General features: G+C 72.2%; 106 protein-coding genes, 1 tRNA gene, 6 pseudogenes and 1 riboswitch. Of the genes and pseudogenes, 57 read left to right on the forward strand and 56 right to left on the reverse strand.

Annotated features, from left to right (window positions below):
* The 8 genes and pseudogenes from ABZU91_RS24275 to ABZU91_RS24310 all read left to right on the forward strand — a co-directional run.
* A pseudogene (locus ABZU91_RS24275) lies at window positions 1–166 on the forward strand (4Fe-4S ferredoxin); the annotation flags it as partial.
* Window positions 163–1335, forward strand: coding sequence for an NrfD/PsrC family molybdoenzyme membrane anchor subunit (gene nrfD / locus ABZU91_RS24280; RefSeq protein WP_355244627.1), 1173 nt, complete (start codon window positions 163–165; stop codon window positions 1333–1335). The pseudogene ABZU91_RS24275 and the gene nrfD, both read left to right, overlap by 4 nt.
* A gap of 34 nt (window positions 1336–1369) precedes the next feature.
* A tRNA-Sec gene (locus ABZU91_RS24285) sits at window positions 1370–1462 on the forward strand.
* 23 nt (window positions 1463–1485) lie between these two features.
* Window positions 1486–2790: an L-seryl-tRNA(Sec) selenium transferase gene (gene selA / locus ABZU91_RS24290; protein WP_355244630.1), complete on the forward strand. Its 1305-nt coding sequence runs from the start codon at window positions 1486–1488 to the stop codon at window positions 2788–2790.
* A 1-nt stretch (window position 2791) separates the two neighbouring features.
* The gene (gene selB, locus ABZU91_RS24295) at window positions 2792–4546 is read left to right on the forward strand and encodes a selenocysteine-specific translation elongation factor (RefSeq protein ID WP_355244633.1); all 1755 of its coding nucleotides are present in this window, start codon (window positions 2792–2794) and stop codon (window positions 4544–4546) included.
* 495 nt (window positions 4547–5041) lie between these two features.
* Complete coding sequence (locus ABZU91_RS24300; RefSeq protein ID WP_145781709.1) at window positions 5042–5239, forward strand: hypothetical protein; 198 nt, start codon at window positions 5042–5044, stop codon at window positions 5237–5239.
* Window positions 5240–5316: 77 nt separating this feature from the next.
* A complete protein-coding gene (locus ABZU91_RS24305; RefSeq protein WP_355244636.1) occupies window positions 5317–6594 on the forward strand; it encodes a hemolysin family protein in 1278 nt (425 codons plus the stop codon).
* 73 nt (window positions 6595–6667) lie between these two features.
* Window positions 6668–6853 (forward strand): hypothetical protein, encoded by a 186-nt coding sequence (locus tag ABZU91_RS24310; protein ID WP_355244916.1) that lies wholly within the window; start codon window positions 6668–6670, stop codon window positions 6851–6853.
* Between the two features lie 6 nt (window positions 6854–6859).
* On the opposite strand, the gene ABZU91_RS24315 is transcribed toward ABZU91_RS24310, so the two are convergent.
* Entirely contained in the window at window positions 6860–7510 is a 651-nt protein-coding gene (locus ABZU91_RS24315; protein WP_355244639.1) for a hypothetical protein, read from the reverse strand.
* Window positions 7511–7645: 135 nt separating this feature from the next.
* Between ABZU91_RS24315 and ABZU91_RS24320 the strand changes: the two genes are divergently transcribed.
* Window positions 7646–7852 (forward strand): hypothetical protein, encoded by a 207-nt coding sequence (locus tag ABZU91_RS24320; protein ID WP_355244642.1) that lies wholly within the window; start codon window positions 7646–7648, stop codon window positions 7850–7852.
* 9 nt (window positions 7853–7861) lie between these two features.
* Here the strand turns inward: ABZU91_RS24320 and ABZU91_RS24325 are convergent, their stop codons facing one another.
* The 3 genes and pseudogenes from ABZU91_RS24325 to ABZU91_RS24335 form a co-directional block, all read right to left on the reverse strand.
* On the reverse strand, window positions 7862–8323 hold the full coding sequence (locus ABZU91_RS24325) for a hypothetical protein (protein ID WP_355244645.1): 462 nt from the start codon (window positions 8321–8323) through the stop codon (window positions 7862–7864).
* Window positions 8320–8532: a phosphatidylethanolamine-binding protein gene (locus ABZU91_RS24330; protein ID WP_088948250.1), complete on the reverse strand. Its 213-nt coding sequence runs from the start codon at window positions 8530–8532 to the stop codon at window positions 8320–8322. Before ABZU91_RS24330 ends, ABZU91_RS24325 begins: the two co-directional genes overlap by 4 nt.
* Before the next feature lie 182 nt (window positions 8533–8714).
* Window positions 8715–8873: pseudogene (locus ABZU91_RS24335) on the reverse strand (universal stress protein); the annotation flags it as partial.
* A gap of 255 nt (window positions 8874–9128) precedes the next feature.
* Between ABZU91_RS24335 and ABZU91_RS24340 the strand changes: the two are divergent.
* The 14 genes from ABZU91_RS24340 (at window position 9129) to ABZU91_RS24405 (ending at window position 20062) form a co-directional block, all read left to right on the forward strand.
* The gene (locus ABZU91_RS24340) at window positions 9129–10307 is read left to right on the forward strand and encodes a PP2C family protein-serine/threonine phosphatase (protein WP_355244648.1); all 1179 of its coding nucleotides are present in this window, start codon (window positions 9129–9131) and stop codon (window positions 10305–10307) included.
* Between the two features lie 56 nt (window positions 10308–10363).
* Window positions 10364–10831, forward strand: coding sequence for a MarR family transcriptional regulator (locus ABZU91_RS24345; protein ID WP_355244892.1), 468 nt, complete (start codon window positions 10364–10366; stop codon window positions 10829–10831).
* Window positions 10832–11110: 279 nt separating this feature from the next.
* Complete coding sequence (locus tag ABZU91_RS24350; protein WP_355244651.1) at window positions 11111–11743, forward strand: CDP-alcohol phosphatidyltransferase family protein; 633 nt, start codon at window positions 11111–11113, stop codon at window positions 11741–11743.
* Entirely contained in the window at window positions 11740–12675 is a 936-nt protein-coding gene (locus ABZU91_RS24355) for a DUF881 domain-containing protein (RefSeq protein ID WP_355244654.1), read from the forward strand. Before ABZU91_RS24350 ends, ABZU91_RS24355 begins: the two co-directional genes overlap by 4 nt.
* Window positions 12672–13004: a small basic family protein gene (locus tag ABZU91_RS24360; RefSeq protein WP_007460356.1), complete on the forward strand. Its 333-nt coding sequence runs from the start codon at window positions 12672–12674 to the stop codon at window positions 13002–13004. Before ABZU91_RS24355 ends, ABZU91_RS24360 begins: the two co-directional genes overlap by 4 nt.
* Window positions 13005–13015: 11 nt before the next feature.
* On the forward strand, window positions 13016–14020 hold the full coding sequence (locus ABZU91_RS24365; protein ID WP_355244658.1) for a DUF881 domain-containing protein: 1005 nt from the start codon (window positions 13016–13018) through the stop codon (window positions 14018–14020).
* An 83-nt stretch (window positions 14021–14103) separates the two neighbouring features.
* The gene (gene gcvH / locus ABZU91_RS24370; RefSeq protein ID WP_355244661.1) at window positions 14104–14484 is read left to right on the forward strand and encodes a glycine cleavage system protein GcvH; all 381 of its coding nucleotides are present in this window, start codon (window positions 14104–14106) and stop codon (window positions 14482–14484) included.
* Between the two features lie 217 nt (window positions 14485–14701).
* Window positions 14702–15154: an FHA domain-containing protein gene (locus tag ABZU91_RS24375; protein WP_007071101.1), complete on the forward strand. Its 453-nt coding sequence runs from the start codon at window positions 14702–14704 to the stop codon at window positions 15152–15154.
* A 50-nt stretch (window positions 15155–15204) separates the two neighbouring features.
* On the forward strand, window positions 15205–15906 hold the full coding sequence (locus ABZU91_RS24380; protein WP_355244895.1) for a MerR family transcriptional regulator: 702 nt from the start codon (window positions 15205–15207) through the stop codon (window positions 15904–15906).
* 183 nt (window positions 15907–16089) lie between these two features.
* A complete protein-coding gene (locus ABZU91_RS24385) occupies window positions 16090–16554 on the forward strand; it encodes a bifunctional nuclease family protein (RefSeq protein WP_355244665.1) in 465 nt (154 codons plus the stop codon).
* 190 nt (window positions 16555–16744) lie between these two features.
* The gene (locus ABZU91_RS24390; protein ID WP_355244668.1) at window positions 16745–17326 is read left to right on the forward strand and encodes a MerR family transcriptional regulator; all 582 of its coding nucleotides are present in this window, start codon (window positions 16745–16747) and stop codon (window positions 17324–17326) included.
* Window positions 17327–17690: 364 nt separating this feature from the next.
* A complete protein-coding gene (locus ABZU91_RS24395) occupies window positions 17691–18089 on the forward strand; it encodes a group 1 truncated hemoglobin (RefSeq protein WP_355244671.1) in 399 nt (132 codons plus the stop codon).
* A gap of 2 nt (window positions 18090–18091) precedes the next feature.
* Entirely contained in the window at window positions 18092–19258 is a 1167-nt protein-coding gene (locus tag ABZU91_RS24400; RefSeq protein ID WP_355244674.1) for a globin domain-containing protein, read from the forward strand.
* A 108-nt stretch (window positions 19259–19366) separates the two neighbouring features.
* Complete coding sequence (locus ABZU91_RS24405; RefSeq protein WP_355244677.1) at window positions 19367–20062, forward strand: cell division protein DivIVA; 696 nt, start codon at window positions 19367–19369, stop codon at window positions 20060–20062.
* Window positions 20063–20114: 52 nt separating this feature from the next.
* Here the strand turns inward: ABZU91_RS24405 and ABZU91_RS24410 are convergent, their stop codons facing one another.
* The 3 genes from ABZU91_RS24410 to ABZU91_RS24420 all read right to left on the reverse strand — a co-directional run bounded on the left by ABZU91_RS24410 (window position 20115) and on the right by ABZU91_RS24420 (window position 22036).
* The gene (locus tag ABZU91_RS24410) at window positions 20115–20771 is read right to left on the reverse strand and encodes an NAD(P)H-binding protein (RefSeq protein ID WP_355244680.1); all 657 of its coding nucleotides are present in this window, start codon (window positions 20769–20771) and stop codon (window positions 20115–20117) included.
* An 81-nt stretch (window positions 20772–20852) separates the two neighbouring features.
* Window positions 20853–21548: a hypothetical protein gene (locus ABZU91_RS24415; protein ID WP_355244683.1), complete on the reverse strand. Its 696-nt coding sequence runs from the start codon at window positions 21546–21548 to the stop codon at window positions 20853–20855.
* Window positions 21545–22036, reverse strand: a complete 492-nt coding sequence (locus ABZU91_RS24420; protein WP_355244686.1) for a SigE family RNA polymerase sigma factor — start codon at window positions 22034–22036, stop codon at window positions 21545–21547. The genes ABZU91_RS24415 and ABZU91_RS24420 overlap by 4 nt, the downstream gene beginning before the upstream one ends.
* 135 nt (window positions 22037–22171) lie before the next feature.
* Here ABZU91_RS24420 and ABZU91_RS24425 point away from each other — a divergent pair, with 135 nt between their 5' ends.
* Together ABZU91_RS24425 and gcvP are read left to right on the forward strand one after the other, a co-directional pair.
* Window positions 22172–23017 (forward strand): NAD-dependent protein deacetylase, encoded by an 846-nt coding sequence (locus ABZU91_RS24425; RefSeq protein WP_355244689.1) that lies wholly within the window; start codon window positions 22172–22174, stop codon window positions 23015–23017.
* 64 nt (window positions 23018–23081) lie between these two features.
* A riboswitch (glycine riboswitch) is annotated at window positions 23082–23177 on the forward strand.
* Between the two features lie 73 nt (window positions 23178–23250).
* Window positions 23251–26073 (forward strand): aminomethyl-transferring glycine dehydrogenase, encoded by a 2823-nt coding sequence (gene gcvP / locus ABZU91_RS24430; RefSeq protein ID WP_355244691.1) that lies wholly within the window; start codon window positions 23251–23253, stop codon window positions 26071–26073.
* Between the two features lie 101 nt (window positions 26074–26174).
* Here gcvP and ABZU91_RS24435 read toward each other — a convergent pair whose 3' ends face one another.
* Window positions 26175–26375 (reverse strand): DUF5999 family protein, encoded by a 201-nt coding sequence (locus tag ABZU91_RS24435; protein ID WP_234586185.1) that lies wholly within the window; start codon window positions 26373–26375, stop codon window positions 26175–26177.
* A gap of 96 nt (window positions 26376–26471) precedes the next feature.
* Between ABZU91_RS24435 and ABZU91_RS24440 the strand changes: the two genes are divergently transcribed.
* Both ABZU91_RS24440 and def read left to right on the forward strand, forming a co-directional pair.
* A complete protein-coding gene (locus tag ABZU91_RS24440; RefSeq protein ID WP_355244898.1) occupies window positions 26472–27686 on the forward strand; it encodes a chorismate-binding protein in 1215 nt (404 codons plus the stop codon).
* 31 nt (window positions 27687–27717) lie between these two features.
* Window positions 27718–28227: a peptide deformylase gene (gene def / locus ABZU91_RS24445; RefSeq protein WP_355244694.1), complete on the forward strand. Its 510-nt coding sequence runs from the start codon at window positions 27718–27720 to the stop codon at window positions 28225–28227.
* An 11-nt stretch (window positions 28228–28238) separates the two neighbouring features.
* Here the strand turns inward: def and ABZU91_RS24450 are convergent, their stop codons facing one another.
* Window positions 28239–28997 carry a TSUP family transporter gene (locus ABZU91_RS24450; protein WP_355244697.1) on the reverse strand — a complete coding sequence of 253 codons (759 nt, stop codon included), beginning with the start codon at window positions 28995–28997 and terminating at the stop codon, window positions 28239–28241.
* 198 nt (window positions 28998–29195) lie between these two features.
* On the opposite strand from ABZU91_RS24450, the gene ABZU91_RS24455 reads away from it, so the two are divergent.
* Complete coding sequence (locus tag ABZU91_RS24455) at window positions 29196–29975, forward strand: endonuclease/exonuclease/phosphatase family protein (protein ID WP_355244700.1); 780 nt, start codon at window positions 29196–29198, stop codon at window positions 29973–29975.
* An 8-nt stretch (window positions 29976–29983) separates the two neighbouring features.
* Here ABZU91_RS24455 and ABZU91_RS24460 read toward each other — a convergent pair whose 3' ends face one another.
* A complete protein-coding gene (locus ABZU91_RS24460; RefSeq protein WP_355244703.1) occupies window positions 29984–30994 on the reverse strand; it encodes a tyrosine-type recombinase/integrase in 1011 nt (336 codons plus the stop codon).
* A 478-nt stretch (window positions 30995–31472) separates the two neighbouring features.
* Here ABZU91_RS24460 and ABZU91_RS24465 point away from each other — a divergent pair, with 478 nt between their 5' ends.
* The gene (locus ABZU91_RS24465; protein WP_355244706.1) at window positions 31473–32309 is read left to right on the forward strand and encodes a hypothetical protein; all 837 of its coding nucleotides are present in this window, start codon (window positions 31473–31475) and stop codon (window positions 32307–32309) included.
* An 82-nt stretch (window positions 32310–32391) separates the two neighbouring features.
* On the opposite strand, the gene ABZU91_RS24470 is transcribed toward ABZU91_RS24465, so the two are convergent.
* Together ABZU91_RS24470 and ABZU91_RS24475 are read right to left on the reverse strand one after the other, a co-directional pair.
* Window positions 32392–32982, reverse strand: a complete 591-nt coding sequence (locus ABZU91_RS24470) for a DinB family protein (RefSeq protein WP_355244708.1) — start codon at window positions 32980–32982, stop codon at window positions 32392–32394.
* A 5-nt stretch (window positions 32983–32987) separates the two neighbouring features.
* Window positions 32988–33791, reverse strand: coding sequence for an alpha/beta hydrolase (locus tag ABZU91_RS24475; protein WP_355244711.1), 804 nt, complete (start codon window positions 33789–33791; stop codon window positions 32988–32990).
* A gap of 155 nt (window positions 33792–33946) precedes the next feature.
* Here ABZU91_RS24475 and zwf point away from each other — a divergent pair, with 155 nt between their 5' ends.
* The 3 genes from zwf (at window position 33947) to ABZU91_RS24490 (ending at window position 36992) form a co-directional block, all read left to right on the forward strand.
* Window positions 33947–35326 (forward strand): glucose-6-phosphate dehydrogenase, encoded by a 1380-nt coding sequence (gene zwf, locus ABZU91_RS24480; protein WP_355244714.1) that lies wholly within the window; start codon window positions 33947–33949, stop codon window positions 35324–35326.
* Between the two features lie 128 nt (window positions 35327–35454).
* Window positions 35455–36870 (forward strand): OFA family MFS transporter, encoded by a 1416-nt coding sequence (locus ABZU91_RS24485; RefSeq protein WP_355244717.1) that lies wholly within the window; start codon window positions 35455–35457, stop codon window positions 36868–36870.
* A complete protein-coding gene (locus tag ABZU91_RS24490; RefSeq protein WP_355244720.1) occupies window positions 36867–36992 on the forward strand; it encodes a hypothetical protein in 126 nt (41 codons plus the stop codon). The genes ABZU91_RS24485 and ABZU91_RS24490 overlap by 4 nt, the downstream gene beginning before the upstream one ends.
* A gap of 36 nt (window positions 36993–37028) precedes the next feature.
* Here ABZU91_RS24490 and ABZU91_RS24495 read toward each other — a convergent pair whose 3' ends face one another.
* Window positions 37029–37757: an SDR family oxidoreductase gene (locus tag ABZU91_RS24495; RefSeq protein WP_355244722.1), complete on the reverse strand. Its 729-nt coding sequence runs from the start codon at window positions 37755–37757 to the stop codon at window positions 37029–37031.
* A gap of 166 nt (window positions 37758–37923) precedes the next feature.
* Here ABZU91_RS24495 and ABZU91_RS24500 point away from each other — a divergent pair, with 166 nt between their 5' ends.
* Both ABZU91_RS24500 and ABZU91_RS24505 read left to right on the forward strand, forming a co-directional pair.
* The gene (locus ABZU91_RS24500; RefSeq protein WP_355244725.1) at window positions 37924–38385 is read left to right on the forward strand and encodes a peroxiredoxin; all 462 of its coding nucleotides are present in this window, start codon (window positions 37924–37926) and stop codon (window positions 38383–38385) included.
* A gap of 73 nt (window positions 38386–38458) precedes the next feature.
* Window positions 38459–39145 carry a hypothetical protein gene (locus ABZU91_RS24505; RefSeq protein ID WP_355244728.1) on the forward strand — a complete coding sequence of 229 codons (687 nt, stop codon included), beginning with the start codon at window positions 38459–38461 and terminating at the stop codon, window positions 39143–39145.
* A gap of 6 nt (window positions 39146–39151) precedes the next feature.
* Here ABZU91_RS24505 and ABZU91_RS24510 read toward each other — a convergent pair whose 3' ends face one another.
* Window positions 39152–39604, reverse strand: a complete 453-nt coding sequence (locus ABZU91_RS24510; RefSeq protein ID WP_355244731.1) for a MarR family winged helix-turn-helix transcriptional regulator — start codon at window positions 39602–39604, stop codon at window positions 39152–39154.
* 96 nt (window positions 39605–39700) lie between these two features.
* On the opposite strand from ABZU91_RS24510, the gene ABZU91_RS24515 reads away from it, so the two are divergent.
* Complete coding sequence (locus tag ABZU91_RS24515; RefSeq protein WP_355244734.1) at window positions 39701–40135, forward strand: hypothetical protein; 435 nt, start codon at window positions 39701–39703, stop codon at window positions 40133–40135.
* A gap of 57 nt (window positions 40136–40192) precedes the next feature.
* Here the strand turns inward: ABZU91_RS24515 and ABZU91_RS24520 are convergent, their stop codons facing one another.
* The 6 genes and pseudogenes from ABZU91_RS24520 to ABZU91_RS24545 all read right to left on the reverse strand — a co-directional run bounded on the left by ABZU91_RS24520 (window position 40193) and on the right by ABZU91_RS24545 (window position 45481).
* Window positions 40193–41110: a CU044_5270 family protein gene (locus ABZU91_RS24520; protein WP_355244737.1), complete on the reverse strand. Its 918-nt coding sequence runs from the start codon at window positions 41108–41110 to the stop codon at window positions 40193–40195.
* Entirely contained in the window at window positions 41107–41325 is a 219-nt protein-coding gene (locus ABZU91_RS24525) for a sigma factor-like helix-turn-helix DNA-binding protein (RefSeq protein WP_355244740.1), read from the reverse strand. Before ABZU91_RS24525 ends, ABZU91_RS24520 begins: the two co-directional genes overlap by 4 nt.
* Window positions 41326–41486: 161 nt before the next feature.
* Window positions 41487–41678, reverse strand: a pseudogene (locus tag ABZU91_RS24530) (sigma factor); the annotation flags it as partial.
* Window positions 41679–41766: 88 nt separating this feature from the next.
* Window positions 41767–42948 carry a GNAT family N-acetyltransferase gene (locus ABZU91_RS24535; RefSeq protein ID WP_355244743.1) on the reverse strand — a complete coding sequence of 394 codons (1182 nt, stop codon included), beginning with the start codon at window positions 42946–42948 and terminating at the stop codon, window positions 41767–41769.
* 106 nt (window positions 42949–43054) lie between these two features.
* Window positions 43055–44053, reverse strand: coding sequence for a cytochrome d ubiquinol oxidase subunit II (gene cydB / locus ABZU91_RS24540; RefSeq protein ID WP_355244746.1), 999 nt, complete (start codon window positions 44051–44053; stop codon window positions 43055–43057).
* A 15-nt stretch (window positions 44054–44068) separates the two neighbouring features.
* On the reverse strand, window positions 44069–45481 hold the full coding sequence (locus ABZU91_RS24545; protein WP_355244749.1) for a cytochrome ubiquinol oxidase subunit I: 1413 nt from the start codon (window positions 45479–45481) through the stop codon (window positions 44069–44071).
* A 175-nt stretch (window positions 45482–45656) separates the two neighbouring features.
* On the opposite strand from ABZU91_RS24545, the gene ABZU91_RS24550 reads away from it, so the two are divergent.
* The 5 genes from ABZU91_RS24550 (at window position 45657) to ABZU91_RS24570 (ending at window position 50434) form a co-directional block, all read left to right on the forward strand.
* Window positions 45657–46427: a lysophospholipid acyltransferase family protein gene (locus ABZU91_RS24550; protein ID WP_355244752.1), complete on the forward strand. Its 771-nt coding sequence runs from the start codon at window positions 45657–45659 to the stop codon at window positions 46425–46427.
* A gap of 369 nt (window positions 46428–46796) precedes the next feature.
* The gene (locus tag ABZU91_RS24555; protein ID WP_355244755.1) at window positions 46797–47366 is read left to right on the forward strand and encodes a hypothetical protein; all 570 of its coding nucleotides are present in this window, start codon (window positions 46797–46799) and stop codon (window positions 47364–47366) included.
* A 111-nt stretch (window positions 47367–47477) separates the two neighbouring features.
* Window positions 47478–48245, forward strand: a complete 768-nt coding sequence (locus tag ABZU91_RS24560; protein ID WP_355244757.1) for a glycerophosphodiester phosphodiesterase — start codon at window positions 47478–47480, stop codon at window positions 48243–48245.
* A gap of 21 nt (window positions 48246–48266) precedes the next feature.
* The gene (locus ABZU91_RS24565; RefSeq protein WP_355244759.1) at window positions 48267–49661 is read left to right on the forward strand and encodes an MFS transporter; all 1395 of its coding nucleotides are present in this window, start codon (window positions 48267–48269) and stop codon (window positions 49659–49661) included.
* A gap of 164 nt (window positions 49662–49825) precedes the next feature.
* Entirely contained in the window at window positions 49826–50434 is a 609-nt protein-coding gene (locus tag ABZU91_RS24570; RefSeq protein WP_355244901.1) for a thymidine kinase, read from the forward strand.
* Here ABZU91_RS24570 and ABZU91_RS24575 read toward each other — a convergent pair.
* Together ABZU91_RS24575 and ABZU91_RS24580 are read right to left on the reverse strand one after the other, a co-directional pair.
* The gene (locus ABZU91_RS24575) at window positions 50401–51555 is read right to left on the reverse strand and encodes a low temperature requirement protein A (protein ID WP_355244761.1); all 1155 of its coding nucleotides are present in this window, start codon (window positions 51553–51555) and stop codon (window positions 50401–50403) included. The two genes, ABZU91_RS24570 and ABZU91_RS24575, sit on opposite strands and share 34 nt — an antisense overlap.
* Before the next feature lie 49 nt (window positions 51556–51604).
* A complete protein-coding gene (locus ABZU91_RS24580; protein WP_355244904.1) occupies window positions 51605–52015 on the reverse strand; it encodes a hypothetical protein in 411 nt (136 codons plus the stop codon).
* Between the two features lie 173 nt (window positions 52016–52188).
* Here ABZU91_RS24580 and ABZU91_RS24585 point away from each other — a divergent pair, with 173 nt between their 5' ends.
* Complete coding sequence (locus ABZU91_RS24585) at window positions 52189–53892, forward strand: acyl-CoA dehydrogenase family protein (RefSeq protein ID WP_355244763.1); 1704 nt, start codon at window positions 52189–52191, stop codon at window positions 53890–53892.
* Window positions 53893–53936: 44 nt separating this feature from the next.
* Window positions 53937–54305: a VOC family protein gene (locus ABZU91_RS24590; protein WP_355244766.1), complete on the forward strand. Its 369-nt coding sequence runs from the start codon at window positions 53937–53939 to the stop codon at window positions 54303–54305.
* 44 nt (window positions 54306–54349) lie between these two features.
* On the opposite strand, the gene ABZU91_RS24595 is transcribed toward ABZU91_RS24590, so the two are convergent.
* The 6 genes and pseudogenes from ABZU91_RS24595 to ABZU91_RS24620 all read right to left on the reverse strand — a co-directional run bounded on the left by ABZU91_RS24595 (window position 54350) and on the right by ABZU91_RS24620 (window position 58668).
* Entirely contained in the window at window positions 54350–55195 is an 846-nt protein-coding gene (locus ABZU91_RS24595; protein ID WP_355244769.1) for an LLM class flavin-dependent oxidoreductase, read from the reverse strand.
* Window positions 55196–55224: 29 nt separating this feature from the next.
* Window positions 55225–56223 carry a tyrosine-type recombinase/integrase gene (locus ABZU91_RS24600; RefSeq protein ID WP_355244772.1) on the reverse strand — a complete coding sequence of 333 codons (999 nt, stop codon included), beginning with the start codon at window positions 56221–56223 and terminating at the stop codon, window positions 55225–55227.
* Window positions 56224–56524: 301 nt separating this feature from the next.
* Window positions 56525–56950 (reverse strand): Hsp20/alpha crystallin family protein, encoded by a 426-nt coding sequence (locus ABZU91_RS24605; RefSeq protein ID WP_355244774.1) that lies wholly within the window; start codon window positions 56948–56950, stop codon window positions 56525–56527.
* Between the two features lie 205 nt (window positions 56951–57155).
* Window positions 57156–57449: pseudogene (locus tag ABZU91_RS24610) on the reverse strand (GNAT family N-acetyltransferase); the annotation flags it as partial.
* A gap of 77 nt (window positions 57450–57526) precedes the next feature.
* Window positions 57527–58063, reverse strand: coding sequence for a DUF2087 domain-containing protein (locus ABZU91_RS24615; protein ID WP_355244777.1), 537 nt, complete (start codon window positions 58061–58063; stop codon window positions 57527–57529).
* Between the two features lie 83 nt (window positions 58064–58146).
* Window positions 58147–58668, reverse strand: a complete 522-nt coding sequence (locus tag ABZU91_RS24620; RefSeq protein WP_355244780.1) for a MarR family transcriptional regulator — start codon at window positions 58666–58668, stop codon at window positions 58147–58149.
* A 69-nt stretch (window positions 58669–58737) separates the two neighbouring features.
* Here ABZU91_RS24620 and ABZU91_RS24625 point away from each other — a divergent pair, with 69 nt between their 5' ends.
* Window positions 58738–59970 (forward strand): MFS transporter, encoded by a 1233-nt coding sequence (locus ABZU91_RS24625; RefSeq protein WP_355244783.1) that lies wholly within the window; start codon window positions 58738–58740, stop codon window positions 59968–59970.
* Window positions 59971–59992: 22 nt separating this feature from the next.
* On the opposite strand, the gene ABZU91_RS24630 is transcribed toward ABZU91_RS24625, so the two are convergent.
* Window positions 59993–60184, reverse strand: coding sequence for a DUF397 domain-containing protein (locus ABZU91_RS24630; RefSeq protein WP_355244786.1), 192 nt, complete (start codon window positions 60182–60184; stop codon window positions 59993–59995).
* The gene (locus tag ABZU91_RS24635) at window positions 60175–60945 is read right to left on the reverse strand and encodes a DUF5753 domain-containing protein (protein ID WP_355244789.1); all 771 of its coding nucleotides are present in this window, start codon (window positions 60943–60945) and stop codon (window positions 60175–60177) included. The genes ABZU91_RS24630 and ABZU91_RS24635 overlap by 10 nt, the downstream gene beginning before the upstream one ends.
* Window positions 60946–61143: 198 nt before the next feature.
* Here ABZU91_RS24635 and ABZU91_RS24640 point away from each other — a divergent pair, with 198 nt between their 5' ends.
* Entirely contained in the window at window positions 61144–61407 is a 264-nt protein-coding gene (locus ABZU91_RS24640) for a flavin reductase (protein ID WP_355244792.1), read from the forward strand.
* A gap of 9 nt (window positions 61408–61416) precedes the next feature.
* Here ABZU91_RS24640 and ABZU91_RS24645 read toward each other — a convergent pair whose 3' ends face one another.
* From ABZU91_RS24645 to ABZU91_RS24665, 5 genes and pseudogenes are all read right to left on the reverse strand, one after another.
* Window positions 61417–62037 (reverse strand): hypothetical protein, encoded by a 621-nt coding sequence (locus ABZU91_RS24645; protein WP_355244795.1) that lies wholly within the window; start codon window positions 62035–62037, stop codon window positions 61417–61419.
* A 60-nt stretch (window positions 62038–62097) separates the two neighbouring features.
* Window positions 62098–62697 carry a GNAT family N-acetyltransferase gene (locus tag ABZU91_RS24650; RefSeq protein WP_355244798.1) on the reverse strand — a complete coding sequence of 200 codons (600 nt, stop codon included), beginning with the start codon at window positions 62695–62697 and terminating at the stop codon, window positions 62098–62100.
* A gap of 24 nt (window positions 62698–62721) precedes the next feature.
* Entirely contained in the window at window positions 62722–63024 is a 303-nt protein-coding gene (locus tag ABZU91_RS24655; RefSeq protein WP_355244907.1) for a DUF664 domain-containing protein, read from the reverse strand.
* Window positions 63025–63080: 56 nt separating this feature from the next.
* Window positions 63081–63227: pseudogene (locus ABZU91_RS24660) on the reverse strand (Mini-circle protein); the annotation flags it as partial.
* Window positions 63224–64255: an aldo/keto reductase gene (locus tag ABZU91_RS24665; RefSeq protein WP_355244801.1), complete on the reverse strand. Its 1032-nt coding sequence runs from the start codon at window positions 64253–64255 to the stop codon at window positions 63224–63226. The gene ABZU91_RS24665 and the pseudogene ABZU91_RS24660, both read right to left, overlap by 4 nt.
* 110 nt (window positions 64256–64365) lie before the next feature.
* Here ABZU91_RS24665 and ABZU91_RS24670 point away from each other — a divergent pair, with 110 nt between their 5' ends.
* Complete coding sequence (locus ABZU91_RS24670; RefSeq protein ID WP_355244804.1) at window positions 64366–65919, forward strand: glycosyltransferase family 39 protein; 1554 nt, start codon at window positions 64366–64368, stop codon at window positions 65917–65919.
* Between the two features lie 6 nt (window positions 65920–65925).
* On the opposite strand, the gene ABZU91_RS24675 is transcribed toward ABZU91_RS24670, so the two are convergent.
* Window positions 65926–66411 (reverse strand): Rrf2 family transcriptional regulator, encoded by a 486-nt coding sequence (locus ABZU91_RS24675; RefSeq protein ID WP_355244807.1) that lies wholly within the window; start codon window positions 66409–66411, stop codon window positions 65926–65928.
* Window positions 66412–66540: 129 nt separating this feature from the next.
* On the opposite strand from ABZU91_RS24675, the gene ABZU91_RS24680 reads away from it, so the two are divergent.
* The 3 genes from ABZU91_RS24680 to ABZU91_RS24690 all read left to right on the forward strand — a co-directional run bounded on the left by ABZU91_RS24680 (window position 66541) and on the right by ABZU91_RS24690 (window position 68413).
* On the forward strand, window positions 66541–67275 hold the full coding sequence (locus tag ABZU91_RS24680) for an NAD(P)H-binding protein (RefSeq protein WP_355244810.1): 735 nt from the start codon (window positions 66541–66543) through the stop codon (window positions 67273–67275).
* Window positions 67276–67337: 62 nt separating this feature from the next.
* Window positions 67338–67919: an NTP transferase domain-containing protein gene (locus ABZU91_RS24685; RefSeq protein WP_355244813.1), complete on the forward strand. Its 582-nt coding sequence runs from the start codon at window positions 67338–67340 to the stop codon at window positions 67917–67919.
* Window positions 67920–67951: 32 nt separating this feature from the next.
* Window positions 67952–68413 carry an HNH endonuclease gene (locus ABZU91_RS24690; protein WP_355244816.1) on the forward strand — a complete coding sequence of 154 codons (462 nt, stop codon included), beginning with the start codon at window positions 67952–67954 and terminating at the stop codon, window positions 68411–68413.
* Between the two features lie 32 nt (window positions 68414–68445).
* On the opposite strand, the gene ABZU91_RS24695 is transcribed toward ABZU91_RS24690, so the two are convergent.
* The gene (locus tag ABZU91_RS24695; protein ID WP_355244819.1) at window positions 68446–68862 is read right to left on the reverse strand and encodes a cupin domain-containing protein; all 417 of its coding nucleotides are present in this window, start codon (window positions 68860–68862) and stop codon (window positions 68446–68448) included.
* Between the two features lie 51 nt (window positions 68863–68913).
* Here ABZU91_RS24695 and ABZU91_RS24700 point away from each other — a divergent pair, with 51 nt between their 5' ends.
* The 4 genes from ABZU91_RS24700 (at window position 68914) to ABZU91_RS24715 (ending at window position 72037) form a co-directional block, all read left to right on the forward strand.
* Window positions 68914–69906: a helix-turn-helix domain-containing protein gene (locus tag ABZU91_RS24700; protein WP_355244822.1), complete on the forward strand. Its 993-nt coding sequence runs from the start codon at window positions 68914–68916 to the stop codon at window positions 69904–69906.
* A gap of 296 nt (window positions 69907–70202) precedes the next feature.
* Window positions 70203–70577 (forward strand): phosphotransferase, encoded by a 375-nt coding sequence (locus tag ABZU91_RS24705; protein WP_355244825.1) that lies wholly within the window; start codon window positions 70203–70205, stop codon window positions 70575–70577.
* Between the two features lie 28 nt (window positions 70578–70605).
* Window positions 70606–71319 (forward strand): AraC family transcriptional regulator, encoded by a 714-nt coding sequence (locus ABZU91_RS24710; RefSeq protein WP_355244828.1) that lies wholly within the window; start codon window positions 70606–70608, stop codon window positions 71317–71319.
* Window positions 71320–71377: 58 nt separating this feature from the next.
* Entirely contained in the window at window positions 71378–72037 is a 660-nt protein-coding gene (locus tag ABZU91_RS24715) for a dihydrofolate reductase family protein (protein WP_355244831.1), read from the forward strand.
* A gap of 59 nt (window positions 72038–72096) precedes the next feature.
* On the opposite strand, the gene ABZU91_RS24720 is transcribed toward ABZU91_RS24715, so the two are convergent.
* The 9 genes from ABZU91_RS24720 to ABZU91_RS24760 form a co-directional block, all read right to left on the reverse strand.
* Window positions 72097–75012: a tetratricopeptide repeat protein gene (locus ABZU91_RS24720; RefSeq protein ID WP_355244834.1), complete on the reverse strand. Its 2916-nt coding sequence runs from the start codon at window positions 75010–75012 to the stop codon at window positions 72097–72099.
* A 10-nt stretch (window positions 75013–75022) separates the two neighbouring features.
* Window positions 75023–75460, reverse strand: a complete 438-nt coding sequence (locus tag ABZU91_RS24725; RefSeq protein ID WP_355244837.1) for a hypothetical protein — start codon at window positions 75458–75460, stop codon at window positions 75023–75025.
* Window positions 75461–75665: 205 nt separating this feature from the next.
* Window positions 75666–76262, reverse strand: coding sequence for a maleylpyruvate isomerase family mycothiol-dependent enzyme (locus tag ABZU91_RS24730; RefSeq protein ID WP_355244840.1), 597 nt, complete (start codon window positions 76260–76262; stop codon window positions 75666–75668).
* Window positions 76259–76699, reverse strand: a complete 441-nt coding sequence (locus tag ABZU91_RS24735) for an SRPBCC domain-containing protein (RefSeq protein WP_355244843.1) — start codon at window positions 76697–76699, stop codon at window positions 76259–76261. The genes ABZU91_RS24730 and ABZU91_RS24735 overlap by 4 nt, the downstream gene beginning before the upstream one ends.
* 5 nt (window positions 76700–76704) lie before the next feature.
* Window positions 76705–77043, reverse strand: a complete 339-nt coding sequence (locus tag ABZU91_RS24740; RefSeq protein ID WP_355244846.1) for a metalloregulator ArsR/SmtB family transcription factor — start codon at window positions 77041–77043, stop codon at window positions 76705–76707.
* Between the two features lie 67 nt (window positions 77044–77110).
* The gene (locus ABZU91_RS24745) at window positions 77111–78568 is read right to left on the reverse strand and encodes an FAD-dependent monooxygenase (protein ID WP_355244849.1); all 1458 of its coding nucleotides are present in this window, start codon (window positions 78566–78568) and stop codon (window positions 77111–77113) included.
* 188 nt (window positions 78569–78756) lie between these two features.
* Window positions 78757–79539, reverse strand: a complete 783-nt coding sequence (locus ABZU91_RS24750; RefSeq protein WP_355244852.1) for an ABC transporter permease — start codon at window positions 79537–79539, stop codon at window positions 78757–78759.
* A gap of 31 nt (window positions 79540–79570) precedes the next feature.
* Complete coding sequence (locus ABZU91_RS24755; RefSeq protein ID WP_355244855.1) at window positions 79571–80329, reverse strand: ABC transporter permease; 759 nt, start codon at window positions 80327–80329, stop codon at window positions 79571–79573.
* A 15-nt stretch (window positions 80330–80344) separates the two neighbouring features.
* On the reverse strand, window positions 80345–81286 hold the full coding sequence (locus tag ABZU91_RS24760; protein ID WP_355244910.1) for an ABC transporter ATP-binding protein: 942 nt from the start codon (window positions 81284–81286) through the stop codon (window positions 80345–80347).
* Window positions 81287–81448: 162 nt separating this feature from the next.
* On the opposite strand from ABZU91_RS24760, the gene ABZU91_RS24765 reads away from it, so the two are divergent.
* A complete protein-coding gene (locus ABZU91_RS24765; RefSeq protein ID WP_355244858.1) occupies window positions 81449–81928 on the forward strand; it encodes a hypothetical protein in 480 nt (159 codons plus the stop codon).
* A gap of 30 nt (window positions 81929–81958) precedes the next feature.
* On the opposite strand, the gene ABZU91_RS24770 is transcribed toward ABZU91_RS24765, so the two are convergent.
* Window positions 81959–82384, reverse strand: a complete 426-nt coding sequence (locus ABZU91_RS24770; RefSeq protein WP_355244861.1) for a helix-turn-helix domain-containing protein — start codon at window positions 82382–82384, stop codon at window positions 81959–81961.
* A 14-nt stretch (window positions 82385–82398) separates the two neighbouring features.
* A pseudogene (locus tag ABZU91_RS24775) lies at window positions 82399–82941 on the reverse strand (AraC family transcriptional regulator); the annotation flags it as partial.
* Window positions 82942–83026: 85 nt separating this feature from the next.
* On the opposite strand from ABZU91_RS24775, the gene ABZU91_RS24780 reads away from it, so the two are divergent.
* On the forward strand, window positions 83027–83593 hold the full coding sequence (locus ABZU91_RS24780) for a maleylpyruvate isomerase N-terminal domain-containing protein (RefSeq protein ID WP_355244863.1): 567 nt from the start codon (window positions 83027–83029) through the stop codon (window positions 83591–83593).
* Window positions 83594–83803: 210 nt separating this feature from the next.
* On the opposite strand, the gene ABZU91_RS24785 is transcribed toward ABZU91_RS24780, so the two are convergent.
* From ABZU91_RS24785 to ABZU91_RS24805, 5 genes are all read right to left on the reverse strand, one after another.
* Entirely contained in the window at window positions 83804–85087 is a 1284-nt protein-coding gene (locus ABZU91_RS24785) for an MFS transporter (protein WP_355244866.1), read from the reverse strand.
* Window positions 85088–85207: 120 nt separating this feature from the next.
* Window positions 85208–85690, reverse strand: coding sequence for a DUF1992 domain-containing protein (locus ABZU91_RS24790; protein ID WP_355244869.1), 483 nt, complete (start codon window positions 85688–85690; stop codon window positions 85208–85210).
* A 94-nt stretch (window positions 85691–85784) separates the two neighbouring features.
* Window positions 85785–86606 (reverse strand): SDR family oxidoreductase, encoded by an 822-nt coding sequence (locus tag ABZU91_RS24795; protein WP_355244872.1) that lies wholly within the window; start codon window positions 86604–86606, stop codon window positions 85785–85787.
* Complete coding sequence (locus ABZU91_RS24800; protein WP_355244875.1) at window positions 86603–87904, reverse strand: NAD(P)-binding domain-containing protein; 1302 nt, start codon at window positions 87902–87904, stop codon at window positions 86603–86605. The genes ABZU91_RS24795 and ABZU91_RS24800 overlap by 4 nt, the downstream gene beginning before the upstream one ends.
* A 56-nt stretch (window positions 87905–87960) precedes the next feature.
* Complete coding sequence (locus ABZU91_RS24805; RefSeq protein ID WP_355244878.1) at window positions 87961–88608, reverse strand: TetR/AcrR family transcriptional regulator; 648 nt, start codon at window positions 88606–88608, stop codon at window positions 87961–87963.
* 57 nt (window positions 88609–88665) lie between these two features.
* On the opposite strand from ABZU91_RS24805, the gene ABZU91_RS24810 reads away from it, so the two are divergent.
* The 3 genes from ABZU91_RS24810 (at window position 88666) to ABZU91_RS24820 (ending at window position 91790) form a co-directional block, all read left to right on the forward strand.
* Window positions 88666–90018, forward strand: coding sequence for an MFS transporter (locus ABZU91_RS24810; protein ID WP_355244881.1), 1353 nt, complete (start codon window positions 88666–88668; stop codon window positions 90016–90018).
* 26 nt (window positions 90019–90044) lie between these two features.
* Entirely contained in the window at window positions 90045–91262 is a 1218-nt protein-coding gene (locus ABZU91_RS24815; RefSeq protein WP_355244884.1) for a hypothetical protein, read from the forward strand.
* A 186-nt stretch (window positions 91263–91448) separates the two neighbouring features.
* A complete protein-coding gene (locus ABZU91_RS24820) occupies window positions 91449–91790 on the forward strand; it encodes an RNA polymerase-binding protein RbpA (protein ID WP_007460094.1) in 342 nt (113 codons plus the stop codon).
* A 60-nt stretch (window positions 91791–91850) separates the two neighbouring features.
* On the opposite strand, the gene ABZU91_RS24825 is transcribed toward ABZU91_RS24820, so the two are convergent.
* From ABZU91_RS24825 to lnt, 3 genes are all read right to left on the reverse strand, one after another.
* Entirely contained in the window at window positions 91851–92375 is a 525-nt protein-coding gene (locus tag ABZU91_RS24825; RefSeq protein WP_355244887.1) for an FxsA family protein, read from the reverse strand.
* A 62-nt stretch (window positions 92376–92437) separates the two neighbouring features.
* The gene (locus ABZU91_RS24830) at window positions 92438–93247 is read right to left on the reverse strand and encodes a polyprenol monophosphomannose synthase (RefSeq protein ID WP_355244890.1); all 810 of its coding nucleotides are present in this window, start codon (window positions 93245–93247) and stop codon (window positions 92438–92440) included.
* A 34-nt stretch (window positions 93248–93281) separates the two neighbouring features.
* Window positions 93282–94862, reverse strand: a complete 1581-nt coding sequence (gene lnt, locus ABZU91_RS24835) for an apolipoprotein N-acyltransferase (RefSeq protein ID WP_355244913.1) — start codon at window positions 94860–94862, stop codon at window positions 93282–93284.
* Window positions 94863–95149: the final 287 nt, after the last annotated feature.

Consider the following 95149-nt stretch of genomic DNA (forward strand, 5'->3'; position numbering starts at 1 on the left):
TGACGGGGCGTTCTTCCTGCTGCTGGACGAACCCGAGGTGTACGGGTTGCCACCGGACCCGGTGGTGACCACCCGCGACCTGCCGAAGATGTGGAAACGCGCCGGCATCGCCGCGCTCGCCATGGCGGCGGCCACCGTCGCCGCCTTCGTCGGGAGATCCTCGTGAGTCCGGAGCGCCCTGTGGTGGGGGACCGCTTCCGTCGGTTCCGCGAGCGCCTCGCCACCCCACGGCCGGACCTGCCGGCCCAGCGGCAGGCGGACGAGCGCGCCGACGTGGACGTGCCACCGAGCCGCCGCACCCACGGGGACCGGACGTCGCAGCCCCCGGAGAACGCCGCTCGCCGCACCCGACGCGGCCGTCGCGGTGGCGGCGAGGAGTTGCGGGTCCCCGAGGCCGAGTTCACCTCGTACTACGGCCGGCCCATCCTCAAGGCACCCGTGTGGAAGTGGGACATCGCCGCGTACCTGTTCACCGGTGGGCTGGCCGCCGGCTCGTCGTTGCTGGCCGCGGGAGGCCAGCTCACCCGTCGGCCGGTGCTGCGCCGCGCCGGCCGGGTCACCGCGTTGGGCGCCGTCAGCGCCAGCGCGGTCTTCCTGATCAGGGACCTGGGCCGGCCGGAGCGGTTCCACCACATGCTCCGGGTCGCCAAACTGACCTCACCGATGTCGGTGGGCACCTGGATCCTCACCGCGTTCGGACCGGCCGCCGGCCTGGCGGCGATCGCCGAGACCGCCGGCTGGCTGCCCCGGCGCGGGCTGCTCGGGGTGGTCGGCCGGGCACTGCCGCCGGCCGGGCACGCCGCCGGGCTGGTCGCCGCCGCCACCGCGCCGGCCCTGGCGACGTACACCGGGGTCCTGCTCGCCGACACGGCGGTGCCGTCGTGGCACGAGGCGTACCCCGAGCTGCCGGTCATCTTCGCGGGCAGTGCGCTGGCCAGCGGCGCCGGCGTGGGTCTGCTCGCCGCGCCGCCGGCGCAGGCCGGTCCGGCCCGTCGGATGGCGGTGGCCGGCGCGGCCCTGGAGTTGTACGGCGCGCACCGGGTGGAGACCCGCCTCGGGTTGCTCAGCGAGCCCTACCGGTCGGGTCGGCCGGGTCGGCTGCTGCGTGTCGGCCGGCTGCTGACCGTCGCCGGAGTGGCCGGTGCGCTGCTCGGCCGGCGCAGTCGCGCGGTCGGGGCGGTGTCCGGGGCTGCGCTGCTGGGCGCGTCGGTCGCCACGCGGTTCGGCATCTTCTACGGGGGCGTCGCATCGGCGCGCGATCCCCGCTACACGGTCGTGCCACAGCGCGAGCGGGTGAACGGCCGGCGGAGCGTGGTGGATCCGGCCACTGACTGAGCGGTCGCACCGGCGTTGTGATCGAATGTGCGACGGAGGCGTTCAGGCGGCTGGTGCCCCTCCCGGTCTTCAAAACCGGTGTGGTCCGGGACCCGGGCCAGGCGGGTTCGATTCCCGTCCGTCTCCGTCAACGGCGGCAGGAGTGACGTGATGCGTGACGGCGGCGAGGACCCGAGGCGTCGGGTGCCCCGCACCGACACGCTGCTGGCCGATCCGCGGCTGGCGGCGGCCGTCGCCACCCTCGGCCGGGACCGGGTCAAGGCCGCCGTGGCGCGGGCGCAGGAGCGGACCCGCCGCGGTGAGATCGCGCCCCACGAGGTCCTCGACGCCGCCGTCGCCGGGCTGCCCGCGTCAGGTCCCCGGACGGTGCTCAACGCCACCGGCGTCGTGCTGCACACCAATCTGGGTCGGGCGGCGCTGTCACCCGCCGCCGTGGACGCGGTCGTCGCCGCCGCCGGGCACACCGACGTCGAGCTGGATCTGAACACGGGGCGACGCGCGCGCCGGGGCCGGGACGCGCTCGACGCGCTCGCCGCCGCCGTGCCGGACGCCGCCGCCGTGCACGTGGTCAACAACGGTGCCGCCGCGCTGGTGCTCGCGGCCACGGCGCTGGCCGCCGGCCGGGAGATCGTGGTCAGCCGGGGCGAACTGGTCGAGATCGGCGACGGGTTCCGCCTGCCCGATCTGTTGGAGAGCACCGGCGCACGCCTGCGCGAGGTCGGCACCACCAACCGCACCACACTCGACGACTACGCCGCGGCCGTCGGCCCGCAGACCGGCTTCGTGCTGAAGGTGCACCCGTCGAACTTCCAGATCACCGGCTTCACCTCGGCCACACCGGTGCGTCACCTGGCCACGCTCGACGTCCCGGTGGTCGCCGACATCGGCTCCGGGCTGCTCGCGCCGGAGCCGTTGCTGCCCGACGAGCCGGACGCCGCCAGCACCCTGCGCGCCGGCGCGGCCCTGGTCACCGGGAGCGGCGACAAGCTGCTCGGCGGCCCCCAGGCCGGGTTGCTGCTCGGCGACGCCGCGCTCGTCGAACGGCTGCGCCGCCACCCGCTGGCCCGGGCGCTGCGCGTGGACAAGCTCACCCTGGCCGCGCTGGCCGCCACCCTGCACCGCCCGGACACACCGACGCGGGCCGCGCTGCACGCCGACCCGGCCGTCCTGCGCCGTCGGGTGGAGCTGCTGCGTGACCGGCTCGGCGCGGACGGACGCAAGGCGGACGTCGTCCCGGCGGTCGCCGTGGTCGGCGGCGGCGGCGCCCCCGGCGTCGAGCTGGACTCGTGGGCGCTGAGCCTGCCCGAGCGGTACGCCGAGCCACTGCGCACGGGCGAGCAGCCGGTGCTCGGCCGGGTCGTGCGGGGGCGGCTGCTGCTCGACCTGCGCTGCGTGCCCGTCGACGCCGACGACGCGGTCCTGGCGGCCGTGCTGCGCGTACCCGGGGACGACTGAGGTGTTCGTCGTCGCCACCGCCGGGCACGTCGACCACGGCAAGTCGACGCTGGTCCGGGCGTTGACCGGGATGGAACCCGACCGGTGGGCCGAGGAACGCCGCCGGGGAATGACCATCGACCTCGGGTTCGCCTGGACGACGCTGCCGTCCGGGGCGACGATCGCGTTCGTCGACGTGCCCGGGCACGAGAAGTTCGTTCCGAACATGCTCGCGGGGGTCGGCCCGGTGCCGGCCGCGCTGATGGTGGTCGCCGCCGACGAGGGGTGGATGCCGCAGTCCGCCGAGCACCTGGCCGCGCTCGACGCGCTCGGCGTCGGGTACGGCCTGCTGGTGGTGACCCGCGCGGACCTGGCCGACCCGACGCCCGCGGCGGAGCGTGCCCGGGCCGAGATCGCGGCGAGCAGCCTCGGCGCGGTGGAGACCGTGGCGGTCAGCGGGTTGACCGGCGCCGGGCTGCCCCAGTTGCGGGCCGCGCTGGACCGGCTCGTCGCGCGGCTGCCCGACCCGGTCGTGGACGCCCCGGTGCGCCTCTGGGTGGACCGCAGCTTCACCGTGCGCGGCAGCGGCACCGTCGTGACCGGAACCCTGGGCGCCGGCCGGTTGCGTGTCGGCGACGTCCTGGAGCTGGCCGGGGCCGACGAGCCGGTCCGGGTCCGCGGCCTGCACTGTCTGGGCGAGGCCCGACCGGAGGCGTCGGCCGTGGCCCGGGTGGCGGTCAACCTCCGGGGTACGCCCCGGGACCGGCTCGGCCGTGGTGACGCGCTGCTCACGCCGGGGCGGTTCCACCGCACCGACCTGGTCGACGTACGGCTCGCCGGTGACCCCGCGGCGGACCTGCCGGCCACCCTCACCCTGCACGTCGGATCGGCGGCCGTGCCGGTGCGGGTCCGGCCGCTCGGCGTGGACACCGTCCGTCTCCGACTGGCCCGCCCGCTGCCGTTGCTGGTCGGCGACCGGGCGCTGCTGCGCGATCCCGGCCGTCACCACGTTGCCGGCGGCGTACGGGTCCTCGACGTCGCGCCGCCGCCGTTGTCCCGTCGGGGCGCGGCGGCCGCCCGCGCGGCGGTTCTCGCCGAGTTGGACGGTCGTCCCGACCTGGCCGGTGAGCTGCGCCGCCGTCGGCTGGTCCGGGTCGGCGCGCTGCGGCGCATGGGCGTGCCGGTGCAGGCCACTCCGGTGGCCGGTGACTGGCTGGCCGACCCGGGGCACTGGCGGCGGCTCGGCGACCAGGTGACCGAGGAGGTCACCCGCTACGCGCGGGAGCACCCGTTGGAGCCGGGCATGCCGGTGGACGCGCTGCGCCAACGTCTCGCCCTGCCCGACCGGGCGCTGGTCGAGGCGCTGGTACGTCCGCCGCTGCGGGTGCACGCCGGCCGGATCGGCACGGCCGCCGTCGACACCCTGCCGGAGCCGGTGGCGCACGCCGTGCAGCGGGTCCGCGCCGAGTACGGCGACCGCCCGTTTCGGGCCCCGGAGGCGCACCACCTCGTCGATCTGGGCCTGGGCCCCCGGGAGATCGGGGCGGCGGTGCGCGCCGGCGCTCTGCTGCGGTTGGCCGACAGCGTGGTGCTGCTGCCCGACGCGCTCGACGCGGCGGTCACCGTGCTGGCCGGGCTTCCCCAGCCGTTCACCCTGTCGGCGGCCCGGCAGGCGCTGGACACGACCCGTCGGGTGGCGGTGCCGCTGCTGGAGCTGCTCGACCGGCGCGGCGTCACCCGCCGGCTGCCCGACGACGCCCGAGTCGTCGTCACCTGAGCCGGGCCGGACGCGTGCGTGCCCCGGGTCCGGCCCTGGTCGCCGCGCTCATCGCGGTCCCGAACGGGCTTTGGGCTTACCTGCGCCGGCACTGTTCGTGACGCCGCAAGGCCTGAGCCGCCGTTACCCTGCGTGCTGGCGGTGGGTCCCAACCCGTCGACCTGCGCCTCCTTTGCTCTGCTTCAACGTAGGCAACAGTTACGTAGGGTCATACCGACCGGTCCTGTGTGAGATGCGCTGCGCCAAAATTTCCCAGCTCAAGGTCGGTGTTGCGCCCGCTGAAGCAGAGCAAAGGGGCGTGCAGGGTGTTGCCGGCCGGGCCGGAGCCAGACGCTGCGTAGCCGAGCGACGGTCGACGTGGCAGACGACAATGGGTGAGGTTGAAGATGCGCTTCCCGTGTGGAGCAGCCGCGGTACGGCCAGCAGGGCGCAACGGTTGCCTGGAGTGGGGCGGTCTCGGCCCCCGGACCGGTCCCGGTCACCTACGGTGACGCCATGGACCCTTCGGCGGTCTGGCGGGACCGGCAGCACCAGTGGCGGATCGAGGCGTACCGCGCCCCGGACCTGCGGTTCGCCATCTACGCGACGAACGGGCCCACCGAGTCGGTGCCGCTGTGGCTGTTCGGCATGACGGCGTTGGCCCGGTGGTTGATGACGCACTCCATCTCGCTGGACGACCTGGAGGTCGACTGAACGCAGGTCGACCAAACGCACGCGGGAGCGGGGCGCGCTGCGGTTGAGTGACCTGAGGTGGTCGACGGGGGTGTGGGGTGGGCGGTCAGCTGGGGCAGTTGGCGCTGGTGGCCGTCCTGGTGCTGGTCAACGCCGCGCTCTCGGGCAGCGAGATGGCGCTGGTGACACTGCGCGAGGGGCAGTTGCGGCGGTTGGGTCGGCGGAGCCGGGCCGGCGAGCGGCTGGTCCGGCTCTCCCGGGACCCGAACCGCTATCTGGGCACCATCCAGCTCGGCATCACCCTGGCCGGGTTCCTCGCCTCGGCGGCGGCGGCCGTGTCGCTCGCCCAGCCGCTGGTCGGTCCGCTGGGTTTCCTCGGCGGGGCGGCCCGCCCGGCCTCGGTGCTGCTGGTGACGGTGGCACTGACCTTCGTCACGCTGGTGATCGGCGAGTTGGCGCCGAAGCGGCTGGCCATGCAGCGGGCCGAGCGGTGGGCGCTGTTGAGCGCCGGGCCGCTGGACCTGCTCGCCCGGGTGTCCCGCCCGGCGGTGTGGCTGCTCAGCTGGGCAACCGACGTGGTGGTCCGCCTGGCCGGCGGGAACCCACGGGCCAGCCGTGAGGAGACGACGGAGGAGGAACTGCGGGAGATGCTGGCCAGTCAGCGGGGTCTGTCGACGCAGCAGCGGGAGATCCTGACCGGTGCGTTCGACATCGCCGGTCGGACGTTGCGGGAGATCCTGGTGGCCCGCCGGGAGGTGACGACGCTGCCGAGCGGTCTGCCTGCCGACCAGGGCGTACGCCTGCTCGGTGCGGCAGGCCGGTCGCGCGCGCCGGTGGTCGGCCCGGGTGGGCTGGACGAGGTGATCGGCGTGGTGCACATCCGCGACCTGGTGCGGGCCGAGGGCGGCACGGTGGGGGAGCAGGCCCGGCCACCGCTGCTGCTGCCGGTCACCCTGCCGGTCGCCGACGCGTTGCGGCAGTTGCGGCAGGAGCACCAGCAGTTGGCTCTCGTCGTCGACGAGCACGGCGGCATCGACGGCATCGTCACGTTGGAGGATCTGTTGGCCGAGGTCGTGGGGGAGTTGTACGACGAGACCGACCGTGACGTGCGTGGTGTGGTCCGGGAGCCGGACGGGTCGCTGCTGGTGCCGGGCGACTTTCCGCTGCACGACCTGCCCGATGTGGGCGTGCGGCTGAGCTTCCCCCTGTCCCGGGAGTACACGACGGTGGCCGGGCTGGTACTGGCCCGGTTGGGACACCTGCCGGGGGCGCCGGGCGAGACGGTGCGGTTGCCCGGGTTGACCATGGAGGTGGTGGAGGTCGCCGACCGCGCGGTGCGGCGTGTGCGGCTGCGCGGCTTCGTCACCGAGCGATGAGCGTATCGCCTGAACGAGGGACAGAATGCGCGAAACAGCCCCGGGCGGCTGCCGGGCACCTACCGTGCGGTACGTGAAGGACCGAGGGTTGCGTACGTTCGTCACCGTCCTCGCCGGCCTCGCGGTGATCTATTTCGGCAGCACCGGCCGCAGCCCCGAGGAGGGCCGTGGCATCTCCGGCGGGGTCATCGTCCTGGCGTTGCTCGCCGCGCTGCTGGTGTGGCACCTGACCCGACCGGGCGACAAGACCGTCAAGTGAGTGGGCTCACCCGGCGGCGACGCGGGTGACCTCACCGGCCGACTCCTCGCCGAGCGCCACCCGGACCAGCGCCGAGGCGAGCCGGCCGAAGTCCGGCTCGTCGACCAGCGAGGCCAGCCGGTCCGGTGAGCCCGGCAGACCCAGCCGCTTCGCGCCGGCAAGGGCCCGGCGGTCCGCGTACGGGCGCAGATCCGACCAGACGGTCTGTGCCTCGCGCAGGTAGATGTCCGCGCCGGTGGGCCCGATGCCGGGGAACTCGGTGAGCCGTCGGCGTAGCCCGGCCGGGTCGCCCTGGGCGTCGCGGTGCAGTCGCCGCAGGTCGCCGTGCCAGCGGTCCAGACACAGCCGGGCGCCGGTGCCGAGCATGGTGGCGGTGCGCTCGTCGTAGCGGCGGTAGTGACCACGGCCCAGCGCGTCGACGCGCTGCTGCCAGCTCGCCGCCTCCATCGCCTGCGGTGTGCGGTAGCCGGCGGTGAACAGCTCGCGCGCGGCGTCGACCGCCACGCACGCGCGGATGCGGGTGCTCAGCAGGGTGGCCAGCACCAGCAGTTGGTACAGCGGACCGGGGCGGTCGGCCAGGCTGATGCCGGCCTCCTCGGCGTACGTGTGGCCGCGCCGGTCCAGCAGGACCCGCACGACGGCTCGATCGTCACCCACATCGCAACGGGTACCCGCTCGGCGTCCGGCTAGCCCTCTCGACGCCTGCCGCGACGGAGAATGCGCTCGGGCGCGGCGGGTATGCGGCCGGTGGAGGCGGTCGATGCCGCCTGCCGTACCGGGAGGGAGACGCTCGTGGTCAACCCGCAGCAGGAGGAGTTCCGGCGTAACGCCAAGGGAGCGACCAGCCAGGACAGCAAGGGGCCCCGACCGACCGGGCACCCGCTCAACAGTGGCTCGTCGCGCGGGGACGTCGGTCGGCCGGTGCCCAAGGGGCAGGTGTCGCCGTACGGTCCGGCGGGTGAGCCGGTCGCCGAGGACGACAGCGACACCCGCGCCTGACGATCGTGCTCACGGCCGCCGCAACCTGTTCCAGGTCGCGGCGGCCGTGAGTCCGTACGCCAGGTGGGGGATGATGTCGGAGATCCAGTCCGAGCGCCGCCAGGTACGGGGATCGCTGATGCCGAGCGCCGTGATGGACCCGTCGGTCATCGCCATGACGCCGGCCCCGAGCACGCCGGTCGCCAGCGGAATCGGCTGCCGCCGCCCGTCCGCGTAGGCCGCGAACGCCATGCCGGCGGCGATGCCCAGCCCGTACCCGATCAGGGGCCCGAGCCCCGAGCGGCGGGTGGCCGCCCGGGGCCCCGACCCCAGATTCACGTGCGCGATGTGGGCCAGCCGGTCGACGGTCTCCTCCGGCGTGCTGCTCGCCGGTCGCGCCCGAAGGGCGATGTCCAGGTAGCCGACCACGTTCAGCGCGGTGCTGCCGACAGCGCCCGCGATGGCGCCGTCGGCCAGGTCGACGCTCCTCACTTCGGATCGCCCGGTTCGCGTTCGCTCTTGGGCCCGTAGGTGCGCTCACCGCGGACGACGCCCCGTTGGCCGCGATCCTCCTGGAGGATCCGGTTGGCGACCTGGTTGGCCTTGCCGTCGGGTACCCGACGTCCGGAGTCGTCGATCGCGTTGCGCAACCGCGCCCGCTGCTTGTCGTACGCGTTGCTGCCCGGCCGTGGTCCTGGCATCTGCTGCCTCCTTCGTCGCCGTTGGCGTACCGCGGCCGTCTACCCGTTGGGCGGCAGCCCAACCCCGGGGCCGTCAGCGGGGGCCGCGGACCACGGTGTGCCAGTGGGCGTGCACCGCGCGCAGCGGCACGCCGCGCGTCACCGCGGTCTCGGCCGCGAAGTCGGCGGCGAGCAGCGACGCCGTGCGGCAGCGGCCAGATGAAGCCGTGTACCACCCGCAGCGGCCGGTGCCGGCGAACCGCCCCGACGGCGGCCAAGCGCACGGCGCGCAGGGACGGCTCCGAGCCGTCCACGCCGACCACCACCGCCGCGCTGTCCGCCGCGTTGTCCGCCGCGTTCACCGCCGCACCTCCCGCCGGGCCAGTATCGCGGGCGTGGCGGCCCGGCGGAGCGATACCGACTCGCGGGCCCCGGTCGGTACGCTGGCGACGACCCGAGCGCAAGGAGCGTCGTCGATGGGCGAACCGCCCGGCGTGCCGGACGCGTTCCACGGCGCCCTGGCGACCCGGGGCGCCGACTGACCCGCGACGACAGGTTGCCCGGGCGCGTCCGTATGATGCTTGCCCTGTAGCAAGTTTTTGGAGGGACGGCCAAGCATGGTGGACGCGCCGGACGGGGTGTCGCGCGCGCTACGCGAAGCCGCGCCCGACCAGTTGGCGGAGGCGGCGGACCGGGCTATCCGGGTGGCGTTGGGCGCGTTGCGCACCGACGTGTTCGTCGCCGACTACCGGATCAGCGGGCTCTGGCCCGTGCTGGATCCGGACCTGCCGGCGGCCGGGGCCCTGGCCCGGCACACCGTGGCGCAGCGCTGCTTCTCCAGCCAGCAGCCGGTGCGCGACGGTCTCGACGGCGGGGCCTGCCGGCTCTACCTGCCCCTGACGGTGTGGGGGGAGCGCCTCGGAGTGCTGCTCATCGAGTTGCCGACCGTGCCCGGCCCGGCGGTCACCGGCCGCGCCACCGACATCGCCGGTGACCTGGCGGTGGCGATGCGCGCCGCGGACCGGGAGACCGACCGCTACCGGCGCGCCCGACGCCGCGAGCGACTCAGCATGGCCGCCGAGATGCAGTGGGACCTGCTGCCCGGGCGCAGCGTCGCGCACCGCTCCTTCAACCTGGCCGGGCAGTTGGAGCCGGCGTACACCGTCGGCGGGGACCACTTCGACTGGTCGTTGGACGGTGACCGGCTCACGCTGACGGTGCTCAACGGCGAGGGCAACGGTCTGGCCGCGTCGCTGCTGACGGCGGTCACGGTCAACGCGATGCGCAACGCACGCCGCTCGGACGGCGGGCTCACGGAGCAGGCGGAACTGGCCTCGGACACGGTCTACTACCAGCATCGCGGTCGTCGGTACGTGGCCACGCTGCTGCTGGAGCTGGACATCGCCACCGGGCGGGTGCGGGCGGTCGACGCCGGTTCGCCGCATCTGCTGCGCATGCGCGGCGCGACGGTCGAGCCGATGACGTTGGACCAGCAGTTGCCGCTGGGCATGTTCGCCGAGACCCGCTACGAGCTTCAGGAGTTCCAGCTCTCGCCGGGAGACCGGGTCTTCGTGGTCAGCGACGGGGTGTGGGCGGCCGAGCCGGCGGGGCGGGAACCGTACGGGCAGCGGATGATGGCCCGGTCCATGCGGGCCACACGGTTGCAGCCGGCGACCGAGGCGGTTGGTACGGTGATGCGCGAACTACACGCCTACCACGCGGAATCCGATTTGCGCGACGACGCCGTCGTCGTGTGCCTCGACTGGCATGGTCCGCGTGGGCGGGATGGCGGATGAGGGTCGCCGCCACCGTCCCGGGCGGGCACCAGCGCGACGACGGTAGGGGACATCGGGTGGAGCGACCGGCGGATCTCGCCGCGGCGATCAACGTGGCCGCAGAGACGCTGATCGCCGTGCTCGACTCGGCGGCGGCGCGGCACCAGGTGCCACCGACCCAGTTGCGGGTGCTGATGCTGATCAGTGGTCGGCCGGAGACCAACGTCAACGGGTTGGCGGAGTTGCTCGACGTGGTGCCCTCCTCGGCCAGCCGGCTGTGCGACCGGCTGGAGGCGACAGGTCTGTTGCGCCGGGTCGCCGATCCGCGCGACCGGCGGGAGGTGCGGCTGGTGCCCACCCCCGCGGCGCTGACCCTGCTGCGGGAGTTGGCGGAGCGGCGGCAGCGCGCGGTGCAGGCGGTGCTGGACAGGATGGCGCCGCGGGCACAGCACGAGTTGCTGGCGGCGTTGCTGGCGTTCGGGCGTGCGGCCACGCAGCCGGTGCCGGAGCAGCAGACCGACCAACCAGCGGTCCAGACGGCCTGACCGTCCACTAATATCCTAGGACGCTTTAGCGGTGGTGATCCCCACCACAGAGCGGCACGACCGCGCCGAGACCGCACGGCGACCGGGACACGAACGAGAGCCCGATATAGTGGCAGCGCACTTACCCGGCCCGCGATCTCGAAGATCGCGGGCCGTATCAGGGCAGAGGTCCCGTCCCGGGGCCGCAGGGGAGCCGGTGGTTGCCGGCCCGACAGCGCGTACGACCTCCGCCGCGCCCGATCTCGGCCAGGCGTCGGGGCGTGCCGTGGAGGAGGTTCGGTGTCGCGTCGGCCGGCTCAGGCAGAGCACCCGCGGGACATCGGTGACCAGGCGCCCGGTGACCAGGTGCTCACCCTGCCCAACCTGATCAGCTTCGGGCGGCTGCTGGGCGTACCCCTGTTCCTCTATCTGTTCCTGGTGGCCCGCGCGGACGTGGCGGCGGTGGTGGTGCTGGCCATCGGCGGCACCACCGACTGGGTCGACGGTTGGATCGCCCGCCGACTGCGTCAGGTGAGCCGCCTCGGTGAGCTGCTCGACCCCTTCGCCGACCGGCTCTACATCCTCGCCACGCTGCTCGCCTTCACCGCCCGGGAGGTCGTGCCGTGGCAGTTCACGGCGGCCCTGCTGGCCCGGGAGGCGCTGCTGCTCGGTTCGCTGGCGGTGTTGCGCCGCTTCGGGTACGGGCCGCCGCCGGTGCACTACATGGGCAAGACCGCCACGTTCCTGCTGCTCGCGGCGTTCCCGGTGCTGCTGTTGGCCACCGAGTGGAGCGCGGCGGCGACGGCGACGGCCGCGATCGGCTGGGGGCTGGCCTGGTGGGGGTTGGTGCTCTACTGGGTGGCCGGCGCGATGTACGTGGTGCAGGCGTCGCGGCTGGTGCGTGCGGCGCGCGGTCGGGGAGCGCCGGCGTGAGCACGACCCCGCCGCGGCGGCCCCGCCCGGATCGGGTGTACGCCCCGGACTTTCTCACCGAGTTGTTCCGCAACCCCCTGGACCCGGGGTACGCGGACGCGGCCGTCGCGCGCCAGCGGACGACGTCGACGGACGCGCCCCGGGGCTGGGCGGCGCGGTCCGTCGGCCTGGTCGTGGTGGTGGTGCTGGGTTTCCTGTTCGCGGTGGCGTACCGCCAGACGATGGCGGACGAGCCGGGGCGCGCTCAGGCCCGCTCGGGGTTGGTGGCGCAGATCAAGGAGCGGGAGAGCCAGACGGACCGGTTGTCGGCGCGGGCGGATCAGCTGCGCGAGGACGTCAGCCGGCAGCGGGACGCTGCGTTGAGTGGGTCGGCCGCGGCGCGCCTGCGGGACCTGGAGGCGAGCACCGGGCTGGGTCGGGTGCGGGGCGACGGTGTGGTGGTGCGCCTGGCGGACGCTCCGGGAAACGCGGACGCGGTGACCGGTGCGGGAGCGGGGCCGCCGCGGGTGCTGTACAGCGACCTGCAGGGTGTGGCGAACGCGTTGTGGAGCGCTGGCGCGGAGGCGATCGCGATCAACGGTCAGCGGTTGACGTCGACGTCGACGATCCGTTCGGCGGGCGAGGCGATCCTGGTGGATTTCCGGCCGGTGACGGGTCCGTACGAGGTGTCGGCGACGGGTCCGGGGTCGATGCGGCGCAAGTTCGAGGACAGCCGGAACGCGGCGCTGATGCGGGAGGTCGCGCAGAAGACCGGTTTGTCGTTCGGTGTGCGGGAGGCGGAGGACCTCACCCTGCCGGCCGCTCCGGAGCCGCAGCTACGCTACGCCAAGCCGTCGGTCAGCTCGAGCCCTTCGGGGGCGGTTGGCCGGTCTGGCAGTCCTGGGTCGTCGGGTTCGCCGGGGACCGCTAGTCCTTCCGGAGGTGGCGGATGATCGCGGTGCTGGCGTTGCTCGCCGGTGTGGTGCTCGGGGTGTGGCTCGATCCCACGGTGCCGGCGGCGTTGCAGCCGTACCTGCCGATCGCGGTGGTCGCCGCGTTGGACGCGGTGTTCGGTGGGGTGCGGGCGAAGTTGGACCGCATCTTCGACGACAAGCAGTTCGTGGTGTCGTTCATCTCGAACGTGCTGGTGGCCGGTCTGATCGTGTATCTGGGTGACCAGTTGGGTGTGGGTGGGCAGTTGTCCACCGGTGTGGTGGTCGTTCTGGGTGTGCGCATCTTCGGAAATGTGGCGGCGATCCGTCGGCACCTGTTCCGGGCGTAGGTTTGACAGCGATGAGCGACGAGCAGGCGGAGACGGGTACGGGTTGGCCGCAGCCGGCGACACCGGGGCGGCCTGGTGGGCCGGCGGGTGAGCCGGATCCGCGGCCGGACGCGCCCGATCCGGACGAGTTGAGTCCGTTGGCGCCGCACGGTCCGGCGCGGGAGTCGGAGCCGGAGCCCGGGAGCGCGGACCCGGACGGTGCGGAGCCGGATGTGCCGCCGGTCGATGACGGGGCGACGGTGGACCTGCGGGCGGTGTCGCGTGTGGGTGAGCCGGTGGCGCCGTCGGACGAGCCGACGGTGGTGGACGAGGCGACGGTGACGTCGCCCGCGCCGGCGGGTCGTTCGCGGTGGAGCGCGGCCGGGCTGATGATCGCGGTGTTGTTGGCGTTGCTGGGTTTCACGCTGGTCGTGCAGTTGAAGACGACGTCGACGGATCCGACGTTGGGTGCGACGCGTCAGGAGGACCTGGTGCGGATTCTGTCGGATCTGGATGCGCGCGAGAGTCGGCTTCAGCAGGACATCCGGGCGTTGGAGGACAGTCAGCGGCAGTTGGCCTCGGGTGAGCAGGGTCGGCAGGCGGCGTTGGACGAGGCGACGCGTCGGGCCGACGAGCTGGGGATTCTGGCGGGGACGTTGCCGGCGGCGGGGCCGGGGTTGACGGTGCAGTTCTCCAGTGGGGCCAAGCCGATCACGGCGAACCGGGTGTTGGACGCGGTGCAGGAGTTGCGGGGCGCGGGCGCGGAGGCGATGCAGATCTCCGGTGCGGACCGGGCGACGGTGCGGGTGATCGCGTCGACGTACTTCCTGGATGGGGAGAACGGGTCGTTGATGGTGGAGGGGCGTCGGTTGACGGGGCCCTACACGATCACGGTGATCGGTGATCCGGCGACGATGCGTACGGCGTTGAACATTCCTGGTGGGGTGGTGGCATCGGTCCGGGGTGACGGCGGTAACGTGACGTTTGGGGAGCGTGAGGTTGCCGAGGTTTCGGCACTGCACGCGCCGACCAAGTAGGAAACACGCCCGTCCGGTCTTCTGACCGGCGCGGCCGCGCCGGGCCCGGGTGGTCCGGGGCACGATGGATGAGGACGCGTCTGGTGATTCCCGAGGATCTGCGATACACCGCCGAGCATGAGTGGGTGGCGGGTGACGGCACCGGTTCGATCCGGGTCGGCATCACGCACTTCGCGCAGGACGCGTTGGGTGACATCGTGTACGTGCAGTTGCCGGAGGCGGGTGCGGTCGTGGCGGCCGGTGACTCGTTGGGTGAGATCGAGTCGACCAAGAGTGTGTCGGAGATCTACGCGCCGGTCGCGGGTACGGTGGCGGCGCGGAACGAGGCGCTGGGTGACACTCCCGAGCTGATCAACACGGATCCGTATGGTGCGGGTTGGTTGGTGGAGATCACGCCGAATGATCCGACGGCGACGGACGGGTTGCTCACGGCCGGCGCGTATCAGAAGATCACCGAAGGCTGAGTGTGCTTGATCCGGCGTGCGGGATGTCTGCGCGCGTCCGGTTGCCCTGCATTTCGGCGCTGGCTAGGCTCGCCCAGTCGACCGAGAAGAACCCATTAGTTGTGCGTTGCGGAATTGCCTTCCCGGGCACGGGGAGCCAGCCGCCGGGTGTTGGAGTGCCCGGCGGCCAGACCCGCCATTACCCGACGCCGACCGAACAGATCCGTGAGGTGGTCCCATGACGCGGCCAGACGACGAGTTCCCCCCGCTCGACGTCACTTCGACGCTCAATCTCGGTTCGCTCGACGAAGTGCTGGAGGGGCCGGACACCGATGTGGTGCCGAGCCGGATGTCCGGTTCGTTGCCGCCGGGTATGGCGCTGCTGGTGGTTCGTCGCGGTCCGAATGCGGGTGCCCGGTTCCTGTTGGACCACGATGTGACGACCAGTGGCCGGCATCCGGACAGTGACATCTTCCTTGATGACGTGACGGTGTCGCGTCGGCACGCGGAGTTCCATCGTGATGGTGGGACCTTCACGGTGCGGGATGTGGGCAGCCTGAATGGCACGTACGTGAATCGTGAGCGTGTCGAGGCGGCCACGTTGAGCAATGGTGACGAGGTTCAGATCGGTAAGTTCCGGGTGGTGTTCATCGCCGGTCCGCGCCCGGAGGAGGAGGCCGGCCGGGGGTGAACGAGCCTGCGGCCTCCATGCCACCCGGGGCGGCCCGGTCCCAGCCGCTGATGAGCATCGGTGAGGTGCTCGGTCAGTTGCGGGTGGATTTCCCGGACACGACGATTTCGAAGCTGCGGTTCCTCGAGGCCGAGGGGCTGGTTGAGCCGCAGCGGACGGCGGCGGGTTACCGGAAGTACAGCTGGGACGATGTGGCGCGGTTGCGGTTTGTGTTGACCGCGCAGCGGGACAGGTACCTGCCGTTGCGGGTGATCCGTGAGCAGTTGGCCGAGTGGGATTCGTCCGGTGAGCAGCCGGAGCGGTCGCGGCCGGCGTTGGTGGCGGTGGGGCCCGATGGTGCGGTGCCGGGTCGGGAGTTGGCGGAGCCGGCCGAGTCGTCGCAGGTGCGGCTCGGCCGGACTGAGTTGGTGGCCCGTAGTGGGATCGACGAGTCGACGCTCGTGGAGTTGGAGCGGCTCGGTGTGTTGGTGTCGGATCCGCCGGGGTGGTATGACGCGGACGCGTTGATCATCGCGTCTGCGGTGGCGGGTCTGGCGGCGTACGGGCTGGAGCCGCGGCATCTGCGGGGTTATCGGACTGCGGCCGATCGTGAGGTCGGGTTGTTCGCGCAGTTGGTGGCGCCGTTGGCGCGGCAGAGTGATCCGGCGGCGCGGGCGCGGGCGGCGGAGACGGCGCGGGAGTTGGTGGCGTTGTCGGAGCAGTTGCACGCGGCGTTGGTGCGGGTGGGGCTGCGGTCGACGTTGGGTCGGTGAGAGTGCCCGGCAGGTGGCGGCGGAGCGGAAAGATCTCTTCGGGGAAGCGTGCCGTAGGCTTGCCGGGGTAACCCCTTTCTGGCGCGGGCGTGGTGCTGTAGCGCATGGGACGGCCGTGTTGCGGTCCGTGTACCGTGCAGGGAAGGGCGCGGTGCGTAGGTTGACGACGACACGGAGGCGGCGGTGCGCGAGCTGAGCGTGGTCGGAGTTCGGGTGGAGCTGCCGAGCAACCAGCCGATCGTCCTGCTCAGGGAGGTCGAGGGCGACCGCTATCTGCCGATCTGGATCGGTGCGGTCGAGGCCACGGCCATCGCTTATGAGCAGCAGGGGGTCAAGCCGGCCCGTCCGTTGACGCATGATCTTTTGCGGGATGTGTTGGCGGCGTTGCAGGCGCCGTTGCAGGCGGTGGAGATCACCGAGCTCAAGGAGAACGTGTTCTACGCCGACTTGTTGATCGGTGACGGGGTGCGGGTGTCGGCGCGGCCGAGCGATTCGATCGCGTTGGCGTTGCGTGTTGGTGCGCCCATTCGTTGTGCGGAGCAGGTCCTCAGCGAGGCGGGGATCGTTATCCCCGACGAGCAGGAGGACGAGGTGGAGAAGTTCCGCGAGTTCCTGGATCAGGTCCGTCCGGAGGACTTCGCGGGCTGAGCCGTTCCGGTTCCCCGTTGGCGTCACGGTGGGTGACGCCAACGCGTGGTGGTGATCTTTCTCGGTGGCTGCGCGGCGTGTCGCGTCGGTTCCTCCGCGGTAACCCCTGAAGGTGGCGTTAGGGTTGCCGTGTCGAGGGGTGCGCGTCGGAGAAACGATGCGGCGCCGCACTGACGGGGAGGTTGTCCGCATGCACGAGCCGCAGGATCCCGATCCGGGTACACAGGTGAACGAGCCGGGTGTGACGCCTGAGGGTGATGGCTCGGTGGGCTACCGAGGTGTGACGGCGTGCCACGCGGTGGGCATCAGCTATCGGCAGTTGGATTACTGGGCGCGGACGACGTTGGTCGTGCCGAGCGTCCGGGACGCGTCGGGTTCGGGGACGCAGCGGTTGTACTCGTTCCGCGATCTGGTGGTGTTGAAGGTCGTGAAGCGGTTGTTGGATGCGGGGGTGTCCCTGCAGAACATCCGTAAGGCGATCGAGGCGTTGCGGTCGCGTGGTGTGGAGGATCTGGCGGGTATCACGCTGATCTCTGACGGGACGACGGTGTACGAGTGCCGGTCCCCGGAGGAGGTGGTCGACCTGTTGCAGGGTGGGCAGGGCGTGTTCGGGATCGCTATCGGTGGGGCTTTCAAGGAGATCCAGGGGTCGTTGTCGCATCTGCCGGCGGAGCCGGCGGCGAGCGTCCCGGCGGAGCCGGTGGTGGGGTCCGCGTCGGATCCGATGGGCGACGAGTTGGCGGCGCGGCGGGCGCGGCGGCGCGCGGGCTGAGTAGCGCTGCGCGTCTGTCGGTGCGCGGTCCGTTGGCGCGGGTGACTTTTTTGGACGCGGCCGTTCGGTGACTGTGGGTCAGGGTGTTTGACGTCGGGTGGCTGTTCCCCGGCTGGTGAATCCACAGTGGACACGGTGGGTGTCGTTCCGGTTGCTGTGGGTGGATCTTTCGGGTTGACGGTGATGACGGTGCGTGTCCACCAGTTGTCGGGAACCGGATAGGGGGGCCCTGACCGGAGGTCGCGGGCACGCTATGGTCCGTCACGGTCCCCGCCGTGGTGTCCGTGGCATGAGGGTGTCGCGTCGGTGGCCGTAGCCCCTGCGCGTCACCGCGCGCGACCTTTCACCCCCGGAAGGAACGACCGTGACGGTTACGGAAGAGACCGCTCCCGCCTCGCACTACGACCGCATCGGCGGTGCGAGTTCGGTGAAGGCGGCCGTCGAGCTGTTCTACGACAAGGTTCTCGTCGATCCCGAGTTGGCTGGCTATTTCGCCACTGTGGACATGCCGACCCAGCGGCGGCACCTGGCGCTGATGTTGACGGTGGTGCTGGGTGGCCCGAACGAGTACGCGGGTCGCGGATTGGCCGAGGCGCACCAGCCGCTGGGCATCCCGGCGGAGCACTACGCGATGGTGGGTGCGCACCTGGTCGCGACGCTGACCGAGCTGGGTGTGCCCGCCGACGTCCTGGACGACGTGCGGACAGTGCTGGGGCAGGTGCAGGACCAGGTGGTGTCCACCGGAGAGCGTCCGGGCGCCTGAGCGTGGACGCGGCCCGACTCAAGCAGAGTTGGTCCCTCGTCGCCGCGCACGGCGACGAGGTGCCGCTCTACTTCTATTCGACGTTGTTCCTGGGGCATCCCGAGACGCGGCAGATGTTCCCGACGAACATGGCGGGGCAGCGGGATCGTCTCGTCACCGCGTTGGGACACATCGTGTCGCATGTGGACCAGGTCGACCGGCTGGTGGGGTTCCTGCAGGACCTCGGCGCGGATCACCGTAAGTTCGCGGTGCGCGCGGAGCACTACCCGGCGGTCGGTGAGGCGCTGCTGGCGACGTTGCAGCATTTCCTGGCCGAGCAGTGGACCGACGAGCTGGCCCAGGACTGGGCGGGCGCGTACGGGTTGGTCGCGCAGGTGATGACGGAGGCCGCGCAGGCCGCCGAGGCGGTGAACCCGCCGTGGTGGGTGGCGGAAATCGTGGCCCATGAGCGGCGGGCGTTCGACGTGGCGGTGTTGACGGTGCGTCCGCAGTACCTGTTGCCGTTCACTCCGGGTCAGTCGGTGGGGGTGTCGCATCCGTCGGTGCGGTCGTGGCGGTACTACTCGCCGGCGAACGCGCCGCGCGCGGACGGCACGTTGGAGTTGCATGTGCGGGCCGCGCCGGGTGGCGCGGTGTCGTCGCGGCTGGTGTACGGCTCGGCGGTGGGTGACCGCGTGAATCTGGCCGCGCCGGTGGGGGAGCGGCTGGCGTTGTGGTCGGCGGGTTCCAGTGACCTGTTGCTGTTGACGTCGGGTACGGGCTGGGCGCCGATGAAGGCGTTGGTGGAGCAGGTCGCCGCGGAGGGTTCCCGTCGTCGGGTGGACCTGTATGTGGGTGCGCGGTCGCGCGGCGAGTTCTACGACAGCGACGCGATCGACAAGATGGCGTCGTCGTTTCCGTGGTTGACGGTGACGTACGTGGTTGGCGCGGACGTGAACCGGCCGGGTGAATTCGTGCACGCGGTGGACCGGGCGTTGGCCGATGGTGACTGGCGTTCGCGGCACGTGTACGTGTGCGGGTCGGACGAGATGGTGTCGCACGCGGCGCAGACGTTGGCGCGGGCGGGTTACCACGAGGGTCAGGTGCATCACGAGGGTCTGGGCAAGCAGTGGTACGGCCCGGCGTGGCGTACGGCTGTCCAGCAGTCGAGTGAGGGGGGTGACCGGTGAGCGCGAGGAGTGAGCTTGCGAGCCCCGCAGTCGCGAACGGAAGGTGGGAGCGGTGAGCGCGAGGAGTGAGCTTGCGAGCCCCGCAGTCGCGAACGAGAGGCGTGAGCGGTGAGCGCGACCCCGATCAGCCGGTACGACGGGATTCAGGTGTCCGGCGGTGTGCAGGTACGGATGACGTCCGACCGGGTTCGGCGGTGGGAGTTCGGCACGGCGCCGTTCACGCGGCGCGGCTACGACCACGCGGACGTGGATCGGTTCCGGGTGCAGATCGCCGACGAGTTGGATCTGTTGGCGACGCAGATCGCGCATCTGCGGGCGGAGAACGAGCGGCTGACCGACCGGGTGGAGTTGCACCGCCACGGGGTGATCCCGAGCACGGGGGCGGCGGCGAAGGTGCCGGCGGCCAAGGAGGTGAATCTGCTCTCGGCGGCGCAGCGGGAGGCCGAGCAGATCATCGCGCAGGCGCACGACTACGCGCGGCGGGTCGCGGAGTACGCCCGGGTGCAGTACGAGAGTTACATGCGGGCGGCGGCGGAGGAGGCGAAGCAGGAGGCCGAGCGGGCGGTGGCGGAGTACCGCAGTTCGGCCGGGTCGAGCTTCGACGAGACGGTGGCGACCCGGGAGGCGTTGCGGATCTTCGGCGAGATGATGGTGTCGCACATGCAGGCGGCGGCGCGGCATCTCGACGACGGCAGTGAGCAGTTGGCGCGCACCATGGACCGGATCGCGAAGGAGACGCCGGGGGCGCCTTTCGTGGGTGGTGTGGCGGGACAGTCGGCGTTGCCGCGTCACCACCAGCGGTGACCGGTCTCGGGTGCGGCCCCGCGTTCGGGTGGGGCCCCACCCGGCTGGCGGCTCAGGTGGTGTGGGCGCGGACCGCGTCGGCGATGGGTGTGGGGCCGTCGACGAGTTCCAGGGTCGCGCCGGCGGTGCGGGGTTCGTGAAGGAGCGCGGCGAGGACCAGGGCGACGTCGGCGCGGCTGATGGCGCCTCGGCCGGCGTGTCCGGTGAGGGTGACGTGTCCGGTGGGTTCGTCGTCGGTGAGGCGGCCGGGGCGTAGCACCGTCCAGGCCAGGTCGCGGGCGCGCAGGTCGTCCTCGGCGGCGCGTTTGGCGCGCAGGTACGCGGCCCACACGTCGTCGGTGCCGGCCGCGGGTGGCGCGTCCACGCCCATCGAGGAGACCAGCAGGTAGCGGTGGACACCGGCGCGGGTGGCGGCGTCGGCGAGCAGCGCGGCGGCGGCCCGGTCGACGGTGTCCTTGCGGGCGGCGCCGCTGCCGGGTCCGGCGCCGGCGGCGAAGATGACCGCGTCGGTGTCCTGCAGGTGCGCGGCGACCTCGTCGACGTCGGCGTGTTCCAGGTCGCAGACGACCGCGGTGGCGCCGACGGCGCGCAGGTCGTCGACGTGGTCGGGGTTACGGATCAGGCCGACGGCGGTGTCGCCGCGCTCGCTGAGGTGCCGCTCGAGCAGCAGGGCGATCTTGCCGTGGCCTCCGGCGATGACAACACGCATGTGGTCAACCTACCGGCGGGCCCGTCGTGGTCGCCGGCTGCTCGCCCCTGCCGAACGGGCGGCCGGCCGTCGTCGTCGCGTTCATTTCGTCGCGGTGGCCCATTCGGCCGCCGTGGAGGGGCTGTAGTACCGGGTGAAACCGCAGCCCCACGCGATCGGGTCGGCGAGCGGCGCGCCACCCCAGCGGGACGTGCCGGACACGAGCAACCGGGTGCCGATCTGATAGGCGGGCACGTGCTCGGACGTGGCATCGCCGGTTCCGGCCCCCGCGGTGGGCGGCGACATGTCCACCACGGCGGTGCCCTCGGAGCCACCCGCGAACCAGGTGTGCACCTGGAAGGTCACCGATCGCAGGTTCAGGGGCGGATGGTTGCTGCGCCCGGTTCGGGCCGGCCCGATGCCGGTCACGGTGCCGTCGAAGGCGAACGCCTGCTCGGCGAGCGTCCGCGGTGAGTACGCCTTGACGCACTGCGCCGCGCCGAAGGCGAGCGGATCACCCGGCTTGACTCCGGCCGGCAGGTCGGCCGCCGACGCCGAGGCGGCCGGTGCGACCGAGGCGGTGTCCGGCGGCTGTGCCTGCGGCGTCGCGGCGGGCCGGTGGACGCCGTACAGGCCCGCCGCGACGATCACCGCGGTCGTGGTCGCGGCCGCCGTCAGGGTCCAGCGCCTGCGGTGGACCCGGCGGACCGCCGCGGCGGCCACGGCCAGTTCGTCGGGGGCGTCGGCGGCGTCGGCGGCGAACAGGTCGCGCAGCTCACGCTCGGTCGACTGGGTCATCGGGTCTCCGTCCGTGCGTCGATGGCCGCGGGGCGCAGGCTCGCCAGGGCCCGTGAGGCGGTGGCCCGTACCGCGCTCTCGCTGACCCCCATGGCCGCGGCGATCGCCGCGTCGTCCAGGTCGGCGAAGTAGCGCAGGACGAGCACTGTGCGGGCGCGCGGGGCGAGTCTGCTCAACAGCACCCGCATCTGGTCCCGGGCGGCGACCGCGTCGGCCGGGTCGGCCACCGTGGCGCCGGTCTGCTGGCGCAGGTCGGTGGGCCGCTCCGTGGTCCAGCGGCGGCGACGCCAGCTCAGGTGCGCGTTCACCAGCATGCGGCGTACGTATGCCTCGGGGTCCGCCGCCGCGCGCACCCGCTTCCAGTGCCGGTACGCGTCGGCCAGCACGGTCTGTGCAAGATCCTCCGCCATGTGCCGGTCGCCGCTCAGGACGAACGCCAGGCGCACCAGCGACCGGCCGTACCCCGCCACGAAATCCTCGAACGACACGCCCGCTCCCGTCAGTGCTTCTCACCAGAAAGACGCATCGGCCGTCGCCCCGCGCTGCACACCCGCCCGGTCAGCTCACCGCCGGTCAGGAAACCACGGGGGGCGTCGGGGGGTGCGTTGAGGCAGCATGGAGGGGTGACGAAGAGTGTGCAGGAGCTGGCCTCGCTGGTGGCCGGCGGTCAGGTGGTGGTGCTCAGCGGGGCGGGCCTGTCCACCGAGTCGGGTATCCCGGACTATCGGGGGCCTTCCGGGGTGGCCCGTCGGCACACCCCGATGACCTTCCAGGCGTTCACCCGGGACGCGGTGGCGCGACGCCGGTACTGGGCGCGTAGCCACCTGGGGTGGCGGTTGATCGCGCGGGCGACGCCGAACGACGGGCACCGGGCGGTGGCGCGGTTGCAGGACGCCGGCCTGGTCGACGCGGTGATCACGCAGAACGTCGACGGGCTGCACGGGGCGGCGGGCAGCGACCGGGTGGTCGAGTTGCACGGGCGCCTCGACGAGGTGATCTGCCTGGACTGCGGCAACCTGACCTCCCGCGAGGAGGTGGACCGGCGGCTGCGTGAGGCCAACCCGGACTTCGTGGCCCGGGTCGCCGCCGTCAACCCGGACGGTGATGTTGATCTCCCTGACGAGCAGGTGGCGGGGTTCCGGCCGGTGGACTGCGGGATCTGCGGGACGGGGATGCTGAAACCGGACGTGGTGTTCTTCGGCGAGACGGTGCCGGCGCAACGGGTGGCGCGGTGTTTCGCGCTGGTGGAGCAGGCCCGGGCGGTCGTGGTGCTCGGGTCGTCGCTGACGGTCATGTCGGGCCGGCGGTTCGTGATCCGGGCCGCGAAGCAGGGCATTCCGGTGGCGATCGTCAACCAGGGCCCGACCCGGGGTGACGGATACGCCACGGTGCGCGTCGACGCGCCGCTGGGGCAGGTGCTGCCGGCGCTCGCCGAGCGGATCACCGGCGCGTCGGCGGTGCCGGTGTGACAGCCGCCCCCGGGGTAGGACATCTGCCGGAAACACCGGCGCTGGTAGCGTTGACCATGCCGGTAGCACCCACGTGGGAGAGACCGCCCGACAGTTCAGGCGGCGCCGAAGGGGCAAATCCTCCCCGGAACCTCTCAGGCAAAAGGACCTCGTGGGCAGGCACTGTGGAGCGCCCCTGCGGGGTGTGACAGAGGGGGAGGCCGACCCGTCGACCTCGCCCGGGAGCGCCCCTGATGTCCGTAGAGCAGTTCGCCACCCGTCACATCGGTCCCGGACCGGACGACGAGCGCCGCATGCTGGAAGTCGTCGGGCACGACTCGATCGACGAGCTGATGGACGCCGCGATCCCCGAGGTGATCCGCTGGCACGGCACCCTCGACCTGCCGGAGGCGGCCACCGAGGCCGAGGCCATCGCCGAGCTGCGTGCCCTGGCGGCCCGCAACACCGTCGCGGTGTCCATGATCGGCCTGGGCTACCACGGTACGCACACCCCGGCGGTGATCCGCCGCAACGTCCTGGAGGACCCGGCCTGGTACACGGCGTACACGCCGTACCAGCCGGAGATCAGCCAGGGCCGCCTCGAGGCGCTGCTGAACTTCCAGACGATGGTCACCGACCTGACCGGCCTGGCGACCGCGAACGCCTCGATGCTGGACGAGGGCACCGCCGCGGCGGAGGCCATGACCCTCGCGCGCCGCGCGTCCAAGACCAAGAGCGGGGTGTACGTCGTCGACGCCGACGCCCTGCCGCAGACCATCGCGGTGATCACCAGTCGGGCGGTGCCGCTCGGCATCGACGTGCGGGTCCTGGACGTCGAGCGCGACGAGTTGCCGGCGGAGTTCTTCGGTCTGCACCTGCAGTACCCGGGGGCGTCCGGCGCGGTCCGCGACCACGCCGGTCTGGTGGAGGCGGCGCACGCCGTCGGCGCCCTGGTCACCGTCGCGGCGGACCTGCTGGCGTTGACGCTGCTGCGGGCGCCGGGGGAGATCGGCGCCGACATCGCCGCCGGCACCACCCAGCGGTTCGGCGTACCCATGGGCTTCGGTGGACCGCACGCCGGCTACCTGGCGGTCCGCGCGGGCCTGGAGCGGATGCTGCCCGGGCGCCTCGTCGGGGTGTCCCGCGACGCGGACGGCAACCCGGCGTACCGGCTGGCGTTGCAGACCCGTGAGCAGCACATCCGGCGGGAGAAGGCGACCAGCAACATCTGCACCGCCCAGGTGCTCCTCGCGGTGATGGCCGGCATGTACGCCGTCTACCACGGCCCGGACGGGCTGCGGGACATCGCGACGCGTACCCATGCCATGGCGGCGCGGCTCGCGGCCGGGCTGCGCGCCGGCGGCGTGGACGTCACGGACGTCGCGTTCTTCGACACCGTCACCGCGCGCGTACCCGGCGGCGCGGCGCGGGTCGTCGCGGCGGCGGCCGAGCGTGGGGTGAACCTGCGCCTGGTCGACGCCGACCGGGTGGGGATGTCCTGCGACGAGACGACCACCGACGCGCACCTGCGCGAGGTGTGGGCGGCGTTCGGGCTGCCCACGTTCGACGGCGACGCCGACGCGGCCCTGCCGGCCGACCTGACGCGCGGCACCGACTTCCTGACCCACCCGGTGTTCCGCAGCCACCACTCCGAGACGGCGATGTTGCGCTACCTGCGGCGCCTCTCGGACTTCGACTACGCCCTGGACCGGGGCATGATCCCCCTCGGTTCCTGCACGATGAAGCTGAACGCGACCACCGAGATGGAGCCGGTCAGCTGGGCGGAGTTCGCGAACATCCACCCGTTCGCGCCGGACACGCAGACCGTCGGGTACCGGGAGCTGATCGGTCAGCTGGAGTCGTGGCTGGCCGAGGTGACCGGCTACGACGCGGTGAGCGTGCAGCCCAACGCCGGCTCCCAGGGTGAGCTGGCCGGGCTGCTGGCCATCCGCTCCTACCACGCGTCGAGGGACCAGGCGCACCGCGACGTGTGCCTGATCCCGTCGTCGGCGCACGGCACGAACGCGGCGTCGGCGGTGATGGCCGGCATGCGGGTCGTGGTGGTGGCCTGCGACGACGACGGCAACGTCGACCTCGTCGACCTCGACGCGAAGATCGAGAAGCACCGCGACGCCCTCGCCGCGATCATGGTGACGTACCCGTCGACGCACGGCGTGTACGAGACGGGCATCGCGTCGCTGTGCGCCAAGGTCCACGACGCCGGCGGCCAGGTGTACGTCGACGGGGCGAACCTCAACGCCCTGGTCGGGTTCGCCAAGCCCGGCCGGTTCGGCGCGGACGTGTCGCACCTGAACCTGCACAAGACGTTCTGCATTCCGCACGGCGGCGGCGGCCCCGGCGTCGGCCCGGTGGCGGTACGCGCGCACCTGGCCCCGTTCCTGCCCGGCGACCCGCTCGGCGCGCACGTCGACGCCACCCCGGCGATCTCGGCGGCCAAGTACGGGTCGGCGGGCATCCTGCCGATCCCGTGGGCGTACCTGCGGATGATGGGCGCCGAGGGGCTGACCCGGGCCACCGGCGTGGCCGTCCTCGCCGCGAACTACGTGGCGGCCCGGCTGCGCGGGCACTTCCCGGTCCTGTACGCCGGCAACAAGGGCCTGGTGGCGCACGAGTGCATCCTCGACCTGCGGCAGTTGACGAAGGCGACCGGCGTGAGCGTCGACGACGTCGCGAAGCGGCTCATCGACTACGGCTTCCACGCGCCGACGATGTCGTTCCCCGTCGCCGGGACGCTGATGGTCGAGCCGACCGAGAGCGAGGACCTGGCCGAACTGGACCGGTTCTGCGACGCGATGATCGCCATCCGGGCGGAGATCGAGCAGGTCGCCTCGGGGCAGTGGCCGGCGGGGGACAACCCCCTGGCGAACGCGCCGCACACCGCGGCAATGGTCAGCGGCGACGAGTGGCCGCACCCGTACCCACGGTCGGTGGGCGCGTACCCGGCCGGAGTCGACCGGGCCGGGAAGTACTGGCCGCCGGTGCGGCGTATCGACGGCGCGTACGGCGACCGGAACCTGGTCTGCTCGTGCCCGTCGCCGGAGGCGTTCGAAGACTGACGACGGGCGTGCCGGGGCGGGCGGTACGGGCCGCCCCGGCCACCGCTGCGACCTGCACTAGCCTGGTCGACGGCGGCTCAGTGGTGACGCTGGGTGGTCGTTCAGGCTACGAGGGCGTGGCGGGCGGGACCGCGGTGCGGTGCGATGCTGCTGCCGTCGGGCAACAGCTCGCCGGTGTCCTCGAAGACGATGACGCCGTTGCAGAGCAGGCTCCAGCCCTGCTCAGGGAAGCAGGCGAGGACCCGGGCGGCTTCCCGGTCGGTGGCTTCAGCTAAGGGGCAGGTCGGTTGGTGCTGGCACATCGGGTTCTCCGGACTGTGGGGGCACTGTGTCATGGTTCACATGACCAGTGACGCACAGTACCAAGCGAAGGTGTCCAGCATCGAGCAGGTGCCGGCCTGGCGTACGGGAAATCCACTGAACGGATGAGGAAGATCGGACCATACGGCGTGGAAACGCTCCCACAGGTGCTGGTCGATGTGCCCGCGGCGCCGCCCGCATGCCGCGACACCCTCGTCGAACGCACCCGCCTCCACTGGCGCCGCGCCGACGGCGGCGACCCCGCCCTCCTCGCCGAAGAGTTCCTCGCCGCCCACGGCCTGGACCTGCGCGACCTGAACCGACCCGCAGCGCACAACCCACGCGCCTGCGGCGCCGCCCTGTACCTGTCCGCCGCCGCCGGCGCGCACCTGGCCGGCGTGCCCACCACCGCACCCGAACCCGCGCCCACCCTGCCCGACCTCGCCGTCGTCATCTACGACCACGGACCCACCCGAGCACCCGCCGCCCCCCACGACGCACCCTGGTGGCTCGGCCCGTGGACCGAAAGCTGGACCCCCGACCAGCACGCCGCCGCCGTCGACGCCGTCCGCGCCGCCATCGGCCGCGGCGACATCTACCAGACCAACCTCGTCGGACACGCCACCGCCCCCTACACCGGCGACCCCCTACCCGCCCTACGCCGCCTCGGCGCCCTACCCGGCGCCCGCTACGGCGGCGTCCTCACCGGCGAGGGCTGGGCCATCGGCTGCGCCTCCCCGGAAACCCTCATCGAAGCCCACCACGGGCAACTGATCACCCGACCCATCAAGGGCACCCGCCCCGCCACCACCACCGGCCACGCCGAACTCCTCGCCAGCGCCAAGGAACGCGCCGAACACATCATGATCGTCGACCTGGAACGCAACGACCTCGCCCGCATCGCCCGCACCGGCACCGTCACCGTCGACGACCTGTTCGCCGTACGCCGCTGGTGCGACCTCTGGCAGGCCGAATCCACCATCCGCGCGCACGCCGCCGACGGCCTCGGCCTCGCCGACCTGCTCCGCGCCACCTGCCCCGGAGGCTCCGTCACCGGCGCACCGAAACTCGCCGCCCTCACCCACATCGCCGCCGCAGAACCCGTCGGCCGCGGCGCCAGCATGGGCGCCCTCGGCTGGGTCACCCCCGGCCACGTCGACCTCGGCCTCACCATCCGCACCGCCGCCGCCGACGGCGACGCCCTGCACACCTGGGCCGGCGGCGGCATCACCTGGGACAGCGACCCCACCGCCGAGGTCGCCGAAGCCGCCGCGAAGACCACCCCCGTCCGCGCCACCCTGACCGGCCGCTGACACCACCACCGGCGGCGATACGCTGACCCCCATGACCATGCGGCCCATCCGGATCATCGGCGACCCCGTCCTGCGCACCGAATGCGAGCCGGTCACCACCTTCGACGCCGAGCTCCGCGCCCTGGTCACCGACCTCATGGACACCCTGCTCGGCGAGCCCGGCCGCGCCGGCGTCGCCGCACCACAGATCGGCGTCGACGCCCAGGTCTTCGTCTACGACGCCGACGGGCACCGCGGCCACCTCATCAACCCCACCCTCGAACTGTCCGACGAACTCCAGGACGACGAAGAGGGCTGCCTGTCCATCCCCGGGCTCTACTTCCCAACCGTCCGGGCCCTGCACGCCACCGCCCACGGCGTCGACCAACACGGCGAACCGCTGACCATCACCGGCACCGGCTTCCTCGCCCGCGCCCTGCAACACGAGACCGACCACCTGCACGGCACCCTCTACGTCGACACCCTGCGCGGCGACACCCGCCGCCGAGCCCTGCGCGAGATCCGCGCCGGCCGCTTCGACTCACCCAGCCGCCGCAGCTGAACCCCGCGCCCCTACCGGGCCACCCACTGGTCGTGGCCCAGCTTCGCGACCAACGCCAGCACCACCACCAACAGCACCACCCGCACGAACCCCGACCCCCGCCGCAACGCCATCCGCGCACCCACCACCGCGCCAGCGATGTTGCACACCGCCATCGCCGCGCCCAGCAACCACCACACGTGCCCGGTCACCCCGAACACCACCAACGCGCCCAGATTCGTACCCGCGTTGACCACCTTCGCCATCGCCGACCCGTGCACGAAATCCGCACCCACCAACGTCGTGAACGCCACCACCAGGAACGTCCCCGTACCCGGACCGATCAACCCGTCGTACAGGGCGATACCCACACCGGCCACACCGATCGCCGCCGCGACCCGCACCGGCGTCCGCCGCGCCGGCACGGCCACCACCCCCAACCGCGGCCGCACCAACACGAACACCGCCACCGCCACCAGGACCACCAACACCACCGGCCGGTACGCCGACGCCGGCACCGCCCCGGCCAACGCCGCGCCCACCCCCGCGCTCACCACCGCGACACCCGCCGCCGGCCCCGCCACCCGCCAGTCCACCTTCGTGCGCCGCGCGTACGTCGCCGCCGCCGTCGCCGTACCGAAGATCGCCGCCAACTTGTTCGTCCCCAACGCGGTAGCCACCGGCAGCCCCGGAGCGGCCACCAACAACGCCGGCAGCAGCAACAACCCCCCACCACCGACCACGGCATCCACCCACCCGGCCATCGCCGCGGCGGCCAGCAAGGTACTCAACGACACAGCGTCCACGGCCGGCAATTCTCCCCACCCGAACCACCCGACCGGCTCCCCAAGTGGCACGACTCACCGATCACCGCCCCCGCGCACGCCGCAACCACACCCCCAACGCGCCAACCGCAACGAACACGAGCATCGAACACAGCAACACCTTGACCACACGGCAACCCTGCCACGGGCACGTAAGGTGCAGGAGTGCGCCTGGCCACCTTCAACCTGCTGCACGGACGATCCCTCACCGACGGCCTCGTCGACCCCGACCGAATCGCCGCCGCCGTACGCGCCCTCGACGCCGACGTCCTCGCCCTCCAAGAGGTCGACCGCGACCAGAACCGCAGCGGCAACCTCGACCTCACCGCCATCGCCGCCCACGCCCTCGACGCCCCACACCACCGCTTCGCCGCCGCCGTCGTCGGCACCCCCGGCGAACGGTTCCGCCCCCTGCGACACGACGACGACGGCCACGGCGAACCCTGCTACGGCATCGGCCTCATCAGCCGCCACCCCGTCCGCAGCTGGCACATCACCCGACTCAAACCCGCACCCGTACGCGCACCCGTCTACGTCCCCGGCCCCGGCGGCGGCCTCATCCTCCTCGACGACGAACCCCGCGTCGTCCTCGCCGCCATCCTGGACACCCCCCACGGCCCCCTCACCGTCGCCGCGACCCACCTGTCCTTCGTGCCCGGATGGAACGCCCGCCAACTCCGCCAGACCGTGCGCGCCCTCCGCGCGCTACCCGCCCCCCGCGTCCTGCTCGGCGACCTCAACCTCCCCGCCGGCCCGGCCCGCCTCGTGTCCCGCTGGCAACCCCTGGGCCGACGCCCCACCTACCCGTCCGGGCAACCCCGCGTCCAGCTCGACCACATCCTCGCCGACCGACACGACCTCGATCAGCTCCCACCCGTACGGGCCGTCACCGCGCCGGCGTCCACCATCTCCGACCACCGACCCCTGCTCGTCGACCTCGGCTGAGGCCAGCATCAGCGCCCCGCGTCACCCTCCGCCGGCACCAGAGCCGCCAACACCCGATGGGTACGACTCGCGCGGATCGCCTCACGCTGCTGCCCGGCCGTCACCTCGATGTACGTCTGCGACGACGCCAACGACGCGTGCCCCAACAACCGCATGATCTCCGCAGCCCCCGCACCGTCCTCCGCCAACCGCGTCGCGAACGTGTGCCGCAACGCGTGCAACCGCGCCCCCTTGGGCACCCGGTCACCGATGCCCGCCCGCCGGTAACACGACTCGACCAGATACTGCAGACCACCACGGCGCAGTGGCTCGCCCCGCCGGTCCACCAGCAACACCGAGTCGGGGCGTACCGACCGCGAACCGAAACGCCGCGCCCGACTGTCCAGATAGTCCATCAGCACCCGGTCCAGATCCGCCTCGATCGGCACCACCCGAGGTCGCCCACCCTTGCCGGCCACCTCCACACGCCGCTCACCCGGACGCCCACCCAGCGACCCGACCCGCAACGCGAGCAGCTCCGACAGGCGCAGCCCGGCGCACAGTGCCACCGCCAGCACCGCCACGTCCCGCTCCGGCCACGGGTCCCGCTGCCGGCCGTCGTCACGCGCCACCGACGCCAGCAGCACCTCGGGAGTGTCCGCGCCGCGCAGCGGCTTCGGCTCGGGCAGGACGGCCCGGGGCCGGTCGACCGCCGGCATCGGGTTGCCCGCCACCACTCCGTCGGTGACCAGGAACGTGAAGAAGCTGTTCCAGGTCGACCAGGCGCGGTGCACCGACGCGGGAGCCCGGGGAGCGGCGAACCGCGCGAACGCCGCCCGCAGCACACGGGGGGACAGGTCGGTGATCGTCAGCTCGTCGAGGGGGAGGGGAGTGGCGTCACCGTCGGCGACCAGGGCGGCCACGGCGTGCAGATCACGTCGGTAGGCCGCCAGGGTGTGGGGGGAGGGCTTGCGGGTGGCTCGCGCGGTCAGGAACTCCTCGATCAGCGCCTTGAGCGATTCGTCCTGTTTGTCATGCATAAGGCATATTATGCATGATTCTCGCGTTGCCCGAAAGGGAGGGGAGAGGGGAGTCGCGGGTTGCCGATCGGGGGCGTGCTGGACCGTGTGCCCCGGTCGAGTCGAGATGACGATGACGGCCCCGCCACGGACGCGATGGCTGCGCCGACGCTGATGTCCGGGATGCGCCGTCCGAGCCGTGCCGTCTGCCCGCGGCGGTGCAGCTCGATCCATGATCGTGCTCGATCCAGGATCGAGTGGTCTCGGTGCGCGGTGGAGGCCACTACTTCATGGTTCGAGCACGACCTTGACGTTGCGGGATCGGCCGCTCGCCCGGTACGCCCGGCGCGGCTGGTCGGGGGTGGGCCTCGCTCGGTTCACTTTACATAATGTGCATTATCGAATGTGGTGTGGCACCCGGAGATCGGCGCGGTGGGCTAGCGTGTCGTCGATCTACTGGGGAGATTCCCCGCAGCCTTTGCAGGAAAGAAGCAATCACGTGTCACTGTGGAAGAAGACCGCCGTCGTCGCGGTCTCGGCGCTTACGGCGCTCACCGCCTCCGCCTGCGGCGTGGCGACCGGTACGTCGGGCTCGTCCGACGCGCCGAAGCAGACCAGCGTCCTCGAACTGCTGGCCAGCGACCTCAAGGGCTCGTTGCAGAAGACGATCGACGCCACCGACAAGAGCGACTCGGTGACGCTGACGATGACGGGCACGACCGGCGGTCAGAAGATCTCCATGCAGGGCGTCCTGGACCTGGGTGACCCGGTCAAGGCCGAGATGACGATGGCGGACCCGACGGACGGCCCGACCACCGTCCGGTTGATCGGGACCGCGTTCTACGTCGAGGTGCCTGCGAAGGACCGCTCGAGCATGGGCGGTAAGCGCTGGCTGAAGATGGACATGGCCAGCGTCGGCCAGCAGGCCGGGATGGACTTCAGCAAGCAGTTCGAGGACATCGACCCGACCAAGCAGGTCAAGACCCTGCTCGCGTCCGAGGGCGTGACGGTCGTCGGTGAGGAGACGGTGAACGGGGCTCGTACGGTCCACTACACCGTCACCACTCCGGTGGCGACGCAGTTGGGTCAGGTCGACGCCAAGCTGCGGGCCGGTGTCGAGAAGCAGTTCGCCGCGGCTGGCGTCAAGGACGTCAAGGTCGACCTCTGGGTCGACGAGCAGTACCGGCCGCGTCGGGCGGCCACGGTGATGGGCGCGATGGGCGACATCGTGGTCGACTACACCGACTACGGCAAGGCGGTCACCATCGAGACCCCTCCGCCCGCGGAGACCACTGACTTCGCCGAGATGTTGAAGGGCCTGGGCGCCGAGAACTGATCCGGTGGTGTGGCTGCCCTGCCGGCGCGGAGACGCGGCGGCAGGGCAACGTCGTTTGCGCCGCCTTCTCCCCCGGGCTCGGTCAGTCGAACTGGTCGGCCAGTTTGCGAAGCTTGTCGGTGTACGCCGGCCAGTCGTACTCGTCGGGGATGCTGGTGCCGTCCTGTCGCCACCCGACGGCCCCGTCGTGCTGCTCGCGCATGATGTCCAGGTGACCGGCGTGCCGGGCGACGTCGCCGGTGACGTGCATGACGATCCGGGCCAGTGTCACGTCCCGGCGGCCGGGTTGCCACCAGGACACCTGTCCCGGCGCGTCGAGGGGTAGTTGGTCGATCGTCTCGTCCGCGAACGCGCCGACGCGGCGGTACAGGTCGATGAGGCCGTCCTTGGTCTCGTTCTCGTACGCGTACCAGTCCGCCTGTGGGTCGTCGTCGAACGCGGTGAGCGGGACCAACTCCTGCGGGGTGGGGAACTCGCGGCCGAAGGTGGGCCCGAAGTAGGCGGCCTCGACGTTGAGGCAGTGCTTGACGACGCCGAGCATGTTGTTGCCGGTGGCGGTGCGGGGCGTTCTGGCCTCGCGTTCGCTGACGCCGTCGAGTTTCCAGATGAGGTCGTCGCGGTTCCTTCGCAGGTAGTAGTGCATTGCGGCCTTGGTGTCGCCCAGGTCAGCCATGGCGGTCATTGTCGCGTACCGGCCTCGGGTTGTGGGGTTCGGCGGAGCCAGGCCTGGGTGTGGGCGCGCAGCAGGGCTGGTTGTTCGAAGGGCAGGTAGTGCCCGGCCTGGTCGAGGGTGGTGTAGGTGCCTCGGGGGTAGCGGCGCATGGCGTGGAACTGGTCGGCGAAGCCGACGATGCCGTCCTGGCGGCCGGTGAGCACGCTGACGGGCCCGTCGAAGGGGGTGTCGGCGGTCTCGTCGGGGAGCGCGTACCCGGGTGCTGTGCGCAGTTCCTGCTGGAAGGTGGGGTCGCCGGGGCCGCCCGTGTGCAGGGCGCGCAGGACGGTGGCGACGACGGTCGGGGTGCGGTGGCCCAGCGCGGTGTCGAGGTGTGCGCGCAGGCCGGTGGGGGCGTCGTCGAGCCAGCCGGTGGGTCCTGGCGGCGGGCGGTGCTCGGGCAGGGTGCGGCTGGCCGGTGCGATGGTGATGCCGGGGCAGACCAGGAGTAGGCCGCGGACGAGGTCGGGGCGTTGGCGGGCGATGCCGGCGGCGAGGTAGGCGCCGTAGGAGGCGCCGGCCAGCAAAGCCGGGGCGTCGATGTGGTGGTCGAGCCAGTCGCAGATGGTGGTCAGCACCGCCTGGGAGGTGGGCGGGCAGGTGGGTGGGGTGTCGCCGTGGCCGGGCAGGTCCAGGTATGTCTCCCGTAGGCCGGTGCCGGCGAGGGCGGGTTGGAAGGCGGCGGCGGTGGCGGCGCGGGTCATGCCGAACATCGGCAGGCACACCACGTCGGGGCCGGCTTGTGGTGAGCGGTCGGCGGCCAGGGTCATTCTGGTCCTTCCTGGGGTTCGCGGTGCGCTGTGGGGTCATCTTCCGTTGTGGCGCTGTCGCCGACCTCACGTGGGACGTCCGCTGGGAATTCCGCTGGCGGGGTGCGCCGTTGTCCGTTCGGAAGATCAGGTCGACATGATCGGATGGAAGTGTCATGCGCGTGCGCTCAGACGCGGTAGTGCTGTTCGGCGTGACAGGTGATCTCGTGTCGAAGAAGCTGTTTCCGGCGCTGTACGAGTTGACCCTTCGGGGGCGTCTCGACGTTCCGGTGATCGGGGTGGCCCGCTCCCCCTGGGATGATCAGCAGTTGGTGGCGACCGCCCGCAAGTCGGTGGCGGAGGCTTCCGACGTGGTGGACGACGAGACGTTCGACGCCTTGGCGGGCAACCTGTCGATGATGTCCGGGGACTATGCGGATCCGGTCACGTACGAGCGGCTGGCGGAGCGTCTGCGCGACGCGGAGCGGCCGATCTTCTATCTGGCGATTCCGCCGATGGTGTTCGGTTCGGTGGTGCGGGGTTTGGCGGCGGTCGGGTTGGCCGATCGTGGTCGGGTGATCGTGGAGAAGCCGTTCGGGCGTGATCTGGCGTCGTCGCAGGAGTTGGATCGGACGCTGGGGGCCGCCTTCGAGGCGAGTCGGGTGTTCCGGATCGACCACTACCTGGGCAAGGAGGCGGTGGAGGGGTTGTACGCCTTCCGGTTCGCCAACCGGCTGTTCGAGCCGTTGTGGAACCGTGAGCACGTCGACAACGTGCAGGTGACGCTCGCCGAGGGTTTCGGTACGCAGGGTCGGGCGGGTTTCTACGACACGGTGGGTGCGACGCGGGACGTGTTGCAGAACCACATCTTGCAGGTCGTGGCGTTGATCGCGATGGACGCGCCGTCGGGTGACGACGTGGACGCGTTCCGCGAGGCGGAGGCGGCGGTGCTGCGGCAGGTCGTGCCGTTGTCGCCGGAGTCCACGGTGCGGGGGCAGTACGCGGGTTACCGGGACGAGCCGGGTGTCGCGGCGGGTTCGAACACGGAGACGTTCGTGGCGACGCGGTTGACGGTGGATTCTGCCCGGTGGGCGGGTGTGCCGTTCTATCTGCGCACGGGCAAGTCGTTGCCGGGGACGGCGACGGAGGTGGTGGTCGAGTTCAAGCGGCCGCAGCGGTCGTTGATTCCTGCCGAGGGTGGGGCGGTGGCGCCGGCGAACCTGTTGCGGTTCCGGTTGGGTCGTGGTGACGGCATCACGATGTCGATCCAGGCGAAGAGCCCGGGTGCGCAGGTGGCGAGTCGTCCGGTGGACCTGTCGGTGGATTTCGGTGCGGCGTTGGGTCGTCGGCAGGAGGCGTACGAGCGGTTGTTGGACGATGCGATGGACGGTCAGCATCTGCGGTTCGCGCGTGCGGAGACGATTCGGCAGGAGTGGCGGATCGTGGAGCCGATCCTGGATCTGGCGGCGCCGGTGCGGTCGTACGACAGGGGTAGTTGGGGTCCGGCGGAGGCGGATGCGTTGGCGGGTGGCTGGCACACGCCGGACCTGAGGTAGTCGCGGCGCGGGCTGAGTGACCGCTCAGCTCACGGGAGGGACCGTCCGGCGACGGTGAGGTTTGCTCCTGGGGTGCGGGGTGGGCACGTTGTGGCCACGTTTCGTCCGCCTCGGAGAGGAAGCAGCGCATGCTTTCCGCACTCGATCGTCGGCACACCGTCGCGCCGCCCGGCTACAGCCGGTGGCTCATTCCCCCGGCGGCGTTGGCCATCCACCTCTGCATCGGCCAGGTCTACGCCACGAGCGTCTACAAGAATTCGTTGATCGCCCACTTCGACACGGGTCAGACCGCGATCGGGGTGATCTTCAGCATCGCGATCGTGATGCTGGGGTTGTCGGCCGCGGTGGCCGGGACGTGGGTGGAGGCGAACGGGCCGCGTAAGGCGATGTTCGTGTCGGCCTGCTTCTGGGCGGCGGGTTTCCTCGTGGGGTCGCTGGGCATCGCCACGAAGCAGTTGTGGCTGCTGTACGTGGGCTACGGCCTGCTGGGCGGCATCGGTCTGGGTATCGGGTACATCTCCCCCGTCTCCACGCTGATCAAGTGGTTCCCGGACCGGCCGGGTCTGGCGACGGGGTTGGCGATCATGGGGTTCGGTGGTGGGGCGATGGTGGCCTCTCCCCTGTCGCGGCAGTTGCTGTCGTTCTACGACCCGGGCTACGACCCGTCGAACGCGGGTTCGACGGCGTCGGGTAGCGCGCTGGTGTGGTTGTTCGTGACGCTGGGCCTGGGCTACTTCGTGATCATGATGTTCGGTGTGGCGAACGTGCGGGTGCCGGCCGAGGATTGGCGTCCGGCGGGCTTCGATCCGGCGTCGGTGGCGGCGAAACCGCTGGTCACCACGGCGAACGTGTCGGCGGCGAACGCGGTGAAGACCCGGTCGTTCTGGCTGTTGTGGGTGGTGCTGTTCTGCAACGTGACGGCGGGCATCGGCATCCTGGAGCAGGCCAGCCCGATGATCCAGGACTTCTTCCGGGACAACGGGACGTCGGCGGTGTCGGTGGCGGCGGCCGGTGGGTTCGTCGGTCTGCTGTCGCTGTTCAACATGGCGGGCCGGTTCGTGTGGTCGTCGACGTCGGACGTCATCGGGCGTAAGCCGATCTACCTGGTGTATCTCGGCGTGGGCATGGCGATGTACGCGCTGCTGGCCCTGTTCGGGCACACGGCGACGGCGTTGTTCGTGCTGTTCGCCTGCGTGATCCTGTCGTTCTACGGTGGCGGGTTCGCGACGGTGCCGGCGTACCTGCGGGACCTGTTCGGCACGTACCAGGTGGGTGCGATCCACGGCCGGTTGTTGACGGCCTGGTCGGCGGCGGGTGTCGCGGGGCCGCTGATCGTGAACGGGTTCCTCGACGCGCAGGGCAAGCCGGGCACGTTGACGGCGGCGGCGTACCGGCCGGCGCTGTTCACGATGGTGGGTGTCCTGGCGGTGGGCTTCGTGGCGAACCTGCTGGTGCGGCCCGTGCCACAGCGCTACCACGAGCCGGCGGAGCAGGACGCGGACGTGGACGAGAACGAGGCGACGGCGGGAAGTGGGACGCGATGAGTGACGACAGTCGTAACGGGCAGCAGGCCCGGTTGTGGATTTCCTGGCTGGTGGTGGCGGTGCTGCTCGGCTACGGGGTCGTGCAGACGGTGATCACGGCGGCGAAGCTGTTCACGCACTGAGAGCGGTGAGCCGGGGCGCGTGTCGCGCGCCTCGGCTCACAGGCCGCCGGAGACCCGCAGCACGGTGCCGGTGGCGTAGGAGGCGTCCGGGCTGAGGAGCCAGGCGATGGCGGCGGCGATCTCGTCGGGTTCGCCGGCGCGGCCCATCGGGATGCGGCCGGCGGCGCGGTCGGCGCGGTCGGGTACGCCGGAGTCGGTGTGGATGTCGGTGCGTACGAGGCCGGGGGCGACGCCGTTGACGCGGATGCCGCGCGGGGCGAGTTCCTTGGACAGGCCCACGGTGAGGGTGTCGGTGGCGGCCTTCACGGCGGCGTAGTGGACGTACTCCCCCGGGCTGCCGAGGGTCGCGGCCGCCGAGGAGACGTTGACGATGGCGCCGCCGTCGGTGAGGCGGCGGGCGGCCTGTTGGGCGCAGAGGACGTACCCGATGAGGTTGACGTCGACGACGCGGCGCAGGTCGTCGACGCGCAGGTCGGTGAACGGGCCGATGAGGCTGGTGACGCCGGCGTTGTTGACCAGGCCGGTGAGGGGGCCGAGTTGCGCGGCGGCGTCGAACAGGGCGGTGACCTGGTCGGGGTCGGTGGTGTCGGCGCGTACGGCGATGGCCTGGACGCCGGTGGCGTGCAGGTCGGCCAGGACCGCTGCGGCGGCGGTGTCGTCGCGGCGGTAGCACAGGGCGAGGTGGTGGCCGGCGGCGGCGAGACGGCGGGCGGTGGCCGCGCCGATCCCGCGGCCGCCGCCGGTGATGACGGTGACGGGTGCCACGGTGCCTCCGGTGCTGTCGGGTGGGTTGGGGCGACGCTACCGCGACCGACGCGGGTGAGTCGTCGAGAGGAGGGTCACACGCGGCGGGGGTGGTCGACGAGTGTCGGCGCTGCGGGTGTGATCGCTTACGCTCACCGCGCGTTCGATCGGACAACGGAGGTGCGCGGTGGCGGGTGTGGGTGTCGGCGATGTCGTGGACGACTTCGAGCTGCCGGATGAGACGGGCACGCCGCGGCGGCTGTCGGAGTTCCTGGCGTCGGGGCCGGTGGTGCTGTTCTTCTATCCCGGGGCGATGACCCGCGGGTGTACGGCGGAGAGCTGCCACTTCCGGGACCTGGCGGCGGAGTTCACGGCGCTGGGCGCGTCGCGGGTGGGTATCAGCCGCGACGACGTGGCCAAGCAGGCGGAGTTCTCGAAGCTGCACGGCTTCGACTATCCGCTGCTGTCGGATGTGGACGGCACTGTCGCGAAGGCGTTCGGGGTCCGGCGGCGGGTGCCCTTGGGGGCGCTGAGCACGAAGCGGATGACGTTCGTCATCGGTACCGACCGGCGGGTCATCGAGGTGATCCACAGCGAGGTCAGCATGAACGACCACGCGGATCGGGCGTTGCGGGCGCTGGGTGGCTGAGCCCCGTGCGGTGGGTGTCGCAGCGAGCTGGTATCAAGACAGCAATCAAACAGGTGTACGGAAGAGGGTTGTGATGGATGCCGGCCAGGGTTTGTCCACTGACGAGGTGCAGAGCATCCGGGAGGCGTTGGCCGCGGGCCGTAAGCCGAGGGTGGTGTTCACCGCGGCGGCGGGGCAGATCGCCGGTCAGGTCGGTCAGGTCGTCGAGTTGACCGATCCGGAGGTGTCCGACGAGTTCGTCGTGGTGCGGTTCGGCCGTGACGAGTTGCCGTTCTCCCCCGCCGATCTGGCGGTGGCGCCCAAGGGCGCCGGTCGTCGGGTGGCGGAGCCGAAACCGGAGCCGGAGCCGGAGGTGACGCCCGTGCCGGCCGCGCCGGAGTTCGTGTTGGACACGCCGCGGGTGCCCGCGCCGCGACAGGAGGAGCCGAAGGTGGAGCAGGCCGAGAAGCCGCCGGCGCGGCGGGCGGTCAAGGCCGCGAAGCCCAAGAGCCCCGCGGGCCTCACGGTGACGCTGGCGTACGCCGACGGGGAGTGGACCGTCGCCGCGCAGCAGGGCAGCAAGGCTCTGGCGAAGCCGTACGTGGTGAAGCCGGCCGAGGCGTTGAAGATGGTGGCGCTGGTGGACGTGCCCGGTGTGCAGGAGGCGGTGGAGCAGATCATGGGCGCCGAGCGGGCCGAGGCCGAGCAGCAGGCGGAGAAGCTGCGCGCGGAGCTGGCCGAGATCGAGGCCCGGTTGGCGGAGCTGCGCGAGGCGAGCTGAGGGTGCTCACCGGCCGGCGTGGTGTTCCACCAGGCGGGTGAGCAGGCGGGTCAACTGGCCGCGTTCGGCGCTCGTCAGGGGTGCGAGCAGGTCGTCCTGTACGCGGGCGACGGTGTCGGCCATCCGGTGGGCTTCGCGGGTGCCGGCGTCGGTGGGGCTGATGACGTTGCGGCGGCGATCGGCCGGGTCGGGGGCGCGTACCACGAGCCCTCGACCGGCCAGGTCGTTGATGGCGGCCACGACGTCGCTGCGGTCGATGCCGCAGCGGCGGCCCAGGTCGGCCTGGCTGGCGGGGCCGTCCTCGGTCAGTGTGGCGAGTAGCCGGAAGTGGTAGCCGCGTAGGTCGTGTGTGGCGAAGCCCGCGCTGACGAGCCGGCCGGCGTGTGCGGCGGCCTGGTTGAGCAGCCAACTCGGGGCGGTCCGCAGCCCGGCGGGTGACTGCGGGGCGGTGGCGTCCATGGCGGGAGCCTAACAGTAATCGTTGGCACGACCCACAAACCGTGTTACGTTGGCTCCACCAACGTTGGTTTGGCCAACGTTTTCGAAGGAGGCATCGTGTCCACTCTGAACGGTCAGGTCATCGGTCAGGCCCACTTCGCCACCCGGGCCCTGCTCGAACGTGCCGTCGCACCCCTGGGCGTCGACTTCGACCAGGTCCTCGCGCTCAACGCCCTCGCCGCCGGCCCCGTCGCGCGCCCGCAGCTCGTGCGACGCATCGCGACCGCCCGCAGGATCGCCGAATCGGTCGTGCACGAGGCGATCGTCGGCCTCGTCGACGCCGACCTGGCGCGGCTCGACGACAGCGCCGAGCCGCAGGTGCGGCTCACCGACGCCGGCCACGCCGCCCAGGTCCACGTCACCGAGGCCGTCGGGGGCATCACCGCCCGGCTGTACGCGGACATCCCCGCCGCGGAGTCTCGCACCGCGGCGCAGGTCCTCACCCTCGTCACCGAACGCGCGAACGCCGAACTGGCGGCGATCCCGGTCTGAGCACGACGCCGTCACCGGGCGGCCGGCTCCGCCTCTTCGGGTGCCGGCCGCCTGCCGTTACGGGCGCTGCCCGAGCTGCGCCACCACGGCCCGCTGCAGCACCGCTGTCGTGCCCAGCACCGTCCCGGCCGGCCCGTCGGCGGTGTCCGCCACGAGGTAACTGCGCTCACCCAGGTAGTCGAACGTCCGCTCATCGAAGATCCACTCGTCGCGGCGGTTCCGCTCGGTGTGCGCGACGGCTATCCCCCGCCGCCCGGCCGCGTCGGTGACCCCGTGCACCACCTCGACCCCGGGGATCTTCGCCGCGGCCCGGTAGAGCGCGGCGCTCGTGCGCGGTGACACCAACGACTCGCGCAGGATGTCGCCGATCGCGGTGAACGCCGCGCCGTCGCGGCTGTTGCCCCGGCCCCGCTGCGCCCGCTCCCGATACAGCTTCGCCAGCAGGGCGTCCGGGTCGTCGGGCAGGTCGACGAGCACCGCGTTCGGCGTCACGTCCGGGAGGGTCTCGCGTCGCGGGATCACACCGATGATCGGCGCGTCGAAGAACGGCTGCCGCAGCAGGCCGTCACCCCGCTCGTCCCGGGGGATCCAGATCTCCCGCTCGTGCACCGGTTGCAGGCGCGCCGGACCGTCACCGAACTCGGCGAAGGCGCCCTCGCTCCTGATGTAGACGTAGCCGCCCTCGCTGGGCGGCGGCAGGGGCTTGTCGGCGGCGGCCACGGCCATCCGGTTCAGCAGCAGCGTCGCCCCGGCACGTTCTCCCTGCTCGACGGGGACGACCAGTGGCGCAGCATCCGGCGCCCACGGCTGCGCGATCACCCCCGCGACGGCCAGCACACCCGCGACCGGCACGAGCACCAGCACCCGTCGGGGCCGCCGCGCCGGCCGCCGCGCCTCGGTCAGCAGATGGCGCCGCAGTACCTGTCGGCGCGCCGACGGCAGAGCCGGCACGGACGGGGCGAGGGGCTCTCTCATCGGTACTCTCCCTGCTCGACGGGGACCATCCGGGTGCCGGTCAACTCCTGCTGCGCCAGCGTCCGCAGCCGGGCCCGGGCCCGCGACAACCGGGAGCGCACGGTCCCGACGGGTACGCCCAGCGCCTCGGCCGCGGCCGCGTAGTCCAGCTGCGACCACACGCACAGCAGGAACACCTCCCGTTCCGCGCGGCGCAACGCCCGAAGGGCAGCCATGGCCGCGGCCACCTGATCGCGTCGTGCATCCGGTCGACCACCTCGTCGGCGAAGTCCGGCACGGTGTCGCGTACCGGCAGCCGCCGTAACGCCTCCCGGTGCCGGCGCGCCGCCCGGCGGCGATTGCGCAGCACATTGGTCGCGATGCCGAGCAGCCACGGGCGCAGGCTGTCGCCGGCCGGGCGCAGGGACTCGCGGACCCGCCACGCCTCGAGGAACGTCAGCGACACCACATCCTCGGCGTGCGCCGGGTCGCCTCCGCTCCAGAGCGCATGTCGATGAACCGCGTCGGCGTGCTCGTCGAAGAGCTCACCCAACGCCTCGGAGTCCCCGGCCCGGATCCGGGCCCGCATCTCGGCTGTCACACCTGTATCTGTCCGCTGCCGCCGGCAAGTTCCCACAAGCGGGGCGCGAATCTGACCGGCACCCGGGAAGGGCCGGTCAGAAGTAGTCGAGCAGCTGCGCCGGTCCTCCAGCGGCCAGCAGGTCGAGCACGGCCGGGTCGACGGCCGGAGCGTGGTGCAGCAGCCCGGCCTGCGCGACCGCGTGGGCCCGCGCGGCCCCGGCATAGAGCAGAGCGAAGCCGCGGATGTCCAGCCGCAGGTCGGCCTCGCCGTCGACGCGGGTCAGCTCGGCGGTCCCGTCGGCCACGGCCAACCGCCAGGTGCCGGTGTTCCAGTCGGCGAGCGGATCGGTGAGACGGAAGTCGACGACGCCCCGGGTGTGCACGGGCCATCCGCGTGCGCTTACCGCCCGGGCGACGTCCACCGGCCGGTGCATCCACAGGTCCCGCTCGTGGTCGCGGGCCGCCTCCAGCGGCAGGACGGTGCTGACGGCATCACCGTCGAGCGGGCACAGCCGCACCGTCGGGGCGACGCTGGCCCAACTGCCGAGCACCCCGACGAGTTCCCGGGCCGCCTCGGCGGTGGTGGCCAGGGCCTCGTCGACGGTGAGGACCGAGTCGGCCCCGTAACCCCGACCACGCTGCCAGGTGGCGTAGCCGACCAGGTCGCCGTCGGCCTCGACGAGGGTGAGCCCGTCGCCGGGGAGCTTCGCGTCGGCGGCGAAGAAGTCGAACAGCTCACCCCGACGCGTGAGCATGCCGTTGCGGTGCCGGGCGACCCGCTCGTACAGGTCGGCGACAGCGCTCAGGTCGGCGAGCGTGCCGGCGCGGACGCTCAGGTGCGACGCGGGCCGGTGCCGGGGCAGCGCGGCAGTCGCGAGGTCGACGGTACGCAGCACACCGCCGGTCTCCCAGCCGCAGGCCCGGTAGGGGGCGGCGACGGTCGGATAGAGAGCGCTGATCGCCGCTCCCCGCTCGCGGGCACCGGCCAACAGGGCGGTGAGCAGGGCCCGGGCCACGCCCCGGCCCCGCGCCTCGGGGGCGACCGCCACACCGGCGACGTCGGCCGCCGCGACGGCCCGCCCGGACCACCACTGGTCGTGGTGCAGGTCGACGGCCTTGCCGACCAGCCGGCCGCCGTCGTCGAACGCGCCGTAGCGGGTCAGCCCGGGCACCTCCACGGTGGTGTGCGGAGATCGCTGTGCGTCGGAGCCGAAGGCGAGCCGGCCCAACTCCCAGGCCGCGTCGAGGTCGTCGGTGGTGAGTTCACGAACGTGCATCGGCACACCGTAGCGGGGCGGCCAAAGGCCAACAGTCGATATACCGCCGGGCGAACCCCGCCGATCATGGAGTTGTGGTGGGTGACAAAAGTCGGCGGGGGGGGGGTCAGTGTTGCGGGATGTTGGCCACGCCGATGCGCTTGCGGAACACCCAGTACGTCCAGCCCTGGTACGCCAGCACCACCGGAGTGAAGATCACCGCCACCCACGTCATGATCTTCAGGGTGTACGGGGTGGAGGCGGCGTTGGTGGCCGTCAGCGTGCCCGCCGCGTCGAGGGTGGACGGCAGCACGTTCGGGAACAGCGCCGCGAACAGGGTCGCCACGGCCAGTCCGATCGCCGCGGCCGTACCGGCGAACGCCCAGCCCTCTCGTCGTACCCGGGCGGCGGCCAGCGCGCCGAGCAGCGCGAGGGCCGCGCCGACGGCGAGCACGACGGCGGCCGCGCTGGAGCGGATGCTCAACGTCCAGGTCAGGAAGCCCACCGTGAGTACGGCGGCCCCGACGCCCAGGCGCACCGCGAGGGCGCCGGCGCGCTCGCGGATGTCGCCGGTGGTCTTCAGGGCCAGGAACACCGCGCCGTGGGTGAGGAACAGCGCGAGGGTGGTCGCGCCACCGAGCAGGGCGTACGGGTTGAGCAGGTCGACGAGGCCGCCGACGTACTCGTGGTCGGCGTCCAGCGGCACACCGCGCAGGATGTTGGCGAAGGCGACGCCCCACAGGATCGCCGGCAGCAGCGAGCCGACCACGATGGCGGCGTCCCAGCGGCGCTTCCAGGACTCCTCGGGGCGCTTGTGCCGGTACTCGAAGGCCACCCCGCGGGCGATCAGGGCCAGCAGGATCAGCAGCAGCGGCAGGTAGAAGCCGGAGAACAGGGTGGCGTACCACTCGGGAAACGCGGCGAACATCGCGCCGCCAGCGGTGATCAGCCAGACCTCGTTGCCGTCCCAGACCGGGCCGATCGTGTTGATCAGGACGCGGCGTTCCCGGTCGTCGCGACCGAGCACGGGCAGCAGCATGCCGACGCCGAAGTCGAAGCCCTCCAGGATGAAGTACCCGGTGAACAGCACGGCGACGAGGAGAAACCAGATGGTGGTCAGGTCCACGATGGGCTCCGGGGGTCAGTAGGCGAAGGCGAGCGGACGCTCGGCGTCGTCGGTGTCGTCGGCGGGGGGTTGTTCGCTGACGTCGGGTACGCCGGCCCTGGCGTAGCGCAGCAGCAGCTTGACCTCGATCACGGCGAGGGTGGCGTAGATCAGCGTGAACGCGGTGAACGAGGTGAGCACCTCGGTCAGCGAGACGCTGCGGGACACCCCGTTGCGGGTGAGCATCTCGCCGAAGACGATCCACGGCTGGCGGCCCATCTCGGTGAAGATCCAGCCGAACGAGTTCGCCAGCAGCGGCAGCACCGGCATGGCGAGCCCGGCGCGCAGCAGCCACCTGCTGCTCGGGGTGCGGCCCCTGCGCTGGGTCCAGAGCACCAGCAGCGCGATCGCGCCAGCGGCCATCCCGAAGGCGATCATGAAGCGGAAGCTCCAGTAGGTGACCGGGATGATCGGGGTGTAGCTGCCCGCGCCGTACTGGGTGGCGTACTGGGCCTGCAGGTCGTTGATGCCGTGCACGGTTCCGTGCGGGTCGCCGGTGCCCAGGTACGACAGCAGGTACGGGATCTTGAGGGCGAACACCTCGCGGCTGCCGTCCAGGCTGCCGATGGTGAGTACGGAGAACGAGGCGGGGCTCTCGGTGGTGTAGAGCCCCTCGGCGGCGGCCATCTTCATCGGCTGCACGTCCGTCATGATCTTGCCCTGGATGTCGCCGGTGAACAGCACGGCGGCGGAGGCGACCAGGACGACCCAGGAGCCGAACTTCGTGGCGAAGCGGTACGCGCCGGTGTCGGCCGAGTCGCGGTTGCGGATGACGTGCCACAGACCGACCGCGACGATCAGCGAGCCGGCGACCAGGAACGAGCCGGCCAGGGTGTGCGGGAAGGTGATCAGGGCGACCTTGTTGGTCAGCACGGCCGGGAAGTCGGTCAGTTCGGCGCGTCCGCTGTCCGGGTTGATCCGGTAGCCGACGGGGTTCTGCATGAAGGAGTTCGCCGCGAGGATGAAGTACGCGGACAGGTTGGTGCCGATCGCGGCGGCCCAGATGCTGGCCAGGTGTGCGCGCTTGGGCAGCCGGTCCCAGCCGAAGATCCACAGGCCGATGAAGGTGGATTCGAGGAAGAACGCGACGAGCGCCTCGATGGCCAGGGGCGCGCCGAAGATGTCGCCGACGAAGCGTGAGTAGTCGCTCCAGTTCATGCCGAACTGGAACTCCTGCACGATGCCGGTGACCACGCCCATGGCGAAGTTGATCAGGAACAGCTTGCCGTAGAACTTGGTGAGCTTGAGGTAGCGCTCGTTGCCGGTGCGGTGCCACATCGTCTGCAGGATCGCCACCAGCACGGACAGGCCGATGGTCAGCGGTACGAAGAGAAAGTGGTAGACGGTCGTGACACCGAACTGCCACCGGGCGACGTCCAACGCGTCCACCTGTTACCCCCAACTATGCGTACTACGAGACGTAGTAAATACTACTGCTCGTCGTAGAGGATTGGGCAGGGTCGGGCGGCCCGAACCGGCCCGGGACCAATGACCCTGATCACCCCCGGGCATCCGGCCGACCCGCCCCCGCCGGACCGTTGCGCCGTGCGACGATGGCGCGCTGATGAACACCGCGCACTCCCCCTGGCAGCCACCACTGCTCTGGCGCGCCGCCCTCGCCGTGGCCCGCGCCCTGGTCGGCCTGCTCGCCCGCCTCGAGGTCAGCGGCGACGTCCCCGCGCACCTGCGCCGAGGCCCGCTCGTGCTGGCCGCCAACCACATCAGCCCGTTCGACCCCGTCGTCATGATCGCCGCCTGCCGGACCCGTGGCGTCGCCCCGCGGATCATGGCGACCGCCGGGCTGTTCCGCGCTCCCGTGCTCGGGGCCGCCATGCGACACGTCGGGCACATCCGCGTCGACCGGGGCACCAGCGGCGTACACCAGGCCCTCGACGAGGCGGCCGACGCCGTCGCGGCGGGCTCGGTGATCCTCATCTACCCCGAGGGGCGCATCGGCCTGGACCCCGGCATGTGGCCCGAACGCGGCAAGACCGGTGTCGCCCGGCTCGCGCTGGCCTGCGGCGCTCCCGTCGTCCCGGTCGCCCAGTGGGGCGCGCACGAGGTGCTGCCCTACCGGGCGCCGAAGGGAATGCTGCGCGGCATCGCCCGCGCGCTGTGGCGCCGACCGGTGATCCGGGTGCACTTCGGCGAGCCCGTCGACCTAGGCGAGTCGAACGCCAGCACCCCCGGAGCGGCCCGCCGGGCCACCAACCGGGTCGTCGACGCCCTCACCGACACCCTCGCCCCCCTACGCCCCGACGAACCCGACCGCCCCCGCCACGTCGACCCGGGCCGCCCCACCGACACGAGCCGCACCCACCGCCGCACCCCCTAACCCCCACCCCCGCCCCCCTGCCCCCCTGCCCCCCTGCCCCCCGCGATCTTGCACTTTGTGTCGAGACATAACGCCCCGAGTCGCCCATAAAGACAACACAAACCGCAAGATCGACGCAGCTCTGGCCCCGAGCACGACGACCCTCCGCCCGGCCCCGCGATCTTGCACTTTCTGTGGCGGCATAAGGCATCAACACGCCCATAACGGCGACACAAACCGCAAGATCGACGCAGGCGGGGATCGGCGGCCCGGGAGGCACGGCAGGGCTCCCCCGGGCAGGGGAGGCGGTTGGCTCGGCGTGGGGATCAGGAGGGGGCGGTCGGCGGCGAGGCTGGACTCGTCAGCCCACCGCGCGCAAGGGAGTGTTCGATGGTCAGGTTCGTATCGTGTCTGGCAGCAACAGCAACAGCGGCAGCCGCGCTGGTCGCGGCCGGGTCGTCGCCGGCCTGGGCGCAGGCCGCCAGCACGTCACCTCCGGGCGGGACCACTGCGATGGTCGTCGGGGCGGGACAGTTCGTGTACGACGAGCCCAACACGGTGGGGCACCGGATCTGGTTCGGCGTCGTGGCGGTCGCGGCGGCCGACGGGTCGACGCACGGGCAGTTCCGCTACCGGCACGAGCTGCCGGACGGCACCGTGGCCGCGCAGGGCAGGGCCGACGTGACGTGCCTGCGGGTCACCGGGAACGTCGCGGTGTTCACGGCGATCGTGCCCGAGGGCGTCGGGCCGGTCCGTAACCACGGCTACTACGTGAAGATCATCGACGGTGGTCGGCAACCCGACGTGATCGTCGACGCCCAGGCACAGAACGGGACCGAGCCGCCCCCCACCGGTTGCATCGACCCCGAGACGGAACTCCCACCCGAGGTACCCGCACGACCCCGGTACCCAATCCTCGCCGGCGGTTACGTGGTGCGCGCCGACACCGCCCGTTCCTGAGCACCTGGCGCTCCCGTCCCACGGGGGTGACGGGGGCGCCAGGGTCCGCGGGCGGACGAATGTCGCCGGCAGGCCACCTACACTCCACCGGCCGCGGGCATACTGCGTCGCGTGCTCAACCGATCCGCCTACCTCGACGCGCCCGCGCCGCTGGCGTTCGCCCACCGCGGCGGCGCCGCCGAGGGCGACGAGAACACCACCGCGGCGTTCGCCCGGGCCATCGGGCTCGGTTACCGCTACGTGGAGACCGACGTGCACGCCACCGCCGACGGCGTCCCGGTGATCTTCCACGACCCGACGCTCGCGCGGGTCACCGGTGAGGCGGGGCGCATCGCCGACCTGAGCTGGGCCGACCTCGCGTCGGTACGCGTCGGCGGCGCTGCCGTCGTACCCCGGCTCGACGAGGTCCTGGACGCCTGGCCGCAGGTCCGCTTCAACATCGACGTGAAGGCCGACGGCGGCGTCGCGCCGACGGTCGCCACCCTGACCCGGGTCGGCGCGGCCGACCGGGTGCTGCTCGCCTCGTTCAGCGACGCCCGACTGGCCCGACTACGGGCCCTCACCGGGGGACGTGTCGCCACCAGCCTCGGCATGCGCGCCGTCGCCCGTCTGAGGCTGGCCTCGCTGCACGGCCGGCCGTTGCGGCTGCCCCCGTCGGTGGTCGCCGCGCAGGTCCCCCCGCGTTACGGGCGGGTGCCGGTGGTCGACCGCCGGTTCGTCGACTACTGCCACCGGCTCGGCCTTCAGGTGCACGTCTGGACGATCGACGAACCGGGCCAGATGCACGACTTACTGGATCGTGGTGTGGATGGCATCATGACCGATCACGTCGGCGTGCTGCGCGACGTCTACCGCAGCCGCGGCCACTGGGCCGCCTGACCAGCACCGAAGGAACCCCCGATGGCTGAGACCGTGACCCCCACGGTGGACGACACCCCTCCGCCTCCGGCGAGCACCCGCCGCGAGCGCCGCGGCTGGTACATCTACGACTGGGCGAACTCCGCCTTCCAGTCCACGGTGATCACCGTGTTCCTCGGCCCGTTCCTGACCACCGTCGCGGAGACGGCCGCCGGCTGCGAGCTGGGCGCGGACAGCTGCGACGGGTACGTGCACCCGCTGGGCATCCGGGTCGCGGCCGGGTCCTACTACCCGTACCTGATCTCGCTGTCGGTGTTCCTGACCGTGTTCGCGTTGCCGGTCATCGGGGCGATCGCCGACCGGTCCGCGCACAAGAAGCGCCTGCTCGGCGGGGCCGCGTTCACCGGCGCGGGTGCGACCATCGCGATGGCCCTCGTCACCGGCGACCGGTACCTGCTCGGCGGCGCGTTGTTCCTGGTCGCCAACATCTCCTTCGGCGCCGCGATCGTGGTCTACAACTCGTTCCTGCCGCAGCTCGGCGGCCCGGACGAACGGGACGGCATCTCCAGTCGTGGCTGGGCGCTGGGCTACCTCGGCGGTGGCCTGCTGCTGGCGGTGAACCTGGCCACGGTCTCCCTGCTCAGCGAGGACGGCAACCCGCAGCGCACCCTGGACCTGGCCCGCTGGTCGATCGTGTCCGCCGGTGTGTGGTGGGCGGTGTTCACCCTGGTGCCGCTGCGCTGGCTGCGCGACCGTCCCAGCGCGGAGGCCGTGGCCGCGCGGGGCAACGTGCTCACCGACGGGTTCCGGCAGCTCGGCCGCACCGTGCGCGGGATCAGGGCGTACCCGCTGACGCTGTTCTTCCTGCTCGCGTTCCTCGTCTTCAACGACGGCATCCAGACCGTCATCACAATGGCCAGCCAGTACGGCACCGAGGAGTTGCGGCTGGAGCAGAGCACCCTGATCGTCACGATCCTGCTGGTGCAGTTCCTCGCCTTCGGAGGCGCGTTGCTGCTCGGCGCGCTGGCCCGGCGCATCGGGGCGCGCAAGACGGTGCTGATCAGCCTGGTGCTCTGGACCGGTGTGATCCTCGGCGTGTTCTGGCTGCCCGCCGAGGCGCCGCTGCCGTTCATGGCGCTCGGCGCCTGCATCGGCCTGGTCCTGGGTGGCAGCCAGGCGCTGAGCCGGTCCCTGTTCAGCCAGCTCATCCCCGCCGGCAAGGAGGGCGAGTACTACGGCTTCTACGAGATCAGCGACAGGGGCACGAGCTGGCTCGGCCCGCTCGCGTTCGGCATCGTGTTCCAACTCACCGCCTCCTACCGCGTGGGCCTGGTCTCCCTGGTGGGCTTCTTCGTGGTCGGTTTCCTGCTGCTGTTGGCGGTGCCGATGCGCCGGGCCATCATCGCGGCCGGCAACACGCCACCACGGGTGCTCTGAGCACGTGCGACGCACCTGACAGATCCGGGCCGGTCGATCGGCTAGGCTGCCCGACCGTGACCGACGACGCCGCTGCCACCCCGACCTGTCTGGCCCACCCGTTCCCTGGCCAGCCGCACGCTCCCGCCGGCTGCGCGGCCGCGCGTGGGCTCGACGGGCGACCGGTGCACGCCGCGGCGCTCAAGTTCTTCTGGGGGCCGATGGACTGCGGCAAGTCCACGATGGCGTTGCAGATGAACTACAACCACGCCCGCCAGGGCCGCCGGGGGCTGGTCACCACCCGCATCGACCGGTCGCTGGGCCCGCAGGTCACCACGCGCATCGGCCTGGCCCACGAGGCCATCGAGGTCACCGACGACCTGGACCTGCGGGCGCTCGTGCGCGGCCGCTGGGCCGACGGGGTACGCGTCGACTACCTGATCTGCGACGAGGCGTGCTTCTACACGGTGGAGCACGTCGAGCAGATGGCCGAGCTGGTGGACAGCTACGACGTGGACGTGTTCGCGTTCGGCCTCGCCACCGACTTCCGGTCCTGCCTGTTCCCTGCCGCGCAACGACTGTTCGAGCTGGCCGACGAGGTGGCCCGCATCCAGGTCGAGGTGCTGTGCTGGTGCGGCCGGGAGGGGCTGCTCAACGCGCGGGTCGTCGACGGTCGGGTGGTCCGCGAGGGCGCGCAGGTCGTCATCGGCGACACCGTCGAGACCGCCGACGTGCGCTACCAGGTGCTCTGCCGGCGGCACTACCGCAGCGGTGACCTGGGCCCCCGAGACTGAGGCGCCCGCCGGACCCGGAGCCGATCCGCGATGATCACCGCGACGGTCACCGCCGTCGCCAGCGCCGCGCACGTCACCACCGTGGCGCCCAGCCCCACGCAGACCGGTATCAGCGTCAGCAGCACCACCACCGCGGCGATCCGGCTGGTCGGCAACGCCCGCCACAGCACCGTCTTGTAGGCGGCGTGCCCGGCGAGGAACAACGCCGGACCGCCCAGGGTGAACAGCGCGGCGACCGTGGTGGCGGGCGTGCCGGGCTCCCGCAGCAACACCTCGTCGCCGGCGGAGGCGACGATGACCCCGGCGACGATCACCGGGTGCAGGTAGTTGAACGCGACCCGGCTCAGCGCGCCGGTGCGCTCGCCCGCCCCCGCGATCACCTCCGTCGCGGCCCCGGCCGACCGGGCGAAGTACACCCACCACAGGGCCACCGAACCGGCGAACGCCAGCAGGAACGCCCCCGACGTCTCCAGGTCCACGTGCGAGGTGAGGGTGCTCCCGGTGACCAGGATCGACTCACCCAACGCGATCAGGACGAACGCCGCGCACCGTTCGGCCAGGTGCCCACCCTCGACCATCCACCGCTCGGGGCGGCTGCGGCCCCGCCCCGGCAGCGGATAACCAATCAGCAGGCCGACCACCTCGAGCACGACCACCGCCGCCCACAACGCCTCCCGGGCGACCCCGCCGGCCAGGCCGCCGAGCACGACGAGCACCGACGTACCGGTGATCCACGGCAGCGACTGTTGGAACCCGGCGACCAGCCACGGACTGCCCCGCACTGCCCAGAGCGCGAACAGGGTCCGGCCCACCTGCACACCCACGTAGACCACGGCGAAGAACAGGCCGGTCCCGGCGAACGCCTCCGGGATCGCCGCCGACAACGCCAGGCTGCCCAGCGCCACCCCGAGCAGTACGGCGCGCACCGGCCCCTGGTCCGGTTGCAACCAGTTGGTCAGCCAGGTGGTGTAGACCCAGACGAACCAGACCAGCGCCAGCAGCAGCGCCGTACGGGCGGCGCCTCGCCAGTGCGGGTGGGCGATCAGGTAGTGGGACAACTGGGTGATGGTGAAGATGAAGACCAGGTCGAAGAAGAGTTCGGTCGACGTGGTCGGCTGCACGCCCTGACGCGGTCGCAACAGCTGCGGACGCACCGGGACGGCGGCTGGCTCAGAAGGGGTCACCGCACACCCGCCAGTCCCCGCCCTCGCGGACCACCGGCAGGCGGCGTTCCTCGCTGACGCCGCCGTCGCGGGTCACCTTCACGGTCACCGTGCCGCGCGGACGCCCACCCTTGGTGGACACCGACACGTCGGTGATCTCGTAGTCGGTCACCATCGGCGGGGTACGCACCCAACTGGTGAAACCGATCGCGCTCCACCGGGTCCGCGCGTCGGCGCACAGCCGCTCGTACGCCTGATCACTGTCACCGAGGGCCACCTCGTTGAGGAACCCGTCGGCGGTCTCCCGGATCGGGCCGGCCGCCTGCCGTACGGTCTGCAGGTTCCACGCTCCCAGCCCGGCCACCCCGACGCAGCACAGCGCCATGCCGAACCCGGCGAAGGCCAGCCCGGCGCGCATCGGGCGGCCCCGCCGGGCCGGTCGGTTCCACGACTGGCCGGCACCCACGACTACCGACCGTAGAGAACGCCGTCGCGGTGAGGCGCGGCAAGCCGGAAACTGGGCCTTCTTTCGGCGCGGCGACGCATCGTCTACCGTCGGCGCACACCCCCGTAGCGCCAGGGAGCCGATCGATGAGCCGCTTCGTGCAGCCGGTACCACCCCCCGCCGACCCGTACGCCGGTGACGCCCTGCTGCGGTCCTGGCTGGAGCGTCACCTCGGCGCGGAGGGACACGCCGCCGCGAAAGGGCGCCTGGCCGACCTGGCCGCCGAGGTGGCCGGGCCGCTGCGCGCGGCGCACGCCGACGCCGAGGCGCACCCGCCGACGCTGGTGCGCTACGACCCGTGGGGCGCTCGCGTCGACCGGATCGAGGTGTCCTCCGGCTGGCAGGCGCAGCGGGCCGCCGCCGCCCGACACGCCGTGGTGGCGCTGCCCTACCTGCCCGACGCGCGGGGCACCTGGGGCGCGGCCGCGCGGGTCGTACAGCACGCGCTGCTGCACCTGTACGGACCGGAGTCGGCGACGTTCTCCTGCCCGGTGGCGATGGCCGACGGGGCTGCGGCGCTGCTCAGCCTGCCCGACGTGGACGCTGGTGTCCGTGACGCGTGGCTGCCCCGGCTGGTCTCCACGGACCCGGACACGGCCATCACCAGCGGGCAGTGGATGACCGAGTCGCAGGGCGGCTCCGACCTGGGCCGGTCCAGCACGATCGGCCGACCCGCGGCGGACGGTTCGTGGCGGCTCACCGGCGAGAAGTGGTTCTGCTCGGCCGCCGACGCGGCGATGGCGGTGGCTCTGGCCCGCCCCGAGGGCGCCGGGCGGGGCAGCCGGGTGCTCGCGCCGTTCCTCGTTCCCCGCTACGCGGCGGACTCGCCGCTGGCCACCGGCGCGACGCCGGACGCGCCCGCCCCAGGCGTCGTCGTGCACCGGCTCAAGGACAAGCTCGGCACCCGGGCGCTGCCGACCGCCGAGATCGGGTTGCGCGACGCGTACGCGGTGCCGCTGGGTGACCCGGCGGTGCCCGGCCTGGTCCGGGCGATGACGCTGGTCGTGGTGACCCGGGTGCACAACGCCGCCGCCGCGGCCGGCGGGATGCGACGCGGCCTCGCCTACGCCCGCGCGTTCGCCGACGCGCGGCACGTCGCGGGCGGCCCACTGGCCTCCTCGCCGCTGCACCGCGCCACGCTGGGCACCCTCGCGGTCGACGCGGCGGGCGCGTTCGCCCTCGCGGGGCACGCGTTCGCGCTGCTCGGGCGGGTCGAGGTCGGCGCCGACCCGGAGGCCTCCGCGGAACTGCGCATCGTGGCGCCGCTGGCCAAGCTCGCCACCGGCCGGCTCGCCGTCAGCTCCGCGAGCGAGTACGTGGAGAGCTTCGGCGGCGCCGGCTACGTGGAGGACACCGGTGTGCCCCGGTTGCTGCGCGACGCGCAGGTGCTGCCGATCTGGGAGGGCACCACCAACGTGCTGTCCCTGGACGTGCTGCGCGCGTTGACCCGGGAGGACGCCGGGACGCCGCTGCTGAGCCGGCTGACCGCCGCTGTCGACCTGGCCCGGCCGCTGTCGCCCGCGTTGGCCGACACCCTGGCCACCGCAGCCCGGCAACTGGGCGAGACGATCACGGCGGTGACCGCCGAGCCGGGCACGGCAGCCGTGCTCGCCGGGGCTCGAGGGCTGGCGCTGCGCCTGGCGTACGCGCTGACCGCCGCACTGCTCGTGGAGCACGCCGCGTGGGGTGACGAGCAGGCGGAGTTGGCGGCGCGGCTGTGGGCGCGGCGGTGGCTGCGACACGAGGACATCGCCGAGGACGCCCACCACCACCTGGACCTGCTCTGCTGACACCTCGACGTGGATTGTCGGGGGTGCCGGGCAGACTGCCGGGCATGACGACAACCGCTGACCTCGCGATGGTCAACCTGGACAGCTCCGACCCGGCCGGGCAGGCCGCCTTCTACCATCGGGTGTTGGGCTGGGAGGTCGCCCACAGCCAACCCGAGTACGCGATGATCCGCAACGGTGGCGTGTCCATCGGGTTCGGCCTGGTCGAGGGCTACCAGCCGCCAGCCTGGCCGGATTCGGCCGGGCAGAAGCGTTACCACCTCGACCTCTACGTCGACGACCTGGCCGTCGCCGAGAAGGAGTTCGTCGCCGCGGGCGCGTCCAAGCCGGAGTTCCAGCCCGGGGAGACCTGGGTGGTGCTTCTCGACCCGATCGGGCAGCCGTTCTGCCTCTGCCGCCGACCGCAGGGCTGACGCGGCCTGACGCCGCACGCCGCCGCAGGGCTGACCAGCGGTGCTCAGCGCAGCGGGCCTCGGGCCACGGCGTCGCGCATCGCCGCCGGGTCGCCGAGCGGGACGTACTCCAGCCACCAGGTCGCCCCGGCGGCGGCCAGCTCACGGCGGTAGGCCCGCTCGGCGCGTTCGTCCGGGCGGCGGCGTCGGCCGCCGATCGCCACGTCGAACGGCTGGCCGTCGGCCCGGGTGGCGGGCAGCGCTTCGACCAGCTCGTGGACCTCGTCGGGGGTGAAGTCGGCCCAGCCGTCGGTGTCGGTCAGCTTGTAGGGCACGATGCCGTCGGCGCGGGCCGCACGCCGTCGCACCGCCCCGGCCTGGGTGCTGCCACCGACCCAGACTGGCACCCGGGGCGACTGCACGGGCGGTGGACGCAGCGCCACCTTCTCGGCGCGGTAGTGGACGCCCTGGTGCTCGACCCGTTCTCCGCTGAGCAGGCCGGTCAGCAGGTCCAGGCCCTCGTCGAGCATCGCGGCGCGCACGGCCACCTCGGTCGGCTCGCCGAACGCGGCCAACCCCCGGTCGCCGGGGTCGCCGACGCCGACCGCCACCGTGGCCCGGCCGGCGCTCAGGTGGTCGAGGGTGAGCACCTCACGGGCCAGCTTCGCCGGACGGCGTCGGGGCAGCGCGGTGACCGTGGTGCCGAGGCGCACCCGCTCGGTGCGCCCGGCGATGGCCGCGAGCACCAGCCACGGGTCGTAGGTGGACGGGTCGTCGCCGGAGTAGTGGATGACGTAGTCCTCCAGGAACACCCCGTCCCATCCGGCGCGCTCGGCCAACTCGCCCAGCTCGACGAGGGTGGCGACGGCGAGATCGTCGCCACCGCAGGGGATCTCCAGGCCGTGTCTCATCCGGTGACCGTAGGGCGGGGGTACGACGGTCAGGCGCGCCGGCGCGACCGGGCGGCCCACACCGCGTACGCCGGATCGCGGTCGAGGTTGTGGCGGTCCCGGTCGTATCGGCGGGTGGTCCGCGGGTCGGCGTGCCCCATGGCGTCCTGCACGTCTTCGAGGGGTACGCCCTCGGACCGGGCGGTGGTGGCGAAGGCGTGCCGCAGCGAGTGCGGGGACAGTCGCGCCCAGGCGGGGATGCCGGCGGCTCGGGCGAGGCGACGGACCATCCGGAACACCGAGTGCCGGTCGAGTCGTGCGCCGCTGGCGGTGACCAGCAGTGGCCCGGTCAGCTGCGTCACCGGCACGCCGGTGGCGGCCGCCCGTTGGGCCAGGTACGCGTCAACGGCGTAAGCGGTGCCCGGGGTGAGGGCGCGACGGCGCTGCTTGCCGCCCTTGCCGACGAAGCGCACGCTGCGGTGCCCGCGTTCGGTGCCAAGGTCGGTCAGGTCCAACGAGACCAGCTCACCGACCCGCAGGCCCAGGTCTGCCAGCAGCGCGATCGCCGCGCGGTTGCGGGCCGCCGTCGGGCCGGTCTCGGCGTCGGCCGCGGTGAGCAGGGCGTCCACCTCCTCGGGGGTCAGCCCGATGGTGGCGGAGTGGTCCCGGTCGACGCGGGGTCGGTCCGCGCCGGAGACCGGGTTGGCCGGCACGCCGCCGAGCTTGACGAGGAAGTCGTACCAGCTCGACAGGGCCGAGAGCCGGCGTGCGACGGTCGCCGGGGTCAACGGCCGGCCGCTGCGGGCGACGAGTGTGGACTCCAGCGTGCGGGCGTACTCGTTGACGTGCAGGAACGTGGCCCGCAGCGGGTCCAGGTCGTGGCCGGTGCACCAGCCGAGGAAGGCGGTGACGTCGCGCCGGTAGGCGTCGCGGGTGTGCTCGGACAACCGGCGGTTGCGCAGCCACGCCTCGGTGACGTCCATCGGCGCGCTCGGCAGGGCCGGGCGGGCGGTGGGGCGGGCGAGCACGGGCGCGTCGGAGAACACCATGTGAAAAAGGTTCTCAGCAGCGGATGGGATTGCCACGCAGGCGCGCCGACGGCCGGCACCCCGGTGTGGGCGCCGGCCGTCGAGGCGGTGGCTCAGGCGTTGATCTTGCACTTTCTGCGGCGACATTAAGTACATACAGCCTCATCACGACAACCCAAAGCGCAAGATCGCCGGCCCCCTCCCCCCACCACGCCATCCGTCGCATCGATCATGAAGTTATTGCCGGCTGGTTCGGCGTGTCTTGGCAATAACTTCATGATCGCCGGGGGCGGGGCGGGGGGTGGGGGCGGGGGGTGGGGGGTCAGGCGTTTATCTGTCGGTGTGCGTCGCCGTTGGCGGTGATGGTGACCCGGCGGGGCTTGGCCCGCTCGGCGACGGGGATGCGCAGCGTCAGCACCCCGTTTTCGTAGCCGGCCTCCAGCCGCTCGCTGTCGAGGGTGTCGCCCAGGAACAGTCGCCGGGTGAAGGTGCCCATCGGGCGTTCGGCGGCGACCAGTTCGACACCGTCGCCGGTGGGCCGACGCCGCTCGGCCCGCACGGTGAGCACGTTGCGCTCGACCGTGCAGTCGATGGTGTCGGGGTCGACGCCGGGCAGGTCGAACGCCGCGTAGAAGTTGTCCCCGTCGCGGTAGGCGTCCAGGTGCATCATCGCGGGACGGGCCGCCGTACCGAAGAACTGCTCGGCGAGCCGGTCCACCTCGCGGAACGGGTCGGTACGCATCAACATCGCTGTGCCTCCTCGGATCTCCTGGCCGAAGGTGATGAGTTGAGCCCGACTGACTCAACTTCCTCTTCTTTTTAGCGCCTTCCGAGCCGGGCGTCAACCTCTTCTCGAACCAGTGCTCGGCGTACGGACCCTGCGAGTACGCCGGGATCTCGACATAGCCGTGCCGGGCGTACAGCGCACGCGCCTCGACCAGGTCGGAGCGGGTGTCCAGGCGGATACGGTCCACCCCGGCCGCCCGCGCCCGCCGCTCGACGGCGGCCAGCAGCGCGGCGCCACCACCGGCGCCCCGGTGCGCGGAGCGGACGAAGACCCGGGTCAGCTCGGCCCAGTCGGCGTGCCACCGCAGCCCGGCGCAGCCCGCCAGGTCCGCGCCGCGGCGCGCGATCAGGAGCAGACCCCCGGGGTACGTCAGGTCGTCGCTGGGCATCTCGGCGAGCGCGGCGTCGACCTCGCCGGGCAGATCGGGGCGGCAGTGGTAGCGCACCACCATCTCGGTCATGTACTCGCGCAGCAGGAGTGTCGCGTCCGGATGGTCGGGCCGGACGGCACCGGTCACCCACTGCCGGACGGCCGTGGTCACGCGTTGTCCTCAGTGCCTGCGGTCCGCCGGTAGATGCCCTGCTCACGGGTCAGCAACCGCTCGTCCACCAGGTAGCGGCGCAGCGTGGCGTGGTCCGACGCGCCACCGGCGCACCACGGCTTGAGCGCGTCGTCGACGGCCCGCTCCGGATAGCGCGTGTCCGCCGCGAACGACCGCTGCGCGATGTGGGCCAGCAGCGTTCGCCGCCTCCCGCGCTGCGCCGGCATGCCCACCAGGACGTACCCGCGCAGGAACGCGCGCAGCACCGGGTCCTCGGTCGACTCGGCGTCGTCGGTCGGGCGACTGTCGCGTGCCGCCGCCCGCAGCGACGCCTCGTCGACCGCGAGCGTGCCGTCAGAGCCGGTGACGAGGCCCGCGTCGGCGAGACGGCGGAGGCCGGTGAGCACGACCCGCGCGGCCAGGCCGCTGCGCTGGGCGACCTCCGCCACGCTTGTCGATCCCAGCGCGACCGCCGCGAAGATTCGTCGCCGTCCGTCGTCGGCCAGGGCCCCGGCCAGAGCGTGCGCAGTCATGCCGGTCACCCTCCCATCGGCGTACGCGCACCGCCAGGAGATTTCGAGGTACGCCCCGCTGGCTGCCGGCTACCCAGCGGTGGTCAGGAATTGCTCGTCTGGGACGCGTCGGCGGGTTGCTCGGCGACGAGGAGCACCCGGCGTAGCAGGTCGGAGAGCACCCGTCGCTCCGCCGGGGTCAGCGCGCCGAGCAGCCGGTGCTCCTCGGCCCCCTGGCTCTCCATGGCCGCGCGCCACGCGTCCATGCCCGCGTCGGTGAGTTCCACGTCCACCCGACGACGGTCCACGGTGGACGGGATGCGGCGGACGAAGCCCCTCTTCAGCAGGGTGTCGACGCGTGCGGTGATCGAGGCCGGGGCCACCGACAGATCCGCGGCCAGGTCGGAGGGGGCCGCACGCCCTTGCCGGCCGGCGAGGGCGTGCAGGGTCTCGTACTCGTGTGGGGGCAGGTCGAAGTCGGCGAGGACCCGTTCCTTGACCGCGCGCAGGTGTCGGATCACGCGGATCATCCGCACCACCGCGCCCTCGATGTCCCGGTCGAAGTCGGGCACCACGGGGAGCCAGCGCTTGATGTGCTGGTCGACGGCATCTTCGGCGGCGGTCACGGCGCCAGCTTAGCTCAACACCGAAATATTCATTGCCGGAAGATTCGATGTCGAAGTATGTTCCTCGGCATGGCTCACCCTCTGCGCACCCGATCCTTCCGGCTGCTGTTCCTCGGCCGTACCGTCTCGGCGGTCGGGGACGCGGTGGTGCCCGCCGCTCTGGCCCTGGCCGTGCTGCGGGCCACCGGCTCCAGCGGGGCGTTGGCAGTCGTCCTGGCTGCCGCGATGGTGCCCCGGCTGCTCCTGCTGCCGCTCGGCGGTGTCGTCGCCGACCGGTTCGCCGCCCGCCGGGTCGCCCTGCTGGCCGACCTGGTGCGCTGCGGGACCCAACTCGCGGTCGGCGCGGAACTGCTCGGCGGCGACCCGTCGCTGACCACCGTCGTGGTGGCGTCCGCGCTCGGCGGCACCGCGTCGGCGTTCGCCATCCCGACCGCATCGCCCCTGGTGGCCGGCACCGTCGTGGCGGCCGACCGGCAACGGGCCAACGCGCTGATGGGAGTCACCGCCAACGCCAGCCGACTGCTCGGCCCGGCCCTGGCCGGGGCGTTGATCTGGGCCGCCGGGCCCGGTTGGGCGTTCGTGATCGACGGCGGCTCGTTCGCGCTCAGCGCCGCCCTGCTCGCGCTGGTCCGGGTCGAGCACGTGCCGGTGCCACGCCGATCGGTCCTGGCCGACCTGCGCCACGGCTTCGGCGAGGTACGCGCCCGCGACTGGTTCTGGACCAGCCTGCTGGGGCACGGCATGTGGAACGGCGCGGCCGCCGTGCTGATGACCCTCGGGCCGGCTGTCGCCATCGACCGTCTCGGCGGCGAGGTGACCTGGGTGCTGCTGTTGCAGGCCGGCGCGATCGGCATGCTCGTCGGCTCGCTGCTGGCCGGGCGGGTCCGGCTACGCCGACCGGTGCTGCTGGCCAACATCGGGCTGGCCACCTACGCCGTGCCGCTGTTCCTGCTCGCCGTGGCCGCGCCCGCCCCGGCCGTGATCGTCACGTACGCCGTGGCGCTGACCGCCCTCGGCTATCTCAACCCGGTCTGGGAGACCGTCGTGCAGCACCACTTCCCGCCGGAGGTCCTGGCCCGCGTCACCTCGTACGACTGGCTGGTGTCGCTGGCCGCCATGCCACTGGGCTACGCGCTGGCGCCGCTGGCCGCCGACTCGTTCGGCACGCCCGTACCCCTGGTGGTCGCCGGCCTGCTGGTCCTCGTCGCCTGCGGCGGCACCGTGCTCGTGCCCGGCGTACGCCGGCTCACCTGGCCGACCGCCCACGAGCCGCAACCGGCCGAACCGGCCGGCGTGCGCTGACCAGGCCGGCCAAGGTGGACGGTCAGCCGGCGGCGCGGGCCATGGCGACGAAGCCGCGCCAGGCGTCCGGGCGGAAGGTGAGCGTCGCGCCGTCGCGGTCCTTCGAGTCACGCACGAGCACCACGCCCGGAAGGTTGTCGGCGACCTCGACGCAGTTGCCGCCGTTGCCGCCGCTTCTCGTGCTCGTACGCCACCGCGCCCCGGTCATGTCCATGATCCCGCCGCTTCTCTGAGAAGGTCCAGGGAACGTCCCCGGGGCAGCGCCTCGCCGCGAATCCGCTCCCACCGCCGTTCCAGGCTAACAAGCTCCGATGGCGCGTCGAGGATCTGCGCCTGCGCGGCGCTGTCGACGTGCGCAAGGCGCGAGCCGTCCGGCAGGTCGGCGATGGTGAACGGCCCGTCGAGCCCGGGGTAGCTGGGCGCGTCCGCCGGAACGATCTGGAGTTGGACGGTGTCCGTCTCGACGTAGCCGAGCAGGCGCGTGAGCTGCGCCGCCATCAGCGCCCGGTCGTCGCCGACACGGCGGCGGAGAACCCCCTCGTCGAGCAGGGCGATGAGCAGCGGTCCCTCGGTCTCCCGCTCGATAATCGACTGCCGGTTCAGCCGCGCCTCGGTGAACTCGTCGATCGCAGCCGCGGTCAGCACCCCGCCGCCCAGGGTGGCCCGCGCGTACGCCTCGGTCTGGAGCAGCCCCGGCACCCACGCCAACTCGAACGACCGCAGCGTCACCGCCTCGCGTTCGATGTCGACCCAGGGTCGGAACCACACCGGTTCCCGGCGGCGGAGGGCGTCCGGCCACAGTGCCTCGGCGTCGCGGGCCAGCAGCTCGGCGACTGTCGCGCGGTGTCGACTCTGCGGGACGTGGCCCGGGTTCGCCCACCGGGCGACGGTCTTCGGGTGCACGCCGATCCGGTCGGCGAGGCTCTCGGCCGTGTGACCCGCCTCGGCGAGCGCGGCGACAAAGGCGTGATTCATACCGTTCCTTCCGGGGAGCAAAGGGGCTGCGCCACAGAAAACACGTAACGCTGTGTGCTTGTCCAGCGACTCCCGGGAAAGTGGGGTATCGACGGCGCGGCCGGCAGGGACCCGAACCCGGCGGACGCGTTCGCAGCGGGGGCCGCTGCCGCGACCGGAAGCGGCCCCCGCCTCCAGCAGCCGACCCAGGAGGAACGCGTGGCCCACACCGACGGAACGGCCCGGAGGCCGACACACTCCCCGTTGCGCCCGTCGTGGCGCTGCCCGGCCTGCGGCATCCTCTGGCCGTGCTCGACCGCGAAGCTGCGCCTGCTCGGCGAGTACCGCGAGGACCGCCCGGGTCTGGTGACGCACCTGGCGGCGGTCCAGAAGGAGGCCGAGGCCGATCTCGCCAGGCTCAACCCCGACGTGGCGCTACCCGACCTGACCCCGCGTTTCGTCGGCTGGGCGCAGGCCCGCTGAGCGGATGGCCTAGTCGGCGTCGTGCTCGGTGATGAGTGCGGGAAACCAGGTGACGTCCAGTGGGGTGCCGTCGTGGTTGCCGCGGTTGTCGTTGACCATGTCGGCGACCCGCTGCGCGTCGTCGAGGGTGGTCAGCAGAGCGGCGCTCCCCGGCCGGATGCCGAGCTTGGTGCTGGCCTGGGTGTCCAGGCGGTAGCAGAGCCAACTGTGGAAGCGTCCGTCGATGAAGCCGAGCACCTCGAATCCGCGCGTCGTGCCGGGTGGGACAGCCGTGGGGTGCACGAGGTTCATCCGGACCGGATGCGGGAGGTCGTCGATCCACTCCTCAATGACGGTCATCAGCTCGGCGACCACTGCCGTCGGCACGCTCATGCTCAGCACGTGGACGGTGCGGGGGTCCGCCGGCGCGTGCCGGACGGCGTTCGCGGCCTGGCGCAGGGTCCGGTGCCAGGGCGCGAACAGCGACTGCTGCCACGGCTCGATGTCCTGGTCGGCGGGGAGGAAGTCGGCGAGGCAGTCGCTGACCGTAGGCACCGCGCTCGGTAGGTCGGCGGTCCAGCCCTCTCTGCCGGGCGTCCAGCAGAAGCCCGCGACGAACCCGGCCAGCACACAGTTCTCGGCGTCTGTCACCTGCTCATGATCGACGAAGCCGGCGTCCGGTGCCGAGAATTGTTCGGGCGGCCCTCGCGCTCAGGGAGTGACCGCAGGAGACCCGTCGGTGCGCAGTCGTGCGTGCTGGTGCATGTCGTGCCAGCCGTCGGCGTGCCGCATCGACTGACGCGCCACCCCCTCCACGGTGAAGCCGCCCCGCGTGGCGACCCGGCACGACGCCGCGTTGGCCGTCGAGTGGTTCAGCTCCAACCGGTGCAACCCCGCCTGCGCGAAGCTCCACCGGGTCAGCGCCTCCAGAGCCTCGGTGGCGAGCCCTCGACCGCGTGCGTCGGGCAGCAGCCAGTACGAAATCTGCGCCGACCCCTCGCTCAGCAGCACGTCCCGCAATCCGGTCTGGCCGACCGGCCGGTCGTCGTCCTCGACGATCGCCCAGCTCACGGCCGTCTCGGCGCGCCACCGGCCGGTCCACTGTGCCGTCCACGCCCTGGCCTCGGCGTCGTCGTCGAGCCGGAGCACGTGCCACCGCCGGATCGCCGGACAGTCGAAGGCGGCGCGTACGACCGGGGCGTCGTCGTCACGCCACGGCCGCAGCGCCAGCCCTGGACGTACCGGAAGGTGGGGTTGCTCCTGGGCGGCGAGACGCCCAGCGGGCAGGGCTGGGGTGACGAGCAGCGGCATCGGCCCATTATCGAGTAGTCGGTCTCACTCGCCGGTCGGGCCGCCCGCCAGCTCGGCGACCACGTCGAGGTGGCCCAGGTGGCGGGCGTACTCCTGCACGAGGTGGAACAGCACCCGTTCCAGCGACGCCGGGTCCGCGCCGTTCCAGCGCGGGCCCGGCGCACCGACCTCGGTCAGGTCGTGCGCCGTCACGACGGCCGTGGTGTGCGCGCCCTGCGCCCGCAGCGCCGCGACCAGATCGTCGCGGGTCTCGTCCGGGGCGACGTACCAGCGGTCGTCCCGACGATCACCCCACGGCTCGGCGACGTTCCGGCCCTCGAAGCCCACTCGATCCAGCGCAACTCGACGTGGCGCAGGTGTGTGAGCAGCTCCAGAGGGGTCCACCCGGACGGCAGCCGGCTGCTGCGCAGCTCCGACTCGTCCAGCGCCGACACCTTGGCCACCATCGACTCCCGGAAGTAGTCCAGGTAGCGCAGGAAGACCTCGGTGCGGCTGCCGGCCGGTGCGGTCGGCTCGGGGAAGGCAGTCATGAGCCGCTCGGCAGGTCACGACCGCGCTGGCGCACGCCCGCGCCGCCGTACGGGTAGTCACCGATCGGCGGCGCGCTCGCCTCGTCCAGCAGCCGCATCTGCGCCGCGTCGAGGACGAGGTCGGCCGCGGTCAGGTTGTCGTCGAGCTGTTCGGTGGTCCGCGCTCCGAGGATCACCGAGGTGACCGCCGGTCGTGCCGCCAGCCAGGCCAGCGACACCGCCGACATGGACACGTCCCGGTCCCGCGCGATCTGGCCGACCGCGTCGAGCACCCGCCAGGTGCGCTCCTGCGCGTTGCGACCCGCGTACGCCTCGACCCCGCGCTGCGGGTTCTCGCCGAGCCGGGTGGCGCCGGTGGGCGTGGAGTCGCGCCGGTACTTGCCGCTCAGCCAGCCTCCGCCCAGCGGCGACCACGGCAGGATGCCGATGCCCTCGTTCTCGCAGACCGGCACCAGCTCGAACTCGATCTCCCGGGCCAGCAGGTTGTACTGCGGTTGCAGCGAGACGATCGGGGTGAGGTTGAGGTGCTGGGTGAGCAGGGCGGCCTTCTGCAACTGCCAGCCGGTGAAGTTGCTGACCCCCGCGTAGCGGATCTTGCCGGCGCGTACGGCGTCGTCGAAGAACCGCAGCGTCTCGGGCAGTGGGGTCAGCGGATCCCACGCGTGCGCCTGGTAGAGGTCGACGGCCTCGACGCCGAGACGTCGCAGGCTCGCGTCCAGGGCACGGGTCAGGTGCACCCGCGACAGGCCGGCGTCGTTCGCCCCGGGGCCCATCGGGAACCTGCCCTTGGTGGCGATGACGAGGCGGTCGCGCGTGTCGGGCCGTGCCCGCAACCAGCGACCGACGATCTCCTCGGAGACGCCTGTGGAGTAGACGTCCGCGGTGTCGAGGAAGGTGCCGCCGGCCTCGACGAACCGGTCGAGCTGGGCGAAGCTGCCCTCCTCGTCGGTCTCCGCGCCGAAGGTCATCGTGCCGAGGCACAGGGTCGACACCACCGTGCCGGTGGCGCCCAGAGTGCGGTATCGCATGTCGTCCTCTCGGTCGAGTTGCAAAACTGATCTTCGCACCTGGTCAGAGCGTGTGCACCCGGAGGCTTCGCGGGCACCCACGCGGCGGCGTCACGGGCGATGATGGATCGGTGAGCGAGCCCGCCATCGACACCGACCGGCCGGACGCGCCGGCCCGGTCGTCCACATTGGTCGAGCTGCCGCAGCCCGGTCCGCGTACGCGGGGGCCGTGGCTGGTGGCAGCCCTGACCAGCGTGACGCTGCTCCTGCTCGCCGGGCGGTACGGCTATCACCGCGACGAGCTGTACTTCCTGCTCTGCGGCCGGCACCTCGACTGGGGTTACGTCGACCAGGGCCCGTTGGTCCCGGCGCTGGCCCGACTGCTCGACGAGATCGCGCCGGGCAACCTGGTGGTCCTGCGGACGCCGTCGGCGGTGCTGGCCGGGGGCGCGGTCCTGCTGGTCGCCGCCATCGCCCGCGAGCTGGGCGGCGGCCGGGGTGGGCAGAGCGTCGCGGCGGTGCTGGCCGCGCTGTCCGGCATCGTGCTCGCCAGCGGCCACCTGCTCAGCACCACGACCGTCGACCTGCTGGTCTGGCTCGCCGTGGCGTGGTGCGCGGTCCGGTTGCTGCGCACCGGCGACACCCGGTGGGCGCTCCCGCTCGGGCTGGTGCTCGGCGTGGGCATGCTCAACAAACTGCTGCCCGCTTTGCTGGCCCTGGGCCTGATCGCCGGTGTGGTGATCGCGGGACCGCGTCGGCTGCTGCGGGACAGATGGGTGCTCGCCGCCGCCGGGATCGCCCTGGTACTGGCCGCGCCGAACCTGGTCTGGCAGGCCGCACACGGTTTCCCGCAGCTCGGCGTGGCCGCCTCGATCTCCGACGGCGACAGCTCCTACAGCGGCCGCCTCGACGCGTTCACCCTCCAGTTCGTCATCATCAGCCCCTTCGCCGTACCGATCTGGATCGCCGGTCTCGTCGCGTTGCTGCGCCGGCCGACGTGGCGGCCGTACCGGGCGGTGGGTTGGGCCTGGCTTGTCGTGTTCGGCGTGGTCCTGGTGGCCGGCGGCAAGGGCTACTACGACGCTCCCCTGCTGCTGGTCCTCGCCGCCGTGGGCGCGGTGGTGACCGCCGCGTGGGCGTCGCGCGGCTCGACGTGGCTGCGCCGTGGGGCGCTCGCGGCGGGCGCGGCGCTGTTCCTGCTGCCCAACCTCGTGCTGCTGCTGCCGGTGCTGCCGGCCGACCGGCTGCCCGCCTTCGTGGTCGACGTCAACTACGACGCCGGGGAGACCATCGGCTGGCCGGCGTTCACCGACTCACTCGCCGCCGTCCACCGCGGCCTGCCGGAATCGGAACGCGCGCGAGCGGTCATCCTGACCGGCAACTACGGCGAGGCCGGGGCGGTCGCGCGGTACGGCCCGGCCCGAGGGCTGCCTCGGGCGTACTCCGGGCACAACAGCACTGTCGACTTCGGTCGGCCGCCCGCCGACGCGGACGTGGTCATCGCGGTCGGCTGGGAGCGCCCCGACGCGTTGAACGGCTGGTTCGAGCAGTGTGCGCTGGCCGCTCGGGTGGACCAGCGGGTCGAGGTGGCCAACGACGAGAACGGCGGCCCGATCCACGTGTGCCGAGGGCTGCGGCGTCCGTGGGCCGAGATCTGGGACACCGAGGTACGCCACGCCGGCTGAGCCTGGTCAGCCGGCGGGTTCGCCGGTGAGCCAGGCGCGGACGGTGGTCAGGGCCTCGGGGCCGGAGTCGTCGTCCACGTCGCGGGCGAGGTCGGCGATCGTGATGGCGGCCAGCGCGTCGCGCCACGCCGTCTCGGCGGTCCACATCGCGCGAGCGATCGGGCACGCGCTGGTGCAGGCGCTGGGCGGGGCGGCAAGCGGGCCGCGCTGGCGGATCTCGGTGCACACGAAGGCGGGGCCCGGCCCGTCGATGGCGTGGACCACGTCGAGCACGCTGATGCTCTGCGGTGCGCGGGTCAACGCGTAGCCGCCCGACTTGCCCTGCACGGAGTGGATGAGCCCCGCACGGGCCAGCGACTGGAGTTGCTTGGCGAGGTAGCTGCCGGAGATGTCGTGCAGCTCCGCGAGCCGGGCGGCCGGGACGGGCCTGCTGCTGGTGGTCAGCACGACGCAGCAGTGCAGCGCCCACTCGACCCCGCCGGACATCTTCATCGCCTCACCCTAGCCACCCCTGATACTCGGACCTGTTCTGTCCGAGTATAGTTCTCGGATATCAGAAGTCCGAGTTTGACGGCGCCGCTGGGGTGCCGGGACGGACGGGACACGGAAGGTAAAACGGACATGAAGATCGCCGTGATGGGCGGGACGGGCCTGATCGGGTCCCAGGTCGTCCAGATCCTGCGGACCGCCGGGCACGACGCGTTCGGGCACTCCCAGTCGACCGGAGTCGACCTCCTCACCGGGCAGGGCCTGCCCGAGGCACTCAAGGACGTCGACGTCGTCGTCAACCTCACGAACTCGCCGAGCTTCGACGACGCCTCGCCCGCCTTCTTCCAGAGCACGATGGACAACCTCCTGGGCGCCGCCGAGCAGGCCGGCGTCGGGCACGCGGTGATCCTGTCGATCGTCGGCGTCGACGAGGTGCCCGACCTGGCCTACTACCGCGCGAAGGTGCTCCAGGAGGACATCCTCAGGGCCAGCGCGGTGCCGTACTCGATCGTGCGCGCCACCCAGTTCTTCGAGTTCATGGACGCGGTCATGTCCTGGACCGCCGACGAGTCCGGCGTACGCCTGCCGAGCACCCCCGTGCAGCCGATGGCCGCGGCCGACGTCGCCCAGGCCGTCGCCGAGGTGAGCGTCGGCGCGCCCCTGCGGGGCGTCCGCAACGTCGCCGGCCCTGACGTGTTCGCACTCGACGAACTGGGTCGGATCACCCTCGCCGCGCACGGCGACCAGCGCGCCGTCACCACCGACGACACCGCCGGGATGTTCGCCGCCGTGCCGGGCGACGTGCTGATCGGCAACGAGGACGCCGTACTCGCGCCCACCTCCTACCGGGAGTGGCTGGCGCGCTGACCCGTGGTTGGGGCGTCCCGGGATGCGGGGCGCCCACCGGTCGCGCGGACTAGGCTCGGTCCATGGTCACGGCGGGTCTGCTCCTGGCGGCCGGCGCCGGCCGTCGGCTAGGCCAACCCAAGGCCCTCCTGCCGTATCGCGGCCGCCTCCTCGTGGACCACGCCGCCGAGATCCTCACCGCCGCCGGTTGCCAGCCGGTGCTCGTGGTGCTGGGCGCGCAGGCCGACCAGATCCGTGCCCGAACGCGGCTGCCCGACGTGGTGGTCAACGACGACTGGGCGACGGGCATGGGCTCGTCGCTGCGGGCAGGGCTGGCCGCGTTGGCGTCCAGCCCTGCCGCCGCCGCCGTCGTGGTCACCCTCGTCGACCAGCCCCACCTCACCCCCGAGGCGGTACGCCGCGTCGCCTGCGACGCCACCGCCGAATCCCTCACCATGGCCACCTACCGCGACGGGCGGCGCGGACATCCGGTGCTGCTCGGGCGCGAGCACTGGGCCGGAGTCGCCGGCGCGGCGACCGGTGACCGGGGCGCGCGCGACTACCTCCGCGCTCACGCCGCAGCCGTACGACTGGTGGACTGCGCCGACGTCGCCGACGACACCGACGTGGACCTACCCGACGAGGCCGCCGCCCTCCCCCGGTAGCCGCGCCGTCGGAACCTCGTACGCTGCGCCACATGCTCTCCGGCGTTCACGGGTTGTCCCGCCACTTCACCCCCGACAGCCTGCGGGAGCACCTGCTCGCCCGCTCCACCCGAGCCGAGACGGGCTGCCTCATCATCACCGGCTACGGCTCCCAGCGCGGTGTCCACCAGAAGGTCGCCGGACGCGCCTGGGCGCACATCGCCGCCTACGCCGTCTTCGTCGGCGACTACGACCCCGACCTCGAAGTCGACCACAGCTGCGGCGTCCCCGACTGCATCGAACCGACCCACCTGCGCCAGGTCACGCACGCCGAGAACTGCCGAACCCGCGAGCGCAACCCGCGCTGCCGCAACGGCCATGACCGGGAGATCGACCCCGGTACCGGCACGTACCGCCGGGTCTGCCGCGGCTGCAATCGGGACGCGCAGCGTCGGTGGCGACAGCGTCAGGCCGCCGAGGTCGCCGAGGCCCGCCAGACGTGCGGGCACAGCTAGGGAACCGCGCCCGCACGTCGTGGACGCCGCCGTCAACCAGCTTCCCGCTCCGCCCCGACGGTGAGGGCGTGCCCGGTCGTCGAGTCGACGTGCCCGGGGATCTCGTCGTGGCGATCACCCACGGTCGGTGTCCCGGTGGGCTCGAACATGAGGATCGCGGCTCCGGACGGGGAGTACGGCCTGTGCTCCGTCCCTCGGCGGACCGTGAAGACAGCGCCCTGCGGGAGCAGGACCGTGCGCTCGCCGTCGGGCTCGCGCAGGGAGATGCGCAGCTCACCGTCGAGGACCAGGAAGAACTCGTCGGTGTCGTCGTGGACGTGCCAGATGTGCTCGCCTTCGACCTTGGCGATCCGGACGTCATAGTCGTTGACGCGCGTGACGATGCGGGGGCTCCACAGGGCGTCGAAGGAGGCCAGAGCCTTGCCGAGAGAGATGGGTTCGCTGCTCATGGGCCAATCCTCAGCCGTTTCTACGACCCTCGTGAGTGCTAGGAATTGCACATGGCGAAAGAATCGTCGCAGGCGGCTGACGTGATGGGCGTACACCGGGTCGTCGTGATCGTGGACGAGAACTCGAACCCCTTCGAGCTCGGCTGTGCGACCGAGGTCTTCGGTCTGCGCAGGCCGGAACTCGGCCGCGACCTCTACGAGTTCCAACTCTGCTCCCCCGAGCCCCGCACGCTGATGCGGGACGGCTTCTTCACGCTCACGGGAGTCGCCGGCCTGGAAGCGGCCGACGCGGCGGACACCCTGATCGTTCCGAACCGCCCCGACACCGAAGTCCCACGCCGTCCCGCGGTCCTCGACGCCATCCGCCGGGCACACTCGCGCGGTGCGCGCCTGGTCGGCTTCTGCAGCGGCGCCTTCACACTGGCCGAGGCCGGAGTTCTCGACGGACGCCGGGCCACCGCGCACTGGCAGTGGGCAGACTCCTTCCGGGTCCGCTTCCCGTCTGTCCAGCTCGAAACGGACGTGCTGTTCGTGGACGACGGCGACATCCTGACCGCGGCAGGGAGCGCGGCCGCGCTCGATCTTGGGCTCTACGTGGTCCGCCGCGACCATGGCGCGGAGGTCGCCAACTCCGTGAGTCGGCGGCTGGTCTTCGCGGCGCACCGGGACGGTGGGCAGCGGCAGTTCGTGGAACGTCCCATGCCCCACCTGCCGGACGAGTCCCTGGCGCCCGTCCTGGCCTGGGCTCAGGAGCGGTTGGGTTCACCGCTGACTGTTCCTGGCCTTGCGGCACGTGCGGCGGTCAGTCCGGCGACGCTGCATCGCCGCTTCCAGAAGCAACTGGGCACGACGCCGCTGGCGTGGCTCACCGGGCAACGATTTGCGCTGGCGTGCCGGCTGATCGAGCGAGGTGAGTCCCGGTTCGAGGTGGTCGCGCGACACAGCGGGCTCGGCACCGCTGCCAATCTGCGCGCGCTGATGCGCCGCGAAACCGGCATCACACCGTCGGAGTACCAGCGCCGGTTCGGGTCGTCGGCGACCTGACCGCAGGTGGCTGCCGGCGACCGCTCACGCATGCCGCATCGGTGAAAACAACAGCCTGAGCACTTACGCATCTTAACTGTCATTATGATGCGTGTGCGGTATGCCCTGTTTGTGCGCATCAATTAACGGATTATCGTTACCGGCAATCCGTTAATTGAGCGCGAGCCGGAGCCTGGAACGCGGTGGCGTCGCCACCCGCACTCGTCGAGGATGTCCGGCACGAGCGGCCCCGGCGCGAACGCGGTCAACGAGCAGGAGGAGACGCTGCACGGGGGGCACCATGGGGGGCGCGACACGTGGTCTTCACCGACCGACGTGTCAGCGGAGTCATCGACTGGGATACCGCCTCGCCCGGGCGCCGGGCGTGGGACCTGGCGTATCTCGCCTATCGGCTGGTGCCGCTGGCGGATCCCGAGAACGGTGACGCCATCGACAGTCACCTGGGCGAGCGGGCGCGTCGTCTGCGCGTGCTCTGCGATGCCTACGGCTCGGAGCTGGGACCAGCGCATATCCTCCAGGTCGCAGTCGATCGACTACACGATCTCGCCGTCCTCACCGAGAGTCGGGCTGATCAGGGACAGGAGAACATCCGCAGTCACGTCGGGCTCTACCGACGCGACGCGAGTTGGATCACCGCGCATGCCGACGACCTGGGCCGAGGCATCGCCTGAATCAGCCAACCACGACGACGGAGGGGCCATGGCCTTACGGTTCGAACATCGTCCGGCCGACACGGACGCACGCATCGTCGACCGCGTGTGGCGCACCACCAGCGACGCCGAGGAGACGATGACGTCGGTGGCGCGTACGTGCTGCCACCTGATCGTCACGCGGACGGCCGGGCAACTCCTCGTCACGCTGCGCGGGCCGGAGACCAGGGCGACCACGGCACCGGTCCCACCGGACGCCGAGTTCCTCGGGGTCCGGCTCACGCTCGGTGCCGTCCTCCGGCCGCACCCCGCGACCTCGATCGTCGACAGCCACGTGTCCTTCCCGGTGACGCGCTCGGGTCGGGTGGTCATCGGCGGTGCGGACTGGGAGACGCCGACGTACGGGAACGTCGAGCAGTTCGTCCGACGCCTGCGCCTCGCGGGGCTGTTGGTGCCGTCACACCCGGCGGGCGCGGAGGTCGACCGTCACCGGTCCACGCGCACCCTCCAGCGGTACCACCGTGCAATGACCGGACTGTCGCAGACCGCCGTGACCCAGATCGACCGCGCGAACGCCGCAGCCACCATGCTGCGCGACGGCCTCGACTGGCGGGCGGTCGTCGACACGCTGGGCTACTTCGACCAGGCTCACCTGGCGCACGCGTTGCGCCGCTTCGTCGGACACACCGCGCGAGGGCTGGGAACGGGCAACAGTCCGGCGATGTCGTTCCTGTACAAGCCGGACCCGCGACCCGGCAGCTAACCTCCGTCGGCCGGCCACCAGGTGGCGGCCGGCCCGATTCACACAGACGGAGGAAACCGTGCTGCTCAGCGTCAACATCTTCGTGAGCCTCGACGGCGTCATGCAGGGGCCGGGCGCCCCGGACGAGGACCGCTCGGACGGATTCGAGCGGGGCGGATGGCTCGTCCCGCACATGTCCGCGCACACCAACGAGGTCATCGAGGGCTGGTTCCGTGCGGCCGACGCCTTCCTCTTCGGCCGCACGAGCTACGGCCTGCTCGGCGGGTACTGGCCGAAGGTCACCGCGCCCGACGACCTGATCGCCACCAAACTGAACACCCTGCCGAAGTACGTCGTCAGCGAGACGCTGACGGACGAGGAGGCCGACTGGAGTCCGACGACGGTGTTGCGCACCGACATCGTCGACGCGGTGCGCCGGCTCAAGGAACGTCCGGGCGGGGAACTCCAGGTGCACGGGAGTTGGCAGCTCGTGCAGACGCTGCACGAGGCCGGACTCGTCGACCTCTACCGGCTGCTGCAGTACCCGGTCGTCGTCGGAAGCGGGAAGCGACTGTTCCCGGACGGTACGACGCCCGCCACGTTCGCGGCGTCCGAGGACAGCGTGCGCGTGCTGCCCGGCGGCGTCGTGTCGCTGACCCTGACTCCGACGGCCCTCGGTGACCTCTCGACGGGCGCCTACACGGTTGACGGGGGGCGCTCGGTGCCGGTGCTCGGCTGACACCGACGAGTGGCGCAGGTCGTGGGGACGCGGCCGTCCCTGAAGGCAAACAGGGGTGCTCAATTCGTGGTTCTGATCGAGATCCTGTCGAGCTGCTGCCGAAGACCGTTCGCTTCGTCCCTGCGGCCAACTGCTTCCAGCACATCGGCCAGCGTCCGGTACGCGGAGAGTGCTCGGCCTGCGAACTCTTCCGGCATACGTTTGGCCAACGATCCGTAGAGCTGAGTCGCCTCGGTGATCGCCTTCAAAGCTTCGGACAGATTCTGCTTCACGTCTGCGCACACCGTGGCGTACGTCCACAACGACATGGCGAGGTCGGGTAGGTAGGCGTCCGGGTTCGTCTTGGCCAGCCGTCGCCGGATGGCCACGATTTCCCTGGCCGGGACTATGGCCCGTTCGCGGCGGCCCAGCGCGAACAGGATGCTGCCGACGCTGGTCAACGAGGTGGCGAGGTCGGCTAGGTAGGCGTCCGGATCTACCTCGGCCAGCCGCCGCCGGATGGCCACGGCTTCCTCGGCCGGGGCCAGGGCCTGGCCAGGGCGGCCCAGCGCGGACAGGTGGGCTGCGAGGTTGGTCAACGAGTCGGCGAGGTGGGGAAGGTGGACGTCCGGGTTCGTCTCGGCCAGCCGCCGCCGGATGGCCACGGCTTCCTCGGCCAGGGCCTGCTCAGGGCGGCCCAGCGCCGACAGGCGGAGGCCGAGGTTGTTCAGCGACAGGGCGAGGTCGGGTAGGTAGGAGTCCGGATTCGCCTCGGCCAGTACCCGGTAAGTGCCGGCGGCTGCCTGAGTCGCGGCCAGCGCCTGCTCACGGCGGCCCAACCGGGACAGACAGTTGCCGAGGTTGGTCAACGACAGGGCGAAGTCGGATACGTAGATGCCCGGGTTCGTCTCGGCCAGCCGCCGCAAGATGGCCACGGCTTCCTCGGATGGGGCCAGGGCCTGCCCGGGGCGGCCAAGCTCGGACAGGCAGGCGCCGAGGTTGGCCAACGACAGGGCGAGGTCGGATAGGTAGGCGTCCGGGTTCGCCTCGGCCAGCCGCCGCCAGGCGGCCACGGCCTCCTCGGACACGCCCAGAGCCCCCGCTAGGCGGCCCAGCCGGGCTAGGACGGCAGCGACGTTGTTCAGCGACGCGGCAAGAATGGGTAGGTAGGCGTTCGGGTCTGCCGCGGCCAGCCGACGGACGATGGTGGCGGCCTCCTGAACCAGAGCCACGGCCTGCTCGCCGCGACCCAGCTCGGACAGGCGGAGGCCGAGCTCGTTCAACGAGGTGGCGAGGTTTTCCTGGTGGGCGTCCGGGTCTGCCTCGGTCAGCCGCCGCCAGGTGGCCACGGCCTCCTCGGCCACGGCCAGAGCCTCCTCCCGGCGGCCGGCACGGGCAAGGCGGAAGACCTGATTGGACTGCAGAACGGCTTGCTCGGCGGGATCAGTGGTGTGGGCGAGACGGTGCGCGGTCAGCACGCTGGTGACGGCGGCCGCGGCGATGTCATAGTTTATGTGCCTGTCGGCCGGTAGCAGAGGTTCGATGCTCTCCAGCACCTCGATACTCACGGATCGGCTGGTAGCGAGAGCGGTCAACGCGGTGCCGCCCGCTCTGATCGCGAGATCGGGATATTTGCGTAATAGCGGGTAGAGGAGAGTGCTGCCCACGTGGGGCCAGCGGTCAGCGGCTGCGGCGAGGAACGTGACCGATCGGGAGAGCACCGAGCTTGTCGAGTCGTCCTGGGAGCGGGCGGTCAGGAGAGCGGTTGCGGTGGCGGGTGCCCAGTTCTGCGCGGGGTAGTCGATGTGGTGTCCCGGCAGGGTGAGTGCGAGGAAGTCCTCGGTGAGCCGGTCCGGGTAGAGGGGTTCCAGGACGGTTGGCTGGTTGGGTTCGGCGGGTGGATAGCAGACCGTGTGGTCGCGGAGGACCTGTTCGACATCTGGTCCGATACCGAGGTGTTCGAGAAGCTCGGCGCCGGCGGTGCGGTCGAGTGCGCCGGTGAGGGCAGCGGTGAAGACGGCGTGGTTCATCACGTCGCCCGGGGTCCGATAGTCGCTCCCTGTTCCCGTGATGCCGTCGTGGTAGAGCCGTCGCCAGTGCAGTTGTTCCCGATTGAGCAGGTACCGGGTCAGGGCGTCCATGCCTTCGGGAGGCCGCTCGCCGCTGACAGCGGCGTCGACGGCGACCAGGGCGGCCATGTGTACGGCGAGGGTGAGCCCGAACTCGGGACTGTCGAGCTGGACCGAGGGCAGGATCGTGGTAGGGCGGGGATGCCGGTAAATGGCGGCGAACCGATCGCGGGCCGCGGTGAACATGGTGGGTCGGGCGTGATCGGTGGGCAGGTCGGGGAGCCGCTGGGCGCTCGTGTAGCCCCGATAGTTGTCGAGGATGGCGCTGATCGCCGGCCACGTGTCCAGGCTGCGGCCGATCATGAGAACTCGGGTGGGGACGCCGACCTGGTGAAGGAGGGCGTTCTTGAGCAGCCAGGTGAGGTTGCTCAACAGCCACCGGTCGGCGTAGTCAACCACGAGAAGCAGCCCCGCGGTCCCGGTCAGGGCGAGGTCGTGGCTGCCGGGCTCGGGCCGGTCGGCGTCGGGGCCGTGGAACGCGGCAACCACTCTCCAGCCGGCGGTGAGCGACTCGGCGGCGAGTTGGGCGGCGAGACGGGTCTTGCCCTGCCCGCCGGGCCCGTGCAGCCAGCGCACGCTCAGCTGCGGCGGTCCGCTGTCGCGCCACTGCCGCAGGTCGGCGAATTCTTGATCGCGGCCGGTGAACGGCACCACGGCGCGACGGGCGTTGAGCATGCGGCTGGGCATCTGCCGCAGCCAGTCCACGTCGGCGTCCGGTTCCGGCTGCCAGTTGGCCAGCAGGTAGAGCGGTTCGCCGTTGGCGAAGACATGGATGTCGGCGTTGATCACGCCGTAGGCGAACCCGCCGACCGACGTGACCTGCTGGAACGAGGGTTCTGGTCCATCTGCCGTGACCACGCGATCCATCGACTCCCGCTCACGCTTCCGTCAACGGTGGCGCCTCGTGGTAGATGATGTTGCCGTTCTGGACGCCGAACGCCAGTCCGTGGTCACGGGCCACAATGTTCTGGATCTGCACCTTCTGCTCGGCGGGTAGCCGAGCGGTGAGCTCGGTGACAAGAGCCTGCAGGTCGTCGATGACGGTCGGGTCGTCTTCGACGAGATCCTGCAACCGGGTCAGCCATTGCGGCTGCTGCTGGGCCCGGACCTCGACCTGCTTGTCCGGCGGTGCCTGCTCCACGGTGGCCGCCAGCGCGTCGAGCCGACGCGCGGCCTTCGCCTCCTGGTCGGCGCGACCGCGTCCGAACAGCCGGATGAACCCCGGGCGAGCCAACCCGTTCCACACGTCCGTAGCGGCGGCGGTCACCAGCGTCGTGGCGCCGATGGCCAGCACCGCCTGAATATCCGGGGTCACGTCTCTCCTCGCCGGTGGTAGGCGCACTCTCGTTCTGTGGCGACCGAGTTGGCGTCACCGTCTCGAACCCGAGAACCGAAGCCGATCGACGCACCGAACGTCCAGATCGACATCCTGGCACCATCGTGGAGCGCCGTCGCCACCTGCGTAATTACCCGGACAGGACACACAACTTCGCGGTCGGTCATGGTTCGATATCGTGGCGTCAGCCCCGGGGCAGGCTCCGGCCGTCGGGCAGCGTTCGACCGCTCAGCAGCGCCACCAGAGAGCCACTGTCACCACGGACGACCTCACCGCTCCCCCAGCGCCGATCCGTGTCGGTCGCTTCGAGTCGGACACCGGCCAGGTCTATTCCGAAGATGGCGCCGCTTGCGTTGGTGAGAGTGTCCAGGACGCTGCGGACCGCGCCTGCCGGTGCGACCGTGGGCCGGTCGAGAGCGATCGTCACGTCCAGGGAGTGGATGACGGCGTGACTCAGCGCGCCCGCGGCACCGCCGCCCGGCGGCTGCCAGGCGTGCAGTGTCGGCGATCGGAGTTGATCGAGGAGGTCGGTGCGGGGCAGCGCCGCGCCGCGCGTGGCCATGCTGTTGGAGAGCACCGTGAAGTCACCGCCGGCTGCGGCCATCTCGGTGGCGAACTCCACGGGCGTCAGCCGCGCCGGCATCGTGACGTGCGCGACGACGTGCCGCACCAGCCAGTTCTCGCACAACGTGGGCGCGTCCCAGATGTCGATGGCCGCGGTCGCGAGGAGGTCGGCGAGTCCTCGGTAGGTCAACGCGACCCAGGGCTGCGGGTCCGTCATGACTGATCCTTTCGCGTGAGCTGCGCGAGGCGTTCCGCGAGCTTGTCGAGTGAGGTGGTGAAACCGGCGCGGGCAGCGGGCGTACGCATCGTCTCGGGCACGTGCCGCTGGTGGATGACGACCGCGGTTTCGCCATCGCCGAGGTCGTGAAACGTGCTGGTCGTGTGCATCCCGGTCGCCGGCTCGACCCAGGCGAGCAGCTCGGGCGCAACGATCTCGGTGAACGTGGCGACCATCCGGTAGCTGCCCTGGTCTCCGATCATCAGGGTCTCGAACCGACCCCCCGGCCGGAGGTCGACGACGATGCCCTCGACCGGTGTCACCATGCCGCGCGGTCCCCAGAACTGCGCGAGTTCGTCGGGCTCGGTGAGGCACCGCCACACAAGTTCGCGCGGCGCGCGGAAGACCCTCCGGTAGACGAGTTCGCCGTCACCCACGGACTTCAGCCTTCCTGCAGGTGGGCGAGATGCGTCTCCAGGCGGTCCAGGCGATCCGCCCAGGCCTGGCGGCTCTGCTCGATCCAGGACAGCGCGGCCTCCAGCGCCGCAGGTTCGAGGCGACACGGCCGGCTCTGCCGGTGCCGCCCCTGACTGATCAGGCCGGCCCGCTCGAGCACACGGATGTGCTGCGACACGGCCTGCATGCTCATCGCGTACGGCTCGGCCAGCTCCTTGACCGTCGCCTGGCCGGTGGTCAGCCGAGTCACGATGTCGCGCCTGGTCCGATCGCTCAGTGCCGTGAACAGCGCATCGAGCTGCTGGTCGTCGAGGGTCACGCTCATGACCCTTATCCAAGCAAAAGCTTTATAAAGCGTCAACTTGAATAAGGGTCATGAGCGTGACTCGTCCTCACGGCATGGAACTGCCGAACCACCGGGCGAGATGGTCGTCGAGGTTCCGCTGCTCGTCGCCGATCCAGGCGACGTAGCCGTCGGGACGCAGCAGGAGGCACGGGACGTCGACCGCCGCTCCGGCGTCCTCGAGATGATCGACCCGGTCCTTCCAGCCGTCGACAGTCAATCGACCGGTGCGGTCCAGCAGCAGGCCACGCCCGCGGTGCAGCAGACCGTAGAGGTTGCCCTGTCGCAGGTCGACGTCGGGCAAGCGGCGGCCGAGCAGATCGGGGCCCTCGCCCACGTCGTAGCGGATGGCGGTGCCGGCGATCTTCTCCAGGAGATGGCGGTTCACCTCGTCGAAGTCCATCAGCTCGGTGAGCAGCCGGCGTACGGCCCGCGCGCCCGGTTCGTCGGCCAGCAGTTGTGTCTGGGCGCGGGTGTTGTCCAGCACGTCGGCGGCGACCGGACGGCGTTCGGCCTGGTAGGTGTCCAGCAGGGTGTCCGGTGCCCACCCGCGGATCTGTGCGGCCAGTTTCCAGCCGAGGTTGACCGCGTCCTGCAGTCCCAGGTTGAGGCCCTGCCCACCGATGGGTGGGTGGATGTGTGCCGCGTCGCCGGCCAGCAGGACCCGCCCGACCCGATACCGTTCGGCCAGCCGGGTGGCGTCGCCGAAGCGGGACACCCAGCGCGGGGAGTGCACGCCGAAGTCGGTTCCGACGACGGCTCGCAGCTGTTGCCGGAAGTCCTCGATGGTGGGTGGTACCGCGCGGTCGCTGAGGCCCGCGGCGGGGACGACGATGCTGTAGAGGCCGACACCGACGGGTCGGACCCAGAATCGGTGCTGCGTTCCGCCGACCGCGGCGACGGTGGCGGCGATTTCCTCCGGTGAGACGCCCGCCTCCATCTCGCCCATCAGCGTCTCGCTCCGCGACGGCTCGCCGGGGAAGCCGACGCCGAGGAGCTTGCGCACCGCGCTGCGGGCACCGTCGCAGCCGACGAGGTACCTGGCGCGCAACTGTTCCCCGTCGGACAGTTCGACGGTCACACCCTCGTCGTCCTGCGCGAGACCGGTGACCGCCCGGCCGCGCCGGACCTGCGCGCCCAGATCGGTGGCATGTTCCGCGAGCAGACGTTCGATGACCGGCTGCCGGATGCCCAGCAGGTAGGCGTACGGGGAGTCGAGCCCTGAGGGCGCGGGTTTGTCGATGGCGGCGAAGAAGCCGGCGGCCGGACGTCGCCTGCCGTGCGCGAGCATGCGGTCCAACAGGCCGCGCATCGCCAGCACCTCGAGGCTGCGGATGTGCAGGCCGACGATGCGGACGGCGGACGGTGGCTCGGTCTCCTTCTCGACGACGAGGACCCGCACGTCGTGCAGGCGGAGTTCGGCGGCGAGCATCGCGCCGGTCGGCCCGCAGCCGACGATGATCACGTCGACGGGATGCCGGGAGGGATCGAGGTGTGCGGAGGACACAGGATGGGCCTTTCGAGAGTGCCGTGGTGAGAAGGCGCTCCCGGCGACACCTGCGTCAGTCGCCCGACCGTGACGGTAGGGGGAGCACCCACAACGAACCAGCGTTCATGGGTCTCACCTCCTCGGGCGGTGTCTCGGTCGACTGCAAGGTACAAGCCCAGCGGCCGCAGGTCCAGCCTTTATGCCGTTCACCGCAGCATGGCGTGGGTCATCCGGCGCGTGGCCACCCACATCGCGATCGAGCCGAACGCGACGAGGTAGAGCGCCGCGATCAGCAGGTGCCAGCTGAGGTGGCCCAGCGCCGGCTCCCGGACGAGCTCGATGCTGTGGTAGAGCGGCAGGGCCTGGATGAGGGGCCGGACCGCCTCCGGATAGACCGACAGGGGATAGAACGTCGTCGCGAACAGGTACATCGGCAGCATGAACAGCTGGATGTACTGGAAGTCGGGGAAATCCCGCAGGTACGTCGTGACGGCCAGCCCGCCCGCCGCGAACGCGTACGCGATCAGCAGCGAGGCCGGCAGGGCCAGCAGCACCCAGGCCGAGGTGACCAGCCCTCCGATCGCCATGATGACCAGGAAGCCGATCGACGTCAGCAACGCGTTGATCATCGCGCTGGTGACCTCGCCGACGGCGATGTCGGTGACCGAGAGCGGCGTCGGCAGGATCGCCTCGTAGGTCCTCTCGACCCTCATCCGGGTGAAGACCCCGATGCTGGTCAGGTTGAACGCCGTGTTCATCGCGGTGGTGGCCAGGATCGCGGGGGCCACGTAGGCGGCGTACGGCACCTCGACCCCGGGGACCGTGCCGACGAGCAGCCCGACGCCGACCCCGATCGACAGCAGGTACAGGAGCGGTTCGACGAGCGCGTTGAGCAGCGGGGTGATCGACCGGCGGTAGATCATGAAGTTGCGTTCGATCAGCGCGAGCGCTCGACGGCGGGTCCAGGCGGGTACGACGACGCTGGTCATGGTGTCTCCACGAAGCTCTGGACGGCGGCCGTCACGGGTGCAGCCGGCGGCGGTAGGTGACGCGGGCGGCCAGGAAGCCGCCGATCGTGAGCGCCAGCAGATAGACGATGTGGACGGAGCTGCCGGCGATCGTGGCCGTGCCGAGGCTCACCGTGCGGCACAGCTCCACCCCGTGCCACAGCGGCAGCAGGTAGGACACCGGCCGGATCCACTCGGGCAGCTGCGAGACGGCGAAGAAGGTGCCGGAGAACATGTAGAGCGGCATGATGACGAACCGGAACACCGTGTCGATGTGGCGCAGCGTGCGTACGCCGACCGCCCACGCCGCCGCCGGCGCCCCGAACGCGAGCCCGGTCAGCGTCGCGCCGAGCAGGGTTCCGAGGGCCCACCGGCCCTCGACCAACCCGAACGCGGCCATTACGGCGATGAAGGCGCCGCTGGTGATGAGCAGCCGTACGGCGATGAAGAGCAGGTGCCCGGCGGCGAGCTGCTCCGGCTCGATCGGTGTCGGCGTGGCGCCCCGGTAGGCCCCGAAGCCGGCGGCGCGGGCGACTCCCCAGGACGCCTCGAGGAATGCGTTCTGCATCGCCGCGGCGGCCAGCATGCCCGGTGCGAAGAACGCCGCGTAGGAGACGCCGGCGATCTGGGCTGGCGCGTTGTCGTCGACGAGGGCGCCCAGGCCGGCGCCGATGCCGATGAGGAACAGCAACGGGTTCAGCACGTTGATCACGATCGTGCCGCGCCAGGTGCGCCGGTAGCGGGTGAGCCAGTATCCGAATGCGTGCAGCACCAGTGGTTCCTTCAGCTACTCGATGAGCGATCGGCCGGTGAGCGTGAGGAACACGTCCTCCAACGTCGCGCGGCGGACCAGGGCGGTGAGCGGGGTGAGCGACAGGGCGTGCACGGTGGCGAGGGCGGCCTCGCCGTCGGCGCAGTAGACGAGCGCCCGGTCCGCGAGCAGTTCGACGCGCCCGTCGGCAGCCGAGCCGCCGGTGGCCAACACCGATGTCCGTAGCTTTTCGGCGGCGGTTTCCCGTTCGTCGAGGCGGAAGCGGAGTTCGAGGACCTCCCGGGTGGCGTATCTGGTGATCAGGTCCCGTGGGGAGCCCTGCGCGACGATCCGACCGTGGTCGACGACGATGAGGCGGTCACAGAGCTGCTCGGCCTCGTCCATGTAGTGGGTGGTGAGGATGAGCGTTACGCCCTCCTGCTTGAGCTGGAAGAGCCGGTCCCACAGGATGTGTCGGGCCTGCGGGTCGAGGCCGGTGGTCGGTTCGTCGAGCAGCAGGATGTCGGGTTCGTTGATCAGTGCGCGGGCGATCGTCAACCGCCGCCGCATGCCACCCGACAGCGTCTCCACCTGATCGCCGGCCTTCTCCCGGAGCTGGGCGAAGTCCAGCAGCCGGGTCGCCCGCTCGCGGATGACGGCCCGCGCGAGCCCGAAGTACCGCCCGTAGATGTGCAGGTTCTCCCGGACGGTGAGCTCGTTGTCGAGGTGGTCGTCCTGGGTGACGACGCCCAGGCGGGCGCGGATCTGTGGCCCCTGCGTCATCGGGTCCATGCCGAGGACGCGCAGGCTGCCGCCGCTGATCGGCGACGTCGCGGCGATCATCCGCATGGTGGTGGACTTGCCGGCGCCGTTGGGACCGAGAAGCCCGAACGACTCTCCCCGCTGGAGTGCGAAATCGATGCCGTCGACCGCGCGGAACTCCGCTGTGGACCCACGCGGCGGATAGACCTTGGCCAGATTTCTCGCCTCAACGAGGGGTTGCTCGATCACCAGGGCAGCCTACGAAAACTGGACAGTCGAACGCAAGATTAATACTGATCTCTGAAATTTCCGGACTGCTAAGGACTGGCCTGGTCGTCAGTTGACCCTCGACCCGGTCGAGGACCGAGCATCGCCGCCATGAACGACACGTCCGCACCCGACCCGACCATGACCCGGATCGTCGAGGCGGTGCAGCTCGGCCAGACCGGGGCAGCCGCCGAGGCTCGTGAGCTGCTCACCGCGCTCTGGGACGAGATCGGTCCCGGCGGTGACGCCCTGCACCGCTGCACCCTGGCCCACCACCTCGCCGACCTTCAGGACACCCTCGACGCGGAACTGCGCTGGGACGAACGCGCCCTGGCCGCCGTGTCCGAGCTGACCGACGAACGTGCCCAGCGGCACCTGCCCTCGCTGGAGGTACGGGCGTTCCTGCCCTCGCTGTACCTCAACCTCGCCGACTGCCACCGGCGACTCGGCAACCCCGATTCGGCCCGCGAGTACCTCGCACGGGCCCGCGCGCACCTGGCACAGCTACCGGACGACCCGTACGGCGAGATGATCCGCGCCGCCGTCGGCGACTTCGTCGCGGACGACCCGACCGACCACCGGCGGCGGTAGCGGTCCGCTCCGCGCACGGCGGGCGGGTCGTCACTCCCCCGCTGCGACGGCCGCCCGGTACGCCTGCGGCGACCGACCGTAGCGAGCACGAAAGAGGCGGCTGAAGTGGGCCTTGTCCGCGAAACCCCACCGGGCGGCGATGAGGTGGACCGGCTGCCGCGCGTACAGCGGGTTGCACAGATCCCGTCGGCACCGCTCCAGACGCTTGGCCCGGATGAGTTCGGCGGGCGTGGTCGCCTCGCCTTCGAACAGGCGGTGCAGCGACCGCAGCGAGATGTGGTGGGCGGCGGCGACGGTACGGGGGCTGAGTTCGGCGTTGTCGAGGTGACGGTCGACGAAGTCGACGACGCGGGCACGTAGGGCGGTGTGCCGTGTCTCCGGCGACAGGATGCCCTCGATGTCGAGGCGTTGGGCGAGCGTGGCGGTGAGCAGGTCCAGCGCCACGCCGCCCAGCATCTCGGCCTGGTTGGGCTCGTACTGCTCGGGTGCGCCGCGATGCCGCGTAGATGCTGGACCAGCAGTCCGCCGACGCCGAGGTGGGCCGGCATCGGCGTGGCCAGCAGACGATGGAGTCGGTCCGGCGGCAACGGCAGCGCCGCGTAGGGGATCTGCACGGTGATCGTGGTGGCGAGGCCGGGGCTGTCCGCCAGGTGCCGGGCGATGTGCGGGCGCGCGGTGTCCAGCAGGGTGAAGTGCCTGGCGGCGACGAGCGTCGTCTCGGTGCGGTCCTGGACCAGGACGCTGCGACCCGTCAGTGGCAGCGTGAGCTGGTAGATGTCCGTCTCGGTTCGGCGGACCAGTCCGGCGGGCCGGGCGGCGTGCAGCGACGGGTACCGCAGCGAGGCCAACCGGATCCGGCCGAGGTCGATGGCCTGGGCGTACGCGACGAAGTCGTCCAGCCGTGCGCTGGTGATGTGCACGGGCGCCGTCTCCTGGGCGAGCAGGGCGTACCAGTACTCGAACCGTTCCGGCGGCGGCAGTACCGTCGTGTCCACCACCAGGTTGGGCAACATCCCGTTCGCCTCCCCGTGCGCGAGGATGGATTCTTGCACGCATCGACTGTCACGGTGCTGAGCGAAGGAGCGACCATTGTCCCCGGTGACCAGCGCCGACGTGCGCGACGCGGCCGACGAGATGATCAGGGTGCTCACGCCGCACCGCGACCGCGACTGGTCGGTACCCGCCGGCACGTTGACGTGGAGCTGCTGGACCACCGCGGCGCACGTCGCGCACGACCTGCTCGCGTACGCCGGTCAGGTCACCGGCCTCGCGACGGACGCCTACCTCCCGTACGACCTGCGGGTCCGCCCCACGACGAACCCTGCGCGGGTGCTCGAGGTGGTACGTGCCTGCGCGGGGCTGCTCGCGGTCGCCGTCGACGCCGCCGCACCGACGGCGCGGGCCTGGCACTTCGGTCCCTGCGACCCGGCTGGCTTCGCGGCCATGGGGGTTGCCGAGACGGTCCTGCACACCTACGACATCACCACCGGCCTCGGCGTGCCGTGGCAGCCGCCGCAACGGCTGAGCGCGCTGGTGCTGCGGCGACTGTTCCCGGACGCCCCGCCCGGCGACGCGCCCGACGTGCTGCTGTGGATGACCGGCCGGGGCGAGCTGCCGGGGCGGGAACGGCGCACGTCCTGGAATTGGCGCGCCGCGCTGGACTGACCCATCGTGACGGCGGGCGGGCGACGCGGTGGCCGAGGGACCGTCGAGCACCGCGTCGCCCGCGCCTGTCCTGGGAAACGCCGTCGGTGCCCGAAAGGGTTGCCGACGGCGTGCACCGTCTCGGTCAGGTCCAGCTGATGCCACGCTTGCGAACGCCGCGCATGCGCTTCTCCTCTCCCCTCAGGGCGACCCCGTACTCGCCCGACGACCTCAGCGTCGACGACCGCCCACCTCGGCGGTAGGGCTTTCGACGTTCGGAGTCGTTCGGCCCTGTTCGACGGTGTGCCCGAACGGCCCTGAGCGGGTGGCACGCCGCCACAGTGGACCGAGAGCGAGGACCGCCACCGCCCCCGACGCTCCGCTGCACCCGATCACCGTGGTGGCCGGCCAACGGTCGGCGGCCAGACCCGCCAGGACCATCGCCGTCCCCTGCAGGCCACTGAGGCCGGTGATGGCGACCCCGAACGCGCGTCCCCGGTACACCGCCGGCACCGCCCGGCCGAACAGGGCGTTCAGCGGCACGGCGAAGGCGCTCGCGGCCCCGGCCAGCGCCAACAGCACCAGCACCACCCACAGCGGCGGGACGGTCCACGCCGCCGTGAGCACACCGGCGGACAGCGCGGCCAGGGGCAGGATCAGCCGTGGGCGGGCCGCCGGCGGGCAGAGCCGGGTGAGGGCGACTCCGCCGAGCGCCATGCCCGCCGGCGCGGCGGCCAGCAACAGCCCCACGGTGGCGGCGTCGCCGCCGTACTGCCGGGCCAGCGGAACCATCAGCCCCTCGGCGGCGTAGGTGAAGGCGCTGGCCGTCCACAGGACGAGCACGTAGGCGCGCAGCCGGGGGTCGGCGACGATCAGCCGCAGGCCGTCCGCGCGACCACGGCGGGCAGGGTTCGGCGGCGTCCGGGGCGCCGGGCGTGCCCGTACGCCGAGGGCGATCAGCAGGGCGGAGACGAGGAACGTGGCGGCGTCCACCAGCAGCGCGCCGCGCAGTGACAGCAGCGCCACCAGACTCCCGCCGACGGCGAAACCGACCACCTGCACGACCTGGGCGCAGATGTTGTCCACGCCGTTGGCCACCGCGTACCGGTCGCCGTCGAGCACGTCGGGCAGCAACGCCGCCCGCGCGGCCACGAACGGCGGCCGCATCAGGTTGACCGCGAAGAGCATCGCCACCAGGGCGGGCGCGGGAAGCGCCGGCAGCGCCGCCACCGGGACCAGGGCCGCGCGGGCGAGGTCACAGACGATCAGGACGCGCCGCCGGGGAAACCGGTCGGCGAATCCGGACAGCAGCGGGCCCCCGACGAGCCAGGCCAGGTAGGAACTGGCGTACGCGGCGGCAGCCAGCGCCGCCGATCCGGTCCCCCGGTAGACGAGGTACGCCACGGTGACGGCCGTGAGCTGGTCTCCGGCCAGGGACAACACGTACGCGGCGAACAGGTGGCGGTACTCGCGTACCGCGAACACCTCGGCGTACGTCGCGGCGCGCTCGCCCACGTCGCCCCCGTATCCCGTGCCTGCCGTCAGGTCACCCGGTCCCGACCGTAGCGACGCCGCCGGGCACGGAACCGGCACGAGGTGTTCGGGACCGTACGGATCTGTTCGGTGGGGCCGAGGTCAGCGCCGGCGACGCCAGCGCAGCCACCAACTCCGGCGGGCTCGACGCGCCGGGGCGACGGCGGTGCCCGGCTCGGTGATGGTGGTGGCCTCGGGACGCGTCCGTTCGGCGCGCCAGCGATGCACCACCTCGTCGGCGTTCACCGGCCGGACCGCCACCCGGGGACCGTCGGGGTTGCGCAGCCAGGCGACGATCTGCCCGTTGAGCTGCCCCACGAAGGCCCGCACGGACTGCTCGGTGGGCAGGTCGCGGACCTCGTCGGGGACCTGCTCGACGCGTCGGCGCAGTTGCAGCGCAGTGGGCAGCAGCAGGTCGCTGGGCAGCTTCTCGCGCTCCAGGAAACTCTTGATCCACCACGACTCGTCGTACGGCATGCCGCGCCCGGGGATCGGCTTGCCCATGCCGGCCAGGTTGTCGAACTCGCCGCGTTGCACGGCCCCCCGGATCTGCGCCTCCACGGCTGCGTCCCACGCCTCGGTCACGCTGCGGCACCTTCCCTGACCACGCTGACGCCGCCGCCGGCGGGCGACACGTGCTGTAACGGATCAGCGCGGCCGGGCCGTCGACAATTCCCGCTCAGCCGGGGTCACGGTGCCGGCGCAGCATCCCGGCGGCCAGCGGCGCGGCGTCCAGGTCACCGGCGGCGAGGCGCGCGGCGAGGGTACGGCGTACCAGCCGGTCGGCCAGCGCGGGCGCATGCCGGCCGACGGCCAGCTCCAGCCGGCCGCGTCGGGTGGTCGCCACGTCCCGGGGCGCCCGTCGGGCGGTGGCGGCGCGCAGGATCGCCGCGACGACACCCTCGACGGGCTCGGGGCGGGACACTCCTCGCAGGGACAGGCCCGCCTCGGCGGTGCTGTCGTGGATCGGTGAGGCGACCATGCTGGGGTAGACGACACTCACCCCGACGTGGGTGCCCACCTCGTGGCGCAGCGCGTCGGCGTACGCGACGAGGGCCCGCTTGCTGACCCCGTACGCGGCGGCGAGGGGCAGCGGCAGCACTGCCATCCGGCTCGCCACGAAGATCACCCGCCCGCGTGCGGCGACCAGTGCCGGCAGCGCGGCGGCGGTGGTCCGCCACGCGGCCAGCAGGTTCACCTCCAACTGCTGGCGGACCACCTCGTCGGGCGGCAGCTCGGCCGGGGCGGGACCACCCACCCCGGCGTTGTTGATCAGCAGGTCGAGCCCTCCGAGCCGTGCGACGGCCTCTCGCACGGCGGCGGGGACGGCCGCCGTGTCGGTCAGGTCACAGCCGAGCACCGGCAGTTCGTTGTCGTCGCGGGCGTGCAGGTCGAGCCCCACCACCCGGGCGCCACCGGCGCGCAGCGCCACGCCGAGGTGCCGACCGAAGGTGCCGCTCGCCCCGGTGAGGAGGACCCGCCGACCGGTCAGGCTCGTCACCGCCGGGCTCCGGCGTTCAGCTCCCGGGTCAGCTCGGTCAGGTACGCGTCGAAGTCCACCCGCATCGCCGGGCGGCGGTGACCCCAGCGGGCCGTCGCCGCCCGTAGCTCGGCCCGGCAGGCGGCCCGCTGCCGCGCCTGGTCGGGCAGGGCGTACCGGCCGGCGAGCTGCGCGGCGATCAGCTTGGCCTGTGCCTCGACCAGCGGGAACGCCGAGCCGGTGGACTGCATCAGCCCCACGAACGTCAGCCCGGGGGCCTCGGGGTGGAACACGTGCCGATACAGCGCGAGGGTGTCGGCCCCGCCGCCCAGCAGCTCGGGCGGCAGGAACCCGATCTCCACCCGGTAGCCGGTGCACCAGATGATGAGGTCGACCTGGTCGGCGCGACCGTCGGTGAACTCGACCCGGTCGCCGTCCAGGGCGGCGACGCCGGGGCGGGCCTCGACGTCGCCGTGGGTCAGCCGGGACAGCAGGCCGTCCGAGAGCGTCGGATGGTCCTGCAGGAAGCCGTGCGTCGGCGCGGGCAGGCCGTAGCTGGCGGGGTTGCCGACGGCGGTGGCGAGCATCGTCTGGCTGATGCGTTGGCGCAGCCGCCACGGAAGCCGGCGGGCCAGCGCGCCGTTGAGGGTGTCCGAGGGGCGACCCAGCAGGTACTTGGGCACCACCCAGACGCCCCGGCGCAACGACAGCAGGGTCCGCTCGGCGACGTACGAGGCGTCCACCGCGATGTCCATCGCCGAGTTGCCGCCGCCGACGACCAGGACGCGTCGGCCGGCCAACTGCTCGGGGCCACGGTAGTCGTGGCTGTGGATCTGCTCGGCGGTGCTGGTGCCGGGGTACGGCGGGTCGGGCAGCCGGGGCACCCGGTTGTGACCGTTGGCGACGACGACGGCCTCGACGGTGACCTCGACCGGTCCCTCCGGCCCGGTGGCGACGACAGTCCACCCGCCGTCGGATCGCCGGGTGACCCGCTCGACGGTGTGCCGCAGGCGGATCGCGTCGCGCAGCCCGAACCGGTCGGCGTAGTCGGCCAGGTAGCCGGCGACCCGCGTGTGGTCCGGGTAGTCGGGCCAGTCGGCGGGCATCGGATGGTCGGCGAACTCGGTACGGCCACGGCTGGTGTTCAGGTGCAGCGTCCGGTACGCGGGCGAGTCCGGAGCCCCGTACACCCAGAGGCCGCCGACCTGGTCGGTGGCCTCGAAGCAGACCACGGCGACGTCGGCGTCGCGCAGTGCCTTGACGGCGGCGAGGCCGGCCGCGCCGGCGCCGATCACCGCAACCCTGGGTCCTGCCCGCATCGTCGCCCCCACATAATCCAACGTCCGATGGATAATCGTTGGGCGGCGGCGGCCCGTCAAGAGCCGGTCGGTCCGTACAGCGCGGTCAGGAAGCGGTGCACGAAGGCCCGGAACTCGCGGCGCTCCCGGGCGGCCGGCGCGCCCCCGGCCAACGCCACGACGTGTCCGTGGGTGGCCCAGACCAGGCTGCGCACAGTGATGTGCGGGGTCGGCTCGGCCAGCGCGCCGGCCGCCGCGGCGGCGGTCAACAGCTCCGCCACCAGCCGGTAGAGCGGCTCGGCGTAGCGCTGGTCCAACTCGGCGTGCCGCTGCGGCTCCAACCAGCGTCGCAGCCACAGCGCGGTGGTCTCCGGGTGGTCCTGGAGGAAGTCCACGAACACGTCGACCAGGTCGTGCAACGCCCGTCGGGCCGCGTCCGGGCCCGCGTCGAGAGCTGCGCGGGCTCGCTCGGCGGCCTCGGTGAGGACCTGCCGCTCGACGGCGAACACGCGCGCGAAACACGCCTCGTAGAGGGCTGCCTTCGTACCCGTGTGGTGGGCGACCGTGGCGACGTCGACCCCGGCGGCGGCGGCGACCTCCCGCAGCCCGACGGCGTCGAAGCCACGCTCGGCGAACAGCGCGGTCGCGGCGGTGAGCACCACCTCGCGGGTCGGCCGGGTCTCGTCGCGCCGGGGCCGGCCCGGGCCGCGTCGGGGCATGGTCATGGCCGCCATTGTGCCCCTAGAATCCAGCAACTGTTGGATTGTCGAGAGGATGCGGCGATGACCGGGCTCGACCGGCGGCCCGCGGCCGCCACCGACGCGGCACTGCCCCGTGGTCCCCTGGCCGGGTTCGCCGCCGGGTCGCTCGGCATGGGTGTCTGGGTGACCGTGCCCGGCCTGCTGCTGCTCTACTTCCTCACCGACATGCTGGCCGTCGGGCCGTGGTTGGCCGGTCTGGCGCTCCTGCTGCCGAAGATCGCCGACGTGCTGCTGCACCCGTGGGTCGGGCATCGCGCCGACGTCGAGCGGGCCCGCCGGGGCGACCGGCGACGGCTGCTGCTGCTCGGCTGCGCCCTGCCGGTCGCGTTCGCGGCGCTGTTCGCGGTGCCCGGCGGCCTGACCGGCGGGCCCGCCGCGGCGTGGGTGGCGGTGGCCTTCGTCGCCGGCAACCTGCTCTTCGCCGCCTACCAGGTGCCCTACCTGGCCACACCTGCCGACCTTCGCATCGGCTACGACGAACGCACCCGGCTGATGGCGTTCCGGATGGTCGTGCTGACCCTCGGCATCCTGGCCTCCGGGCTGCTGGCCCCGCTGCTGACCGGCGGCGACGCCGCGACCCGGGGCGGCTACCAGCGCATGGGCGTGGTCCTGGCCATCGGGATGCTGGCCGCCATGCTCGTCGGCGTGGCCGGCATCGCCCGGCTGCGCGGCGCCGCGCCGAGCACCACCGCGCCGGGACACGGCGGGTGGCGGGCGCTGCGCACCGCCCTGCGCGACGGGCAGTTCCGCTGGCTGGTCGCCGCGTACCTGGCCATGTCCACCACCACCCACCTCGTCCTGGCCGCGGTGCCCTACTACGCGGAGTACGAGCTGCGCGCACCCGGCATGACCACGGTGCTGGTGGCCGCGTTCGTCGCACCGGCGCTGCTGGTCACGCCCGCCTGGCTGGTGCTGGCCCGCCGCGTCGGCAAGCAGCGGGCGCTGCTCGGCGCGCAGGGCGCGTTCGCGGTCGGGTCGCTCGTGCTGGCGGTGGGCCGCCCCGCCGGCCTGCCGGTGCTCGTCGGCGCGGTGGCGGTGCTCGGGGTCGCGTTCGCCGGCATGCAACTGCTGCCGTTCTCGATGCTGCCCGACGTCATCCGCGCAGCCGGGGACACCACCGGGGCGGGCACCTACACCGGCGTGTGGACGGCCACCGAGGCCACCGGCGCGGCCCTGGGCCCCTACGCGTACGCCCTCTGCCTGGCAGTGAGTGGTTTCGTGGCGTCGAGCGCCGGTGAGTCACCGACGCAGCCGGACGCGGCGCTCGCGGCGGTCCGCTACGGCTTCGGGCTGCTGCCGGCGGTGGCGATGCTCGCCGCGCTGCTGCTGCAGCGCCGCTACACCCTGGACGCGACGGCCCGGGCGGCGACCTGAGCGGCCGGCACTAGACTTCGCCCTCGATGGACGCCCCGCTCACCCCCACCGAGACCCGCCCGTGCGCCCACTGTGGACGGCCGGTGCCGCAGCGTGTCGGCGCGGGCCGGCCCTTTCGCTACTGCCGCGACAACGACGGCGCCTGCCAGCGCGCCTCGCGCAACAGCCGGATGCGCCACCGCAACGCCCCCGGCCTGCCCGGGCAGGTGGCCCGCACGTGGGAGGCGGTGGACCGCCTCGACCAGGTCGTCGAGACGTTGACCGAGGCCCTGCACGCCGAACTGTCCCCGGTGGGCGTGCAGCGGCAGCTCGCGCAGGTCCGCGCGGAGGCCGCCACCGAGATCGCGGCCGCGCAGACCGAACGCGACGAGGCCCGCGACGACGCCGAGACCGCGTCGGCCGACGCGGCACGCGCCCGCGAGCAGGCCCGCGCCGCCCGGGCCGAGGCCGACGACGCCGCGCGGCGCGCCGCGGCAGCCGCAGATCGCGCCGACGCGGCCGACGAGCGCGCCCAGCGGGCCGAGGCCGCCCGCGACCAGGCCCGCCACGACGTCAGCGCCGCCGAGGCGCTGCGCACGCAGGCCGAACGCGACCGCGACCAGGCCCGCGCCGAGGTGCGTGACCTGCGGGCGGAACGCGACACCGAACGGCAGCGCGCGGCCGACCTGACCGTCGAGCGGGACGCGGCGCGCGCCGACGCCGAGCGGGCCAGCCGGGACGCCGCCGAGGCGGGCGAGCGGGCCGCGCGGTGGCAGGCCGAGGCGCAGGACGTGCGGCGTCAGATCGACCAGGCCCGCGCCGACGCCGCGCGCACCCGCGCCGAGGCGGCGGACTCCGCCCGGGCCCGGGAGCAGGCCGAACGCGCCCGGGACCGGGCCCAGGTCGCCGCCGCCGAGGCCGACGACGCCCGGCAGGAGGCCGCCGAGCTGGCCGCCCGGCTGCGCGCGGAGGTGACCGCCGCGACCACGCAACGCGACGCTCTCACCGCCGACCTCACCGCCGCCCGGCAGGCTGCGGCCACCGCCGAGGGCCGGCTCGCCACCCTGACGGTACGACTCGACGCCGCCGAGGCCGACCGGGACGTCGCCCAGCGGCGGGTGGCGCAGCTCGGTGACCAGGTCAGCGATCTGGCGCTGGCGCTGGCCCGCCTCGGCGCCGCCGCCCCCGCCGCGGCGGGCGCTGCCGACCCGGGTGCGACACCGCCGCACGCTTCCGACCCGGGTGCGACACCGCCGCAACCTTGACCACATCCGGGCCGTTAACATCCCCGGTGGCAGTCACGACACGCCACCGCCGTGGCGTCCCGGTCCCGGCCGGCTACCCTTGGTTCCGGCCCGCCCGTGGACGCCTCACGCCCTCGGGCGGGAATGGGGCGACGGGAACGCGCCGTTACACCCAGAAGACCAGCACCACGAACGAGGGAGTCGATCATGGGCGAGCGTATGCTGCGCGGAAGCCGGCTGGGCGCGGTCAGCTACGAATCCGACCGCAACACGGAGCTCGCGCCGCGTCAGACCCGCGAGTACCTGTGCGCCAAGGGCCACCAGTTCGAGGTGCCGTTCGCCGTCGACGCCGAGGTCCCGACGACCTGGGAATGCAAGTTCGACGGCAGCGTCGCCCGACTCGTCGACGGCAATGAGCCGGAGCAGAAGAAGGCCAAGCCGCCGCGTACCCACTGGGACATGCTGCTGGAGCGGCGCTCGATCGCCGAGCTCGAGGACATCCTCGCCGAGCGGCTCCAGGAGGTCCGCACCCGCCGCGGCCGCGCCTGAGCCGCACCCGCACGACACGGCGCCCCCGGGAAACCCCGGGGGCGCCGTCGTGTGGGTGGATCAGTTGCGACCCGGCTCGACGATCTCACCCTCGATCGCCCGGCCACCGTCGACGACCACCGGCTGCTCCGGTTGCGGACGCGGTGTCGGCTGCGGGGCACCCTGACGCACCCGGACCGTACGCGGCCCGAACAGGTCACCGGCGACCATCGACGACACCCGCCGCTCGGCGGTGCGTTGCACCCCGGCGCGGGCCAGACGGCGCACCGGGGGCACCATCAGCAACAACCCGACCAGGCCGCTGACCAGGCCGGGTATCGCCAGCAGCAACGCACCCGCCAGCCCGACGAGCCCGTCGGTCACCTGTCGTCCCGGTGGCTGCCCCGCCTGCGCGGCCGCGCGGAACCCGCGCCAGGCGCGCATTCCCTCGCGGCGCAGCAGCACCAGCCCAAGCAGGGACGCGGCGAACACCAGCAGCACCGCGGCGCCGAACCCCACCGCCCGGCCCACGACGACGAACACCGCAAGCTCCAGCACCACCGTCAGCAGCAGGGCCAGCGGCACGAACCTCAGTCCTCGGCGCATCTCACCTCATCGCCATCCCGCGGCACGACACGAACCGCACATCCAGCATGACACGGCCGCGCTCACGGCCACCGCACCTGACCGGTGGGGGTGCCGTTCAGGCTGCGACGTACCGCCTGCCGCCGGTCCCGCACACCCCACGTGGTGATCCGCCACAGCGCCTCGGCGACGATGCGCGGGCTCATCTTGCTGTCGCCGCGCTCCCGCTCGGCGAACGTGATCGGCACCTCCACGATCCGCACCCCCGCCTGGTGCGCCAGCCGCGACAGCTCCACCTGGAACGAGTAGCCCTGCGAGGTCACCGACCCCAGGTCGATGGCGTCCAGGGCGCTGGTCCGGTACACCCGGTAGCCGCCGGTGGCGTCCGAGACGGGCATGCCCAGCGCGAGACGCGCGTACAGGTTGCCGCAGCGCGACAGCAGCAGCCGCCGCAGCGGCCAGTTCACCACCTGCGCACCGCTGGTCCACCGCGACCCGATCACCACGTCGGCGTCGCGGGCGGCGTCCAGCAGCGCCGGCAGGTCCTCCGGGGCGTGCGAGCCGTCCGCGTCCATCTCCACCACCGCGTGGTAGCCGCGCTCACGCGCCCACCCGAACCCCGCGAGGTACGCCGCGCCGAGGCCCTCCTTGCCCCGGCGGTGCAGCACCTGCACCTGCGGGTCGCCGTCGGCGAGCGCGTCGGCGATCGCGCCGGTGCCGTCGGGGCTGTTGTCGTCGGCGATGAGGATCCGCACGGCGGGGGCGGCCCGGCGGACCCGACCCACGATCGCCGCGATGTTGTCGGCCTCGTTGTAGGTGGGGATCACCACGAGGACGCGGCCCACGCCGGGCACCTCGTCCGGACGCCGGATGGTGTCGGTCGCCTGGATCACGGTTCCTCCGCTCCCGCCGGCGTACCGGCTGCTGCTATGCGGGCACGACCCGCTGGCGGCGGCGCAGCACGCCCGCGCCGGCCAGGGCGGCCACCGCCAGCCCGGCGAGGGCCACCTCCGGCCACCAGCCGAGGCGGGTGGCGAGCGTACGCCCGCTGTCGAGCCGTAGCTGCCGCACCACGACCTCCCGGGTGTTGAACCCGGTGGCATCGCTTACCCGCCCGTCGGGGGCGACGAACCCGGACACCCCGACCGTGGAGGCCATCAGCGCCGGCCGACCGTGCTCGACGGCCCGCAGTCGCACCATGGCCAGCTGCTGGCGGGCCTCCGCCTCGTTGAAGGTGGCGTTGTTGGTCTGCACCACCAGCAGCTGCGCGCCGCCGGTGACAGTGTCGCGGACCACCTCGTCGTAGGCGACCTCGAAACAGATCACGTCGCCGAGGACCGCCGGGCCGGCGCGTACCACGCCCGGGGTGCTGCCGGCCACGAAGTCGCTGCGGATCAGGTCGACCTTGTCGCTGACCCGGCGCGCGATGTCCCGCAGCGGCACGTACTCGGCGAACGGCACCGGATGGCGTTTCGCGTAGAGCTGCGCCATGTCGGCGCCGGTGCCGGGCTGCCACAGCATGCCCGCGTTGCGGACCTGTCCGGGGCCGGGCCCGAGCAGCACCGCGCCGACCAGGATGGGCGCGCGGATCGCGTCGGCGGCCTGGGAGATGCGGGCACCGGCGGTGGGGTTGCGCAACGGGTCGATGTCGCTGGAGTTCTCCGGCCACACCACCAGGTCGGGTTGCCGTTCGGCGCCGGCGGCGACCCGCGCGGCCAGCTCCAGGGTGGCGTCCACGTGGTTGTTCAGCACGGCCTGCCGTTGGGCGTTGAAGTCCAGGCCGAGGCGCGGCACGTTGCCCTGCACGATCGCCACGGTGACGGCGTTGCCGCCGCCCGCCGCGGCGACGGGCACCAGCAGGCTCACCGCGCCCACCGCCACGACGACAGCGGCCGGTACGGCAGCCGGCAGCCACCACTCGGGCCGGGCCTCGTGGTGGGCCGCCCAGCCCCGCCAGACGGCGGCGACGAGCAGACCACCGGTGAGGGCCACCGCGAAGGTGACCAGCGGCGCGCCGCCGAGGGCGGCCAGGCGCAGCAGCGGCGAGTCGTCCTGGCTGAACGCGAGACGCCCCCACGGGAACCCGCCGAACGGGGTGCGGTCGCGCAGCGCCTCCTGCCCCACCCACAGCAGCCCGGTCAGCGCCGGCCACTCCCAGCGGCCACGGTCGGCCAGCGGGGACACCCAGGCGGTGGCAGCGCCGAGCAGCGCCACGTAGCCGGCCTGCAGCAGGGACAGCAGCACCCACGGCAGGTAGCCGGTGTGCAGGTTCGTCCAGGCCAGCATCGGCGCGAACAGCGCCACCCCGGTGAGGAAACCCAGGCCCGCGCCGGCGCGCATCCGTCGCCGGTGCGCGGCGGCGGCCAGCAACGCGACGCCGACGGGCGCGAGCGGCCACACCCCGTAGGGAGGGAACGCCAGCAGCAGGGCCAGCCCGGCGACGACGGCCATGGGCGCGGCCACGCGCAGCGGCAGCGGCCGACCTGCGGCGACCGGCTCGCGCAGCACCGTGGGGACGTGGCTCTCGTCCCGGTCCAGGGTCGTCACCGCAGCTTCACCTCGATCACCCGCCGAAGGCTACCCGGCCACCATCGGGGCCCCACCCCACCTCGCCGATCTTGCACTTTCTGCTCCGACACAAGGGGCATTCCGGCCCATCTCACCAACAGAAACTGCAAGATCGGCGAGGTGATGGGTGCGGGGGTGCCCCGGGGGGTGGGGCCCCGATGGTGGCCGGGTAGCCTTCGGCGGGTGATCGAGGTGAAGCTGCGGTGACGACCCTGGACCGGGACGAG

It is taken from the genome of Micromonospora sp. NPDC005174 (assembly GCF_040608495.1).
Lineage (GTDB): Bacteria > Actinomycetota > Actinomycetes > Mycobacteriales > Micromonosporaceae > Micromonospora.

Excerpts from the sequence above, each read along its gene's own strand:
- selA (WP_355244630.1), top strand. The coding sequence starts at position 1,486 with ATGCGTGACGGCGGCGAGGACCCGAGGCGTCGGGTGCCCCGCACCGAC.
- ABZU91_RS24300 (WP_145781709.1), top strand. The coding sequence starts at position 5,042 with ATGGACCCTTCGGCGGTCTGGCGGGACCGGCAGCACCAGTGGCGGATC.
- ABZU91_RS24330 (WP_088948250.1), bottom strand. The coding sequence starts at position 8,532 with ATGCCAGGACCACGGCCGGGCAGCAACGCGTACGACAAGCAGCGGGCG.
- ABZU91_RS24340 (WP_355244648.1), top strand. The coding sequence starts at position 9,129 with ATGGTGGACGCGCCGGACGGGGTGTCGCGCGCGCTACGCGAAGCCGCG.
- ABZU91_RS24360 (WP_007460356.1), top strand. The coding sequence starts at position 12,672 with ATGATCGCGGTGCTGGCGTTGCTCGCCGGTGTGGTGCTCGGGGTGTGG.
- ABZU91_RS24365 (WP_355244658.1), top strand. The coding sequence starts at position 13,016 with ATGAGCGACGAGCAGGCGGAGACGGGTACGGGTTGGCCGCAGCCGGCG.
- ABZU91_RS24375 (WP_007071101.1), top strand. The coding sequence starts at position 14,702 with ATGACGCGGCCAGACGACGAGTTCCCCCCGCTCGACGTCACTTCGACG.
- ABZU91_RS24380 (WP_355244895.1), top strand. The coding sequence starts at position 15,205 with ATGAGCATCGGTGAGGTGCTCGGTCAGTTGCGGGTGGATTTCCCGGAC.
- ABZU91_RS24390 (WP_355244668.1), top strand. The coding sequence starts at position 16,745 with ATGCACGAGCCGCAGGATCCCGATCCGGGTACACAGGTGAACGAGCCG.
- ABZU91_RS24410 (WP_355244680.1), bottom strand. The coding sequence starts at position 20,771 with ATGCGTGTTGTCATCGCCGGAGGCCACGGCAAGATCGCCCTGCTGCTC.
- ABZU91_RS24415 (WP_355244683.1), bottom strand. The coding sequence starts at position 21,548 with ATGACCCAGTCGACCGAGCGTGAGCTGCGCGACCTGTTCGCCGCCGAC.
- gcvP (WP_355244691.1), top strand. The coding sequence starts at position 23,251 with ATGTCCGTAGAGCAGTTCGCCACCCGTCACATCGGTCCCGGACCGGAC.
- ABZU91_RS24435 (WP_234586185.1), bottom strand. The coding sequence starts at position 26,375 with ATGTGCCAGCACCAACCGACCTGCCCCTTAGCTGAAGCCACCGACCGG.
- def (WP_355244694.1), top strand. The coding sequence starts at position 27,718 with ATGACCATGCGGCCCATCCGGATCATCGGCGACCCCGTCCTGCGCACC.
- ABZU91_RS24460 (WP_355244703.1), bottom strand. The coding sequence starts at position 30,994 with ATGCATGACAAACAGGACGAATCGCTCAAGGCGCTGATCGAGGAGTTC.
- ABZU91_RS24470 (WP_355244708.1), bottom strand. The coding sequence starts at position 32,982 with ATGGCTGACCTGGGCGACACCAAGGCCGCAATGCACTACTACCTGCGA.
- ABZU91_RS24475 (WP_355244711.1), bottom strand. The coding sequence starts at position 33,791 with ATGACCCTGGCCGCCGACCGCTCACCACAAGCCGGCCCCGACGTGGTG.
- zwf (WP_355244714.1), top strand. The coding sequence starts at position 33,947 with ATGCGCGTGCGCTCAGACGCGGTAGTGCTGTTCGGCGTGACAGGTGAT.
- ABZU91_RS24485 (WP_355244717.1), top strand. The coding sequence starts at position 35,455 with ATGCTTTCCGCACTCGATCGTCGGCACACCGTCGCGCCGCCCGGCTAC.
- ABZU91_RS24490 (WP_355244720.1), top strand. The coding sequence starts at position 36,867 with ATGAGTGACGACAGTCGTAACGGGCAGCAGGCCCGGTTGTGGATTTCC.
- ABZU91_RS24505 (WP_355244728.1), top strand. The coding sequence starts at position 38,459 with ATGGATGCCGGCCAGGGTTTGTCCACTGACGAGGTGCAGAGCATCCGG.
- ABZU91_RS24510 (WP_355244731.1), bottom strand. The coding sequence starts at position 39,604 with ATGGACGCCACCGCCCCGCAGTCACCCGCCGGGCTGCGGACCGCCCCG.
- ABZU91_RS24520 (WP_355244737.1), bottom strand. The coding sequence starts at position 41,110 with ATGAGAGAGCCCCTCGCCCCGTCCGTGCCGGCTCTGCCGTCGGCGCGC.
- ABZU91_RS24525 (WP_355244740.1), bottom strand. The coding sequence starts at position 41,325 with ATGGCTGCCCTTCGGGCGTTGCGCCGCGCGGAACGGGAGGTGTTCCTG.
- ABZU91_RS24535 (WP_355244743.1), bottom strand. The coding sequence starts at position 42,948 with ATGCACGTTCGTGAACTCACCACCGACGACCTCGACGCGGCCTGGGAG.
- ABZU91_RS24550 (WP_355244752.1), top strand. The coding sequence starts at position 45,657 with ATGAACACCGCGCACTCCCCCTGGCAGCCACCACTGCTCTGGCGCGCC.
- ABZU91_RS24555 (WP_355244755.1), top strand. The coding sequence starts at position 46,797 with ATGGTCAGGTTCGTATCGTGTCTGGCAGCAACAGCAACAGCGGCAGCC.
- ABZU91_RS24565 (WP_355244759.1), top strand. The coding sequence starts at position 48,267 with ATGGCTGAGACCGTGACCCCCACGGTGGACGACACCCCTCCGCCTCCG.
- ABZU91_RS24580 (WP_355244904.1), bottom strand. The coding sequence starts at position 52,015 with ATGCGCGCCGGGCTGGCCTTCGCCGGGTTCGGCATGGCGCTGTGCTGC.
- ABZU91_RS24585 (WP_355244763.1), top strand. The coding sequence starts at position 52,189 with ATGAGCCGCTTCGTGCAGCCGGTACCACCCCCCGCCGACCCGTACGCC.
- ABZU91_RS24590 (WP_355244766.1), top strand. The coding sequence starts at position 53,937 with ATGACGACAACCGCTGACCTCGCGATGGTCAACCTGGACAGCTCCGAC.
- ABZU91_RS24595 (WP_355244769.1), bottom strand. The coding sequence starts at position 55,195 with ATGAGACACGGCCTGGAGATCCCCTGCGGTGGCGACGATCTCGCCGTC.
- ABZU91_RS24600 (WP_355244772.1), bottom strand. The coding sequence starts at position 56,223 with ATGGTGTTCTCCGACGCGCCCGTGCTCGCCCGCCCCACCGCCCGCCCG.
- ABZU91_RS24605 (WP_355244774.1), bottom strand. The coding sequence starts at position 56,950 with ATGTTGATGCGTACCGACCCGTTCCGCGAGGTGGACCGGCTCGCCGAG.
- ABZU91_RS24615 (WP_355244777.1), bottom strand. The coding sequence starts at position 58,063 with ATGACTGCGCACGCTCTGGCCGGGGCCCTGGCCGACGACGGACGGCGA.
- ABZU91_RS24625 (WP_355244783.1), top strand. The coding sequence starts at position 58,738 with ATGGCTCACCCTCTGCGCACCCGATCCTTCCGGCTGCTGTTCCTCGGC.
- ABZU91_RS24630 (WP_355244786.1), bottom strand. The coding sequence starts at position 60,184 with ATGGACATGACCGGGGCGCGGTGGCGTACGAGCACGAGAAGCGGCGGC.
- ABZU91_RS24635 (WP_355244789.1), bottom strand. The coding sequence starts at position 60,945 with ATGAATCACGCCTTTGTCGCCGCGCTCGCCGAGGCGGGTCACACGGCC.
- ABZU91_RS24650 (WP_355244798.1), bottom strand. The coding sequence starts at position 62,697 with ATGCCGCTGCTCGTCACCCCAGCCCTGCCCGCTGGGCGTCTCGCCGCC.
- ABZU91_RS24665 (WP_355244801.1), bottom strand. The coding sequence starts at position 64,255 with ATGCGATACCGCACTCTGGGCGCCACCGGCACGGTGGTGTCGACCCTG.
- ABZU91_RS24675 (WP_355244807.1), bottom strand. The coding sequence starts at position 66,411 with ATGAAGATGTCCGGCGGGGTCGAGTGGGCGCTGCACTGCTGCGTCGTG.
- ABZU91_RS24680 (WP_355244810.1), top strand. The coding sequence starts at position 66,541 with ATGAAGATCGCCGTGATGGGCGGGACGGGCCTGATCGGGTCCCAGGTC.
- ABZU91_RS24685 (WP_355244813.1), top strand. The coding sequence starts at position 67,338 with ATGGTCACGGCGGGTCTGCTCCTGGCGGCCGGCGCCGGCCGTCGGCTA.
- ABZU91_RS24690 (WP_355244816.1), top strand. The coding sequence starts at position 67,952 with ATGCTCTCCGGCGTTCACGGGTTGTCCCGCCACTTCACCCCCGACAGC.
- ABZU91_RS24695 (WP_355244819.1), bottom strand. The coding sequence starts at position 68,862 with ATGAGCAGCGAACCCATCTCTCTCGGCAAGGCTCTGGCCTCCTTCGAC.
- ABZU91_RS24700 (WP_355244822.1), top strand. The coding sequence starts at position 68,914 with ATGGCGAAAGAATCGTCGCAGGCGGCTGACGTGATGGGCGTACACCGG.
- ABZU91_RS24710 (WP_355244828.1), top strand. The coding sequence starts at position 70,606 with ATGGCCTTACGGTTCGAACATCGTCCGGCCGACACGGACGCACGCATC.
- ABZU91_RS24720 (WP_355244834.1), bottom strand. The coding sequence starts at position 75,012 with ATGGATCGCGTGGTCACGGCAGATGGACCAGAACCCTCGTTCCAGCAG.
- ABZU91_RS24730 (WP_355244840.1), bottom strand. The coding sequence starts at position 76,262 with ATGACGGACCCGCAGCCCTGGGTCGCGTTGACCTACCGAGGACTCGCC.
- ABZU91_RS24740 (WP_355244846.1), bottom strand. The coding sequence starts at position 77,043 with ATGAGCGTGACCCTCGACGACCAGCAGCTCGATGCGCTGTTCACGGCA.
- ABZU91_RS24750 (WP_355244852.1), bottom strand. The coding sequence starts at position 79,539 with ATGACCAGCGTCGTCGTACCCGCCTGGACCCGCCGTCGAGCGCTCGCG.
- ABZU91_RS24765 (WP_355244858.1), top strand. The coding sequence starts at position 81,449 with ATGAACGACACGTCCGCACCCGACCCGACCATGACCCGGATCGTCGAG.
- ABZU91_RS24770 (WP_355244861.1), bottom strand. The coding sequence starts at position 82,384 with ATGCTGGGCGGCGTGGCGCTGGACCTGCTCACCGCCACGCTCGCCCAA.
- ABZU91_RS24800 (WP_355244875.1), bottom strand. The coding sequence starts at position 87,904 with ATGCGGGCAGGACCCAGGGTTGCGGTGATCGGCGCCGGCGCGGCCGGC.
- ABZU91_RS24805 (WP_355244878.1), bottom strand. The coding sequence starts at position 88,608 with ATGACCATGCCCCGACGCGGCCCGGGCCGGCCCCGGCGCGACGAGACC.
- ABZU91_RS24810 (WP_355244881.1), top strand. The coding sequence starts at position 88,666 with ATGACCGGGCTCGACCGGCGGCCCGCGGCCGCCACCGACGCGGCACTG.
- ABZU91_RS24815 (WP_355244884.1), top strand. The coding sequence starts at position 90,045 with ATGGACGCCCCGCTCACCCCCACCGAGACCCGCCCGTGCGCCCACTGT.
- ABZU91_RS24820 (WP_007460094.1), top strand. The coding sequence starts at position 91,449 with ATGGGCGAGCGTATGCTGCGCGGAAGCCGGCTGGGCGCGGTCAGCTAC.
- ABZU91_RS24825 (WP_355244887.1), bottom strand. The coding sequence starts at position 92,375 with ATGCGCCGAGGACTGAGGTTCGTGCCGCTGGCCCTGCTGCTGACGGTG.